This window comes from Vibrio sp. JC009 (assembly GCF_029016485.1).
GTDB lineage: Bacteria > Pseudomonadota > Gammaproteobacteria > Enterobacterales > Vibrionaceae > Vibrio.
In genome coordinates this window covers 2,243,411-2,358,753 of sequence record NZ_CP092106.1, presented here as the reverse complement: position 1 = coordinate 2,358,753, position 115,343 = coordinate 2,243,411, and the positions used below count along the sequence as shown (strand labels likewise).

93 protein-coding genes (2 of these 93 running past the window's edge) are annotated in these 115,343 nt (G+C 47.0%); 59 read left to right on the top strand and 34 right to left on the bottom strand.

The features are described from left to right. The 7 genes in view from fliM to flhB are tightly spaced (at most 51 nt apart) and all read left to right on the top strand, a layout consistent with a single transcriptional unit that may run on beyond the window. Nucleotides 1-539, top strand: the 3' portion of a protein-coding gene (gene fliM / locus L3Q72_RS10460) for a flagellar motor switch protein FliM (RefSeq protein ID WP_275129890.1). The gene continues 514 nt to the left of window position 1, outside the view; only the last 539 of its 1,053 coding nucleotides appear in the window; its start codon lies off the left edge, out of view; the stop codon is at nt 537-539. A 51-nt stretch (nt 540-590) separates the two neighbouring features. Further along, nucleotides 591-998, top strand: coding sequence for a flagellar motor switch protein FliN (gene fliN / locus L3Q72_RS10455; RefSeq protein ID WP_275129889.1), 408 nt, complete (start codon nt 591-593; stop codon nt 996-998). A gap of 1 nt (nt 999) precedes the next feature. Then, nucleotides 1,000-1,386, top strand: coding sequence for a flagellar biosynthetic protein FliO (gene fliO / locus L3Q72_RS10450; protein WP_275129888.1), 387 nt, complete (start codon nt 1,000-1,002; stop codon nt 1,384-1,386). Continuing rightward, the gene (gene fliP / locus L3Q72_RS10445; RefSeq protein WP_275129887.1) at nt 1,373-2,248 is read left to right on the top strand and encodes a flagellar type III secretion system pore protein FliP; all 876 of its coding nucleotides are present in this window, start codon (nt 1,373-1,375) and stop codon (nt 2,246-2,248) included. Before fliO ends, fliP begins: the two co-directional genes overlap by 14 nt. 16 nt (nt 2,249-2,264) lie before the next feature. Next, the gene (gene fliQ, locus L3Q72_RS10440) at nt 2,265-2,534 is read left to right on the top strand and encodes a flagellar biosynthesis protein FliQ (RefSeq protein WP_275129886.1); all 270 of its coding nucleotides are present in this window, start codon (nt 2,265-2,267) and stop codon (nt 2,532-2,534) included. Between the two features lie 8 nt (nt 2,535-2,542). After that, nucleotides 2,543-3,325, top strand: a complete 783-nt coding sequence (gene fliR / locus L3Q72_RS10435) for a flagellar biosynthetic protein FliR (RefSeq protein WP_275129885.1) — start codon at nt 2,543-2,545, stop codon at nt 3,323-3,325. Between the two features lie 10 nt (nt 3,326-3,335). Beyond that, on the top strand, nt 3,336-4,466 hold the full coding sequence (gene flhB / locus L3Q72_RS10430; protein ID WP_275129884.1) for a flagellar biosynthesis protein FlhB: 1,131 nt from the start codon (nt 3,336-3,338) through the stop codon (nt 4,464-4,466). Here flhB and L3Q72_RS10425 read toward each other — a convergent pair whose 3' ends face one another. Then, a complete protein-coding gene (locus L3Q72_RS10425; RefSeq protein WP_275129883.1) occupies nt 4,467-6,203 on the bottom strand; it encodes an ABC transporter substrate binding protein in 1,737 nt (578 codons plus the stop codon). Nucleotides 6,204-6,492: 289 nt separating this feature from the next. Between L3Q72_RS10425 and flhA the strand changes: the two genes are divergently transcribed. The 22 genes from flhA (at nt 6,493) to L3Q72_RS10315 (ending at nt 27,367) form a co-directional block, all read left to right on the top strand. Then, nucleotides 6,493-8,589, top strand: a complete 2,097-nt coding sequence (flhA, locus tag L3Q72_RS10420; RefSeq protein ID WP_275129882.1) for a flagellar biosynthesis protein FlhA — start codon at nt 6,493-6,495, stop codon at nt 8,587-8,589. A 70-nt stretch (nt 8,590-8,659) separates the two neighbouring features. After that, nucleotides 8,660-10,168, top strand: coding sequence for a flagellar biosynthesis protein FlhF (flhF, locus tag L3Q72_RS10415; protein WP_275129881.1), 1,509 nt, complete (start codon nt 8,660-8,662; stop codon nt 10,166-10,168). A 15-nt stretch (nt 10,169-10,183) separates the two neighbouring features. Beyond that, nucleotides 10,184-11,071, top strand: coding sequence for a MinD/ParA family protein (locus L3Q72_RS10410; protein ID WP_275129880.1), 888 nt, complete (start codon nt 10,184-10,186; stop codon nt 11,069-11,071). After that, a complete protein-coding gene (locus L3Q72_RS10405; RefSeq protein ID WP_275129879.1) occupies nt 11,064-11,798 on the top strand; it encodes an RNA polymerase sigma factor FliA in 735 nt (244 codons plus the stop codon). Before L3Q72_RS10410 ends, L3Q72_RS10405 begins: the two co-directional genes overlap by 8 nt. 44 nt (nt 11,799-11,842) lie before the next feature. Further along, complete coding sequence (gene cheY, locus L3Q72_RS10400) at nt 11,843-12,211, top strand: chemotaxis response regulator CheY (RefSeq protein WP_232767174.1); 369 nt, start codon at nt 11,843-11,845, stop codon at nt 12,209-12,211. Between the two features lie 44 nt (nt 12,212-12,255). Further along, nucleotides 12,256-12,975: a protein phosphatase CheZ gene (locus tag L3Q72_RS10395; protein ID WP_275129878.1), complete on the top strand. Its 720-nt coding sequence runs from the start codon at nt 12,256-12,258 to the stop codon at nt 12,973-12,975. Between the two features lie 9 nt (nt 12,976-12,984). Further along, nucleotides 12,985-15,255: a chemotaxis protein CheA gene (locus tag L3Q72_RS10390; RefSeq protein WP_275129877.1), complete on the top strand. Its 2,271-nt coding sequence runs from the start codon at nt 12,985-12,987 to the stop codon at nt 15,253-15,255. A gap of 15 nt (nt 15,256-15,270) precedes the next feature. Further along, nucleotides 15,271-16,413, top strand: a complete 1,143-nt coding sequence (locus L3Q72_RS10385) for a chemotaxis response regulator protein-glutamate methylesterase (protein ID WP_275129876.1) — start codon at nt 15,271-15,273, stop codon at nt 16,411-16,413. A gap of 9 nt (nt 16,414-16,422) precedes the next feature. Beyond that, entirely contained in the window at nt 16,423-17,199 is a 777-nt protein-coding gene (locus L3Q72_RS10380) for a ParA family protein (RefSeq protein ID WP_275129875.1), read from the top strand. After that, complete coding sequence (locus L3Q72_RS10375) at nt 17,192-18,271, top strand: chemotaxis protein CheW (RefSeq protein ID WP_275129874.1); 1,080 nt, start codon at nt 17,192-17,194, stop codon at nt 18,269-18,271. Before L3Q72_RS10380 ends, L3Q72_RS10375 begins: the two co-directional genes overlap by 8 nt. 35 nt (nt 18,272-18,306) lie before the next feature. Continuing rightward, nucleotides 18,307-18,801, top strand: coding sequence for a chemotaxis protein CheW (locus L3Q72_RS10370; protein WP_275129873.1), 495 nt, complete (start codon nt 18,307-18,309; stop codon nt 18,799-18,801). Continuing rightward, on the top strand, nt 18,801-19,310 hold the full coding sequence (locus L3Q72_RS10365; RefSeq protein WP_275129872.1) for a DUF2802 domain-containing protein: 510 nt from the start codon (nt 18,801-18,803) through the stop codon (nt 19,308-19,310). The genes L3Q72_RS10370 and L3Q72_RS10365 overlap by 1 nt, the downstream gene beginning before the upstream one ends. A 181-nt stretch (nt 19,311-19,491) precedes the next feature. Continuing rightward, entirely contained in the window at nt 19,492-20,109 is a 618-nt protein-coding gene (gene ccmA, locus L3Q72_RS10360; protein WP_275129871.1) for a cytochrome c biogenesis heme-transporting ATPase CcmA, read from the top strand. Between the two features lies 1 nt (nt 20,110). After that, nucleotides 20,111-20,779 (top strand): heme exporter protein CcmB, encoded by a 669-nt coding sequence (gene ccmB / locus L3Q72_RS10355; protein ID WP_275129870.1) that lies wholly within the window; start codon nt 20,111-20,113, stop codon nt 20,777-20,779. 91 nt (nt 20,780-20,870) lie between these two features. Then, nucleotides 20,871-21,626: a heme ABC transporter permease gene (locus L3Q72_RS10350; protein ID WP_275129869.1), complete on the top strand. Its 756-nt coding sequence runs from the start codon at nt 20,871-20,873 to the stop codon at nt 21,624-21,626. A 1-nt stretch (nt 21,627) separates the two neighbouring features. Continuing rightward, nucleotides 21,628-21,834 (top strand): heme exporter protein CcmD, encoded by a 207-nt coding sequence (ccmD, locus tag L3Q72_RS10345; RefSeq protein ID WP_275129868.1) that lies wholly within the window; start codon nt 21,628-21,630, stop codon nt 21,832-21,834. Further along, a complete protein-coding gene (gene ccmE / locus L3Q72_RS10340) occupies nt 21,831-22,316 on the top strand; it encodes a cytochrome c maturation protein CcmE (RefSeq protein WP_275129867.1) in 486 nt (161 codons plus the stop codon). Before ccmD ends, ccmE begins: the two co-directional genes overlap by 4 nt. Further along, on the top strand, nt 22,313-24,271 hold the full coding sequence (locus L3Q72_RS10335; protein WP_275129866.1) for a heme lyase CcmF/NrfE family subunit: 1,959 nt from the start codon (nt 22,313-22,315) through the stop codon (nt 24,269-24,271). Before ccmE ends, L3Q72_RS10335 begins: the two co-directional genes overlap by 4 nt. Before the next feature lies 1 nt (nt 24,272). After that, nucleotides 24,273-24,827, top strand: coding sequence for a DsbE family thiol:disulfide interchange protein (locus tag L3Q72_RS10330; protein ID WP_275129865.1), 555 nt, complete (start codon nt 24,273-24,275; stop codon nt 24,825-24,827). Then, the gene (locus L3Q72_RS10325) at nt 24,824-25,303 is read left to right on the top strand and encodes a cytochrome c-type biogenesis protein (protein WP_275129864.1); all 480 of its coding nucleotides are present in this window, start codon (nt 24,824-24,826) and stop codon (nt 25,301-25,303) included. Before L3Q72_RS10330 ends, L3Q72_RS10325 begins: the two co-directional genes overlap by 4 nt. Continuing rightward, entirely contained in the window at nt 25,303-26,523 is a 1,221-nt protein-coding gene (gene ccmI, locus L3Q72_RS10320; protein WP_275129863.1) for a c-type cytochrome biogenesis protein CcmI, read from the top strand. The genes L3Q72_RS10325 and ccmI overlap by 1 nt, the downstream gene beginning before the upstream one ends. A gap of 67 nt (nt 26,524-26,590) precedes the next feature. Beyond that, nucleotides 26,591-27,367, top strand: a complete 777-nt coding sequence (locus L3Q72_RS10315; RefSeq protein WP_275129862.1) for a VacJ family lipoprotein — start codon at nt 26,591-26,593, stop codon at nt 27,365-27,367. Nucleotides 27,368-27,676: 309 nt separating this feature from the next. Here L3Q72_RS10315 and L3Q72_RS10310 read toward each other — a convergent pair whose 3' ends face one another. The 4 genes from L3Q72_RS10310 to L3Q72_RS10295 all read right to left on the bottom strand — a co-directional run bounded on the left by L3Q72_RS10310 (nt 27,677) and on the right by L3Q72_RS10295 (nt 31,989). Next, nucleotides 27,677-28,927 (bottom strand): outer membrane protein transport protein, encoded by a 1,251-nt coding sequence (locus L3Q72_RS10310; RefSeq protein ID WP_275129861.1) that lies wholly within the window; start codon nt 28,925-28,927, stop codon nt 27,677-27,679. 385 nt (nt 28,928-29,312) lie between these two features. Then, nucleotides 29,313-30,524, bottom strand: a complete 1,212-nt coding sequence (locus tag L3Q72_RS10305; RefSeq protein WP_275129860.1) for an outer membrane protein transport protein — start codon at nt 30,522-30,524, stop codon at nt 29,313-29,315. Nucleotides 30,525-30,776: 252 nt separating this feature from the next. Next, nucleotides 30,777-31,490, bottom strand: a complete 714-nt coding sequence (locus tag L3Q72_RS10300; RefSeq protein ID WP_275129859.1) for a DUF3379 domain-containing protein — start codon at nt 31,488-31,490, stop codon at nt 30,777-30,779. Further along, complete coding sequence (locus L3Q72_RS10295; protein ID WP_275132096.1) at nt 31,483-31,989, bottom strand: sigma-70 family RNA polymerase sigma factor; 507 nt, start codon at nt 31,987-31,989, stop codon at nt 31,483-31,485. The genes L3Q72_RS10300 and L3Q72_RS10295 overlap by 8 nt, the downstream gene beginning before the upstream one ends. A gap of 628 nt (nt 31,990-32,617) precedes the next feature. On the opposite strand from L3Q72_RS10295, the gene fadI reads away from it, so the two are divergent. Both fadI and fadJ read left to right on the top strand, forming a co-directional pair. Further along, nucleotides 32,618-33,925, top strand: coding sequence for an acetyl-CoA C-acyltransferase FadI (fadI, locus tag L3Q72_RS10290; RefSeq protein ID WP_275132095.1), 1,308 nt, complete (start codon nt 32,618-32,620; stop codon nt 33,923-33,925). Next, the gene (fadJ, locus tag L3Q72_RS10285; RefSeq protein ID WP_275129858.1) at nt 33,925-36,039 is read left to right on the top strand and encodes a fatty acid oxidation complex subunit alpha FadJ; all 2,115 of its coding nucleotides are present in this window, start codon (nt 33,925-33,927) and stop codon (nt 36,037-36,039) included. Before fadI ends, fadJ begins: the two co-directional genes overlap by 1 nt. A gap of 129 nt (nt 36,040-36,168) precedes the next feature. Here fadJ and crr read toward each other — a convergent pair whose 3' ends face one another. From crr to cysZ, 5 genes are all read right to left on the bottom strand, one after another. Next, entirely contained in the window at nt 36,169-36,678 is a 510-nt protein-coding gene (crr, locus tag L3Q72_RS10280; protein WP_275129857.1) for a PTS glucose transporter subunit IIA, read from the bottom strand. Nucleotides 36,679-36,722: 44 nt separating this feature from the next. Beyond that, on the bottom strand, nt 36,723-38,447 hold the full coding sequence (gene ptsI / locus L3Q72_RS10275) for a phosphoenolpyruvate-protein phosphotransferase PtsI (RefSeq protein ID WP_275129856.1): 1,725 nt from the start codon (nt 38,445-38,447) through the stop codon (nt 36,723-36,725). A gap of 152 nt (nt 38,448-38,599) precedes the next feature. Continuing rightward, nucleotides 38,600-38,857, bottom strand: coding sequence for an HPr family phosphocarrier protein (locus L3Q72_RS10270; RefSeq protein ID WP_275129855.1), 258 nt, complete (start codon nt 38,855-38,857; stop codon nt 38,600-38,602). A gap of 301 nt (nt 38,858-39,158) precedes the next feature. Then, nucleotides 39,159-40,127 carry a cysteine synthase A gene (gene cysK / locus L3Q72_RS10265; protein ID WP_275129854.1) on the bottom strand — a complete coding sequence of 323 codons (969 nt, stop codon included), beginning with the start codon at nt 40,125-40,127 and terminating at the stop codon, nt 39,159-39,161. A gap of 246 nt (nt 40,128-40,373) precedes the next feature. Beyond that, entirely contained in the window at nt 40,374-41,105 is a 732-nt protein-coding gene (gene cysZ / locus L3Q72_RS10260) for a sulfate transporter CysZ (protein WP_275129853.1), read from the bottom strand. Nucleotides 41,106-41,294: 189 nt separating this feature from the next. Here cysZ and zipA point away from each other — a divergent pair, with 189 nt between their 5' ends. Continuing rightward, nucleotides 41,295-42,218: a cell division protein ZipA gene (gene zipA, locus L3Q72_RS10255; RefSeq protein WP_275129852.1), complete on the top strand. Its 924-nt coding sequence runs from the start codon at nt 41,295-41,297 to the stop codon at nt 42,216-42,218. Nucleotides 42,219-42,280: 62 nt separating this feature from the next. Further along, nucleotides 42,281-44,305: an NAD-dependent DNA ligase LigA gene (gene ligA / locus L3Q72_RS10250; RefSeq protein ID WP_275129851.1), complete on the top strand. Its 2,025-nt coding sequence runs from the start codon at nt 42,281-42,283 to the stop codon at nt 44,303-44,305. 302 nt (nt 44,306-44,607) lie between these two features. Here ligA and L3Q72_RS10245 read toward each other — a convergent pair whose 3' ends face one another. Further along, the gene (locus L3Q72_RS10245) at nt 44,608-45,645 is read right to left on the bottom strand and encodes an IS110 family transposase (protein ID WP_275129398.1); all 1,038 of its coding nucleotides are present in this window, start codon (nt 45,643-45,645) and stop codon (nt 44,608-44,610) included. Between the two features lie 347 nt (nt 45,646-45,992). Further along, nucleotides 45,993-47,015, bottom strand: a complete 1,023-nt coding sequence (locus L3Q72_RS10240; RefSeq protein ID WP_275129409.1) for an IS110 family transposase — start codon at nt 47,013-47,015, stop codon at nt 45,993-45,995. Nucleotides 47,016-47,602: 587 nt separating this feature from the next. On the opposite strand from L3Q72_RS10240, the gene L3Q72_RS10235 reads away from it, so the two are divergent. Together L3Q72_RS10235 and cueR are read left to right on the top strand one after the other, a co-directional pair. Beyond that, nucleotides 47,603-48,634, top strand: coding sequence for a porin (locus L3Q72_RS10235; protein ID WP_275129850.1), 1,032 nt, complete (start codon nt 47,603-47,605; stop codon nt 48,632-48,634). 171 nt (nt 48,635-48,805) lie between these two features. Next, complete coding sequence (gene cueR, locus L3Q72_RS10230) at nt 48,806-49,195, top strand: Cu(I)-responsive transcriptional regulator (protein ID WP_275129849.1); 390 nt, start codon at nt 48,806-48,808, stop codon at nt 49,193-49,195. A 19-nt stretch (nt 49,196-49,214) separates the two neighbouring features. Here cueR and L3Q72_RS10225 read toward each other — a convergent pair whose 3' ends face one another. The 7 genes from L3Q72_RS10225 to ugpC form a co-directional block, all read right to left on the bottom strand. Then, nucleotides 49,215-49,670, bottom strand: coding sequence for an NfeD family protein (locus L3Q72_RS10225; protein ID WP_275129848.1), 456 nt, complete (start codon nt 49,668-49,670; stop codon nt 49,215-49,217). A 12-nt stretch (nt 49,671-49,682) separates the two neighbouring features. Then, complete coding sequence (locus L3Q72_RS10220; protein ID WP_275129847.1) at nt 49,683-50,603, bottom strand: SPFH domain-containing protein; 921 nt, start codon at nt 50,601-50,603, stop codon at nt 49,683-49,685. Between the two features lie 302 nt (nt 50,604-50,905). Continuing rightward, a complete protein-coding gene (locus tag L3Q72_RS10215) occupies nt 50,906-51,916 on the bottom strand; it encodes a porin (protein WP_275129846.1) in 1,011 nt (336 codons plus the stop codon). Between the two features lie 490 nt (nt 51,917-52,406). Beyond that, on the bottom strand, nt 52,407-53,951 hold the full coding sequence (locus tag L3Q72_RS10210) for an extracellular solute-binding protein (protein ID WP_275129845.1): 1,545 nt from the start codon (nt 53,949-53,951) through the stop codon (nt 52,407-52,409). 53 nt (nt 53,952-54,004) lie between these two features. Further along, nucleotides 54,005-54,895 carry a carbohydrate ABC transporter permease gene (locus tag L3Q72_RS10205; RefSeq protein WP_275129844.1) on the bottom strand — a complete coding sequence of 297 codons (891 nt, stop codon included), beginning with the start codon at nt 54,893-54,895 and terminating at the stop codon, nt 54,005-54,007. A 12-nt stretch (nt 54,896-54,907) separates the two neighbouring features. Then, nucleotides 54,908-55,867 (bottom strand): ABC transporter permease subunit, encoded by a 960-nt coding sequence (locus L3Q72_RS10200; protein ID WP_275129843.1) that lies wholly within the window; start codon nt 55,865-55,867, stop codon nt 54,908-54,910. A gap of 14 nt (nt 55,868-55,881) precedes the next feature. After that, complete coding sequence (gene ugpC / locus L3Q72_RS10195; protein ID WP_275129842.1) at nt 55,882-56,976, bottom strand: sn-glycerol-3-phosphate ABC transporter ATP-binding protein UgpC; 1,095 nt, start codon at nt 56,974-56,976, stop codon at nt 55,882-55,884. Nucleotides 56,977-57,853: 877 nt separating this feature from the next. On the opposite strand from ugpC, the gene L3Q72_RS10190 reads away from it, so the two are divergent. After that, complete coding sequence (locus tag L3Q72_RS10190; protein WP_275129841.1) at nt 57,854-59,857, top strand: methyl-accepting chemotaxis protein; 2,004 nt, start codon at nt 57,854-57,856, stop codon at nt 59,855-59,857. An 80-nt stretch (nt 59,858-59,937) separates the two neighbouring features. Here the strand turns inward: L3Q72_RS10190 and L3Q72_RS10185 are convergent, their stop codons facing one another. From L3Q72_RS10185 to L3Q72_RS10170, 4 genes are all read right to left on the bottom strand, one after another. Continuing rightward, nucleotides 59,938-60,894: a calcium/sodium antiporter gene (locus L3Q72_RS10185; protein ID WP_275129840.1), complete on the bottom strand. Its 957-nt coding sequence runs from the start codon at nt 60,892-60,894 to the stop codon at nt 59,938-59,940. A 214-nt stretch (nt 60,895-61,108) separates the two neighbouring features. Beyond that, nucleotides 61,109-62,632, bottom strand: coding sequence for a polysaccharide lyase family 7 protein (locus L3Q72_RS10180; RefSeq protein WP_275129839.1), 1,524 nt, complete (start codon nt 62,630-62,632; stop codon nt 61,109-61,111). A 273-nt stretch (nt 62,633-62,905) separates the two neighbouring features. After that, nucleotides 62,906-63,760, bottom strand: a complete 855-nt coding sequence (locus L3Q72_RS10175; protein ID WP_275129838.1) for a co-chaperone YbbN — start codon at nt 63,758-63,760, stop codon at nt 62,906-62,908. A gap of 295 nt (nt 63,761-64,055) precedes the next feature. Continuing rightward, nucleotides 64,056-64,883: an SDR family oxidoreductase gene (locus tag L3Q72_RS10170; RefSeq protein ID WP_275129837.1), complete on the bottom strand. Its 828-nt coding sequence runs from the start codon at nt 64,881-64,883 to the stop codon at nt 64,056-64,058. Nucleotides 64,884-65,127: 244 nt separating this feature from the next. On the opposite strand from L3Q72_RS10170, the gene L3Q72_RS10165 reads away from it, so the two are divergent. After that, complete coding sequence (locus tag L3Q72_RS10165; protein WP_275129836.1) at nt 65,128-73,692, top strand: YDG domain-containing protein; 8,565 nt, start codon at nt 65,128-65,130, stop codon at nt 73,690-73,692. A gap of 36 nt (nt 73,693-73,728) precedes the next feature. Then, nucleotides 73,729-75,462, top strand: a complete 1,734-nt coding sequence (locus tag L3Q72_RS10160; protein ID WP_275129835.1) for a ShlB/FhaC/HecB family hemolysin secretion/activation protein — start codon at nt 73,729-73,731, stop codon at nt 75,460-75,462. 9 nt (nt 75,463-75,471) lie between these two features. Here the strand turns inward: L3Q72_RS10160 and L3Q72_RS10155 are convergent, their stop codons facing one another. After that, entirely contained in the window at nt 75,472-76,386 is a 915-nt protein-coding gene (locus tag L3Q72_RS10155; RefSeq protein WP_275129834.1) for a TIGR01777 family oxidoreductase, read from the bottom strand. Between the two features lie 258 nt (nt 76,387-76,644). On the opposite strand from L3Q72_RS10155, the gene L3Q72_RS10150 reads away from it, so the two are divergent. Genes L3Q72_RS10150 through yfcE form a run of 5 tightly spaced genes read left to right on the top strand, consistent with a single transcriptional unit; the run spans nt 76,645 to nt 79,500 of the window. Continuing rightward, the gene (locus L3Q72_RS10150; RefSeq protein ID WP_275129833.1) at nt 76,645-77,379 is read left to right on the top strand and encodes a DUF1538 domain-containing protein; all 735 of its coding nucleotides are present in this window, start codon (nt 76,645-76,647) and stop codon (nt 77,377-77,379) included. Continuing rightward, nucleotides 77,376-78,170 (top strand): DUF1538 domain-containing protein, encoded by a 795-nt coding sequence (locus L3Q72_RS10145; protein WP_275129832.1) that lies wholly within the window; start codon nt 77,376-77,378, stop codon nt 78,168-78,170. The genes L3Q72_RS10150 and L3Q72_RS10145 overlap by 4 nt, the downstream gene beginning before the upstream one ends. After that, nucleotides 78,160-78,510: a P-II family nitrogen regulator gene (locus L3Q72_RS10140; protein ID WP_275129831.1), complete on the top strand. Its 351-nt coding sequence runs from the start codon at nt 78,160-78,162 to the stop codon at nt 78,508-78,510. The genes L3Q72_RS10145 and L3Q72_RS10140 overlap by 11 nt, the downstream gene beginning before the upstream one ends. Next, nucleotides 78,507-78,911: a CBS domain-containing protein gene (locus L3Q72_RS10135; RefSeq protein ID WP_275129830.1), complete on the top strand. Its 405-nt coding sequence runs from the start codon at nt 78,507-78,509 to the stop codon at nt 78,909-78,911. The genes L3Q72_RS10140 and L3Q72_RS10135 overlap by 4 nt, the downstream gene beginning before the upstream one ends. A 43-nt stretch (nt 78,912-78,954) precedes the next feature. Next, complete coding sequence (yfcE, locus tag L3Q72_RS10130; RefSeq protein ID WP_275129829.1) at nt 78,955-79,500, top strand: phosphodiesterase; 546 nt, start codon at nt 78,955-78,957, stop codon at nt 79,498-79,500. Between the two features lie 343 nt (nt 79,501-79,843). On the opposite strand, the gene L3Q72_RS10125 is transcribed toward yfcE, so the two are convergent. Both L3Q72_RS10125 and L3Q72_RS10120 read right to left on the bottom strand, forming a co-directional pair. Beyond that, entirely contained in the window at nt 79,844-80,368 is a 525-nt protein-coding gene (locus L3Q72_RS10125) for a regulatory protein ToxS (protein ID WP_275129828.1), read from the bottom strand. A 13-nt stretch (nt 80,369-80,381) separates the two neighbouring features. Further along, nucleotides 80,382-81,221 (bottom strand): transcriptional regulator, encoded by an 840-nt coding sequence (locus L3Q72_RS10120; protein WP_275129827.1) that lies wholly within the window; start codon nt 81,219-81,221, stop codon nt 80,382-80,384. Nucleotides 81,222-81,510: 289 nt separating this feature from the next. On the opposite strand from L3Q72_RS10120, the gene htpG reads away from it, so the two are divergent. The 5 genes from htpG (at nt 81,511) to L3Q72_RS10095 (ending at nt 86,351) form a co-directional block, all read left to right on the top strand. Continuing rightward, nucleotides 81,511-83,412 (top strand): molecular chaperone HtpG, encoded by a 1,902-nt coding sequence (gene htpG, locus L3Q72_RS10115; RefSeq protein ID WP_275129826.1) that lies wholly within the window; start codon nt 81,511-81,513, stop codon nt 83,410-83,412. Nucleotides 83,413-83,541: 129 nt separating this feature from the next. Further along, on the top strand, nt 83,542-84,186 hold the full coding sequence (gene adk / locus L3Q72_RS10110; RefSeq protein ID WP_275129825.1) for an adenylate kinase: 645 nt from the start codon (nt 83,542-83,544) through the stop codon (nt 84,184-84,186). Between the two features lie 229 nt (nt 84,187-84,415). Beyond that, nucleotides 84,416-85,375 (top strand): ferrochelatase, encoded by a 960-nt coding sequence (gene hemH / locus L3Q72_RS10105; protein ID WP_275129824.1) that lies wholly within the window; start codon nt 84,416-84,418, stop codon nt 85,373-85,375. Between the two features lie 93 nt (nt 85,376-85,468). Further along, nucleotides 85,469-85,963, top strand: coding sequence for a transcription/translation regulatory transformer protein RfaH (gene rfaH, locus L3Q72_RS10100; RefSeq protein ID WP_275129823.1), 495 nt, complete (start codon nt 85,469-85,471; stop codon nt 85,961-85,963). A 28-nt stretch (nt 85,964-85,991) separates the two neighbouring features. Further along, the gene (locus tag L3Q72_RS10095; RefSeq protein ID WP_275129822.1) at nt 85,992-86,351 is read left to right on the top strand and encodes a hypothetical protein; all 360 of its coding nucleotides are present in this window, start codon (nt 85,992-85,994) and stop codon (nt 86,349-86,351) included. Nucleotides 86,352-86,404: 53 nt separating this feature from the next. On the opposite strand, the gene asnB is transcribed toward L3Q72_RS10095, so the two are convergent. The 5 genes from asnB to nagB form a co-directional block, all read right to left on the bottom strand. Next, the gene (gene asnB, locus L3Q72_RS10090) at nt 86,405-88,081 is read right to left on the bottom strand and encodes an asparagine synthase B (RefSeq protein ID WP_275129821.1); all 1,677 of its coding nucleotides are present in this window, start codon (nt 88,079-88,081) and stop codon (nt 86,405-86,407) included. A 490-nt stretch (nt 88,082-88,571) separates the two neighbouring features. Continuing rightward, on the bottom strand, nt 88,572-90,170 hold the full coding sequence (locus tag L3Q72_RS10085; RefSeq protein ID WP_275129820.1) for a cation:proton antiporter family protein: 1,599 nt from the start codon (nt 90,168-90,170) through the stop codon (nt 88,572-88,574). An 18-nt stretch (nt 90,171-90,188) separates the two neighbouring features. Further along, complete coding sequence (locus L3Q72_RS10080; protein WP_275129819.1) at nt 90,189-91,403, bottom strand: ROK family protein; 1,215 nt, start codon at nt 91,401-91,403, stop codon at nt 90,189-90,191. A 2-nt stretch (nt 91,404-91,405) separates the two neighbouring features. Next, nucleotides 91,406-92,542, bottom strand: a complete 1,137-nt coding sequence (gene nagA, locus L3Q72_RS10075) for an N-acetylglucosamine-6-phosphate deacetylase (RefSeq protein ID WP_275129818.1) — start codon at nt 92,540-92,542, stop codon at nt 91,406-91,408. 15 nt (nt 92,543-92,557) lie between these two features. Then, nucleotides 92,558-93,361 carry a glucosamine-6-phosphate deaminase gene (gene nagB, locus L3Q72_RS10070; protein ID WP_275129817.1) on the bottom strand — a complete coding sequence of 268 codons (804 nt, stop codon included), beginning with the start codon at nt 93,359-93,361 and terminating at the stop codon, nt 92,558-92,560. Between the two features lie 252 nt (nt 93,362-93,613). Between nagB and nagE the strand changes: the two genes are divergently transcribed. Beyond that, a complete protein-coding gene (gene nagE, locus L3Q72_RS10065) occupies nt 93,614-95,149 on the top strand; it encodes an N-acetylglucosamine-specific PTS transporter subunit IIBC (RefSeq protein WP_275129816.1) in 1,536 nt (511 codons plus the stop codon). Nucleotides 95,150-95,340: 191 nt separating this feature from the next. Here the strand turns inward: nagE and L3Q72_RS10060 are convergent, their stop codons facing one another. Next, entirely contained in the window at nt 95,341-98,118 is a 2,778-nt protein-coding gene (locus L3Q72_RS10060) for an insulinase family protein (protein ID WP_275129815.1), read from the bottom strand. 224 nt (nt 98,119-98,342) lie between these two features. Here L3Q72_RS10060 and sixA point away from each other — a divergent pair, with 224 nt between their 5' ends. Next, a complete protein-coding gene (gene sixA, locus L3Q72_RS10055) occupies nt 98,343-98,807 on the top strand; it encodes a phosphohistidine phosphatase SixA (protein WP_275129814.1) in 465 nt (154 codons plus the stop codon). A 302-nt stretch (nt 98,808-99,109) separates the two neighbouring features. Beyond that, nucleotides 99,110-100,132, top strand: a complete 1,023-nt coding sequence (locus tag L3Q72_RS10050) for an IS110 family transposase (protein WP_275129409.1) — start codon at nt 99,110-99,112, stop codon at nt 100,130-100,132. Nucleotides 100,133-100,451: 319 nt separating this feature from the next. On the opposite strand, the gene smrB is transcribed toward L3Q72_RS10050, so the two are convergent. After that, nucleotides 100,452-100,982, bottom strand: a complete 531-nt coding sequence (gene smrB / locus L3Q72_RS10045; protein WP_275129813.1) for an endonuclease SmrB — start codon at nt 100,980-100,982, stop codon at nt 100,452-100,454. A gap of 60 nt (nt 100,983-101,042) precedes the next feature. Here smrB and prmB point away from each other — a divergent pair, with 60 nt between their 5' ends. The 3 genes from prmB to L3Q72_RS10030 all read left to right on the top strand — a co-directional run bounded on the left by prmB (nt 101,043) and on the right by L3Q72_RS10030 (nt 103,767). Beyond that, nucleotides 101,043-101,978, top strand: a complete 936-nt coding sequence (gene prmB / locus L3Q72_RS10040; protein WP_275129812.1) for a 50S ribosomal protein L3 N(5)-glutamine methyltransferase — start codon at nt 101,043-101,045, stop codon at nt 101,976-101,978. 267 nt (nt 101,979-102,245) lie between these two features. Continuing rightward, on the top strand, nt 102,246-103,331 hold the full coding sequence (gene aroC, locus L3Q72_RS10035) for a chorismate synthase (RefSeq protein ID WP_275129811.1): 1,086 nt from the start codon (nt 102,246-102,248) through the stop codon (nt 103,329-103,331). Nucleotides 103,332-103,503: 172 nt separating this feature from the next. Next, nucleotides 103,504-103,767, top strand: a complete 264-nt coding sequence (locus L3Q72_RS10030; RefSeq protein WP_275132094.1) for a YfcL family protein — start codon at nt 103,504-103,506, stop codon at nt 103,765-103,767. A gap of 129 nt (nt 103,768-103,896) precedes the next feature. Here the strand turns inward: L3Q72_RS10030 and mnmC are convergent, their stop codons facing one another. Then, entirely contained in the window at nt 103,897-105,903 is a 2,007-nt protein-coding gene (gene mnmC / locus L3Q72_RS10025) for a bifunctional tRNA (5-methylaminomethyl-2-thiouridine)(34)-methyltransferase MnmD/FAD-dependent 5-carboxymethylaminomethyl-2-thiouridine(34) oxidoreductase MnmC (protein ID WP_275129810.1), read from the bottom strand. 148 nt (nt 105,904-106,051) lie between these two features. On the opposite strand from mnmC, the gene fabB reads away from it, so the two are divergent. From fabB to truA, 5 genes are all read left to right on the top strand, one after another. Then, complete coding sequence (gene fabB, locus L3Q72_RS10020; RefSeq protein WP_275129809.1) at nt 106,052-107,263, top strand: beta-ketoacyl-ACP synthase I; 1,212 nt, start codon at nt 106,052-106,054, stop codon at nt 107,261-107,263. A 400-nt stretch (nt 107,264-107,663) separates the two neighbouring features. Then, nucleotides 107,664-108,794 carry a 4-phosphoerythronate dehydrogenase gene (locus L3Q72_RS10015; RefSeq protein WP_275129808.1) on the top strand — a complete coding sequence of 377 codons (1,131 nt, stop codon included), beginning with the start codon at nt 107,664-107,666 and terminating at the stop codon, nt 108,792-108,794. A 3-nt stretch (nt 108,795-108,797) separates the two neighbouring features. Beyond that, nucleotides 108,798-109,811 carry an aspartate-semialdehyde dehydrogenase gene (locus tag L3Q72_RS10010; protein WP_275129807.1) on the top strand — a complete coding sequence of 338 codons (1,014 nt, stop codon included), beginning with the start codon at nt 108,798-108,800 and terminating at the stop codon, nt 109,809-109,811. Nucleotides 109,812-110,018: 207 nt separating this feature from the next. Next, on the top strand, nt 110,019-114,476 hold the full coding sequence (locus tag L3Q72_RS10005; RefSeq protein WP_275129806.1) for a FimV/HubP family polar landmark protein: 4,458 nt from the start codon (nt 110,019-110,021) through the stop codon (nt 114,474-114,476). A gap of 308 nt (nt 114,477-114,784) precedes the next feature. Continuing rightward, nucleotides 114,785-115,343, top strand: partial view of a tRNA pseudouridine(38-40) synthase TruA gene (gene truA, locus L3Q72_RS10000; protein WP_275129805.1) — the 5' portion only. Its footprint extends 236 nt past the window's final position; the window shows 559 of its 795 coding nt (coding positions 1-559); the start codon lies at nt 114,785-114,787; its stop codon lies off the right edge, out of view.

The window sequence follows — 115,343 nt, the reverse complement described above, 5'->3', positions numbered from 1 at the left end:
GCGTAGAGTTCGAATATCTGGACTCAGAAGTTAACCCGAGTATGGCGAACATCGTAAGCCCGACGGAAGTGATTGTTGTGAGTTCATTCCATATCGAGGTAGACGGCGGTGGCGGTGACTTCCACGTGGTAATGCCTTACTCCATGGTAGAGCCGATTCGTGAACTTCTCGATGCCGGTGTTCAGTCAGACAAGATGGAAACCGATGTGCGCTGGAGTACGGCTCTGCGTGATGAAATCATGGATGTGCCGGTAAACTTCCGGGTGAACCTGCTTGAGAAAGATATTTCACTTCGTGACCTGATGGAGCTGCAGTCCGGAGACATCATTCCGGTTACCATGCCTGAAAACGCAGTGATGTTTGTGGAAGAGCTGCCAACCTACAGGGTTAAACTGGGCAAGTCTTCAGATAAGATTGCAGTTCAGGTTTCTGAGAAGATTAAGCGCCCTGAAGTGGTTAAAAGTGATATTGCCTTCCTTGGCAAAGATATTATGTCGGAGCTGAACAGCGAAAACGCTGAAACGGCTGACGAAGAGTAGTGATAAAGGTCTTGTCCTAAATGACAGGCCGGTTAAAAAAGGTAGTGACGAATGGATCCGAATGAAGATCAAAAACTGGCGGACGAATGGGCAGCGGCATTAAGTGCAGATCCTGGTGCTGCGCTGGGCGCGGAAGAGGCTGAAGTCGCACCACTTGAAGAGCTGTCAGACAGTTCCACACCAATCAGTGATGATGAAAGGCGCAAGCTGGACACCATCATGGACATCCCGGTTACCATCTCCATGGAAGTGGGACGTTCGCAAATCAGCATCCGCAACCTGCTGCAACTTAACCAGGGCTCAGTAGTTGAGCTGGACCGGGTGGCGGGTGAATCGCTGGACGTTATGGTTAACGGTACGCTTATCGCTCACGGTGAAGTGGTTGTGGTAAACGACAAGTTTGGTATTCGTCTGACTGACGTAATCAGCCAGACAGAACGAATTAAAAAGCTTCGTTAATATGCGGCCTGTTGCGATACTGAGTGGCATTTTATCAGCAACGCCGGCATACGCTGCCGGCGCTCCTGATATGGATCTGCTCACCACATTTGGCTCACTGGTTCTGGTTATCGGTGTTATTTTCGGCCTTGCCTGGGTACTGAAAAGAATGCAACTGCCAGCGATGGGCAATCAGAAAGATCTCAGAGTCGTGCGGCAGATGCCCATGGGAGCCAAAGAACGAATTGCGGTTATCCAGGTGGGAGAAGAGCAGTTTGTGATAGGTGTAACTGCCCAGTCCATCAATCTGATATCCCGGCTGGATAAACCGATAACGGAACAGGCAACGGACACCTCACCCTTCGCCAGACAACTTACACAGTTATTGAAGAAAGATGAAAATAAATAGCTATATCGCTGCCTTACTGGCGGCGTTTGTGTTTCTTCTGTCAGCCCCTTTTGCGGTGGCACAGGAAGAGCTGGAAGCACCAATACCGGCCACAGCAACCGGAGCCGAAAACATCACAGTAACTGCGATGGAGAAGGAGAGTGGTGCCAGTCAGACCGTCGCCCTGGGAAGCCGCTCCGGAGGAGGGGCGGGTATTCCGGCGCTGACCATGACAACCAATCCGGATGGCAGCGAAGACTATTCCGTTAACCTGCAAATTCTGGCTTTGATGACCATGCTGGGCTTCCTGCCTGCCATGGTTATTCTGATGACCTCTTTTACCCGGATTGTGGTTGTGATGTCGATTCTGCGCCAGGCAATGGGTCTTCAGCAGACACCGTCCAACCAGGTGATCATAGGTATTGCCATGTTCCTTACTTTTTTCATCATGTCCCCGGTGTTCGACAGGGTAAACACCGCAGCCATTCAGCCTTACCTGAACGAAGAGATAAGTGCCAGACAGGCGTTTGACCAGGCCCAGGGGCCGATGAAAAGCTTTATGCTAAAGCAGACCCGGGTTAAGGATCTGGAGACCTTTGTTAATATTTCCGGCTCAGATGCCCAGAACCCTGAAGATGTATCCATGGCGGTTCTTATTCCGGCGTTTATCACCTCAGAGCTAAAGACCGCTTTCCAGATAGGCTTTATGTTGTTCCTGCCGTTTCTGATCATCGACCTTGTGGTTGCCTCGATACTGATGGCAATGGGTATGATGATGCTTTCGCCAATGATCGTATCGCTGCCGTTTAAGCTGATGCTGTTTGTGTTGGTGGATGGCTGGAATCTGATTCTTTCCACCCTTGCGGGCAGTTTCGCATTGTAGCGGGGGAGTATAGATAATGACACCTGAAGTATTTGTAGAAATTTTCCGGGATGCATTATGGATGGTGCTGGTTATGGTCTGCGCCATTATTATTCCCAGCCTGATGATCGGTCTGGTAGTTGCCATCTTCCAGGCCGCGACCTCAATCAACGAACAGACGCTGAGCTTTTTGCCAAGACTTATTGTGACTCTGCTTGCTCTGATGTTTTTTGCCCACTGGATGACGCAGTCGATGATGAGCTTCTTTTTTGAGATGGTCGAAAGACTGCCGCTGGTTCTCTATTAGGTGGGCTGATGGAGTATCCAACAACCATAATACTGGACTGGATAGCCAACTATTTTTGGCCCTTTACCCGCATATCCGCCATGTTTATGGTGATGACGGTAACAGGGGCGCGCTTTGTTTCCACCCGCCTTCGTCTCTATCTGGCGCTGGCAGTGACCTTTGCGGTGATGCCTGCGATTCCTGCTGTTAGCCGGGAAATCGAACTGCTTTCCTTTGAGGGCTTTTTAACCACGCTTGAGCAACTGATAATCGGCATTGCCATGGGGATGATCACTCAGTTTATGATTCAGACCTTTGTTATGCTGGGGCAGATCCTCGGTATGCAGTCGAGCCTGGGTTTTGCTTCAATGGTAGACCCGGCAAACGGTCAGAACACGCCGCTGCTCGGTCAGCTGTTTATGTTCCTTGCCACCATGTTCTTTCTGGCCACTGACGGGCATCTGAAAATGATACAGCTGGTGGTGTATAGTTTTAAAAGCCTGCCGATTGGCTCAGGTTCACTTACCACGACTGATTTCAGAGAGGTTGCGCTCTGGTTTTCTATTATGTTTAAAACGGCGCTCAGTATGTCACTTTCCGGCATCATTGCCCTTTTGACCGTAAACCTTTCATTCGGTGTTATGACCCGGGCCGCTCCTCAGCTAAACATCTTCTCACTGGGCTTTGCATTCGCCCTTATGGTGGGTTTGTTGCTATGCTGGTTTATTATGCTCGGATTATTCAGTCACTATGAGCTCTACTGGATTCAGGGCGAGCAGCAGATCTGTAATATGATCCGGTTGAGTTGTTAAAGGAGGCTGAATGGCAGAATCAGACGGTCAGGAACGGACCGAAGACGCCACGCCCAGGCGGTTACAACAGGCGAGAGAAAAGGGGCAGGTAGCACGTTCAAAAGAGCTGGCTTCTGTTTCTGTGCTTGTTGTAGGGGCTCTGTCCCTGATGGCATTCGGTGAAACTCTGGCAAAAGGCCTGCTTACGGTTATGGGACGGTTTTTTACCCTTAGCCGCAGCGAGGTGTTTGATCCCGGAAAGCTGCTGGATATCGTATCCGGCGCGCTTGTGCATCTGATTATGCCTTTAGGCATGATTCTGATTACTCTCTTTGTCGCCGCCATAATCGGTGCCGCCGGTGTTGGCGGTATCAACTTCTCTGTTGAAGCGGCCATGCCAAAGCTTTCCAAGATGAACCCGATGAACGGTCTGAAGCGAATGGTCGGCATGCAAAGCTGGGTAGAGCTGATCAAATCGATTCTGAAAGTTGGTCTTGTGGCTGGAGTGGCATTCTTCCTGATTGACCGGGCCAAAGCCGATCTGTTTCAGCTTAGTATGGATGTGTTCCCGCAGAACATATTTCACGCCCTGGAAATCCTTTTAGACTTCATTCTTCTGATTAGCTGCTCCCTGCTGGTGGTCGTTGCCATTGATATCCCGTTCCAGATCTGGCAGCACGCTGAACAGCTGAAAATGACCAAGCAGGAAGTCAAAGACGAATATAAAGATACTGAAGGTAAGCCGGAGGTTAAGGGCCGGATCCGTATGTTGCAGCGGGAAGCCGCTCAGCGCCGTATGATGGCAGAAGTGCCGACGGCTGACGTGGTGGTCACCAACCCGGAACACTTCTCCGTTGCTCTGAGATACGATTCATCCATAGATAAAGCACCGATAGTGGTGGCAAAAGGCACCGACCATATGGCACTTAAAATCCGTGAAGTAGCCCGTGAGCACGATATCTATGTTATTCCGGCACCACCACTGGCGCGTGCGCTATACCACTCCACAGAGCTTGAGCAGCAAATTCCGGATGGTTTGTTTGTGGCTGTGGCTCAGGTTCTTGCTTATGTATTCCAGCTTAAGCAGTTCAGGAAGCGGGGCGGACAGAGGCCAGTTCTGGCGGAAGAGAATATGCCGATTCCACCGGATTTGCGCTATTAGTCAGCTTTCTAACAGATTAAATTGATTTCTGCCCTGATGTTTACTGGTATACAGCGCCTTATCTGCCAGTGCAATGATGTCTACCGGTTTTGTGTCTATGCCAGGTACTATGGCAGCGACACCAATGCTTATGGTTACCCGGTCGCTAATCTGAGAACTGTTATGCGGTATCGCTACCTCAAATATCTGCTTACAGATTTTGGCAGCAATCAGCCCGGCATCAGTGCTGTTTGTTGCCGGTAAGATAATGGCAAATTCCTCACCACCATAACGGGCAACGGTATCACTCGCGCGGGTACACTGTTTTTGCAGTAACCGGGCGACCTGCTTTATGCATTTATCACCGGCGATATGACCGTAGCTGTCATTGTAGTTCTTGAAATAATCAATATCGCACATCATCAGCGTCAGAGGCAGCTCACTTCTTTGATGATGCCGCAGATCTTTATCCAGCTGCGCATCAAAATAGCGGCGGTTGTAAAGATGGGTCAGACCGTCAGCGTCAGAAAGGCGTTGCAGTTTCAGGTTCGCCTCCCTTAACTTCTCAGTGCGCAGCTTTACCTCTTCTTCAAGGTGAATGGCATACTTCGCCTGAAGGCGGTTTTGCTTGCGGGTGTTACTGTACAGGATAATAAGTGCTGCGATAAACAGAAGAACAAAAACCTCCAGCAAAATGGTTTTGTTCCTTTCAAACCAGCTTGGAGGCTTGTTGAAAACGACACTTGCAGCAGGGAGCAACTCTTCATCCAGTTGGTGTTTGTCTACGTAGGTATAGTCAAACATAAACTGGGTAGGGCTTTCGTGTAATATTCCTATTCTATTAGGCTTTTCTCCCTTTAGTATCCTCAGAGCCATTTCGCCCACGGTCTTTCCCTGCAATACACCGGAGGTTATCTTGCCGCCAACTATGCCTTTGTTCAGGTAGAAATCCCAGGAGCCGTAAATAGGGGCGTGCGTATGGCGTGCCAGCATTTCTATCCCTTCTGTGTAAGAGATAAAGTTGTCGGCGCTGTCCCGGTTAAAGGTAAGAATATAGAGCAGCTCATCTTCGCGGAAACGTGCGGCAATATCAGGGATATCTGACAGTAAGAAGTCTCTTAAATAGTGAAAGGTAATATCCTGAAACTCACGTTCCACTTTTCTTAAATCATCACGGATCTGTTTGCCTGTGGGCGTCTGGTCAATAATAACGGTGATGTCGTCAGAGTCAGGATGCAGCTTGCGCATCAGAGCAATTGTGCCCCGGTGATCGGTTGTTTCTACCACACCGGCCACACTTTTAAGATTGGCTGTCAGCTCAGGCTTATAATTGTTCACCCCGGCAAATATAACCGGCGGATCTCCCTGAAAATGCACCTTCTTCTGGTTAAGCATATCAAGCGCATTATTGTCTACAGCAATGATAAGCTCATACTGTATATTATTGTTTTTTAAATTAATAAACTGCACTATCTGATTCAGATAATCCTGACCAGCATTTCTTTTACTATCCAGATACTCATAATAGACTTCGTATCTGGTCTGAAACGGGAAGAACACCTGCTGTATTCCCTGAGTGATATTATCTGTCCACTCAAGGCCCTGGTGGTAGGAGTGAAGAACAAGAATTTTTTTCTTTCTTTCGGCGTGTGCAGGCTGCAAGGCAGTGATTAACAATAGAATTGTTAATAAAAGGTACTTTGCAACAGAAGACATAACATCTGTTTTATGCTGATAGAAATGCTCTTGTTTCTGCATAGTCTGCCGCCTCCTTTAGAGATCTAAGCATACTAGATACCGTATTGACCAGATAAATAACAACATATTTTAACGTTATTTTAACTGGCGCCGGATTTGAAGGCCTGAGCGTAACCTTATGTGTAGTGTGCTATCTTTGACCTAGATACCCATTTTCACATGGAGCTTGCAAAATCCAGTCAGTTTTTTGACTGAATTTGATGGACTGGAACTTGCATAATCACTTGAATGTGCACATATATAAATCTAACCTACTGATTGGATTGAGATAATAAAGTTCAGCTGAAATATGAAATTGCCAATACCGTTCTCAGACAGAATGCCTAACATCCCTACCAAAGCCTTACCGGCTATTGGTGCTCCGGTTATTGTCTTAGCGACACTGGGGATGATCGTACTGCCTATCCCGGCATTCCTGCTCGACCTCTTCTTCACCTTTAATATTGCTCTGGCAATGGTCGTGCTTCTGGTTACCGTGTATACGCGAAAACCGCTGGACTTTGCTGCTTTTCCGACCGTACTTCTGGTTGCAACTCTACTCAGGCTGGCTCTTAACGTTGCCTCAACCCGGGTGGTTCTGCTGTATGGTCATGAGGGCGGAAACGCGGCCGGTAACGTGATTGAAGCCTTTGGTAGCGTGGTTATCGGTGGTAACTATGCTGTCGGTCTGGTTGTATTCTTAATCCTGATGATCATCAACTTTATGGTGGTAACCAAGGGTGCAGGCCGTATTTCCGAAGTAAGTGCCCGCTTTACTCTTGATGCTTTGCCGGGTAAGCAGATGGCGATTGATGCCGACCTTAACGCCGGGCTTATCGATCAGGAGCAGGCCAGAACCCGTCGTTCTGAAGTGACCAAGGAAGCGGACTTCTACGGTTCCATGGACGGTGCGTCAAAATTTGTAAAAGGGGATGCCATTGCCGGTATCCTTATTCTGTTTATCAACATCATTGGTGGTTTAAGTGTGGGTATGGCTCAGTTTGGACTGGGCTTTCAGGAAGCGATTCAGATCTATACCCTGCTGACCATTGGTGATGGCCTGGTTGCCCAGATCCCATCGCTCTTGCTCTCCATTTCAGCAGCGATCATGGTAACGCGTCAAAATACCGAAGAAGATATGGGACAGCAGATGGTGTTCCAGATGTTCGACAACCCTAAAGCGCTTACGATTACCGCCGGTATTCTGGGTGTGATGGGTGTAGTCCCCGGTATGCCGCATTTTGCATTTCTTCTGCTGGCAGCAATAGCCGGTGGTGCTGCTTACCTGATTCACAAAAAGCAGAAAACAGAGGCGGAGAAACCTAAGACTGCGGAAGTGGATAAGGATGCAGAAGCACCAACTCAGAAAGAGCTGTCTTGGGATGATGTTCAACCTGTTGATATTATTGGCCTGGAAGTGGGTTACCGCCTGATCCCTATGGTGGACAGAGAGCAGGGCGGAGAACTGCTTGACCGGGTTAAGGGCGTTCGTAAAAAGCTATCTCAGGACTTTGGTTTCCTTGTTCCTGCGGTTCATATCCGTGACAACCTTGAACTTACACCGAACAGCTACCGTATCACCCTGATGGGGGTTGCAGTGGGTGAAGCTGAAATCCGTCCGGATCAGGAGTTGGCAATTAACCCTGGTCAGGTATACGGAATGGTTGAAGGTGAACCAACCGTCGACCCTGCATTCGGCCTGGAAGCGGTATGGATCAGAGAAGAGCACAGAGAGCACGCACAGGCTCTGGGTTACACTGTGGTGGATTCAGCAACGGTACTGGCGACGCATCTTAGCCAGCTTCTGACGAACAACGCCTCACAGCTTATCGGCCATGAAGAGGTTCAGAACCTGCTTGAAATGCTTGGTCGTTCGGCGCCTAAACTGGTTGAAGGCTTTGTTCCTGAGCAGCTTAGCCTTGGCGTAGTGGTTAAGGTGCTGCAGAACCTGCTTAATGAAGCGATTCCTATCCGGGATATCAGAACTATCGTCCAGACGCTTTCTGAATACTCCAGTAAGAGTCAAGAACCTGACATACTCACAGCGGCGGTTCGTATATCACTGAAACGACTAATTGTTCAGGAAATCAATGGTATAGAGCCAGAGCTTCCTGTCATCACCCTTATCCCTGAGCTGGAACAAATATTGCATCAAACCATGCAGGCAGCGGGTGGTGAGTCGACAGGAATCGAACCTGGTCTGGCAGAAAGACTACAGTCTTCGCTAAGTCAGGCGACTCAGGAGCAGGAACTGAAAGGTGAGCCGGCAGTACTTCTCACATCTGGCGTGTTAAGAACAACTTTAGCTAAGTTTGTTAAGAACACGATTCCGAACCTCAGAGTTCTCTCCTATCAGGAAATACCGGACGAGAAACAGATTAGAATTGTTCAGGCCGTAGGCAACTAAGAGTGATGCCATAACAAGCCTGAATAGATAACCAACCAGCTGGGTTATTTATAATGAATGGGCCATTATCTTGAAAATAAAAAGATTTTTTGCAAAGGACATGAGAACTGCACTGCTTCAGGTTAAAGAAGAACTTGGAGCAGATGCCGTTATTATGTCCAACAAAAAAGTGACAGGTGGCGTAGAAATTGTCGCAGCAGTGGACGGAGATGCAGCTCCGGCACCAGCACCTTCCCCGCGAGCTCAGTCCCGCTACTCCAATGAGTTTGCTCAGTCTCAGGTAAACAGTCGCATCGCAAGTCAGGAAAGAGAACTGAAAGACGACAGAGTCAGCCTGCAGGGCTCTGGCAATGCCAGCGGTTCTATGACCAAGCGGTTTGCCAATATGCTAAAGCAGTACAGTCAGGAAGAGCCGGAGTCCAGAAGTGACACCGAAGCAGACTCGCTGGCTTCTCTGCTGAAACGTCAGGCGGATGCGAGAGAAAACCCAAGAGCGGGTGGCTCTGCAAACGGCGGTGGCCTCTCTACAACCCTTGCTGAACATTCTGGCCTGGCGAGATTGATCGCGGAAGACAGAAGCGCACCAAGGCCGACGCCTAAACTGGACCCAACCCGCTATGACAGAAAGCGTGCAGACACAATGGCTGATACCGACTCCACTCAGGAGCTGGAGTCAATGCGCGAAGAGATGATGTCCATCCGCAGGTTGCTGGAACATCAGGTATCTGGCCTGATGTGGCAGGAGGTGGAGAGAAGAGAGCCTCTGCGTGCAATGTTGATCAAGCGTCTTGAAAGAATGGGGCTTTCTCAGGAACTGGCTGATCAGCTGGCCTGCTACATTCCGGAAGACACAAAACCGGCCCAGGCGTGGAAAGCGCTGCTTGGTCTTATCTCAGATCAGATCACTGTCACAAAAAAAGATATTCTGAAAAAAGGCGGTATTGTCGCCCTGCTTGGCCCGACAGGGGTTGGAAAGACGACCACAATCGCCAAGCTGGCAGCAAGGGCTGCTATGGAATATGGCGCGGACAATGTGGCTCTGGTCACTACCGATACCTTCCGGATCGGCGCACACGAACAGCTGGCTATTTATGGCCGGATTATGGGCTGTCCGGTAAGAGTTGCTAAAGATTCCGGGGAGTTAGCCGAAGTAATATATCAATTAAGAAACCGCCGCCTGGTTCTGGTTGACACGGCAGGTATGGGACAGAGAGATGTAAGGCTGTCTGAACAGTTAGATACGCTAATGCAGGATAGCGGAGAAGCCATCAGCAGTTATCTGGTGCTCCCGGCAACGGCACAGCGTAAAGTTCTTCAGGAAACCATAGATCATTTTAAACGTATTCCTCTTTCCGGATGCATTCTGACTAAAATTGATGAATCCCTGAGTCTGGGTGAATTTATCAGTGTGGCGATACAGAATGCACTTCCGGTGGCGTACATTGCCAATGGTCAGCGGGTACCTGAAGATATTGTTATTGCTCAACCTAAGTATATGGTCGCGAAAGCTAACGAACTTTTAGAAAAGTCGACAGAGAACGAGCCCCATTACTGGAATAGTGAAGCTGAAAGGTTCTAGGTGGTGGATGATTTTATGACGAATAATATGATACATGATCAAGCAAGTGGCCTACGCCGCTTAACACAGCCTACACTTACTAAGGTTATCTCTGTTACCGGTGGTAAAGGGGGAGTGGGTAAAACCAACGTCACCCTTAGTCTGGCCATTTCCATGGCCCGGCAGGGTAAGAAGGTAATGGTTCTGGATGCTGACCTTGGCCTTGCAAATGTCGACGTTATGCTGGGGATTCGTCCGAAGCGTAACCTGGGGCATGTTTTAGCAGGTGAGTGTGAACTGAAAGACGCCATTGTTGAAGGCCCGCATGGTATAAAAATTATCCCGGCAACTTCCGGTACACAAAGTATGACCGAACTGTCGCATGCTCAGCATGCAGGGCTGATTCGTGCATTTGGGTCACTGGAAGAAGAGATAGACGTACTGCTGATTGATACGGCAGCTGGTATCTCTGACATGGTGGTGAGCTTCTCACGAGCTGCTCAGGATGTACTGGTGGTTGTCTGTGATGAGCCGACGTCAATTACCGATGCCTACGCTCTGATTAAGCTTTTAAGTAAAGAACATCAGGTCCAGAGGTTTAAAATTGTTGCTAATATGGTCAGAAGCTACCGCGAAGGCAGAGAATTATTTGCAAAGTTGACCTTGGTCACAGAGCGCTTCTTGAATGTCAGCCTTGAGCTTGTAGCATGTATACCATTAGACGATAAAGTTCGTCAGGCAGTGAAGAAACAGAAAATTGTGGTTGATGCTTTTCCCCGGTCTCCGGCAGCTCTTGCATTGAGCTCTTTGGCAAATAAAGCATTAACTTGGCCAATTCCTAAAACTCCTAGTGGTCATCTGGAGTTTTTTGTGGAAAGATTACTAGCAAGAAAAGAACCAATAGGAGAGCCTTTTGGTGAATAAGGCGCTGACTTATGACCACAGAGCGAATGTTACTAACCAGAAATCCTTTTTAGAGCAGCACACGGATCTGGTTAAAAGAATCGCACATCATCTCTTGGGGCGTTTGCCTCCGAGTGTGCTTGTGGAAGACTTAATTCAGGCGGGAATGATTGGCCTGATTGAAGCGCAGCAAAATTACGACGGTACGAAAGGTGCCAGCTTTGAGACCTACGCGGGGATCCGGATTCGCGGAGCGATGCTTGATGAAGTTCGCAAAGGAGACTGGGTTCCAAGGTCGGTTCATAAGAATAACCGCACAATTAGTCAGGCAATTAATGAATTAGAAGCTACTCTGAAAAGAGATCCTACGGATGCAGAAGTGGCCAAACACCTCAATTTGACGATTGAACAGTATCATACTGCACTGTCTGACATAAATTGTTCACGATTGGTCGGTATAGAAGACCTCGGAGTTTCTGAGGATGTTATCACTAACGAAGACGATTTAGATGAAAATACGCCTTTCCAGGGTGTAGCAGATGAAAATTTTCGTCAGGCTTTAGTCGATTCGATCAAAAGTCTTCCTGAAAGAGAAGCATTAGTTCTTTCACTGTATTATGATGAAGAGCTAAATTTAAAAGAAATAGGTGAAGTGTTGGGAGTGAGCGAATCTCGTGTCAGTCAGATACTTAGCCAGTCTATGCAGCGACTACGTACTAAACTTAGTGCGTGGACACAACTCGATTAATAACACTGACTTGAACCTCAGTGGAGGCAATTTTGAATAAAAATATGAAGATCCTCATTGTGGATGATTTCTCAACAATGCGCAGAATTGTGAAAAACTTACTACGTGACCTGGGTTTTAACAATACTCAGGAGGCGGATGATGGTTTAACCGCTCTGCCAATGCTGAAGAAGGGTGAGTTCGACTTTGTAGTGACGGATTGGAACATGCCAGGCATGCAGGGTATCGATCTGCTGAAGAACATTCGCGCAGATGAAGAGCTAAAACATCTGCCGGTGCTAATGATCACTGCGGAAGCTAAGCGTGAGCAGATCATTGAAGCAGCGCAGGCTGGTGTTAACGGTTATATCGTTAAACCTTTTACTGCTGCAACGCTGAAAGAGAAGCTTGATAAGATCTTTGAACGTTTATAAGCAAAACACACAAAGATTATTACGCGTAATAAGGGCTTATTCAGATGATTTCATTAGAGCAAGCAAAGCAATTGGTTGAACTGCTGGAAAATAATCAGCAGGAAGAAGCTGATCGCATGATCGTTACCTTATATCAAACATCAAATAACCCGATGTTGAAAGAGGTGGGCGCGCTTACTCGTGATCTGCACAACTCACTTGCTGAGTTTAAGTTTGACCCGCGGATGAACGAGATCGCCACAGAAGAAATTCCCGATGCGAGAGATCGTCTTGAATATGTGATAGCAAAGACAGAGCAGGCAGCAAACAAAACAATGGATGCTGTTGAGTCTTCGCTTCCGATCGCCGATCAGTTGCATGAGAGCCTCTTACAGGTAAGACCTACCTGGAACCAGTTAATGTCCGGAAAAATTGAGCTGTCAGAGTTTAAAGCGCTTTGTCACAAAATTGATGGATTATTAGCTCAGGTAGAGGGCGATAGCACAGAGTTACGCAGTCAGCTCACCGAGATCCTGATGGCGCAAGATTTTCAGGACCTGACCGGGCAGATTATTACTAAAGTCATCACACTTGTTCATGAAGTGGAAGATCGACTTGTCGAGATTTTGACAACCTTCGGTGTCGAACAAACAGATATAAATGCCGAAGATGAGAAGAAACCATCGAGCGAGCCGGAAGGGCCAATTCTTAATCCTCACGAAAGAGAGGATGCAGTGGCTTCCCAGGATGATGTCGATGATTTGTTGTCTAGCCTTGGATTCTAGAGGTAATTTATGAGCTATGAATTAGACGAGGATATTCTTCAGGATTTTTTGGTTGAAGCCGGTGAAATACTTGAGCTTCTGTCAGAGCAGCTTATTGAGCTGGAAAATAATCCTGAAGATACCGATCTGTTAAATGCAATTTTTCGCGGTTTCCATACTGTAAAGGGTGGGGCCGGTTTCCTTTCTTTAACAGAATTGGTTGATGCCTGTCACGGTGCTGAAAACGTATTCGACATTCTTCGTAACGGTCAGCGTACTGTTACGGCTGAACTCATGGATACTATTTTACAGGCACTTGATGCTGTTAACGTGATGTTTGCAGCGGTACAAGAGCGTGCGCCTTTGATTCCTGCTGATCAGGCATTGCTGGACGAGCTGCATCGTCTGAGCAGACCAGAAAGCGAGGATGAGAAGCAGGCAGCTCCTGTTGCTGAAGTGGCAGAAGAACCAGCTCCGGCTCCAGAGCCAGAACCGGTTGTAGAAGCTGCGCCAACTGCCTCAAGTGGTTCTATCCAGGCTAATTCAATAGACGATATTACTCAGGACGAGTTTGAAAAACTGCTGGACGAGCTGCATGGTAAAGGCGCAGCTCCGGGCGCAGCTCCGGGCGCAAGTCAGGCGGCTGCACCAGTTGCATCTGCGCCTGCTGAAGCAAAACCCGCTCCGGCACCTGCCGCAGATAGCGGTGACATTACCGACGATGAATTCGAAAAACTGCTGGATGAACTGCACGGTAAAGGCGGGGCTCCTGGTCAGGCTGGCACTGAAGCTCCTGCTGCAGCGGTAACTCCTGCGAAGAAAGCACCTGCGGGCGCTGCATCAGGCGATGAAGACCTGATGACAGACGATGAATTTGAAAAACTGCTGGATCAGCTTCACGGTGTAGGTAAAGGGCCTTCTATTGAAGAGCTTGAAGCGGCGACAAAACCTGCTGTTTCTAATGCACAACCTGCCGCACCGAAGAAAGAAGAACCAAAACCTGCTCCGGCAGCGCCTAAAGCTGCGGCTCCTAAGCCTGCGGCAAAAGCGCAGCCTAAGCAAGATGCGCCGGCACCTGCCGCAGCGCCAAAACAGCAGCAAGCCTCTGCTCCTAAGCCTCAGGCTGAAGCAACGGTTCGTGTGGATACCTCAACACTTGATACCATTATGAACATGGTGGGTGAACTGGTTCTGGTCCGTAACAGACTGGTCAGCCTTGGCCTTAACCGTAACGACGAAGAGATGTCCAAAGCGGTTGCGAACCTGGATATTGTTACCGCCGACCTTCAGGGCGCGGTAATGAAAACCCGGATGCAGCCAATCAAGAAAGTATTTGGCCGTTTCCCACGCGTGGTTCGTGACCTTGCAAGAAGCCTTAAGAAAGATATCGTGCTTGAGATGCGCGGTGAAGAGACCGACCTGGATAAAAACCTGGTTGAAGCTCTGGCCGATCCACTGATTCACCTGGTGCGTAACTCTGTAGACCACGGTATTGAAATGCCGGAAGACAGGGTAGCAGCAGGTAAGGCTCGTACCGGTAAAGTGATTCTTTCTGCGTCGCAGGAAGGTGACCATATTGAACTGGCTATCGTTGATGACGGTGGCGGTATGGACCCGGATAAACTGCGTGGCATTGCTGTTAAGCGCGGGCTGATGGATACAGAAGCCGCATCAAGACTAACGGACAAAGAGTGTTTCAACCTTATCTTTGCTCCTGGCTTCTCAAGTAAAGAGCAGATCACCGATGTATCAGGCCGTGGTGTTGGTATGGATGTGGTTAAGACCGCCATCAATACGCTAAATGGTTCTGTGGATGTTGATTCTCAGATGGGCAAAGGTACAAAGATCACCATCAAGGTACCTCTGACTCTGGCTATCCTGCCAACACTGATGGTTGGCGTTTGTGAGCAGCCATTTGCTCTGCCACTGGCAAGCGTAAACGAAATATTTAATCTGGACCTGACAAAGACCAACGTTGTCGATGGTCAGCTGACAATCATTGTCCGCGAGAAGTCTATTCCTCTGTTCTATCTGCAGAACTGGCTTGTACCTAAAGCGGGTATGGTTGACCAGCGTAAAGGTCACGGCCATGTGGTTATCGTGCAGATCGGAAGCCAGCGGGTCGGCTTTGTTGTTGATACTCTTATCGGTCAGGAAGAAGTAGTAATCAAACCTCTGGATGAGTTACTGCAGGGTACGCCAGGTATGGCAGGTGCGACTATCACCAGTGACGGTCATATTGCACTGATTCTGGATGTGCCAAATCTATTAAAAGAATACGCTACACGCTCACGTATGTAGCAAAAGAAGGGAAATATGGCAGTAAGAGTACTGGTTGTTGATGATTCGAGTTTTTTCCGACGCAGGGTTAGCGAAATAATCAATGGTGATGCTCGTCTTGAAGTTATCGATGTTGCAACCAATGGTAAAGAAGCAATTCAAAAGGTCACAGAGTTAAAACCTGACGTGATCACTATGGATATCGAGATGCCGGTTATGGACGGTATCACGGCGGTACGTGAAATAATGAAGGTACAGCCGACGCCAATTTTGATGTTTTCTTCACTGACTCACGATGGTGCTCGCGCAACACTGGACGCTCTTGATGCCGGAGCCCTGGACTTCTTGCCTAAGAAGTTCGAAGACATTGCAAGAAACCGTGATGAAGCCACTCAGCTACTTCAGCAGAGAGTGGCTGAAATTGCCCGTAAAAGAGCCTTTATGAGAAGGCGTGTTGCCACGCCTTCAGCCTCACCAGTCAGAACTGCAACAGCTTCAAAGAGCACAACGCAACTGCGTCGCACTCCTGTCGGGACATCTTCAGCTTCGGCGCGTAGTGAGTCTGCGCAAACGCCGCCTGCAAGATTTCGGGCAACGGGTAAAAAGTATCAGTTAACCGCTATCGGTACCTCAACGGGTGGCCCGGTGGCACTGCAAAAAATATTGACCAAACTACCGTCAAATTATCCGCACCCTATCGTTTTGGTTCAGCATATGCCGGCGACCTTTACTGCTGCATTTGCCAGCCGTCTGAATTCCTTGTGTAAAATTCAGGTAAAAGAAGCTGAAGATGGTGATGCGCTGCGCCCTGGTGTTGCTTATCTTGCACCCGGCGGCATGCAGATGATGATCGAAGGGCGTCCTGGCAGTGCCCGTCTTAAGGTTTTGGATGGTGGTGAGCGAATGAATTACAAGCCATGTGTTGATGTGACCTTTGGATCAGCTGCAAAAATTTATGGTGATAAAGTACTTTCCATGATTTTGACCGGTATGGGAGCTGACGGGCGTGAAGGTGCCAGAATGCTTAAGTCTGCCGGTTCAACTATCTGGGCTCAGGATGAAGAGAGCTGTGTGGTTTATGGTATGCCACAGGCAGTAGCGAAGGCGGGGATTTCATCGGAAGACCTTCCTCTGGAACGTATTTCTGAGCGCATGCTCGTAGAAATTGGCTTGGCGTAGGAGTCCTTAATGATTGTCTGGAGCGTTGCAAACCAGAAAGGTGGCGTAGGAAAAACGACTTCAACCGTTACCCTTGCCGGATTGTTGAGCAAAAAAGGCAACAGAGTACTGCTGGTTGATACCGACCCTCACGCGTCACTCACCACTTATCTGGGATTTGATTCTGATGCTCTGGCGAACAGTTTATTTGACCTTTTCCAACTGCCGGAGCTGAGTAAAGAGCGTGTTTCACCGCTTATCCTGAAAACAGAGATCGAGAATATCGACCTGATCCCTGCGCATATGTCGCTGGCCACTCTTGACCGGGTTATGGGGAACAGAAGTGGTATGGGCCTCATTCTTAAGAAGGCGCTACTTGCGCTTCAGGCAGATTATGACTATGTGTTAATAGATTGTCCGCCGATTCTTGGTGTGATGATGGTGAATGCACTGGCGGCGAGTGATCGCATACTTATTCCGGTTCAGACAGAGTTTCTGGCGATGAAAGGGCTTGAGCGCATGGTACGCACACTGGCTATCATGCAGAAATCACGAAACCGTGAGTTTAAGACCACGATAGTGCCGACTATGTACGATAAGCGTACCAAGGCATCGCTGCAGACATTAACGCAGCTAAAGCGGGATTACCCTGATGAGGTGTGGGCATCGGCCATACCAATCGATACTAAATTCCGCGATGCGAGTCTTAAGCATTTGCCTGCTTCTCATTTTGCTGAAGGCAGCAGAGGTGTTTTTGCTTACAAGCAATTACTAATTTATCTTGAGAGGCTGGCTGTAAATGGATAAAAAAGATCACGTTTTGTCCGGCGAAGAGGCACTGGATGAGTACTTCACAGCCCTGTTGGATGAAGAACTGCTGGAAGAAGAGTTACTGGATGCTGCGTTTGCAGCAAAATCAGAGCCGGAAGTGACTCCGCAGCCTGAACCAGTAGTTGTTTCTGAGTCGGATGTGGTAGTCCCCAATGGTTCTGACCTGGTTGCGGAAAAAGTAGCGAGTGAGGTGGTTTCAGCCCCGACGCTTGAACCTAAACCAGAAGCTAAGGCCAAACCGGATTATCACTCTCACTATACCGAGCTTGAATACAACGAATTTGAAGCGCCTGAATTTGAAGCGCCGGCACTGGAAGATGTTCAGAAGCTGCTCGATAAACTGGAATCTCTGGACCACGCAGCTGAACCTGAGATTGTCACAATCATCGAGCAAAATACGCAGGAGCTGCTAAAAAGCGAGCCTGCCGTTGAAGAGATTCAGGAATGGGACATAGCTGAAACCCAGCAGGTTGAGATAGCTGAGCCCGTAGTGGCTGATGTTCAGGAAACGGATGTTGATCTTGAGGTCGAAGCCGAAGCCGAGCTGGAAACCCAAACCGGTGGCTTTGACACTGAAGACTGGACCTCCAGAGAGCGCAGTGAAGATTTTCAGGTTCTGTATTTTGATGTTAACGGCGTGACCTTTGCAGTTCCTCTTGATGAGCTGGGCGGTATTCACCGCAAAGGGGATATGAGCCACCTTATCGGCAGACCTGACTGGTATCTCGGACTGCAGACCAGCAAAGAAGATCAGTTCGATGTTGTTGATACAGCGAAATGGGTAATGGCTGACCGTCTGAGAGATGACAGCTATAAGGATGCCTATCAGTATGTTGTGATGCTGGGCCGCAGTGCCTGGGGACTGGCAAGTACAGAGCTGAAGGGAACCGAAATTCTGAATTCAGAAAAAGTCCGGTGGCGTGAAAAAGCGGCGAAACGTCCGTGGCTTGCCGGAATGGTAAAAGAAAAAATGTGTGCCTTAATTCATGTTGAGGCACTGATTAACATGTTAGATGCTGGCCTGGATGTAAAATCCCTGGATAGTTGATAAGTTTGTCCGTAGTGACGCAAAGAGGATAAATCATGTCTCAAGTGAATGAAGTAGAAGCTAAAAAAGACCAAGCGAATGATGAAGTACTTCAGTGGGTAACATTCCAACTGGAAGAAGAGACTTACGGCATTAACGTAATGCAGGTTCGTGAAGTGCTGCGTTACTCCGAAATTGCACCGGTTCCGGGTGCGCCGGACTACGTGCTGGGTATTATCAACCTGCGTGGTAATGTTGTGACTGTTGTGGATACCCGTTCCCGCTTCGGCCTGATGGAAGGTGAAGTAACAGATAACACCCGTATCATCGTTATCGAATCAGAGCGCCAGGTAATTGGTATTCTTGTAGACAGCGTGGCTGAGGTGGTTTACCTGCGTTCATCTGAAATCGACACAACGCCAAGCGTTGGTACTGATGAAAGTGCTAAGTTTATTCAGGGTGTAAGCAACCGTGACGGTAAGCTTCTGATCCTGGTTGACCTGGACAAGCTTCTTACTGACGAAGAATGGGCTGAAATGGCGCATCTGTAATGGATGAAATGCTGGTTTCTGATTTGCTGCCGTTTGTTGTCGGTGGCTGTGCTTTAGTTCTGCTCCTGACTCTGGTTGTCTGGCTGAAAGGGCGTAAACAGACGCAACATGCTGCTGATGCTCAACGTCAGGCAACAAGGCAGATGGAGAAAGAACTGCAGAAGGCGAATAATCAGTTGCTTGAAGTTCGCTCCGTTGTTGTGGGATTAGGCCAGAAGGTATCAGAGCAGCAGGATGTGATTCTGCATCTTTCTGAAAGGGTTAACGAACTCGAACACGCCGATGCTGACAGCCGGTTATATTCACGCGCAAGCAAGATGGTTCAACTGGGTGCTGACCTTGATGAACTTATCGAAGAGTGTGAACTGCCAAAAGCAGAAGCTGAGCTGATGATGTCTTTGCAGAATAAAATCGCCGGTAAAGAGAGTGTTCCGCCTTTAAGCCGGGGCTCAGCTGCACCAGCGAAACGAAAAGCTACACAGCAACGGCCTCGTGCAGTAAAAAAATAAAATCATAAAGGGAGCTTATTAGCTTCCTTTTTTTGTTCAGCTCAATTATATGCTACTGATACAATTTTCTATTTTTGTGATAACACCGATAAAGGGAAGTTAATTACAGTGGGATATACCCTATATGCCATCTAAAAGCTTGTGCTAATATGGCTTTTCTATTTTTTATCTTGATGAATTCATGTTAGAAGTTTCAAATCTTACAGCTATCAGAGATGAACGGGTTCTTTTTGAAGATCTCTCTTTCTCGATCAAATCTGGCGAAATAGTCCAAATTGAAGGCAGAAATGGTACAGGTAAAACAACCTTACTAAGAATTATTTCCGGTCTCGGAGACAGAGACGCGGGTGAGGTATTCTGGAACGGGCAGTCAACGGTAAGTGAGAGGGATGCCTTTCATCAGGACCTGCTGTTTTTAGGACACCAGACCGGTGTAAAAAGAGAGTTAAGCGGATTTGAGAATCTGGCTTTCTATCAGTCGATTCATCAGGCCAGTTCAGATAAAGAAAAACTCTGGTCTGCGCTTGCTCAGGTTGGGCTTGCCGGGCGTGAAGATGTCCCGGTTGCTCAGTTATCTGCAGGTCAGCAGCGCAGGGTGGCTTTAGCCAGACTCTGGATTAGCAAGCAGCCGTTATGGATTCTTGATGAACCTCTGACTGCGATTGACAAACAGGGTGTGAAGGTACTGGAAAACCTGTTTCTGAACCATGCTGAAAATGGCGGAATTGTTATCCTGACAACCCACCAGGATATGTTTGAAGACTCACCAAAACTTAGAAAAATAAAATTGGGTGACTAGTATGCTTAGCCAAATGATCGCCATTATCCGCAGGGAACTTTTGATTGCTTTCCGCCGTCAGGCAGACATTCTTAACCCGCTGTGGTTTTTTATTATCGTAATTACACTATTTCCTCTCAGTATCGGTCCTGAGCCAAATCTATTGGCACGAATTGCAGCCGGGATAATCTGGGTAGCAGCTCTGCTGTCGGTGCTTCTGTCTATGGAGCGTCTGTTTAAAGATGATTTCCAGGATGGCGCTCTTGAGCAGATGATGCTGTTCCCGATACCGCTGCCTCTGGTGGTTATCTCTAAGGTAATTGCTCACTGGCTGCTTACCGGTCTGCCTCTGATTCTGATTAGCCCGATTCTGGCGGTATTGCTTTCTCTGGATTTTGAAACCTGGAAGACGGTGGTTCTGACCCTGCTTGTGGGCACACCAACCCTGAGCTTTATCGGTGCTATCGGCGTTGCACTTACAGTGGGGCTGCAAAAGGGCGGGGTGCTGCTTAGTCTTCTGATATTGCCGCTATTTATTCCGGTTCTGATTTTTGCAACATCTGCGATTGATGCTGCCAGCCTGGGTATGGCTTACAATGGTCAGATTGCAATTATGGCGGCTATGCTGGCCGGTTCAGTGACCCTGACTCCTTTCGCAATCAGCGCAGCGATTCGCGTAAGTGTGAATTAGACTTTTTAGTTAATACCTTAGAGGTATATTGTTTAGACTAAAGTATCTGGATAATTAGTTAGTTTATTTTAAAGCAAGAGTGAGAGAGACAATGTGGAAATGGCTCCACCCCTATTCAAAACCTGAAACGACTTATCGTTTGTGTGGAAAACTGCTTCCCTGGTTCGCAGTTATCACTGTTTTACTTGTGGGCTCAGGGACTCTTTGGGGACTGATGTTCGCGCCTTCTGATTACCAGCAGGGTGACAGTTTCCGCATTATCTATATCCATGTTCCTTCGGCAATATGGTCAATGGGTGCGTATATGTCCATGGCGATTGCTGCCTTTATCGGTATCGTCTGGCAGTTGCGTCTTTCAAATATGGCTGCTGCGGCTATGGCGCCTATTGGTGCCGTCTTTACCTTTATCGCTTTGCTTACCGGTGCCATCTGGGGTAAACCTATGTGGGGAGCCTGGTGGGTATGGGATGCCCGCCTGACATCAGAGCTTATTCTTCTGTTCCTTTACCTGGGTGTTATTGCGCTGTATCACGCATTTGACGATCAGAAAACAGCGGCTAAGGCGGCGGGTATTCTGGCAATTGTGGGTGTTGTGAACCTGCCGATTATTCACTTCTCAGTGGAATGGTGGAATACCCTGCATCAGGGAGCAACAATTACCAAGTTTGATAAACCTTCTATTTCCGGAAATATGCTGTGGCCGCTTCTTCTGAATATCTTCGGCTTTGCATGTTTCTTTATCACTCTGACCCTTGTCCGGTTCAGAAATGAAATTTTGTCTAAAGAGAGTCACAGGCCCTGGGTTCAGGAACTTGTTTCCGATAAACCAGTGATTGGGGATAAGTAGTATGCATTTTGAGAATTTATCTGAGCTGTTTTTTATGGGCGGTTATGGCGCCTATGTATGGAGCGCGTATGGCATTACCTTCCTCGCTCTGTTTATTCTAGTCTGGAACAGCGTATCCACCGGAAAGAAAACAATGAAAGAAATAAAGGCTAAACAGGCGCGTCAGGCGCGCATTGAAGCGGCTAAGAATCTGGAGAACACCCTATGAACCCAAGACGTAAAAAGAGGCTCGGGCTTCTTCTTGCTCTGTTTTTCGGTGTAAGTGCCACTGTGGGACTTATCGTTTATGCACTGAATCAGAACATGGATCTTTTCTATACACCGACAGAGATGGTTTACGGTAAGCCAGACGGCAGTAAACCTCAGGTGGGTCAGAGACTGCGTATCGGCGGTATGGTTGTTGAAGGGACGGTAAAACGCGATCCTTCTTCTCTGAAAGTCAGCTTTGATCTGGCTGATGTGGGCCCGGCGGTCACTATCGTTTATGAAGGTATTCTTCCGGATCTGTTCCGTGAAGGGCAGGGCATTGTTGCTCAGGGTGTGATGACCGACGCGAAAACGATTGAAGCCTTTGAAGTACTGGCGAAGCATGACGAAGACTACATGCCGCCTGAAGTTGCTGAAGCTATGGATAAGGTGCACGCACCGCTTGAGTACAGCAAAGAACAGACGGAAGGAAGTGCCCAATGATAGCTGAGATTGGTCACTTTGCTCTGGTAGTCTCACTGGCGTTTTCGGCACTGCTTAGTGTCCTGCCAATGATTGGCGCTTCCAGACAGTCAGCCGTCCTGATGGGCTCGGCACGTCCTCTTTCCTGGGGCATGTTCCTGACGATGCTGCTGTCGTTCTGTATTCTGCTGTGGGCTTTCTACAGCAACGATTTTACTCTGAGCTATGTTGCCAGCAACTCGAACTCAGAGCTGCCATGGTATTACCGCCTGACAGCCGTCTGGGGAGCTCACGAAGGTTCATTACTGTTATGGGTGCTGATTCAGGCTGGCTGGACGGTTGCTGTTGCAAGCTTTAGCCGTGGTATGCCTCAGGAGTCAGTGTCCCGCGTATTGGCGGTAATGGGCATGATAAACGTAGGCTTTTTGCTGTTTATCATCATGACTTCTAACCCGTTCTTAAGAACGCTGCCATTCTTCCCTATTGATGGCCGTGATCTGAACCCCTTGCTTCAGGATCCGGGACTGATTATCCACCCGCCGATGCTTTATATGGGTTATGTTGGATTCTCGGTAGCCTTTGCTTTTGCTATTGCATCACTGATGACGGGCCGTCTGGATACCGCATGGGCACGCTGGTCACGTCCGTGGACAATTGCAGCATGGCTGTTCCTGACTCTGGGTATCGCACTTGGTTCCTGGTGGGCGTACTACGAACTGGGCTGGGGCGGCTGGTGGTTCTGGGATCCGGTAGAAAACGCCTCCTTTATGCCATGGCTTGCCGGTACAGCGCTGATGCACTCACTGGCTGTGACCGAAAAACGCGGTACCTTTAAAGCCTGGACTGTGCTTCTGGCCATATCGGCATTTTCACTAAGTCTGCTGGGGACATTCCTGGTACGTTCCGGCATTCTGGTTTCGGTACACTCCTTTGCGTCAGACCCTGCCAGGGGAATGTTTATCCTTGCCTTCCTTGTTGTGGTTATCGGCGGTTCATTGCTGCTGTTTGCCACCAAAGGCGCTGCTATCAGGGTAAGGAGTAACTTCGAGCTCTTCTCAAGAGAGAATGCGCTGCTGGCGAACAACATTCTGCTTGTGGCTGCTCTGGTTGTGGTGCTGGTGGGTACAACTCTTCCGCTGGTTCACAAGCAGCTGGGACTGGGCTCGGTTTCCATCGGTGCGCCATTCTTTAATATGCTGTTTATGTGGCTGATGATCCCGTTTGCCTTCCTGCTGGGTATCGGTCCTCTGATCCGCTGGAAGCGTGACAACCTGAGCAGCATGATTAAGCCAATGCTGGTTTCTGGTGTTGTTTCGGTTGTACTTGGCGTGGCTATGGTTGCCCTGCTGGGTGACGGTTTCTCTGGTGTGGCTCTGCTTGGCTGGGTAATGGCACTCTGGATTATCTTCCTGCACTGCTATGAGGTGTATCAGAGAGCAACTCACCGTCATAGCTTTGGCGTGGGTATCAAAAAGCTGCAACGCAGTTACTGGTCAATGATCTTGGGCCATATCGGTCTGGCGGTTACCGTAATCGGTATCACAATGGTGCAGAACTACAGTGTCGAAAAAGACATTCGTCTTGCACCGGGTGAGAGCTTTAAGGTACAGGAGTACAACTTCTACTTTGCCGGACTGAAAGACAAGAACGGGCCTAACTATGACGGCTACGTGGCTGACTTTGAAATCACCAAAGAAGGTAAGCTGGTGACTATGCTTCATGCTGAGAAGCGTTTTTACCGCAACGCCCGCTCTATGATGACAGAGGCTGCTCTGGATCCGGGCTTTACCCGTGACCTGTATGTGGCTATGGGTGAGCGCCTTGGCGATGATGGTGCCTGGGCGGTAAGAATCTACTATAAACCATTTGTACGCTGGATTTGGGCAGGCAGTCTGTTCATGGCTTTGGGAGGCGTGATTTCAATTAGCGATAAACGCTACCGCTTCCGTAAAAAAGCAAAGGCAGTAGAGGCATAAGATGAACAAGAAAGTTTTATTTATACCACTGGTACTTTTCTTATTACTGACGATTCCGTTGCTGACGCAGTTGTTCAAGAACGCCGGTGGCGATGATCCGACGAAACTGGAATCGGTACTGGTTGGTAAAACCGTACCTGTATTTAAGCTGGAAGATCTTGCCGAGCCGGGCAAGTTCTACGATCAGTCTGTATTTAAAGGCGAGCCACTGCTGCTTAATGTCTGGGCAACATGGTGTCCGACCTGCTATGCCGAGCACCAGTACCTGAACCAGCTGGCTGCTGAAGGCGTTAAGATCATCGGTCTGAACTACAAAGATGAGCGTGACAAGGCGGTGGGCTGGCTGAATGATCTGGGTAATCCGTATCTGATCAGTCTGTTTGACGGCGACGGTATGCTTGGTCTGGATCTTGGCGTATACGGCGCACCTGAAACCTACCTTATCGATGCCAATGGCGTGATTCGTCACCGCCATGTGGGTGATGTTAACCCGAATAACTGGGCGGAAAAACTAAAGCCTATGTACCAGGAGATGCTTAAGGAGGCAGCGCAATGAGAAAGTATCTGTTAGCCCTTTTAAGCAGTTTTCTGCTGGTAACCTCAGCTTCTGCTGCCATTGATGTGTTTGAGTTTGATAATGAAGAGCAGGAGCAGCAGTTTAAAGAGTTGAGCGCACAGTTAAGATGTCCTAAGTGTCAGAACAACGCTATCTCAGACTCTAACGCTGAGCTGGCTCAGGATCTGCGTAAGAAAGTGTATGAGATGACCAAAGAGGGTAAGGACTCTGATGAAATCGTCGAATACATGATTGACCGCTATGGCAACTTTGTGACTTACAAACCACCATTTACGGCTGCAACGTCGATTTTGTGGCTAGGTCCGTTCGCTGTGGTTTTGCTGGGTTTTGGTATTATCGTTTACCGTAGCAGAAAGAAAACGGTGAAGGTAAAAGCGGCTCAGAACTGGGATGAAGATAAAGAAGCCCGCCTGAAAGCACTTCTGGAAGAAGATGAAAACGGAGATAAGCAGTAATGACACTATTTTGGTTATCAACCGTTTTAATTCTCTTAGCTTCTGCGGTGGTTATCGCTTATCCGCTGTTTAAGCCGAAAAGTTTTAACGACGATGCAAGACGCGATGAACTGAACAAAGCCTTCTTTAAAGACAGGCTGAGCGAGCTTCAGGAAGAGGCTGATAAGGGCGTGATTACAGACTCTGACGAGCTTGTGGCGGATCTGAAACAGTCGCTTCTGGATGATATTCCTCAGGATGAGAAAGCTGTTGCCGGACAGGGTGATGTGAAACCTATGCAGGTATTTATTCCGTCACTAATTGCACTTGTTGCTATCTCTTATGGTGTATTCTTCACATACGGCAGTCTGGATAAGGTGAATGACTGGGAAGAAGTGGTATCTAACCTTCCTGCATTGACTAAGAAGTTAATGTCGCCAACTGATGACCGTCCGTTATCCGATGATGAGATGGCCGATCTTAAACTTGGCCTGAGAACTCAACTGCATAAAACGCCAACCGATGCCAACGGCTGGCTGCTGCTTGGCAGAATTGCTCTGTCCGATCAGGACGGAAATACGGCGATGGATGCCTTTAAAAAGGCCTACAAGCTTGATCCTGAGAACCCGGATATACGTCTTGGCTATGCGCAGTCTATGATGGTGTCACCTAACGAGTCTGAGAGAGCGGTAGCGAAATCTATGCTTATCGGACTGTTGCAGGACAATTATGTAGACCTGAGAATCTACTCGCTTCTGGCATTTGATGCCTACCAGAACCAGGAATATGCGGGCGCTGTTCGCTACTGGAGAATGATGCAGCAGATGATTGGACCGGAAGATTCCCGCTATGCCATGCTGGAAAGAAGTATCTCTAATGCTGAGAAGCAACTGGGTCAGACTGTTGGCACGGCTAAGGTGCCGGTGACCATCAATCTGCTGGAAGGTGTTGATGTTGGCTCAAATGGCGTACTGATTGTATCTATCCATGATGAGAGCGGCTCACCGATCCCGGTTGCTGCAGCCCGTTACCCTGCAGGCAGTTTCCCTCGCACAGTGTTGCTGGATGAAGGCAATGTAATGATGGATGGTCAGAGTTTATCGTCTCTGAAAAACATCATTGTAAGAGCCCGTATCGACGTTGACGGTGACGTGGTCAGCAAGGAAGGTGACTGGCATGGTGAGAGTGCGGTGACAAAACTGGGTGAACAGGTTGAAATTTTAATCAATAAACAGTATTAATATTCGCATAGCTTGGTATTAGGCTGGCTTTTTAGCCAGCCTTTTTTCTGGAATGCATAAAATTAAAATGAAGTTGTCTAGTTTAAAAATCTTATCTGCCACACTGCTGTTATCTGTGATAACCGGCTGTTCGTCCGCACCTGATGCGCAAGACGTGGAAGCATCTGAAGATCACTCTACGGATGTAAGTGACCCCTTTGAGGGATTTAACCGCAGCATGTGGAGCTTTAACCACGATGTGCTGGATCCGTATGTAGTGCGCCCTGTGTCTCTGGCTTACGTGAACTATACCCCTAAGCCGGTTCGTACCGGCATTTCCAATGTATTATCGAACCTTGATGAGCCATCCAGTATGGTCAACAACCTTTTGATGGGGAACGGTAAGCAGGCACTGAACAATTTTAACCGTTTCTGGATAAACTCAACTTTTGGTATTTTCGGTCTTATCGATTTAGCCGGTGCTGCCGGGATCCCAAAGGAGGGAGACCGATCCTTTGGTGATGCTCTTGGCCATGCCGGGGTAGGAAACGGCCCATACCTGATGATTCCGGCCTATGGCCCTGCCACAACCCGTGATGTAGCCGATACAGTCGATACCATGTATTTTCCGCTCTCTTACCTGAACTTCTGGACCGCACTTGGCAAATGGACCTTCCAGGGCATGGAGTCCCGCGCAGCACTGGTTTCTCAGGAACCTATGCTGGATGCTTCTCCTGACAGCTATATCTTTACCCGGGATGCCTATATCCAATATAGCAACTATAAGGCTGAGGTTGAGCCTGAAGAGGTGTTTGATGAGGATGAGGAGGATTATCTGGATGATTATATGGATGAGTTGGAGTAGTCGGGGGTAATGGGTTATGAGGTTATGAGGTTATGAGGTTATGAGGTTTTAGGTGCAGGTAGAAGGTGTTGTATGTACCTTTTCTATCTTTGTTACGTTTTTCAATTGCAGAAAAGGCCGTAAATATTTTCCGGGAGGAATAGTATTTACGGCCTTTTTTATAAGCGTCGCTCTTATTGAGGTCATTCCTGCGGAGGCAGGAATCTTCAGTCAGCGGGTTGTAGAGTTAGCGGTTTACCTTGTTTCTACAGCGCGCAGAAAGCAGATCCCCGCCTTCGCGGGGATGACAACATTAAGTTTGGGTTGTTCTTAGAACTTGTAGCTTGCCTGTGCACCGAACAGTGTCACTGTGCTGGAAGTTGTACCGGTAAAGCTTGTACCTAAAGTAGTGTCACTCTCGGTTACAGTAGCGTCTTCACCAATGATGTAAGTCATACCGAGATCTAAGGTCAGATTTTCGGACCAGTCATAACCGGCACCAAGACTTAGCCAGGTACGATTAGTATCAGGAATAGTGATGCTGCGTGTTTCGTCATTTACAGCTTCCATATCGTAAGCGATGCCTGTACGAAGCTTCAATTTAGGGTTTAACTGGTATGTTGCACCAAGCGCGAAGCGGTAGTTATCGTCCCAGTTTTCTTCTTTAATTAATCGTGCGCCGTCTACACCATCATTATCGATATATGCTTCAAGCCTTTCAAAGCTACTCCAGTCAGTCCAGTTAATACTTCCGTGCACAGCCAGCTTTTCTGTTAACTGATGGAAGCTGGCAAGTTCAGCGGTAGCTGGCAGAGTGAGTGGAAGGTAACCAGTTGAACTTGTGGTAAAGTCACCAAAGAAACCATAACCAGTAGCTGTACCTTCAAGCTTTAGTTCTACTTCAGATTTATAAGCAAAACCAATACGGTGATTTTCATTGATCTGCCAAGCTGCACCTAATTGCCAGCCCCAGTCTGTCGTATCCCCTTCAACGTATTTAAGAGTCTGACCACCCGCTACATTGGTTGTACCTGTAGCTCCAACCTTACCTTCAGCCATTACGTAACGAATACCACCGCCGATGCTAAAGCGTTCGTCAATTTTATAACCAAGGTTAAGGTTTGCTTCACTAGTTGTGATTTCAGCTTGATCGCCATATTGGCTTGCTTCAAAGGAATCTCCCAGGGTCGTTTCCATGGCGAAGTTAGTGCCAATAGCAAGCCCTGCTGTAACCTGATCGTTGATCTGGTAAGAAGCATATAAATTAGGTATTAAACCGTCAGAAGCGTAATCGCTAGACGACGTTGTGCCATAGGTACTTTCTGTACCCTCAATATCCACATCAGGATCAACATAAACCCCACCAGCAGAAACCTGAATACCGTCAAGGTAGGTAAGCATTGCCGGGTTGCGCCACTGTGCGCCGGCGTTATCTGCCATTGCGGCTTCACCAGCGTACGCTCGGCCAAGGCCGGTTGCTGAGTATTCGGCTAGCTGGAAGCCAGCTGCATTGGACGTTGCACTAAAAGTAAGAAAGCTACCGGCAACGGTAAGGGCAAGTAATGTCTTATTTGTTTTCATAATATGTTCGCTGAAATCGATCTTTGTCTGCCACTTCTGCACCATATAACGGACCACTGACCTTGCTATACAGGGCATCCAGAAGAGGGTAATAGTAAATTCAAGTGATATAAGAGGTGTGAATTCTAAGAACTGAGTAATTACTTTAAAATCAAAATGAAATAAAAGTGTAAAATACAGATGCATTATCTATTATTTACACAAGCTACAGCGATATATTCTAGAGTTAATATTCTAAAAAAATAATTTCAGCGAACAGATGTGCGATGGGATGGGGGTTTTAGGCAACAGGTGTAGGCTGAATTCAGTGACTGGTCGTACCAGAAAACGAAAAAAGGGCTGATAAATCAGCCCTTTTGGTGTCTTGCTAACTGCAATCTTTAGCTTAGAAGCTGCGGCTGTATTGTAAGCCGACTATGATTGCGTCTGCGTGGGTTGTGCCTTCGATCGTTGTACCAAGAGTCGTTGATTCACTCACTTTCACGTCTTCGCCTAACAGGTATGTGAAACCAAAATCAACATTTGATTTTTCAGTCATGTGGTAAGTGAAGCCTGTTGAGAACCACTGACGATCAGAGTCTGGAACTGAAATAGAGGTCTCGGCATCTTGCGCACTTGTATCGTACATATAGCCTGCTCGTAGTGTCCAGTCTGCATCCAAATAGTATGTACCACCGATAGAATAGTGCATGCCATTCTGCCAGTTGTAGGTATTGATAGTACCACTATTATCTGATTTTAGTACGTCAAAAGAACTCCACCCAATCCACTGCACACTATAATGAACTGCGAAGCTGGAATCTTCTATTTTGTGGAAGCCAGAGAATTCAATAATGTCAGGTAGTGGCATATAGATGGTATCACTTGCGTTCACAGAGCCAGCTGCTAGGTTAGTAACAGTGCCATCTGCTTCAAGCTCAGGGCTGTAGTGATATGCCAGTCCAAAGCGGTTATTTTCATCTAGCTCATAGACAGTACCTAGATTAAAGCCTACCGCCCAACCATCAGCATCAATATCTACTAGGGTAGTGTTGCTTGAAGTTAGTGTTCTTTTGAATTTTCCTGAACCATAGATAAGATCAAGGCCAGCACCAACACTCCATTGGTCATCAATACGATAAGAACCAGCTAAGCCTATGTTGAAGCTTTTTACATCAGTCGAACCACCAAATTCCCCGGCAACATAATCGTCAGAAAATTCGGTCTTGGTGCCAAAGTTAGTGTACGCGTTAACACCCCAAGCAAACTTATCATTAACAGGAACAATAAGGTGTAGGTTTGGTGCGATTGATGTATCTCCGGCATCGTCATAATTCGCAGAAGCTACGCTAGTATAAGTAGCATCTTTAACTTCAATTAAAGAAGTAATACTAACAAAACCCAGAGACATCGAAGTCTCATCAAACAACGCCATAGTCGCAGCATTTCGCGCCATAGAAGAAGCGTTATCCGCAATAACAGCATCACCTGCAAAAGCGCGGCCAACGCCGGTAGCAGACTGAGAATTTAGCTGGAAACCAGCAGCAGAAGCTTGCTGTGCAACCAGAGCAACCGCTGCAGCAAGAATAGATTTTTTAAATAGACGCGAGTTAATCATTAAGAGTTTTCCTTTATGTCGCCTTGAGAGTCTGGGGGCGCTGATATTTTGCACGCGATAATATTCTTATTTATATAGATAAGAAATCCGACCATTGTCTAATATGCAGAGAAATTATTAAAAATGGCGGTTAAATGAGGTGAAAAGCATCCGAAAAGACAAGAAATAGAGTTTTAGCTCTATTTTTAAAAGATCCCGGATAATTGCTTCACAATTTCCGGGATAACTAAGGTGGAGTTTGGGGAGTGCTGGCTAATTTGCTTTTATCATAGGCTTTAACACACCAGCGATCTGGCTGATATTTTCTCCTTCGCTACCAACTAAAATCATGCTGGAGTTTTCAACGGGGATAACAACGCCGGACATGCCATCCTTGTTAAAATCAACGCCTTTATCGGAACTGATATTAGTGACAAACAGTGTAACGCGTCCCTTTTCTCCCTGGAAAACCATATGCAGAGCATTAGACTGCCCAAATCCGCAATGATTTAAATAGTAAACGTGATACGGGAAAGTTTCGGTAAACTGGTAGGAAAAAGGGGCCAGTTTGGCGTTAATCTGCTTTGAACTTACCTCTTCGTCTAATTTGTCGGTAAAGGGAGACTCATGAACGACGTGTTCCATAGCGGTATCGGCAAGGCTTGCGTAAGCAGGAGGCGCAAGCAAAGGTCCCCAGTTTATCTGGCCGAGCAGAATGCCGGCAATAAATGCGACTGATGCCGCCATAGCCAGGGCTCGCTGACTGAAAGAAGCCGGGCGTGGTCTGGTTGTCTGACTGAACAAAATTTTATCAGCCAGATCGTCAGGCACATCCACTTTAAATGCTTCCTCTATCTGTGCGTCCAGACTTAAAACATCTTCTGCAAAACGTTGATTAATCTCGCTCTCTTCTATCGCCTGTGTAATCTGCTCGTCGCGGTATTTAGGCTCCGACAGGATATGACGACGGAATTTCAAATCATCCATTTTGAAGCCCCCTTTTGCTTTCTTTTGTATCTAGTAATTCTTTTAACTGGTTTCGTGCTCTGAATAGTCTGGTCATCACGGTATTTTTATTTAGCCCGAGAATTTCTCCGATCTCATCGCCACTAAATCCGCCAATCACCTGAAGAAACAGAGGCTCCCGGTAATCCAGATCCAGTTTCATAATCTGAGATTGTAGCCACTGCTGCTGGTGATGGCTATCGTCGCTCACCTTGGTATCACCATGATGATCGTCAATATCCACCAGATCCAGCTGCTTTCTTTCAAAGCGCCTGGCGTTCTCCCGGCGAAGAATGGTAATCAGCCAAGATTTAACGGCCTTATCATCCTGAAGGCTATCAAGTGATTTCCATGCACGCAGACAGGTCTCCTGAACCAGATCTTCAGCAACTGCTTTATCTTTACACAACCAGTAGGCGTAACGGTAAAGATCCCTGTGATAAGCCCTGACAAGGGCTTCGTATTTTCTATGCTTGTCCATATCAGAGTCGACCGGACTTGCTGACTTTTTCTTTCCTAAAAAACGGATTATTGGCACTTTTGCCCCCACTTTTTGCTCCGGGCTGGATGTGGTGGGTGGTTTTCGATAAGCAGACCTTCTTTGCCATGGATGGCAAAGTAGAGCTACATGGATGTATTTATGCGTGTCTGCTTAGCGAAAATTACCCTCCACGTCCTCTTCACTTGAACCAAATCAACCATAAATTGATCTAATTCAAAATCTCAGTTGTATATGGAGTTATAGTAAGCCTTGTCATCTAATCGGTTCTTGTAACCGATATGTTGAGCAAGATGACACTTCCTTTTGAAGGCTGACTTTACTTTCTCCTAATCAGGAAACTGATTAATTTCAATTGGCGTAAGTTAATTGTTTTATAGAATTCCAACCACACACTAATGTGTGGTTTTTTTTTGTCTCAGATCCACCCTTTAGTTTATTTAACAAACCCCGCTATTTCTATTTTCTTCTTATATTGTTTTTATTCCCCAAAATACATTGAGTTATAGAAGCTGATGTTTGTCTAATCACGTTTTTTAAACGCACGTTTGAGTCTGGTAACATTTTCGTTACAATGTGCTTAATGACAGCAGAACAGGATGGAGAAACCATGAGCAGGCAGGAAGTCAGGACTCGCTCCGGAGAGAGAATTGCAATTGTCGCCGGTTTAAGAACCCCATTTGCCAGACAGAGCACTGAGTTTGCTCAGGTTCCGGCGGTGGACCTCGGTAAAATGGTGGTTAATGAACTGCTGACCAGAACAGAGCTTGCGCCGGAAATGGTGGAGCAGGTGGTTTATGGTCAGGTTATCCAGATGCCCGCTGCACCAAATATTGCCAGAGAGATAGTACTGGGTACCGGGATGAAGGTCAGTACTGATGCGTACAGTGTTACCAGAGCCTGCGCAACCAGCTTTCAGGCTTCGGTGAATATTGCTGAGAGCATTATGGCCGGGAATATCGATATAGGTATTGCCGGTGGTGCTGACTCATCTTCTGTTCTTCCTATCGGGGTATCCAAAAAGCTGGCGGCCAGCCTGATTGCCTTAAGCAAAGCGAAAACTCTGGGCCAGAAACTCAGTATCGCCAAACAACTCTCGCTGAAAGATCTTGCTCCTGTTCCTCCTGCTGTTGCCGAGTATTCCACCGGCCTTTCCATGGGGCAGACTGCTGAGCAGATGGCTAAAAGTTACGGGATCAGCCGAAGCGATCAGGATGAACTGGCACACCGCTCCCATACGCTGGCCTCTCAGGCATGGAATGAAGGCAAGATCCGTGATGAGGTGATGGCAGCCTTTCCTGAACCCTATAAAAAGTGGATAGATCGGGACAACAATATTCGCCACGACTCCAATTTGGAAAGCTATGCCAGACTCAGACCTGCTTTTGATAAAAAGTTTGGTTCAGTAACCGCTGCCAACAGCACTCCGCTTACCGATGGCGGCGCGGCAATTCTTCTTATGAGAGAAGGCAGGGCGAAGGAGCTGGGGATGGAAGTGCTTGGTTATATTCGTTCTTACGCTTTTACCGCCAATCAGGTTTCCCACGATATGCTGATGGGGCCTTCATACTCAACGCCGCTTGCCCTTGAAAGAGCGGGGATTGAACTTTCTGATTTGGATTTAATTGAGATGCACGAGGCTTTTGCTGCGCAGACGCTGGCGAACGTAAAAATGTTTGCCAGTGATAAATTTGCTCAGGAAAAACTGGGCCGATCAAAGGCTATCGGTGAAATCGATATGGATAAGTTTAATGTTCTGGGCAGTTCGATAGCGTATGGGCATCCATTTGCTGCAACCGGGGCGCGGATGATAATTCAGACGCTAAGAGAGCTAAAGCGCCGTGGAGGCGGCTTAGCATTAAATACTGCCTGTGCTGCTGGTGGCTTGGGTGCGGCAATGGTATTGGAGGCTGAATAATGAGCGAAATAAAATCACTGCAGCTAAAAATAGACGAAGATAAGATTGCCTGGCTGACGCTGGATGTTGCTGATGAGTCGATGAATGTGCTCAGGGCCGATTCCATCACTGAAATGGAAGAGTTTCTGTCTGAAATAGAAAATGGCGATAAAGAGGTTGCTAGCATCGTTATCTGCTCAGGTAAGCCGGATAGCTTTATTGCCGGTGCGGATGTGCGCATGCTGGATGCCTGTCAGTCTGAAAAAGAAGCAGAAGAGCTGGCGAGAAGAGGTCAGCTGGTATTTGATCGTATTAGCGCCCTGAAATGCCCGGTAGTGGCGGCTATTCATGGCATCTGCCTTGGTGGTGGTCTGGAGATGGCGCTTTCCTGTGATTACCGGATCTGCTCTGATGACGATAAAACCCGTTTAGGTCTGCCTGAAGTACAGCTGGGACTCTTGCCTGGCTCAGGTGGCACTCAAAGGCTGCCAAGGCTGATCGGGCTGCTTCCTTCACTGGATATCATCCTTACAGGAAAGCAGGTCAGAGCGAAAAAAGCGAAGAAACTTGGCCTGGTGGATGAAAGTGTTCCTCAAAGCATCTTATTGGACGTTGCAAAGCAGTATGCGCAAAAGCCTAAGCGCAAGCTGAAGACGACCGGTAAAGAGCGTCTTATGTCCCGTAATCCGCTGGGAAGAAAAGTGATTTTCGATCAGGCTGCGAAGCAGGCGTTTAAGAAGACAAGGGGCAACTACCCTGCCGCTGACGCAATTCTGAAGGCTATCCGTTATGGCCTGCAAAATGGCATGAAGAAAGGCTTGGAGTATGAAGCTCAGGAATTCGCAAAGCTGGTGATGACATCTGAGTCGAAGGCTCTGCGCTCCATATTCTTTGCTACAACCGAAATGAAAAAGGATTCAGGGTCAGATGCCCCCGGCAGAAATATCAAAAAAGCCGCTGTTTTAGGTGGTGGTTTAATGGGGGCTGGTATTGCCCATATCTCTGCTGCTAAGGCTAAAGTGCCGGTGAGGATAAAAGATATCTCCAACGACGGGGTACTGAACGCTTTGCAGTATAACTACAAGCTGTTTGATAAGCAGCGTAAAAGACGAATACTCAGCAAAGCACAGTTACAGTCAAAGATGATGATGTTATCCGGCGGAGTGGATTTCAGCGGTTTCTCCGCTGCAGATATTGTGGTGGAAGCGGTATTTGAAGATCTGAATCTGAAACAAAAAATGGTGCAGGATATAGAAGAAAACGCCAAAGCAGAGACTATCTTTGCAACTAACACTTCTTCGCTCCCAATCCATCAAATTGCAGAAAAAGCGGCAAGGCCGGAAAATATCATTGGCCTGCACTATTTCAGTCCGGCCGAAAAAATGCCTTTGGTGGAGGTCATTCCTCATGAAGGTACATCCGACGAAACCATCTCCACAGTGGCTGAGTTTGCCCGCAAGCAGGGTAAGACACCAATTGTGGTAAAAGATAAGGCCGGATTTTATGTAAATCGCATTCTTGCTCCGTATATGAACGAAGCCGCCCGTATCCTGATGACAGGAGAGCCGATAGACGCGCTGGATAACGCCTTACTTAACTTCGGCTTCCCGGTTGGCCCGATAAACCTGCTGGATGAAGTTGGTGTGGATATCGGTGCCAAAGTCATGCCGATACTGGTCGATGAGCTGGGTGAACGCTTCCGTGGTCCGGAGGATGTGTTTGACAAACTGCTTAGCGATGACCGAAAGGGCAGAAAAAGCGGCAAAGGCTTTTATATCTATAAAGGTAAAGACAAGAAGGTTGATACCGGCGTTTATACCTTGTTACACCTGTCACCAGAACGAAAACTATCTGAACAAGATATCGCTTTGAGGTGCGTTTTCCCACTACTAAACGAAGCCGTCCGATGCCTGGACGAAGGCATCATCCGCTCAGCCAGAGACGGCGATATAGGCGCCATCTTCGGCATAGGCTTCCCGCCATTCTTAGGCGGCCCGTTCAGATATATGGACCAGTTTGGCTTAGAGGCACTGGTTGAAAAAATGAATCAGTTCGCAGAGAAGTACGGGGACAGATTTGCGCCTTGTGACGGGATATTGACCCGGGCGGGGGAAGGGGGGAGGTTTTATGAATAGCGGCCCTGGGCCCTAGGTTTCTGGCTCTGGGAAAGAGCAAAAAAGTATCTCTTTCCCAGGGCCGAGGGCCAAAAATAAAAACAAAAAAGCCCGCAAAGCGGGCTTTTTATAATTACTTTCTAAGTAATCTTATTTAGTAACACGTAAAACAGGCGTTTCACCAACTGTTACAGAACCAGCAAGTTTGTTCAGCTCTTTGATTTCGTCCATGTTAGAAATAACAACTGGAGTTAGAGTTGATTTTGCTTTTTCTTCAAGGAAAGCAAGGTCGAATTCGATCACTGTGTCGCCAGCTTTAACTGACTGACCTTCTTCAGCGATGCGAGTGAAACCTTCACCCTTAAGCTCTACTGTATCGATACCGAAGTGAACAAATAGTTCAACACCGTCGTCAGACTCGATAGAGAAAGCGTGGTTGGTTTCGAAGATCTTACCGATAGTACCATTTACAGGAGCTACCATTTTGTTGCCTGCAGGCTTGATTGCGATACCGTCACCAACAATCTTTTCTGCAAATACAACATCTGGCACATCTTCGATATTTACGATCTCACCAGATAGTGGTGCGATGATATCAATTGCTCCTGCATCCGCGCTGTCGTCAGATACAAGCTTCTTAAGTTTGTCAAACAGACCCATGTCGTGCTCCTAAAGGTTTAGTCTTATTTCACTGAATTATAATATCAGTTTGATTTTTCTGCGATAAATTTTTCAACATGAGCTTCAATTTCAGCAGCAGTCGCCATTTGTAGTGCTTCATCAGCCATAGCTTTAACTTCTGCGTAGTTCGCATTACGAACAACTTTCTTAATGCGAGGAATTGAAATGCCACTCATACTGAACTCATCCAGGCCCATACCCAGAAGAAGTAGAGTTGCGCGCTCATCGCCTGCAAGCTCACCACACATACCTGTCCACTTGCCTTCTTTATGAGAAGCGTCGATCACTTGCTTGATTACTGTAAGTACAGCAGGTGATAGTGGGTTATACAAGTGTGAGATAAGCTCGTTACCACGGTCTACTGCAAGAGTATACTGGGTTAAGTCGTTTGTACCAATACTAAAGAAAGAAACTTCTTTCGCAAGGTGGTGTGCGATAGCTGCAGCAGCTGGAGTTTCAACCATTACACCGATTTCGATTTCTTCGTCGAATGCAAGGCCTTCAGCGCGTAGTTCCGCTTTGTATTCTTCGATAGCTTTCTTCAGTTCGCGGATTTCTTCAACAGAAATAATCATCGGGAACATGATGCGAAGCTTACCGTGAGCAGATGCACGCAGAATACCACGTAGCTGATCTTTCAGGATTTCACGACGGTCAAGGCTGATACGTACTGCACGCCAGCCAAGGAACGGGTTCATCTCTTTTGGAAGATCCATGTATGGCAGGTCTTTGTCACCACCGATATCCATAGTACGGATGATAACGGACTGGCCATTCATTGCTTCAGCAACTTCTTTGTACGCCTGGTACTGCTCTTCTTCAGTAGGAAGTGCTGTACGGTCCATAAACAGGAACTCAGTACGGTACAGGCCAACACCTTCACCACCGTTACGGTTGATACCGTCACAGTCTTTAACAGTACCGATGTTACCGCACACTTCTACGTGGTGGTCATCCAGTGTTACTGCTGGAAGATCTTTCAGCTTAGCCAGCTCTTCTTTCTCAGCAAGGAATGCGTCGCGGTTTGCTTTTGCTTCAGCAAGTTCTGCTTCAGAAGGGTTGATCACGATCTTGTTGTTGATTGCGTCAAGAACAAGAGTGTCACCGTTCTTCACCTGAGCCGTGATGTCGTTTGTACCAACAATCGCAGGAAGCTCAAGAGAGCGAGCCATGATAGATGTGTGAGAAGTACGGCCACCGATGTCACAAGCGAACCCAAGAACATAGTCAAGGTTGATCTGTGCAGTTTCAGATGGAGTCAGGTCGTAAGCAACCAGGATTACTTCTTCATCGATATCAGCAAGAGAAACAATGTTGATACCAAGAGCATTCTTAACAAAACGCTTACCGATATCACGGATGTCTGTTGCACGCTCTTTCAGGTATTCATCATCCAGAGACTCAAGAGCAGATGCTTGCTCTTCGATTACTGTGTGAATCGCGTTGTCTGCGTACAGCTTGTCATTTTTGATTAGTGCAAGGATTTCTTCTTCAAGTTCTTCATCTTCAAGAAGCATGATGTGGCCTTCGAAGATAGCTTCTTTTTCTTCGCCTAGAGACTCTAGTGCTTTTTGTTTTACAACTTCAAGCTGCTGTGATGACTTGTTACGAGCGTCGAAGAAACGCTGAACTTCCGCTTCTACCTGATCGTCAGCAATAGTGCCAGTGTTAAGAACAATTTCGTCTTCTTGAAGTAGTAGTGCTTTACCGTAAGCAACGCCTGGGGATGCTAGAATTCCTGAAATCATAGCCTTACCTTAGATTGGTTGTGTAATAGGTGCGTGGGGGATGGTTATCTAAGCTGACGCTGACAGCTTGTCAATATCCATATTTTTATATAGCTTGAATGCAGACAAAGCCATTTTGTCATACAAAATGGCTTTGTGAGCGGAAGCTTTTATTAGTCTAGCTTGTCCATAAGAGCAACTAGGTGATCTACAGCTTGCTGAGCTTGTGGGCCTTCAGCTGAGATAGTTACTACAGTACCTTTTACCAGGCCAAGAGTCTGTAGCTTGAATAGGCTTTTTGCGCTAGCGCTTTTGCCGTTAGAAGTTACGTTGATGTCTGCATCGAAAGACTTCGCTTCTTTAACGAACTGAGCCGCTGGACGAGTGTGAAGACCGTTTTCTGCAGTGATTTCTACTTGCTTCTGATACATGTGATATACCCCAATTGATTTATTTTATGTTTGTTTGTAACTGATTTAGCTTACTTATCTGAAGATTATCCTGCCTTAAATTGCGTCTCAAATCTTAGAAAGAAGCAAATTGTTACAACTAAATTATGCCGAAATACTCAGGTGAGCTTTCAACTAAATTTGTATTCTAGCTGTATTATTTTGAAGCTAGAAATAAAAGATGGGTTGATATTACCAAAGGTGAGGAGAGGATCAATAAAAAAGCCCCGTTTCGGAGCTTTTTTTATTGAAAGTTTGATGTAAGCACGTATATGTTACAAAATTATTGCTGGTTCTCTTTTTCGGTAAATAGTCCTGAAAACAAGGCTGTACTTAAATATCGTTCACCAGAACTAGGTAAAATTGTAACAATTTTTTTACCTTTAAATTCTGGTAATTCAGCAATACGATTTGCAGCTACAACGGCTGCACCGGATGAAATTCCGGCCAGAATGCCTTCCTCTTCCATCAAACGGCGAGCCATTTCGATAGCTTCTTCAGAAGTTACCGTCTCTACGCGATCTAATAGTTCAAGGTCCAGGTTGCCCGGAATGAACCCGGCACCAATGCCCTGAATTTTGTGTGGTGCCGGCTGAACGTCATCCCCCGCAAGTACCTGAGTGATAACAGGTGACTCTGCCGGTTCTACGGCCACCGATGTAATCGCTTTGCCTTTTTCACCTTTGATATAGCGAGATGTGCCAGTAATAGTACCGCCGGTACCAACGCCTGCTACAACCACATCAACTTCACCGTCAGTGGCTTCCCAGATCTCAGGGCCGGTTGTTTTTTCGTGGATTTCCGGGTTAGCCGGGTTTTCGAACTGCTGAAGCAGGATGTATTTCTCAGGAGCGCTGGCGACGATCTCTTCTGCTTTAGCAATCGCCCCCTTCATTCCTTTTGCCGCTTCCGTCAGCTCAAGGTTAGCGCCCAGTGCTTTTAGCAGCTTACGACGCTCAAGGCTCATGGACTCAGGCATGGTCAGAGTCAGCTTATAACCACGTGCCGCTGCAACAAATGCCAGCGCGATACCTGTGTTACCACTGGTCGGCTCTACGATTTCAACGCCGGGCTTTAGCTTGCCGCTTTTTTCTGCATCCCAAATCATGTTTGCGCCGATACGGTCTTTAACAGAGAAGCTTGGGTTACGCGCTTCAACTTTCGCCAGAACGTTGCCGTTACTTACTTTATTAAGACGGACAAGGGGAGTGTTACCAATGGTTAAAGAGTTGTCTTCGTAGATTTTGCTCATAACTGTAATCCTTCTTCGCACCGGAAGATGCTGTTCATGTTTGATGAATATGGGGAAAGAATACGACGCGGAGGAAAAGGGGGAAAAGATCAGATGGTTATATGATATGTAGAAGAGTGAGGATGGGCTATTATGGGGCTATGGGGCTATGGGGCTATGGGGCTATGGGGCTATGGGGCTATGGGGCTATGGGGCTATGGGGGCTTCTATCCTTATAGCCCTATAACCCTATAGCCCATAGCCTAATTACTTATAATTCCCCTTAAACTCCTCAACCCACATAGCCGTAGCTCCGCAAACCGCGACCGGCATGACAATCAGGTTAAGAATCGGGATAGCGGTAAATAGCGCGACCATAACGCCAAATCCATATGCTTTCCCCTGCTTGCCTTTCAGGTCATCCCTCATGGCGCGGAACGGGACTTTGTGGTTATCGAAAGGATAGTCACAGTACTGAATGGCCAGAATCCAGGCTGAGAAGATAAACCACAGGAACGGGCCTACGGTCTGGCCCAGTGCCGGGATTAACAGAAGGACAAACAGGCCGATGGCTTTTGGTGCGAAGTACATCAGCTTCTGCCATTCTCTGAGAAGAATGCGTGGGGTGTCTTTTAGCAGCTCGAACACACTGGTATTGCTGTCCAGTTTACCGCACAGCTTTTCTTCTACTTTCTCTGCCAGCAGGCCGTTAAATGGTGCGGCAATAAAGTTTGCTATGGTGCTGAAGAAATAGGAGAAGGTACCAAGAATGGTGATAGTCAGTACCGGCCACAGGATATAAGTGAGCCAGGACAGCCAGTCGGGCATATAGCCTATCCAGGCGTTAATCCACTCGTTAAGGTTGGAAAACAGGTAGAACATAGCGCCGCCCAGCAGCAAAATGTTCGCTAATAGCGGGAAAAACACAAAGCGCCTGATGCCCGGCGTCATTGCAATACTGAATCCCTGAATAAAATATCCGAAACCACTTTGTTTCATTGAAGTTACCTAATCTAAGATTTTTTTACTGTTGGCTATTGTACTTGTCTGAGAAAAGAAAAAAAGCGTGCAAAGAATCAAGTATCTAGAGGTTACTTGGGTATAGAGTTTTGGTAAAGTAACCCGATTGGCTAATGGAATGAATGATTAGCATGTTAAAAAGTGCTCGAATTATATGAGAAATGAATAATGCAGGAATTGCGATTAGTACTCATCTTGGTAGGTGGCCTGGCCATTGTGGCCCTTTTGGTTCATGGCTTGTGGTCCAGCAAGAAGGAAGGGAAGTCAAAGTTTGGTGCAAAGGCACCTGAAGCAGATTTAGATACTCCGCTGCAGAACAATGAGTATGCGAATGATGACTTTGAAGTTATCAGGAAAACTAAGAGCGAACCGAGTTTTGGTGCTGAGCGTTCTTTTGATAGCGATCCGCTGGTGGACCCGCTGGATCAGGATATTGATTTGCCAGACGCTGATGAAGAGTTTGTCCCTCAGGTAAACCTTGATGAGGAGTCGGTAGAAGAGCAGGAAGTGATTTTCTCAAACGGCGATGAAATGATTTCCAGACCAAGGAAAGTGGTTTCAGAGCCAGTAGAGCCGGTTGTAACTGAACAGTATGAAGAGCCTGAGATGGTTGAACAGGATGAGGCAGCAGATCAGGCAGTGCCAGCTCAGGAAGAGCCGGAAGAGCAGCTTGAGGTTATTGTTCTCAATGTTCACAGTGCGCAGGGTCAGGAATTTAAAGGCAGTAAGCTGTTTGACAGCATGGAGCGAAACGGACTCAAATATGGCGAAATGGATATCTTCCATCGTCATAGCGATATGTCGGGCACAGGCAAGGTTCTGTTTAGCGTGGCGAATATGATGCGCCCGGGAACCTTGAAACACGACGACCCTGAGACCTTTACCACGAAAGGCATTTCATTCTTTATGACACTTCCTTGCTATGGTGATCCTGAGCAGAACTTCAAGCTAATGCTGAAAACTGCGCAGCAGATTGCAGATGATATGAGCGGAAACGTGCAGGATGATCAGCGTAATATGATGACACCGGATAAGCTGGATGAATATAAGCTGAAGATTCGTGACTTTAAGGCCCGAAACGCTCAGGCATAAAAATTTAAATGGGCTCCTTCGGGAGCCCTTTGTTTAGTAGTTATTTATACAAGAAACCGAAAATGACAAACTCTGTCGAAGAACAAATCAAGCAACTGAAAGAGCAACTCCATTACCATGGTGTTAAGTATTATGTAGAAGATAGCCCGGAAATTCCTGATGCGGAATACGACCGCATGATGCGCGAGCTGCTTCAACTGGAGAGCGAGCACCCTGAACTGGTGACTCTGGACTCACCAAGCCAGCGCGTTGGAGGAGAGCCTCTTGATGGCTTTACTCAGGTATCCCATGAGATTCCGATGCTTTCACTGGACAACGCCTTCAGTGATGAAGAGCTGGATGCCTTCCAGAAGAGAATGACAGACCGCCTTGCAACGGTGACAGAAATTTCCGCCTACTGCTGCGAGCCAAAACTGGATGGCCTTGCCGTTAGCCTTTTATATGAAAACGGCACTCTGGTTCAGGCGGCAACCCGTGGTGATGGCAGTACCGGTGAAAATATTACGGAAAACGTACGCACCATCAAAGCCATTCCGCTTAAGCTTCAGGGCGAAGGCTGGCCGCAGCGTATTGAAGTCCGTGGTGAGGTATTTATGCCAAAAGCCGGTTTTGATGCTCTGAATGAAAAGGCGCTAAAAACAGGCCAGAAGGTATTTGCTAACCCGAGAAACGCGGCAGCAGGAAGCCTGCGACAGCTTGACTCAAAAATCACAGCGTCACGTCCGCTAAGCTTTTATGCTTACAGCGTTGGTGTGGTTGAAGGGGCAGAGCTGCCTGCCAGTCACTATGATCGTTTCCTGGCTCTGAAAGGGTGGGGCTTGCCTATGTGCCCGGAGACCAGACAGGTCAGCTCACTTGAGGAAGTAAAAGCCTATTACACGGATATCCTGAACCGCCGTGACGACCTGGCTTATGAGATTGATGGTGTGGTGATTAAGGTTGACGATATTGCCATTCAGGAAACACTGGGCTTTGTTGCCAGAGCGCCACGCTGGGCCATCGCTTATAAATTCCCGGCACAGGAAGAGATCACCACGCTTAACGATGTGGAGTTTCAGGTTGGCCGGACCGGCGCAATTACACCGGTCGCCAAGCTTGAACCGGTATTTGTTGGTGGCGTAACCGTAAGTAACGCCACGCTTCATAACGCTGATGAAATTGAAAGGCTGGGTATTAAAATTGGCGATACTGTTGTTATTCGCCGCGCCGGTGATGTGATTCCGCAGGTGACGTCTGTTGTGATGGACCGTCGACCTGATGATGCCAAAGAGATTGTTTTTCCGGAGCACTGCCCGGTTTGTCAGTCAGAGGTTGAGCGTGTTGAAGGCGAAGCGGTTACCCGTTGTAGCGGTGGTCTGGTTTGTCAGGCTCAGCGAAAAGAGGCGCTTAAGCATTTCGTCTCCCGTAAGGCTCTGGATGTCGATGGTCTTGGCGTAAAGGTTATCGAACAGCTGGTGGATAAAGAGATGATCGAGACTCCGGCGGATCTGTTCAAGCTGTCTGCCGGAAGACTGACGGTTCTGGAAAGAATGGGACCAAAGTCTGCGCAGAATGTAGTGGATGCACTGGAGAAGTCTAAACTGACAACCTTGCCTCGTTTCCTCTACTCTCTGGGTATCCGCGAAGTGGGTGAGGCAACAGCTGCAAACCTGGCTCAGCACTTTAAAACGCTGGAGAAAGTCCAGACAGCAACCCAGGATCAACTGATTGAAGTGCCGGATGTTGGCGGTATTGTTGCCAGCCATCTTGTGGCCTTTTTCCATGAAGAGAGAAACCAGAAGGTTATCGCTGATCTTCTGGAGCAGGGAATCAACTGGCCGGAGATCGAAGAAGTATCAGAAGATACGCCTCAGCCTCTGGCAGGAAAAGTGGTTGTTCTGACCGGCTCTCTTTCCCAGATGAGCCGCAATGACGCTAAGGCTGTGCTACAGGCGCTCGGTGCTAAGGTAACCGGAAGTGTGTCCAAGAAGACAGATATTCTGTTTGCAGGCGAAGCCGCCGGTTCAAAGCTGACCAAAGCACAGGATCTGGGTGTAGAAGTCCGTGATGAGCAGGCTCTTGTGGATTTGCTGAATAGTACTCAGTAGTTATTCTTATAAGCGTTAATTTTCGAAGGCTACCATTTGGTAGCCTTTTTTGTACCTCAGGAACCACGCCCTCGTTCCCATGCTTATATGGACTCCCGGGTGTTGTCAAAAAGTTTATTAGAACAGAGGTCAGATGCTTGCTTATATACGGGCTCTAACTGAGGAGCTACCTCGGCCTCTTCGATGTATTCGCACCTTCATGACTTTATCTCCCGCACGGTAGTTTCTACCTGAGCATGGGCCAGTCTCTTGAAGGTTGGTCTTACCTGTTTGTTCTTACGTTCTTTTTGACTAACCTGGTATTAAGCCACAAGTGGTTGTGGCTTATATTCCTCATCACTTTTTATCATGGCAAGAGCCGTTCTCACCGTTTTATTTGCCAAAGCAATAGCTGCAACTTTTTTGCCTCGCCTTGTGGTCAGATCTTTAAGCCATTGCTCTTTTCCTGTCCGGGCTTCTCGTTTTTCCAGTTTACACACAACTGTTAAGGCTCCTCGAAAGAGTGCACTACGCAACATGTTGTGACCACACTTTTTAGCGATAGAACCTATTTTCTGTTTACCACCACTACTGTGTTGAACGGGTGTTAACCCCAGACAAGCTGAAGCTTCTCTACCCTTACTAAAATGCTCTGCCTGGCCTAACGCTACTTTTAATAAAACTGAGCATACTGGGCCAACCCCCTCCAGAGCTTGTAACCGCCTGCACACTTTATCTTGCGCTATTGACTGCTGTAGTTGTTGTGTAAAAGCTTCTACTTGCTCTATCAAATTTATAAACTGCTCATACATCTGACTCAGGCAAGCTCTAAACTGGCCGGTTAATCCGTTATCAGCGTCCTCAAGAACATAAGGAATGGCTTCTCTCAATGCTTTATCACCTTTAGTGATCGGAATGCCAAACTCCAGTAAATAGGAACGCAGTTGATTACTTATACTTACCTTCTGCCTAACCAGTAGATCTCGCATATGAACGATGGATTGCTGACACTGCTCTTCAACGGTTGGTATGCGACAGGATTTTATTTGAGATTGCGTAGCTGCGATAGCAATGGCAATAGCGTCATTGGCATCGGTTTTTTGGCCCTGCCTGAATGCAGCTGCCCGACGTGGGGCAATAGCCTTCACTTCATGCCCTTGCTCTTTAGCATATCGAGCCCAATAGTTGGTTGTACTGCATGACTCCATTGCTACCAGTGTTGCTTTTTCCCTGGCTAAAAATTCCAGCAGTTTCTTACGGCTCATTTCTCGATTAAAAATAATCTTGCCATCGAAATTCATCTTACAGACCTGAAAAACACTCTTTGCAAGGTCAATAGCAATAACGGTAGAATATTTCATGTATGGACTCCTTTTGTAAAAGTTTGGTCGCTTATTACGCTACTCCTGAGGGAGCCGGGAGTCCATACATCTCCAGCGTGGGAATGTATATGGACTCCCCCTGTAACACAAGTAGTTTAAGATAATAAGAGTTTATGCAAGTGCACGTATATTCGGTTTCATCATGGGGCGCTACCCCGAACCTTTATGGCTAAATCCACTAACAAGGCTTCTAATCGCAGTCCAGGCATTTATTGCCTCATTCCCACACAGAGTTTGCCTTGTGTGCTGTGCTAACACTTTATCTTAATTACTTGCTATTACGCTGGTTTGTCGTTTGCTCCAAATTCAGCTTTACCTTATTTCAGTTAAGCTAACTTAAGCTGGTAAGGCTGTTTTGATTTCAATATGGCACACGCCATCCTGACTATCTTATTCGCTAGAGCAATAACGACTTTATTCACATGGTTTCTCTCTAACAGAGAGCGTATCCACTGACTAAGTGGATCAGTTTTATCTTTGACATGACTAACTACAGCTCGGGCACCATGAACGACAAGAGCTCTGAGATAACGATCTCCTCGCTTAGTAATGCCAAGGTTGATATTTCTACCTCCACTTCCTGTATGAGCAGGCACTAATCCAATGCTTGCGCTTGCATCCCTACCACACTTATAAGCCGATGCATTTCCTAACCTGGCATACAAAGCACTGCCTGAAATCCATGAAATACCCGGTAACGAGGCTAAAAGCTTACAATCTTCATTTTGTTTTGCCTGATTGGTAAGAGCTTGAGTGGCATCATCAATTTGGGTATCAAGCGCGAGCAACTGTTCTTTAAGATTATTTAGAATAAACCGAGCAGCATGGGTTAATTCATTTTCAGCATTTTCCAACTCAAACGGTAGCTGTTTTCTGAGCGAATTGATTCCTATGGGAAATTTGATGCCATATTCCATCGCAAGCCCCCGGATACGGTTAGCAAGCTGTGTTCGTTGCTTAATATAACCTTCCCGCAGTCTTAGTAAGCAGGCAAGATCTTGCTGTTCAACAGTTTTAACCGGAACGAAATGAATATCTGTCCGCTGACTGGCTTCATAAATAGCCAAAGCATCATTGGGATCATTTTTATTTCCCGAGCGATACTTAGCGGCGATCTGAGCAGGCACGAGTAAGACTTGATGTCCTGCCTGCTGGAACTTTCGACCCCAATAATGAGCCGTTGCACAAGCTTCCATACAAATAACAGCTTTGGGGTGCTTAGCCACCATTGAAATTAACTTTGATTGAGATACTTTTTGATTAGATGAAAGCTTTCCGTGCTTATTAATTATCGCAACTTGAATAACAGTCTTAGCAAGGTCGATAGAAATAGTGATATTCTTGTTCATGGCATGGGCTCCTTTTTAGTTGACACTCTTACCTTAGCCGATATTTTCGACGAAGGTGAGGGAGTCCATGCCATTGCATACGGAAGCTAAAGGCTTCCACGTAACACACTAAAAAAACAGGAAATAAAGTTAAACAAGGTTAGTGCCTTTAAGTCTGATATGCATTCCCACGGGGACCGTGGGAACGAGAACGTTCAATATCGCATACATTAATTCACATCAAGAAATAACCGGGTCGTTTTCTGATGATAACTCCTCTGCTTTTGTTTTGTTCAGTTTCAATACAGAAAACCTCATCAAATAATAAATCGTTTTAATGTGCTGATATTTAATGATTAATTGAATCTATGTGATTTAGATCTTCATTCTGTAAAAACTTTGCCGGACGTCATATTTTTAAAATTGAAAACTAAAATTCCATTGATAATTTGCGGAGTAAAAATAGTCTGTATGCAAGCCGGTATTTTGTTCCGGTTATAAAAATCAGTAACAGAACTTATTGATTTTAAAAATAATTGCTTTCCTTCTTCGGCGGCCAACTTAAGAGGGGAAGCATTAAAGCAGCTATATATTTTTAGGAGTTATCCATGGAAAAACTTTTTAAACGCACTTTAGTTGGTGCAGCAGTGGCGTCGACAATGATGTTTGGGACTACGGCTTTTGCAAGCGGTGCTGAGACTTCTCAGGTCGGTATCATGTCTGACTTTAATGTTGAAGCATACGGTGTTGCCGCGATTTCTGTTTTCGCTCAGGAAGACGGGACGGGTTATAACTACGATAATGAGTCAAGAATTGGCTTCCGAGCCAGTAAGGATATGCTTGAGGGCGTGAATGTCTTTATGCAGATAGAGTCTGGTTATGTAGGTGAAAATGGCGACGGAGCCACACTTGGTAACCGGGATACCTTTATTGGCTTACAAGGGGATATGGGTAAAGTGCGCTTCGGCCGTATGCTGACACCTTTGTATGAAATTGTTGACTGGCCATACTCTAACCCGGGTCTTGGTCGTGTATTTGACTGGGGTGGGGATGTAAAAGCGCATTATGACCGTAAGGGTGATATTGCACGCTATGACTCTCCGGCATTTGGCGGTTTTAATTTTAACCTTTCAACCGGTCGTGGTGACGTTAGCGTAGATGACTCCAACCACTATGGTGCAGCGGTTCATTACAGCGTTGCGGATGTCATTACACTGCATGGTGGTTATGAGCATAATACAAAACATGACGGTTCCGATATTGACTCGACTACTTATATTGCGGGCTTTGAGTTACCACTACCGGGCGGGTTCGGGCTTGCTGGTGCTTATAAGTATAACGAAGGTGAGTCAAAGCACCTTGCGGGAGAGAAAGGCGAACAAGCGCAGTACTCTATCATTGGTCAGTATTGGAATGGCCCTTGGGGTTTTAAACTAGGCTATGCCTATAATGCCGAGTCCGAAGTTAACGGTACTAAGATGAACGATAAGGATGCTGTTGTTTCCGGTCAGTTGATGTATGTGAAGAACGGTTTTGTTCCATATATTCGAGTTGGTTCTCATAGTGCTTATAATGACGGCACTGCTGGTGCGGATGAAGATAAAATGTTCGTTCGCGTAGGCCTGGAATATGGCTTCTAATCCACACCTTCCATCTTGATTTACTGACGCTGGGCTTTGGCTCAGCGTCATTTTTTGTCTTGTAGTTATACCAAGAAATATGATGATATACTGGCGTAAAAATGCTTCTAAAGAGGAGAGAAAACAGATCGTTGCATGGATTGCACAGCAGTAACGAACTGTTTTACTGTTATGAACATAAGCCAAATCGCCACCCTAACCAACCTTTCCGCCAAATCCATCCGCCTGTACGAAAGCAAGGGCGTGATCACTCCGCCATCGCGTTCTGAAAACGGATACCGGCAGTACGGTGAACAGCATATTGAAGAACTAAAAGTGGTCGCCAGAGCCCGGAGAGCCGGTTTTTCTCTTGAGGAGTGTAAGTCTCTGGTGGAGCTGGCGAATAACAGCAACCGGACCAGTGCTGAGGTTAAACAAAAAGCTGAACATAAGCTGGCGGAGGTTGAGGGGAAAATTGCTGAGCTTATGGAGATCAAAGCTCAGCTTGAAAACTGGATTCAGGCTTGCCCTGGTGATCAGAACTCAGCCTGCCCGATTATGGATGACCTGAAAAAATCCTGACTGAAAGTACGAGGAAGGCTTACCCTTCTTCAGGTTCGACGGTCAGAATAATGCCATCCACATCCGTTACTTTAACTAATGTCCCGGCTGGAAGATCCTGATGGCATTTAGCGGACCAGGTGGTATCACCGATACGGATGCGGAAATTCCCTCTTTGAACACCTTCGTCAATACGGGTTGTTTTTCCGATCAGCTGCTTTTCTCTCTGATTCAGGGTACTTTCTTGCTCGGAAGAGCGATCCTTTTTATGCTGATAGCGCCACCAAAGCCAGGTGGTGACCAGAGAAAAACAGGCAAAAGAGGTCCATTGCAGTTGCCAGCTAATGGGTAACAGCGCAAGGATCAAACCTACCAGTACCGCTGAAATGCCCAGCCATAAAAAGTATCCGGCGGTGCCTAAAAGTTCACCGGATAGCAGAAGTAAGCCAAACGCTATCCAGTGCCAGTGATTCACTTGTTCCAGTAGTTCTATCAAATCTTTGTCCTGTTATTTTTTCTGGTTTTGCTGTTGAAACATTTCAGCGATACCGGCAATGGAACCCATCAGACCTGAAGCCTCAAGCGGCAGCATAATGATTTTACCGTTTTCAGCCTGACCAATGGTTTTCAGCGCTTCGGTATAACCCTGAGCGATAAAGTAGTTTACGGCCTGCATATCACCCTGCGCAATAGCGTTAGATACCATTTCCGTCGCTTTTGCTTCTGCTTCTGCCTGTCGCTCTCGAGCTTCAGCCTGCAGTATTGCCGCTTGCTTGTCACCTTCAGCTTTCAGAATTTCAGACTGTTTCTGACCTTCGGCGCGCAGGATTTCTGCCTGGCGGATACCTTCTGCCTCAAGTACTTCAGCACGCTTGTTTCGCTCGGCTTTCATCTGCGCATTCATGGCTGCTGTCAGGTCTGTCGGTGGCTGAACATCTTTGATTTCAATACGGGTGACCTTAACGCCCCAAGGGTTTGTCGCTTCGTCCACAATGGAAAGCAGCTTGGTATTTATCATATCGCGCTGGCTCAGCATTTCATCCAGTTCCATTGAGCCAAGTACGGTACGGATATTTGTCAGGGTCAGGTTCCGGATGGCGTGCTCCAGGTCGTTAACTTCGTAAGCCGCTTTGGCTGCGTCAATTACCTGGACAAAACAGACGGCATCAATAACCACATTGGCGTTATCTTTTGAAATCACCTCCTGAGCCGGGATATCCAGTACGCGCTCCATCATATTAATTTTGGAGCCGATACGGTCAATAAAGGGCATGATAAGGTTAAGGCCTGGCTTTAGCGTGTGTGTGTATCGGCCAAAGCGTTCAACTGTCCAGTTGTTGCCCTGAGGTACGGTTTTTACACCCGCTGCGATAAAGACAACTACAACAAAAATAAAAATCCCAATCGTAACCAACAGATCAATGTCCATGTTCTTTCCTTTTTAATTTATTGATATTTCGTAAATTTATACGGGTGGAAATTCTGTCTTAGCTTTTAAGTATTAGCAAAAAATAGCGGTTTAGCGAAATTATATATTGGAGCTGTGTAGCATTTTTGACCGGGATTTTATTTTTCGGGCCCCGGATAGAACAAAGGCCTGGCAGAAATACCAGGCCTTTGTCAGCGGTTAAAATAGCGCTGTGAGCAAGGGCGCTATTTTATTGAGACTGTAGGCTGATTTTGTTAGGCAGTGGGAGGAAAATCAGATCAACAGCCTCAATTTTTAGCAGATTAGAAGTCTAAAGATACACCAGCTAGCAGACCTAGCTGATCTGAATCTTCATCGTATACTTCTGCGTATACATCAAGGTTCTTTCTGATGTTATAGTTTGCGTTTACGTACCAGGTAGTCACATCTTCGCTGTAGTTTTCATTACCTGAATCTGGCGACGCGATACCGACACCTGCACCAACGGATACCTTGCTGTTCAGTTTGTACTTAGCCGCAATATCCCAGCCAGTCGCTTCGTTGTTTACACTGTCACCTTTCTCTTTTGCCAGGTAGTTTTCACCGAATACATAAGAAGCACCTAAATAAAGATTTTCGATACCCTTATATTCTACCTGAACGCCGTAAGAAGCGTATTTACCGTCGTCATAGTAATCTTGTACAGAGTAAGTCGCACCGGCCCAGAAATCTGAAAGCAGCTCAGCTTCAGCAAAGATGTCGTAGCCTGTTTCTTCATCTCCGTCATCGTTGTTGTCGCTATCTGCATCTAAAGCCAGGTCGTGAGACATAGAAACAAAGTAGCCATCACCTTTGAAGCTTGCATAGATTACTTCTTTTGAACCACCACGCTCAGAGTCATCAGGGTTCAGAACCATTTCTGTTGCTGTTTTAGCATCCAGGTTTTGACGAACCGCAAAATCATCAACAGCGTAGTCCATGTCACCGTACTTCACCAGCCAGCCGTCTTTCTTAGCTCCGATGTAGTGATCTTTTAGAAAGTCCTTACTGTCACTCTCTTCTTCAGTCAGGCTGGCAAACTCAAATGCATAGTAGCCAAACAACTCAACACCATTCTCCAGTTTGTAACCCGCTGAAACTTCCAGATCGACGTTATCGGTTTTTGAATCAATTTCATCACCGTCATCAACATCACGAGTAAGTTCAAACGCTACTTCACCTGTCAGCTTAATATAAGCATCGTCGGTTTCGTAAACAGTTACTGCATTGGCGCTACCAGCTGCTAATACGCCTGCAATTGCCAGAGAAATAGGAGTAAGAAGTGTCTTTTTCATTATCGTTCCCTTTTGTATTATTAAATTATCAGTGCAGGGAAACAATAGCATCAGATGTATAACTGTGCAAATTAGGTTAATTATAAACATTACGGGTTTAAATGATTGATATATAAAGATTTCAATGTTTGCGCGTATTTAAGTTGTGATCTTTGTCAATATTTTTATTGTGATATTGTATGGAAATATTAGTATTAATTTTTGTTGCTGTGATATTAATCACGCAAATATTTTTGCTGAAATAACATCGATGAAGTGAATGTGCTCAGGTGACAGTTATTTGCAGTTCGCATAGCAGGTTCGGGTAACCGGAGAAGTAGCGATAAGAGGTGCCTCAGACCCCGCAAGAAGGCTTGTAAGCTTGCTTAGCTGAACTGGTGGTAGAGATAGCGGAAACAGGAGAGAAATTGGCTTATCGGCTGGTATTGTGTTGTGTGCAGACAAAAAAGCCCCGCAATTGCGAGGCTTTGAGTCAGGTTAAGGTCAGAGCCTATTTGTATGCACGCTCGTAAGCGCTCTGATAAGCTTTAACGACTTTCTGGAAGCCCATACGTTTGATTTGAGCCTGGTACTTATCCCAGTCTTCATCAACGTCACGAGAGCCCAGAATCCATGCTTGTTGCATTTCCAGCATATAGTCTTTGATTGTTACCCAGTGCTTGTCGTATACCGCCTTCTCTTCCTGATTCATTGACGCACCCAGGAAAGAGTCAACCAGGTAATCACCTGTATCGTACAGTGCGATACCTTCCAGTGCCGTTGCGTTTGACCAGGCTTTCTCGTATTCGAAGTCCTGGTAGAAACCACGCTCGATCTGAGCACCAATGGCACGCATCTGGTTGTTTACTGCGTTATCTGAGTTCAGAACCTCTGGTTTAAACACAGGCTTACCATCAACTACATCGTGGTGTACGCCTTCAACACCGAAGTTAGCCAGGTTACGTCCCTTCGGAGTGAAGAAGAAATCAAAGTACTTAATGGTTTCAATCGCGTGTTCGTTAGTGTAAGAGATAGCCCAGCCAGCAGTCTTCACAGGAGCACGGCGGTGTTCTTCAAAACGTTTACCGGTTGAACCTTCCGGTGGCAGCATTGCTTTAAACGAGATGCCCGGTACTTTGTCTGCCATTGAATCGTTGTAGCTTGATGTTGAGGCAAACCAGTCGTGCGTTGCACCGCCAATGTTGTTTGACAACATGTACTCACGGGAACGGCTGCCGCGGGTGAATACTTCAGCGTCAATCAGCCCCTCTTTATACCACTTGGCAAGGTTACGAATACCGTCACGGTATGCATCTTCTGTGTAACCGTGGCTGATTTTGCCATTGTTCACGTAGAAGTCGTGGAAAGTATCGTTACCGGACTGACGGCCACCCCAAAGTGTAATTAAGCGGGATACCTCTTCCCAATGACGCGCGAAGAATGGAATTTCATCTTTCTTGCCGTTACCGTTTGGATCGCGGTCGCGGAATGCTTTCAGAACTTCATAGTACTCATCTACGGTTTCTGGTGCTTCTAATCCCAGCTTTTGTAGCCAGTCGTAACGGATAAAGTAAGCACGGCCATATTTGCCGTCTGGCAGATAAGGAATGTAGTAAACATTGCCATCGTATGACTTGATTGAGTTCCAGATCTCCGGATGCGCATCAAAGAACTTTTTGATGTTTGGTGCATGTTCCGCAATCAGGTCATTCAGCGGTATAAACGCGCCTTCCGGGCCATACTGGTTTACCTTATCTTTGATAGCAGAACCACCAACGACATCCGGCAGATCACCCGATGCGATTAGCAGGTTAAATGCTTCCTCACTTTTGGTTGTTGCCATTGAAGCGACGTTGTTCAGTTTTACGTTAGTCAAACGTGCCGCTTCTTTCTCTACCGGCCAGTCATTGTTGTACACATATTTTTTTGTGTGCAGGTGGATATCCAGTTCCAGGGGCTTGTCAGAGACTTTGTAAGATTCTTCAGCCATAGCTGGAACCACACCAAGTGCAGAGCTGGCAACAAGTACAGATAATAGAGTCTTTACTGTTTTCATCGTTATTCCTTTGTTCCGTTATTATTTTATGTAAATCATTTAAAGGGGCGTTGTTATTCCTTAACGCCACCTAGCATGATGCCTTTGTTGAAGTATTTCTGAATCCATGGGTAAACCAGAAGTACAGGGATAATTGAGCAAACCATGATTGCTGAACTTACCGTTTCGAATGAGTATGCAGACTCAACAAGTGTTGCTGTAAACTCTTCGTCATCAGTCAGCGAAGTAATGATTTGTCGTAAATATACCTGGAGTGGGATTTTGCTTTCGTCACGCAGCAATACCATCGCCCAGAAGAAGCCGTTCCAGCGAGCCACAATACAGAACAGAGTGACCGTAGCGATTGCTGGTTTCGCCAGAGGTACAAACACTTTCCACAATACCTGGAAGTCATTTGCTCCATCCATGCGTGCCGCTTCTTCAAATGAGCCTGGTACAGCTTCAAAGAAGTTACGTAACAGAATGATGTTAAACGCATTACATGCAAAACCTATGATGATACCGAAGTAGCTATCAAGCAGGCCTAAATCACGCATGTTCAGGAAGAACGGAATCATACCTGCGTTAAACCACATGGTGAATGCAATCAGCATGTTCCAGTACTTACGTCCCATTAGCTGTGGACGAGATAGCGCATACGCACCCGGAATGATGATTAGCAAGCTGGTTAATGTACCGCCCACCGTATAGATAAAGGTGTTTTTGTATGAGTTCCAGAATGCAGGATCTGACAATACCATGTCATAAGCTGCAAGTGTCATGTCAACAGGCGTAAATACAACGTTACCTGCGGTTACTGCGTCGCCCGAACTCATCGATAGAGACGCAACATAGATAAATGGATATAAAGCACTGATGGTGAACATACCCACCAGGAACATATTCATAATCACGAAAGCTTTGTCACCACGTGAATACAAGTTCATATTTGCTGTAGCACTCATGTTACTTACTCCTTACCACAGTGATGTTCTTGAAACGCGCTTACTGATCGTATTCGCGGTGATAACTAACAGGAAGGCAATAACAGCGTTGAACAGACCAGCAGCGGCTGCTAAGTCATATTGTGCTGCCTGGATACCCTGTCGGTAGATGAAGGTACTGATTACATCCGCTGTTTCGTAAGTTGCCGGCTGGTAAAGCATAATGATCATTTCGAAGCCGACTTCCAGGATGTTACCGATTCGGATAATCAGCATGATCAGAATGGTTGGCAGAATACATGGCAACGTAATTCTCCACATCATTTGCCAGCGTGACGCTCCGTCAACTACTGCAGATTCGTATAGTGACGGGCTGACACCTGCTATCGCTGCCAGGAATACAATCGAACTGAAGCCTGCTTCCTGCCAGATACCGGTACCAACAAAGATGGTTCTGAACCACTCTGGTTTGGTCAGGAAGTACACCGAGTCGTAACCCAGGGCGTTTAAGAACAGATTGATAACACCCGTTGATGGCGCGAAGGCGGTGATAACAATACCGGCGATGATAACCGCAGAGATAAAGTGCGGAAGATAAACGATAGTCTGAGCGACACGCTTAAATTTCGCGTTCAGGATCTCGTTGAACATCAGCGCCAGGATAATCGGAACAGGGAAGCCGAAGATTAGGCTGGCACCACTGATCATCACTGTGTTTTTGATTGAGCGAATAAAGGCATCATTCTCAAACAGAGTAACAAAGTGCTCAAAGCCAACCCAGGGGCTGCTCGTGATACCACGGAACACACTGTAGTCTTTAAATGCAATCTGTAGCCCGTACATTGGCTTGTAAAGAAACAGCAAGAACCAGATAACCGTTGGGGCTAACAGCAGATAGATCTGCCAGTCTCGTTTTATGCGTTCTACAAACAGCGTCACTTTTTTTGAAAGTGCCGAAGGTTGCGAAACCGCTGTAGGTTGAATATTGTCCATAATGCAGCTCTCGGTTAGTGGCTATTAGAAACAGCTAAAGCCTGAGTCGTTTTCTTATCGAAAACCGTGATGGCTTCTTTACGGAAATAAAGCGTGTCGATATTTTCCAGATGGTCAATGCGACCATGAGTTTCTGCTTTGATCACGAAAGGCTTGCCATTAAAGTGGCAGTGCAGTAGTGCTTCTGAGCCCAGTGTTTCTACCAGCTCAATCTTCACTTTAATCGCACTGGCGTCTTCAACAGGTTCAAGGTCAATGTATTCAGGGCGAATGCCAATGATCACCTCTTCACCATCGTTAAGCAGGTCAATCTTAGGCAGTTCAGCACGGTTACCATCAAATTCCGCAAACAGACCCTTTTCAGAAAGCGAAACTTTTGCATCGATAAGGTTCATTGGAGGCGAGCCGATGAAGGTTGCAACAAATGTATTTGCCGGGCTGTTAAACAGTTCCATTGGCGTACCCACTTGTTCGATACGACCATTGCTCATTACAACAATGCGGTCAGCAAGTGTCATCGCTTCAACCTGATCGTGGGTAACGTAAACACTGGTTACACCAAGACGAGAGTGAAGACGTTTAATTTCAGCACGCATCTGAGTACGGAGCTTTGCATCGAGGTTAGACAGAGGTTCATCAAACAGGAATACTTTCGGGTGGCGAACAATCGCACGCCCCATAGCAACACGCTGACGCTGACCACCAGAAAGGTCTGCAGGGCGACGCTCCAGTAAAGGAGTCAGTTCCAGGATCTCGGCTACCTCTTCCACAAGGCGTGAGATTTCGTAGCGGTCAACTTTACGAATACGAAGACCAAAGGCGATGTTTTCATAAACGCTTAGGTGAGGGTAAAGAGCGTAGTTTTGGAACACCATTGCAACGTCACGATCTTTCGGAGCAATGTTGTTCACCACACGGTTATCAATAGAAACTTCCCCACCTGAAATTTCTTCCAGACCAGCTAGCATGCGTAGAGTAGTTGATTTACCACATCCTGAAGGACCAACTAATACAACAAATTCCTGAGGTTTAACCTCTAAGTTAATACCATGCACAACGGTCATGTCACCATAACTTTTCACGATACTTTCTAACTTAACACCCGACATATGAACTCCATTGTGTCAAAGATTTTGGGAGGCTTTGCCATACATATATTGTATGACAATAAGATTATATGGCTAATTGAAGCACGCTAAGGGGAAAAGTAAATATTTGTATGTCGCTAATTTGAACTAGGTCATTATTCGAGACTATAAAACCCTGCTTATGTGCTTGCGATCAAACTTTTTCGATATCATCTTTATATAAAAGCATTAATAGCAAAATATCTATATATCAATGGGTTATGGTTATTTTGTGTAAAATGGACACAAAATTGGTGTGAATAAAGTAATTCTGGAAAATTAATGTGAGCTATGCTGAATTCAGGTGGAAATGGCTGAAATATTGAGTAGCAAGGTAGCGTAAAATGAACTACGCACTCAGGATTGTTGGTATTTTAGTATTATTAATTAAAGGCTATCTCTCGCAACATGCTTCTTTCGCAACAAAGTTAGTACTGTTCCAACTATAAAGAACATGATTGGCAACCTCTCTCTCCTGAATAAATGTAACGTCATAGATAGAGCTCTGAGCTTTTTTTTGACTTTCAGATAATACAATAAGTCATTAGATTTAAGGGTGGCGAACCCGCACCTGAATGTGATCTGCTTAACTAACGAGCTTTTGTTGCTGAAATAAAATCACAATTTTGCCACCTGGAGCACATTAAATGTCCGGTTTTCTTCTGGTCACGCATTGCATTAGCACATAAAATCCTAGCTATAATGTAATTTATTAATACATTATAGTTTTTTAGATTTACCTGATATCGTGGATTTTGGTTTCTGTATCCCTCTGTACACAAGCATAAATTGGTTTTATTTGTAATACGATAGTCTCGATATTCAGTGTTCAATGTAATAAAAAATAAGGATAGTAGCTGTGAAAATAACCCTTATCCAACGCATTGTGATCGGCTTTATGCTAGTTACCGTTTGTGCAGTTACACTGAGCCTCAGTGCCTCCATGTCTCAGTCCAATATGGAAGAGCAACTGGAACTTAGTGCATCAACTTATACGCACCTTCTCGACCAAAGTTTAGAACTGAGCTCTGAACTGCAAAGTATTAACCGCTTAACCTTGCTGCATGCTAACGAACGCGATGAAGAGAGACGCACTTATTTCGCTGATCAGATATCTGACGCGATAGACTTGTATCAGGCAGGCTACGACCACTTGTTTCAGCAAACGGAAAACTTCCCGGAACTAAGGTCTAAGCTGCAAGACATTGACGCTCAGATAAGCCGGGTCATCCTGCTGGCGAACCAGCATGTTTTGCTACATGATAAGCGCTTGATTGCTCAACAGCTTGCGGCAAAAGAGCTCACCGGTTTTATGGAAGTGTGGGAGTACTTTAATTCCAGCATTGAAGATGTTATAGCGCAAGCAAAACTGGGTGAAGGAAAGTCCGTGGCCTGGACAATGCAGTTTGTGCAAAAGGAGTCCAATGTTCTGGCTAATTATCTTACGGAATTGCTTGGCGTTACCCGGTTAGACAAACTGAATACAATAGATGAAGCACTCACGAAAGGGTTTACGCAAGTATCCCAAAAAGTGGCCCGGGTTTATGATAAATACCCGGCAGGCAAAGAGAGCCTGGAGTCCTATTTTTCTGAGCTGGAGCAGCAGATCACGGATAAGAGCAAGCTGTTAAATCAGCACAAGCTATATATTAGCAGCAATCAACGCAGTACCGAGATGTTGGCTCAACAAGCATCCATTGTTGCTGACTCCATGGAGCTTACCGCTTCAATGGTCTCCACAATACGAGAAAAAGCTGCGCTCGCATTGCAGGAAGCCAGAGCTTCCAATGCCAATTCATCATTATTGAACCGATCCCTGCTACTGGCAACTATCGTTATCGCATTAGTGGTGACATTCAGTATGGTTCGGGCTATCCGCCAGCCACTCAGCGAAATTAAGCGAGCGTTAGGCAAGCTTGCAGCAGGGGATTTAAGTTACCTTATTCAAAAGGAATTTAAGTCGGAATTTGGTGAAATATCTCAGAGCATTAACCAGCTCGCGATCAAGCTAAAAAACGTTGTTGAGGAGATTAAGTTCACCGATGACAGGGTGAATAACGTGGCATTGCAGGGGCTGGAGCAAGGCAAATCGATAGCCGAGAAAATCGAAACCCAACAAATCCGTACTCAGACAATCGCGACGGCGGTGACTCAGATGGAACAATCGGTCAATCAGGCGGCCAAAAATGCGGATGATTCCAGTGAAGCGATAGGAAGTGTTGTCAGTTTAGCGTCAGGCAATATGCAGAATATGCAAAGCAACGTTGAGTCAGTGACTCAGTTACAGACTTCGCTGGCGCAAGCCAGTAAAGTAATTGAAGAGCTGTCTGCACAATCGCGGGAAATTGATACCATTTTGATGGTGATCCAGTCGATTAGTGAGCAGACTAACCTGCTTGCTCTCAATGCAGCGATTGAGGCTGCACGCGCAGGGGAACATGGACGCGGGTTTGCGGTTGTTGCTGACGAAGTCCGTTCTTTAGCCACGCGTACTCAGGACTCTGCAAATGAGATCAGTATTATGATTGAAAGCCTGCAGTCAAAATCAAAAGATGCGGTTGGGATAGTGCAAACCAATGTTGAGCAAGCGGGAGACTCTGTTGAACTTATCAACGTCAGTCATGACTCTCTGGCGGAAATGGTCGACAAATTATACATTATTGATGAGATGAGCCGTTCCATTGCCCAGACCTCTATCGAGCAGGATTCTGTAACCAAAGAGGTCACCAGTAATATTGTTCAAATCTCTGAGGTTGCCTCTAACATCGCAGACAGTACCCGCATTTCAACGCAAAACAGCCAGTCATTGCGTGACCTTTCTGTTACCCAATCGGAACTTATTTCACAATTCAAGCTTGCATAGAAGGCTTATTACGCTCTTTCTCAGGCATTCGATATAAAAAACCGGGGCGTCAGTTGCCCCGGTTTTTTTAAACTCAAAGATTAGCCTGCGATGTTATGAAACAGATAGCCCTGATAACCTAAAAAGAGCAGTACCAGAAACAGCCCTTTACTGCGACCTATGACCTGGGTTTTGCTTAGCGTCAATACCACGAGCAGCAAAGAGATCACCAGCATAATGGTAAAATCTCGCTGCATGACAAACACACTTAATTCGCTTGGATTGATCAGAGCCGGAATGCCCATCACAGCCAGAATATTAAATATGTTAGAGCCAATGACGTTGCCGATCGCCATATCATGCTCACCTTTAATCACCCCGGCCATAGAGGCGGCGAGTTCCGGCAGGCTGGTTCCGATGGCAATAATGGTAAGGCCAATCACCAGGTCACTCATCCCAAGAAAAGTGGCAATTGTTACCGCAGACTCCACCATAAGATCAGCTGAGTAAGGCAGCACAACCAAACCTAAAACCACCCAAAACAGTGCGCGGGGGCTGGACACGCCCTCGGGTATTTCAGAGTCTTCTTCGCTTTCTGAATCCGGCGCCTCTTTTTTACCAATCCGGTACATGCTGTACAGAAAAGCAAAGAAGAGTATAAGCAGAGAGATTCCTTCGTATACCTCCAGGTAACTATCCCAAAGCAGAACGCCGGCGAACAGAGTCACAGCCATCATAATTGGCAGTTCCCGTTTGACGATCCCGGAGCTGATGCTTAATGGCTTAAACAGTGCCGTAAACCCTAATATTAAAGCGATATTGGCGATATTCGAGCCCAGGACATTACCAATGGCGGTGTTGGTTTTTCCATCCAGCGCGGCGTTAGCGGAAACCACCATCTCCGGAGCAGAAGAACCCATTGCTAAGATCGTCATACCTATCACCAGCGATGGAATTCCGAAATTATTAGCCAAAGCGGCAGCGCCGTAAACCAGCCTGTCCGCACTCCATACCAACAGACATAACCCTATAATTAAAAATATTATTGCTTGTGTCATCACTCCACCAATCAAACAGAAAAAGAAACGTAAAAACCGGCTGAACGTTTGAATGGTTTTGATATGAAATTATTGAGCATATAATAACACAAATACTTTTGCGGCGTCTGTTTTTTAACCGGGTGGATGATGCTCCCCCTGGTTAATTCAGATAACTGCCAGAAAAAACCTCCAAACAGTGTTGGAGGTTTTCCTCAGGTTAAAGCGTTAGCATTTAGCCTTTGTATTGATCGTGCGTAGCCTGTAGCTTGTAGAATGTTGCCTGAACGTAGTCGTCCATATCACCGTTGGTATTCTGGTTGTATGCACCCGCTTTAAAGTACATGTAACGACCACCCTGGTCATAGCCACTTTCACTCATATCAACGACCTGAACCACATCGTCATGACCTTCACGCTTCAGTGTTACCGTCATGGTGTTGCCTTTTACATCGATCTTGTAGCTAAACTTCTCACCCAGAGCGATACCTTTATCACCAATTTCACCTGTCATATCTCCGACCAGGTTGTAGTAGATATCTGTACCCTTGTTGGTGTTTTCATGTGCAAAGTAGACGGTGCCCGTTGCGTGGTTTGGCAGCTTACGGTAGTAAAGGCGGATTGGTTCATCATCCTTATCATGAATCTGACCTATGATAAAACGACCCACTTCATGGACCTGGCCTGTTGTGGTTGTATGGTCAATCTTAAGTGTCGCTTCCAGCGTACCGTCAATCGCACCGGCCGCCTTCAGATCTTCTACCGGTGATGAACTGAATACCCAGTTGTTGGCATTTACACCCTGACGGTCAATGGTTTCGTCACCACGGCGAAGCATTTCACGCAGCTCCGTACGGGCGTATTTGGTTTTTTTAGAGGTACGGACACCTTTCACATAGCTCTTAAATACCATTCCGCCGTCGTCAGCAGTGTAGAAAACTTCAGGGTGCTGGTAGCCGTTTGCCAGATCCCACTCGTCTACATCATCTGGTTTACCATTCTTATCATGGTCAAAGGGTTGTGACAGATACCACTGAGTTAAGTCGAAGTTGTCACTTGGCGCTTTACCCGCTTCTGGCGTTTCAGGAATGGCTGGAACCGGCAAAGCTTTGCTGGTTTCACATACGACACCATTGTCACACGGGTAGACAGCAGGTGCACCAAAGTCACCTTTACGAAGGTTCTTACGTGTTGCTTTCCATGCCTTCTGGGCCGCTTTCATTTCGGCAATGAGGATTTTCTCGGCAGCCAGCACTTCGTCTGTTGGTTTATGGGTATCCGGACACTCATCAATACTACAATTGACAGCAGCAAGCTCCGTTACAGAGTTCCAACTGTTTTTGGTATTACCATGACCAACGAATTTAATGTAGCGAGCCTTTACTGGTGCGAATTCAAAACGCTCCAGGCCGATCATTTTGCCCGAGCTTTTCTGACCTTCTAATACAGCGATCCAGTCGGTACCATCTTCACTGACCAGCAAGTCAAATGTGGTAACACGTTTATTACCCTTGCTGAATGAGGCTTGAACTGCATTAAATTCATGCACTGAACCATAGTCATACATCGCCCATTCGCCGTCGCCATTTGCAGACCAACGGGAGGTAATATCTTGGTCAAAAAGAAGTCTCGGTACATTACCATCATGTGAGCTCGCTGAAATATCAACAGGAGTAAGCACTGAGCTTCTTTGACAGCCACTCATTAGTGCAACAACAACTGATGTAGCTAAGAAGCTTTTTAATTTGAAATTTTTCATTAGACCTTTCATCCGTTTTTATCAGTTCAGTGAATAATTTGTATTACTAGTCCATTTGGGTAGGGTACGTAATTATTGTAAATAGTTCGTTATAGCAGCGGCCATGTAGGGGTTTGGCTATCTACTATGAAAACGCAAATAAACATAACATAATAAAATACTACAAATAAGTGGTGATGCTCATTTATGAGATCACGGTCTACATGAAGTGGGTGGTGACCGGAAAGTAAAGCGCGGATTAAAAAAACCGGGCAATGCCCGGTTTAGTCAAAATCAGTAAAGAAGGGAGTAGAGTTGCCTGCGGTATTTACCCGCTACCGGATTGCCCTGACCTAAGGCAGAAAGGATGTCCATAAAGGATTTTTTCATCTCTCCATCCAGGCTGTTCAGATCTTTCATCAGATAGCGCCAGAGCAACTCCAGTGCCTCTTCGCTTCTTCCGCTCTGGTGGTATTGCAGGGCAAGCTCTGTGGCGACCGCTGCATCTTCAGGCGCAGCAGCATGTTTCGCTTCCAGAGCCTGGATCTCCGGGCTGTCTTTGGCCTGTTCGTGCAGTTCCAGTTTGGCTATCAGGCCTTTGTAATAGTTGTCCTGATACTCCAGTGGGATATGGCTAAGCAGCTCTTTCGCCTGATCAAATTGCAGGGTTTCCAGCAGGCAGTCGGCCTTAATCAGCTTAACTTCCGCTTTGGTGGAGAACTCTTCAGTTAGCGTACTGATAAGTGACAGAGCTTCGCTATGAGCCCCTTCCTGCAATTTTGCATGCGCCGCCTGGAATGTCATTTCGTCCTGACTTGGCAGGTGCTTGGTCAGCATTTCAGTGATGGCTTCAATGGTCTGAGGGCCTCCTAAGCCGTCAATAGGCTGACCGTTTGCAAACAGTGCGATAGTAGGAAGCGCCTGAACACCAAACTGCCCTGCGATAGCCTGCTCCTGCTCGCAGTTCAACAACGCCAGAGTAAAGGCACCGGCATATTGCTGAGCCAGATTTTGTAGCTGCGGGATAATATCTGCGCTTTCAGGGCTCATTGGTGCCCAGAAGTGGATCAGGACAGGTTTTTCCAGTGAGCTTTCCAGCACAGGACGAAAGTTTTGTTCATTTAACTCGACGATGAACTCAGGCTGCATGAGAAGTTCCTTACTATCAATTTATAACAGGTAAATAGGGTCGATAGTCAGAATTATCAAGTGAAAAGCGGATTTAAATCGGGAACGGCCAAACACCCCTGCATCCATTGGGGTGTTTTCCAGGCTGGTCGAACTAAGGTGTTACAGCGCCAATATCCATATCAGTGCAACACCTAAACCAAGCAGATTCAGTTGGTTTAATGTCATTGCATTACCTGATTACACGATCTGTACGAGTCAGGTTGCTTACTTTAATAGCAGTTTGTGACTATTTTATGACATCAGTGCAATGTTTCTAGTCACTTTTCACCAGTATGCGGTCGAGGGTTTTGACCGGAAGAATTCTGCGTAAAAAGCCGAAAAGATAAGTTGGTTGAGTGACGTAATATCGCGGCTTGGGTCTATCATTTTCCAGAATATGAATCAGAGGTTTTAAAACTGCTTCTGGCGGAAGAGTAAAACGATTGGAAGGTGATTTCTTGCCCAGTCTTTCAATTGTATTCTGATAGCTGCTTTTATGCCGTGAGTGTTCCATATCTATATTAAGGTTGAACATGCGCAGTGCATTTTCCCTGAACTTACTGACGATAGGCCCCGGCTCTATAAGGCTAACGGAGATGTCGGTATCCATCAGTTCAAGCCGGAGTGTATCTGTATAGCCTTCAAGGGCAAATTTACTTGAGTTGTAGGCTCCGCGATATTTCATAGCGACAAGTCCTAAAACAGAGCTGTTCTGGATAATCTTTCCTTTTCCCTGCTTAAGCATGAGCGGGATGACTGCTTTTGTCAGCTCATGCCAGCCGAAGACATTCGTCTCAAACTGTGCCCGTAGCGCATCGGTTGGCAGGTCTTCAATTGCTCCGGTCTGACCGTACGCGGCGTTGTTGAATAGGGCATCCAGCGTGCCCCCGGTGATCTTCAGAGTTTCATTTAAGGCGTTATGAATAGATTCAGGATCGGTTACATCTAACTGGACGCAGTTAAGTCCCTGAGCTTTTAGCTCTTCTACATCCTCAGACTTTCTGCAACTGGCAATAACCTGATAACCGGATTGATGTAACTGCTCAGCACAATATCTTCCGATCCCGCTGCTGCAACCTGTGATTAAAATCGAACCTTTCATGTTTGTCCCTATGTCTCAAAAGTAGAGCAAAGCCTCTTGGTTTATTGCTCTATGATAGGTCTTTACTATACTCAAATAATAAAATAATTGGCTAGATAAATAACTATTAATCAATGTGATATGGCTTATGTCTGAGTTAGGGTTTTAGTATTCAGGCAATTTATCATTCTGGCCAGAGTTATGCCGGGAAAGGAGTTTGTTCCGGCAGTTTATAGAATACGCATGTCTGTCAGGGATGGTAAAAGTGACTACTCTAGCTCTTACTCATTTAAGAGAACGCATTCTGCCTGTGTTGCCGTTTTTGGTGATACCGGCTTTTCCTGTTGTTGCCGCTACCGGTGTGAATGAATTGCCCGCCGGGGGCGAGGTGATTATTGGTGATGCCAGCATTTCCGCTTCCGGAAATACCATGACCATCAACCAGAATAGCCAGAAAGCGGGCATTAACTGGAATACTTTTAATATTGGTTCGCAGGCGAGCGTGAATGTCGTTCAGCCAAATACCTCTTCCTCTTTGTTAAACCGGGTAACCGGTGTCGACCCCAGTCAGATTCTCGGTCAGCTAAACGCTAATGGTCAGGTTATCCTGATTAACCCTAATGGTGTTGTTTTCGGACAGGGGGCTCAGGTTAATGTGGGCTCTGTTATTGCCTCGACGCTTGAACTCAGTAATGAAAATTTTAAAGCGGGTGTACTGGAGTTTAACTCTGACGGTCAGGCTGCTGATCTTTTTAACATGGGGCAGATTCAGGCTGATACGGCGATCTTTATTGCCGGAAAGATCGTAAATGACGGTTCGGTTATCAGCCGGGATGTGGCCTTAGCTGCGGGTAGCCGGGTAAGGGTCAGCTTTGATGAAGAGCAGTTGATTTCTGTCGATGTGGAAGCGGCGGACTGGAATGCGGCTATTGATAATGGCGGCGTAATTGTTGCCGATGGCGGACTTGCCATTGTTAAAGCCAATGTGGCCAGCAGTTATCTTTCAGATGTTGTGTCCGGAGTTTCTGAGTCGGCAAGTGGTGTGGAAATCGTTGATGGCAGAATTAAGCTGGTCTCCTCTTCCGGGACGATTCAGGCGGATGACATTGTTGTTGACGCAGGTGATAACGGCTCGGCCGTTATTTCCGGTGAACTGGATGCAAGTTCAGATACTGCAAAGGGAGGCACAGTTACAGTTACCGGAGGAGCGGTAAGTATTGAGTCCACAGCAGAGGTGCATGCCGATGGTAAAACCGGAGGTGGTGAGGTTTATCTTGGTGGTGGCTGGCAGGGGGAAGATCCTGAGATTCGTCAGGCGGTATCTACCACTATCGAAGAGGGAGCTTTAGTTACTGCCAATGCAACGGAAACCGGTGATGGCGGAACGATTGTAGCCTGGTCCGATATTGATAATGCAGAGTCGGTAACAGAAGTTCACGGTAGCTTAGAAGCCAAAGGTGGCAGCGAAAGTGGCAATGGTGGTCAGATTGAGACTTCAGGCCATAGTCTGGATGTTAACGATATAACCGTTTCTACCAGCGCCGAAAATGGTGAGTCAGGAAAATGGCTGCTGGATCCTTATGATTTCACTATCGCATCATCTGGTGGCGATATTACCGGCGCAACCTTGAGTGCAGCTCTTGCTTCGAACTCTGTGGAAATTCAGGCTGCATCAGGTTCGGTGAGCTGTAGCGGGACCAGTTGTGGCAGTGGTGACTCATCCGGGAATGGCGATATTTATGTTAATGATGATGTTTCCTGGTCGGCGAATACCTTAACGCTGACTGCGGACCGGGATATCAATATTAATGCGACCATGAGCACAACCGGGACAGCAGCGCTGACCATGACGGCGAACAATAATACCTCTGATGATATCGACTATTTCGACGAGTCGGTGGTAACCACAGCGGATGCAACGCAGGATGCACTGGATAGCGTTGGTCGTGTACGTGTGGGGTTGGCTTCAGATGACAGCGGGTTTACCGGCAGTGTCGATTATGGTTCCTCTGGCACACTGACCATTAACGGGCAAGAATACTACGTTATAAATTCTATGGATGATTTGGCCAGTTATTCCGGTGACCTGTATACGGCCAACATAGCGCTGGGCAGCGATATCACAGGTTATTCAGGAAGCGGGCTTGAGTTAGGCTCTAACAGTACAACAACTGACTTTTTTAGCGGTAACTTTAACGGACTGGGTCATACCATTGAAAGTGATGGTTCCAGTATGACAAGCAGTTTTTTGGGCAACACTGCTGATGCCACCATTAGTAATCTTGGTCTGATTAACTTTGCTATCGTTAATTCAAACAGTGCTGATAGTGACCACGGCATCTTTTCTGATTACACACAGGGGCTGACGCTTCACAACGCTTACGCAACCGGGACAGTTTCTTGTACCGGGGGAAATTGCGGCGGTCTGATTGGCCGAATGGGGGGAAGCAGTGAGGTTCTGATAGAAGACACTGTTTCAAAAGTTGAAGTGACTTCAACTGGTAACTCTGTTGGTGGCTTGATTGGCGGGACTCTAAATGGTGGTACTGAAGCTTATGATGAGACCCTGATAGCCAATACGCATATTGTAGATGCATCTGTTAATGCGACCACTGAATCTCATGTTGGCGGTTTTGTCGGCAGTAGCAGTGACATAACTATTCTAAATAGTTATTCGTCAATAGTGGTCACAGGTGGCACAAATACCGGAGGCATGTTAGGTAATGCCGGGGATGTGATTATTGATCAAAGTTATACCAGCGGTAATGTTGCTGGAACGTCTGTCGTTGGCGGGTTAGTTGGCTCCTTTTCCGGAGAGGGTGTGATTTCGCAGTCAAATACATCCGGTGATGTGACTGGCAGTAATGCGAGTGTTGGTGGCCTGATTGGTTCTTCACAAGGGGCAGGTGCATCGGTTTCTCTGAATATAACAGGTAGTTACTCCACCGGAGATATCACTGCTGGAAGTAATGCTTCAAATCAAAGTTATGCTGGTGGCCTGATAGGGCAGGCTGGTCACGGTACAACCAGAGTTGATAACTCCTATGCTCAAGGTGCTGTCACTTCCTCCGGAGGAACTTATACCGGGGGACTTATTGGTGGTGCCGGAACAGATGTTGATGTTGAAGTTAGTAACGCTTATTTCTCAGGAACAGTGAGCGGCAGTAATAATTATATAGGTGGCCTGATAGGCTCAGTGCAAGATATCTCAGTAGAAAACAGTTACGTATCAGGAACCGTTACAGGAACAAGTGATGCCAATTTTGTGGGGGGTATTGTTGGCGGGAGCAACAACGGTGTTGTAACGGTAGATGATTCTTATGTTTCAGGTAACGTAAAAACTTCCGGCTCGAACTGGGCAACCGGGTATGGTGTTGGTGGTGTTATTGGTTACTTGTTTAATGGAACACTCACAGTAACGGATACTGCTGTGTTGGGGAATGTGGAAGGTGGCTCTAATGTTGGTGGCGTCGTTGGACATTTAGATCAATACACCCAGGGAGGACAGGCAAGTATCTCAGACACCTATGTTGCAGGCGATGTGACATCTACCGTTGATACAGGAACAGCTGCAAGCCGGGGTACCGGAGGTTTAATTGGCTGGGTTCGCTACTATGATACATCTTCGTTAGATGTGAGTAATGTATTTGCCTCCGGAACAATTTCTTCTGCCAATGCAAGAATTGTTGGTGGCATTGTTGGGGATGCAGGAACTTCAGCCAACAGTAATTTATATGATTACGACACAGATTCAACGGCAGCCTTTTCTAATGTTTTCTGGCGGGATCAGCAGGATATTGCCGGAGCAAACTTATGCGTTATTGGCGCTTACGGTTGTACAAGCGATGCCGGAAACTCAGGCAGCAGCGATACCAGCCAGATACGTTCACTTAGCACCCAACAGTTTTCCGATACCACCCGTGCCCTGGACGGTTATAACCTCACAGATCTGCTGGGCAGTAATTTTGTTTTTGAGCCCGGAAATCCTTATCCGACACTAGATAACTCTTTAGTTTCCTCGACTGTGCAGGAAGATGCTTTCCCTACGGACTTACTTTTTGTCCAGACTTTAGATGGAACCAGTGAGTATGGCGATACACCATCGGGTCTGGGATACCAGTGGGTTGATTCCGACGGAAACCCTGTTGATCTCTCATCCCGAGGGCTGACCGAAAGCGGAACGACAAGTTACCACTTTGCTTTAACCGGTGATACAGCAGGAAGTGGTGACGGAAGTACCACTGACGGAACGCTTTCTGCCACAACCAATGTGGGTGAATATGACTATGTTTATGACTCAGGGCTGAGCCTGTCAGACTCTGATTACTGGATAGGAAGCTGGGCGAGCACCTGGGATATAACACCCGCTTCTTTGATCATAACAGCAGATGATCAGAGCAAAACATACGGAGATTCGCTAACTATTGATACAGCCGCATTCACTTCTGACGGGCTGAAAAATAGTGAAACGATAGGTTCAGTGACACTAACCAGTACAGATAATTACGCGGGCAGTGCGACCAGTAATGCAGGTACATACACAGGAAATATCCTTGTCAGTGCAGCAACCGGAGGCACCTTTGACAGCAGTAATTACACCATAACTTATGTGGCAGGCGATCTGACTGTTGATCCCAAGGTCTTAACTATTTCAGGCACCAGTGTTTCAGATAAAACCTATGACGGAACCACCTCGGGAAGCGGTACTGCGGGAATTTTAAGTGGTTTAGTCGGATCAGAAACACTTGGTGTGACTATTGATAGCGTCACCTTTGCCAGTGCAAACGCAGGCACACAAACTGCAACAGCTAGCTACCTATTGTCCGATGGTTCAGGCCTTGCCAGTAACTATACGCTTGTAGAAACTTCTCTGAGTGCAACTATAGATCCATTCTCAATAACGATTACCGCAGATGATCTGAGCAAAACATACGGTGACAGCGATCCGACTCTCACATACAGCAGTAATGGTAGTCTGATTTCAGGCGACAGCTTTAGCGGAGAGTTAGCAAGGGATAGTGGTGATACGGTATTGGGCGGACCATACAGCATTAATCAGAATACCCTGAGTATTGACGATGGAAACAGTGGTAATAACTACGATATAACTTATGTATCCGGCGTTTTTACTATTGATCCGAAAGAGCTTGATATCAATGACTTGACGGTTAACACCAAAACCTATGATGGAACCACAGACGCATCAGTAAGCGGTTCAGCGAGTATTACCTCCAGTGGCGGCGTTAACGGTAGTGATGGCGCTGTGATGAATGGTGATACGGTATCTTTGGCCGGAAGTGTCACCAATGCCGTTTATGATACGGTGAATGCAGGAAGTGACAAGACCGTTATCCTGTCAGGTTTGAGTCTTACAGGTGCTGATGCAGACAACTATATTCTGAGTAATACCATTTCGGGAGATATTGAGCAGAAGGTGCTGGATATCACTGGCCTGACGGTGGATAGCAAAGTTTACGATACCACAACAGATGCTTCAGTGAGCGGCAGCGCCAGTATTGTCACTTCGGGAGCGGTGAGTGATCAGGACGGCGCGGTTTATACCGGAGATGATGTAACGCTGGCGGGAATTGCCACGGGCGGAAGCTTTGAAGACGCTGATGCAGGTACGGATAAAGCCGTGACAGTTGACGGTCTGACTCTGAGTGGAGCTCAGTCGGCGAACTATGTGCTGGCAGATATCTCGGGAGATATTGAGCAGAAGGTGCTGGATATCACTGGCCTGACGGTGGATAGCAAAGTTTACGATACCACAACAGATGCTTCAGTGAGCGGCAGCGCCAGTATTGTCACTTCGGGAGCGGTGAGTGATCAGGACGGCGCGGTTTATACCGGAGATGATGTGACGCTGGCGGGAATTGTCACGGGCGGAAGCTTTGAAGACGCTGATGCAGGTACGGATAAAGCCGTGACAGTTGACGGTCTGACTCTGAGTGGAGCTCAGTCGGCGAACTATGTGCTGGCAGATATCTCGGGAGATATTGAGCAGAAGGTGCTGGATATCACTGGCCTGACGGTGGATAGCAAAGTTTACGATACCACAACAGATGCTTCAGTGAGCGGCAGCGCCAGTATTGTCACTTCGGGAGCGGTGAGTGATCAGGACGGCGCGGTTTATACCGGAGATGATGTGACGCTGGCGGGAATTGTCACGGGCGGAAGCTTTGAAGACGCTGATGCAGGTACGGATAAAGCCGTGACAGTTGACGGTCTGACTCTGAGTGGAGCTCAGTCGGCGAACTATGTGCTGGCAGATATCTCGGGAGATATTGAGCAGAAGGTGCTGGATATCACTGGCCTGACGGTGGATAGCAAAGTTTACGATACCACAACAGATGCTTCAGTGAGCGGCAGCGCCAGTATTGTCACTTCGGGAGCGGTGAGTGATCAGGACGGCGCGGTTTATACCGGAGATGATGTGACGCTGGCGGGAATTGTCACGGGCGGAAGCTTTGAAGACGCTGATGCAGGTACGGATAAAGCCGTGACAGTTGACGGTCTGACTCTGAGTGGAGCTCAGTCGGCGAACTATGTGCTGGCAGATATCTCGGGAGATATTGAGCAGAAGGTGCTGGATATCACTGGCCTGACGGTGGATAGCAAAGTTTACGATACCACAACAGATGCTTCAGTGAGCGGCAGCGCCAGTATTGTCACTTCGGGAGCGGTGAGTGATCAGGACGGCGCGGTTTATACCGGAGATGATGTGACGCTGGCGGGAATTGTCACGGGCGGAAGCTTTGAAGACGCTGATGCAGGTACGGATAAAGCCGTGACAGTTGACGGTCTGACTCTGAGTGGAGCTCAGTCGGCGAACTATGTGCTGGCAGATATCTCGGGAGATATTGAGCAGAAGGTGCTGGATATCACTGGCCTGACGGTGGATAGCAAAGTTTACGATACCACAACAGATGCTTCAGTGAGCGGCAGCGCCAGTATTGTCACTTCGGGAGCGGTGAGTGATCAGGACGGCGCGGTTTATACCGGAGATGATGTGACGCTGGCGGGAATTGTCACGGGCGGAAGCTTTGAAGACGCTGATGCAGGTACGGATAAAGCCGTGACAGTTGACGGTCTGACTCTGAGTGGAGCTCAGTCGGCGAACTATGTGCTGGCAGATATCTCGGGAGATATTGAGCAGAAGGTGCTGGATATCACTGGCCTGACGGTGGATAGCAAAGTTTACGATACCACAACAGATGCTTCAGTGAGCGGCAGCGCCAGTATTGTCACTTCGGGAGCGGTGAGTGATCAGGACGGCGCGGTTTATACCGGAGATGATGTGACGCTGGCGGGAATTGTCACGGGCGGAAGCTTTGAAGACGCTGATGCAGGTACGGATAAAGCCGTGACAGTTGACGGTCTGACTCTGAGTGGAGCTCAGTCGGCGAACTATGCGCTGGCAGATATCTCGGGGGATATTGAGCAAAAAGAACTGTCCATAAGTGGCTTAGATATTCTGGATAAGCTTTATGACGGTACAACAGATGCCACTATAAATGACCTTGGAACACTGCTTGGTATTCTTGGGTCTGATTCTGTTTCACTTAATGGTGGTTCGGCCACGGCAAACTTCTCTGATGCAGAGGTGGGAGAGGGTAAAACCGTAATGGTTAACGGCATTACTCTGGCTGGCAACTCCGCAAGTAATTATTTTATAGCCAGTTCATTTATCACTACAGCATCAATAAATCAGGGAGATGTGGTTGATACCGCTGATGTACCAAGCACCACAGACCCGTTGACAGGCAACCTTTTAGATACAGGTGATTCCGGAGACAGTGGCAATTCGGCAGATACCGGAGGCACAGTCAACACCAGTTCCGGTTCTGTAAACACTGACACAGGAATTCTGGCAGATGTTCTGGGACCGGATATCAGCTATGAAGTGGGCTCAGACTTTTATTCCGGCCTGGATGAGTACGGCGCTGCTCCGGGAGCAGGGAGTTCAACGAGCACGGATCCCGCAGGAATTTCAGGGGCAGATACGGGAACAGATACTTCTACAGGTACTTTGGTTACCGCTGAGGCTGATGAAGGGACAGGCACCTCAGCGGACGGTTTGGTTGCTGTTGAAGCAGGAGATTCAGAAATTTCAGCTACTAATACAGGGACCGGTCCTTCAGCAGATAGCACAGAGACAGCTGATGTTGGTGATACCGCATCTCCAGCCGATGATAAAGCTACAGCTTTGGTTGAAGGTGGTGAAGAGGAAGAGACAAACGGTGGTGACACGACAGAAGGTACAACAGAAGTAGCTTCAGCGGATGATGATACAGATGTAGACTCGGATGAGGGTGAAAAGCCAACGGAAATAGCCTCTGCCGATGGCGCTTCACCTGAAACTGACCAGGGACAGTCTGTCCATGATGATCAGCAACCTGATCAGCTTGTGGACACAGGTGAGCCAACGGAAACGGCTCTGGCGAATTACGAAGCACAGCTTGATGATGAGCTGGATCGTATTCTGATTATAGACAAAGAACCCCATACTGAAGAGTCTGCCCATCTTGGTTATCTGAAGGTATTTGATATGACAGATCCTGTACTGGAGTCTGATACCAACTATCTGGTCTTTATTCCGAAAAGAACATTTAACCATACCGAAACAGGCGAAAAGGTCACTTACAAAGCGGAAATGGATGATGGAAGTGAGTTGCCTTCATGGATTCATTTTGACTCTGAAAATCTGAGTTTCTCTGTTAATACCAAAGACGGAGCGCCTGCAGGGAAACTGGATATCCATGTACAGGCCGAGGACTCAACCAGCATTGTGGGAATGGCCTATTTTAGCTTTAATTTTTCCGGGTAATGGAATTTATAAAAAACAAATAAAAACAGGATGTATATGATAAAGACCAGATTTGAGGGTCGTCAGTTTGCAGTGTCGGTTCTGGCTTTTTCAGTCGCTTTTCCTGCTCTGGGGGCAAATACACCGGATGCAGGTCAGGTGCTCAGGGATGCGCAGTTACCTTCGGTCAAACCGGAGACACAATTAAAATCACAGGTTAAGCCTGAGTTAAAGCAGGAGCCCGCGCAGCGATTCGGGCCGTTTTTTCAGGTTTTCGATATTGAGATCTCCGGTTCAACCCTGTTTCTCCAGGAAGACTTTACAGATCTTAAGCAGATGGCTATTGGGCCAAAAGTGTCCATCAGTGATTTAGACAGCTTATGTAAAGCGATTGACCATCACTATGTACTTAGCGGATATCTTGCGAAAACGTCGATTCCTGAGCAGGACATTACCAGTGGCCATGTGGTTTTAAAGGTTACCGAGGGGAAACTGGGTGATGTGGTGATTAATACCCATGAAGATCATTTGCGCTTTTCTGAAATCCGGGCTGAAAAAATTACAAGGACAGATCAGCCGGACAGCGGCTTGCTGAATTTACCTGCCCTGAGAAACTCCATGCAGGTGCTGAATAATATGCCGGGCGTGAATGCCAACGCAAGACTGGTTCCCAGCCAGAGAGTGGAAGGGACTGATGTTATTGTGGGTATGGAAAACAGTGAGCTTACCAAAACACAGATCCAGCTGGACAATCATGGTTCACGAAGTACAGGAAGAGAGAGAGCACTGGGTACACTGGTGCTGGATGGTCCCTTTGGCTTTGGTGACAGGTTAGCCGCTATAGCGATGAAAACCGAAGGCATTGAAATGCTTCAACTGTCTGGTTCGGTGCCTGTTTCTGATTACGGCTCAAGGTTAAGTGCATTTTATTCCACCCTAAACTATGAAATCGTAAAAGGGCTGGATGGGATAGATGCAGATGGCAAATCTGAGTCATTCAGTCTTCAGTATGACCACCCGAGACTTCTGGCTCCCGCTTTTAATTCCAATGAAACGGTCAGTTTTAGTTCTACGCAACTGGAAGACTATATCGTTGGCGTTGAGACTTCGGATAAAGATGTTAATGCCCTCAGTTTAAGTAGCCGTGGGACAATTAAAGATGACCAGTTGTTCGAAAATGCGAGTCCGGAAAATGGCACTTATTATCTGTTTACCCTGACAGGCGGCAGAGTGGATTTATCCGGCAACGCCTCTGATCTTGAACAGGATGAAGAGAGTGCCGGTGTTCACGGCTCTTTCAGTAAGCTTAACTTTGAGTTAAACCGCTCAGAATCGTTTATTTCCGACTCTCTTTTGAGGTTAAGCCTGAAAGGGCAATTGGCGAATGAGAATCTGGATTCATCCCAACAGATGAGCTTAGGTGGTGCTTATGGTGTGCGGGGTTATCCCGTAGGGGAGGCTTCAGGTTCTACCGCTTTTCTTGCCAAAGCACAGGTTCATAAACTGGCTTCTGAAACGCTGGATATTTTTGGATTTCTGGATGCTGGCTGGGTGCGTCTGAATGAAAATAAATGGGACGGCTGGGAGAGTGATAACAGCGGTATTCCCAATGAATACGCACTCTATTCATTTGGAGCAGGAGCAAACTGGCAACCTGGCTCTAATGTGAGATTTAACGCGATGGTGGCTCATGTGCTTGGACCGAATCCGGGCGCTGACAGCAATGGTAATAACGCTGACGGCAAAGATGATGACGCCAGATTATGGCTACAACTGGTGGTGGATATCTGAGTCAGATAGCTAATGCTGATGCTCAATAATGTTTTTCAGAGCAGGCTCCAGCCTTGAATAAGCAAAATTAAAGCCCAGCTCGGTCAGGTGCTTGGGCTTGGCTCTGATGCTGTCAAACAGCAGACAGTCAGCTTCGCCCATAACAATATCGAAAAACCATTTTGGTGTGGATATAAAGACAGGTCTTTTCAGAGCGTTCCCCAGTGTTTTACTGAACTCATGGTTGTTTACCGGGTGCGGCGCAGAGAAATTAAAATGGCCTTTGGCATGTGGCGTTTCCAGCAGATACAGAATGCCTTTGACCATATCCTGAATATGAATCCAGGGCATATATTGCTTACCTGAGCCCAGAATACTACCAAAGCCCATTTTAAACGCGGGAAGCATAAGTTTTAAAGCGCCACCCTGGGTGCCCAGTACCAGCCCGGTTCTTATCAGGCAGACTCGGGTATCGTAGTGATCCGCCTTCAGGGCCAGATTTTCCCAGGTGGTGCAGACATGGTGGGTAAATCCGTCATGATAGGTATGCAGAGACTCGTCAAAGGGGTGTTCCTGCTGGTCACCATAAATGCCAACCGCAGAGCCGCTGATAAAGACCGAAGGTGGTTCTGTGCTGGCGTGGATAAGCTCCACAATCTGCTCAGTGATATTCCAGCGGCTCTGACAGATCTTTTTTTTCTGCTTTCTTGTCCAGCGTTTTCCTGCAATAGGCTCACCGGCAAGGTTAATTACAGCATCAAAATGATTCAGGTCGCTGAAGCTTTCAAGAGAGGTGATATAGGTAATGTTGCCGTTATCGGCGTGGCTTAGGGTCTGTTTTGCTCTGTCCGGGTTTCTGGTCAGCAGCACTATCTCATGAGTAATCAATTGTTTAACCAGCTCTGAGCCAATAAATCCGGTTCCTCCGGTTAATAGTATCTGCATACGACCTCCCTGTATTCGCTCTGTTAATTATAGTGCCCCGCCGAAAGATCAAAAGTCTTTTGCGCAGCTTTGATGAAAACCACTGGTTTTTAAGCACAGAGCTGATATGTTAACCAAAGAAGGTAAATGTCTCATTTTTGTAAAGACACATAAGAAATATCTATATTTGTCGACATGTTAGCTACATACTTAATGGAGTATGTTGAATCTAAGTATCAATGACAAATCGAGGAAAAGTACTGGCCAGGGAGGAAGTCTATGAGTGCGATAATTGCTTTATTTAAAGCAATGCTTGGCAGTTTACGTGACCTTCTTCCGATTGTGTGTGTGATTGCCTTTTTTCAGCTGGTGGTGCTTCAGGAGCCACTGCCCAATATCGCCTCAATACTTTTCGGACTGCTTCTGGTTGTCCTTGGTCTTACCTTTTTTATTTTCGGCCTGGAGATGGGGCTTTTTCCCATCGGCGAATCCATGGCGCAGTCCTTTGCCAGAAAGGGGAGCGTGTTCTGGCTGATTCTGTTCGCATTTTGTCTCGGCTTTGGTACCACAATCGCAGAGCCTGCTTTAACCGCTGTTGCCGCAGAAGCCGCCCAGGTGGCTGCCGAAGGGGGGCTAATCCAGCATACCGAAGAAGAGATGGGCAGCTATGCCAATGGGCTCAGGATAACCGTAGCTCTGTCAGTCGGGATTGCCATTGTGCTTGGGGTTATCCGGATCATCAAAGGCTGGCCGATTCATGTCATGATCATTGCAGGTTATATCGGTGTGGTAACCCTGACCTGGTTTGCACCTGAGACCATTATCGGTATCGCTTATGACTCTGGCGGTGTGACCACCTCGACGATCACCGTACCCCTGGTGACCGCACTTGGTGTCGGACTGGCTTCTTCAATTAAAGGCCGGAATCCCATGGTAGACGGCTTTGGCCTTATCGCCTTCGCCTCTTTGCTGCCTATGATGTTCGTTATGGTTTACGGGATGGTGTTGTCATGATTAGCGTAGACCAGCTGGTAGGTACTTTTCTTTCCACCGTGCGCGATGTTGTTCCGATTGCGGTGATTATCTTTGGCTTTCAGATTGCTGTACTGAGAAAGCCGGTGACTAACCTTAGCCGCGTATTGCTTGGTTTTTTCTATGTGATACTGGGGCTTTCACTCTTCCTGCTGGGGCTGGAGATGGCCCTGTTCCCGCTGGGGGAAACCATGGCAACCCAGCTTACCGCGCCGGAGTTTCTGTATAAGTTTAAAGACAGCCTCACAGACTCCCTTAGCTGGATAGATTATTATTGGGTCTACATTTTTGCCTTTACCATAGGTTTCAGTACCACGATTGCGGAGCCGTCTCTGATTGCCGTTGCCATTAAAGCTAATCAGGTTTCAGCCGGGGCGATCAGTGTAAATGGCCTGCGGATTGCGGTAGCCCTTGGTGTTGCCATCGGTATCTCTTTGGGGAGCTACCGGATTGTGGTTGGGGATCCGATTCACTACTACATTATCGCCGGATACGTGGTGGTGGTGATTCAGACCTATTTTGCTCCTAAGTTAATTGTGCCGCTGGCCTATGACTCAGGAGGGGTAACCACATCGACGGTGACCGTGCCTCTGGTAACGGCTTTGGGGCTTGGACTTGCGTCTACCGTGCCGGGGCGTAACCCGGTTATTGATGGTTTCGGGCTTATCGCATTTGCCAGCCTGTTCCCTATGATTTCTGTTATGGCTTATGCCCAGATTACTCAGTGGATAAACCAGAATTCAACCTCGAAGGAGAATGAGAATGCGCTTTAAATTGATCTTAGCTTTCGTAGAGGATGCAAAAACCGATGCCGTCCTGGATGCTGCACGAGAAGCTGGAGCGACCGGAGCGACAGTCATTAATAATGCCAGAGGAGAAGGCCTTAATCAGAAAAAAACCTTCTTTGGGCTAACGCTGGAAGTTCAGAAAGATGTATTACTTTTTGTTGTAGAGGAGCACCTTTCCCGCCATATTCTTGAAAAAATTAACGAGGTGGGAGAGTTCGACGCAGAGTCGGGGCAGGGAATTGCCGTACAAATAGATATAGAAGATGCAGTGGGTGTCGCGCATCAGGTCGAAACTTTAACCAGAGTGGTAGAGGATGAGCTATGAGCAAACATGAGATAATTCGGGTTCGTGATGTAATGGCGAATACTTATGTGATGGTCGATGGTTTAACAACGGTGCAGGAAGGCATTCGCCTGGCGCGTGAACACGCGGTAAAGGCGCTGATCGTAGACAAAAGAAACGATGATGATGAATACGGCATTGTTCTTATGAACGATATCGCCAAGAAAGTACTGGCAAAAAACCGTTCAGGAGAGAGAACCAATATCTACGAAATAATGACTAAGCCTGCCCTGTCAGTGGACCCGGAGATGAACGTTAAATACTGTGCCAGACTGTTTGAAAGGTTTGGGATCAGCCGGGCGCCTGTTATCGAAAACGGTAAGATTATCGGCATGGTGAGTTACAACAATATTGTGGTAAATGGTATGGCCCTGGATACCTGATATTTGGGTACAATAGAAAAAAACAGAACTCAGGGATTATTTTATGAATCTTTTTTTTGCGTCGGATCTGCATGGCTGTCTGACGACAACTCAGGAAACACTGGCAAAATTTGATGCATCTGATGCGGATATTCTTGTACTGTTAGGTGACCTTCTTAATCATGGCCCAAGGAACTCTGTCCCTGAAGGTTATGATCCTGCTGCGGTGGCAGACTTGCTTAATAGCTACAAGGATAAAATCATCGCGGTTCGCGGCAACTGTGACAGCGAAGTGGATCAGATGTTGCTGCAGTTTCCTATGATGCTGGACTCTTCCTGGATACTGCTGGAATCGGGTAAGCGGATTTTTCTTACTCACGGACATATCTACAATAGCAGCAACAGGCCAGCACTAAAAAGTGGCGATGTTATTGCCCACGGTCATACCCATCTTCCGGTTGCGGAGCAGGATGGCGAGCAGATTATTTTTAATCCGGGTTCAGTCACTTTCCCTAAAGGTGGTTTTGTCCGCAGCTATGGCTTGCTTGAAGATGAAATGCTGAAGGTAGTGAGTTTTGAGGGTGAAGTGCTGGCAGAGACCAGAATATAAGCGGTTCCGGTGAGAAACGAATACCGATCAGGATGAGAATTCCCCACGTTTGTCTGACTTTTATACACAAATATTAAAGTGTTCAGAGAATGGTTCTCCCCCTTGAGTGAAAAAGCCTAATTGGTTGATAAAGCTAATAGAAGGGGGAGTTAGAGGGGGTTGGTTATACAATAATTAACTAAATCGTAGAACCTTAAACCTCTAAGCAGCAACCCCTCCTAACCTCCCCTTGGATGTAACTTTTTCTAAAAACCGACCTTTCGTGTCTAAGGGGAGGAATTTTTCTCTGTCCCATTAGACTTGTGTATCAGAGACAGATTTTTGTGGGGATTTTTATAGGTTGTTAATTTGAAGACAGAACCCGTGAACCGTGGTCAAGGCTTGTCAGCAGGATGGCTCTGCTGTTAATCACATCCACCCTTCTGCTCTGTTGAGCATCTGAAACAAATAGTCCTTTAATGATGTCGACCTGCTCCTGACTCAGTGTTTTAGGGCGCGGTGCTGAAGAGTCTTTAAACTCAGCAGGATTAACCAGCAGATATTGATCTGACAGCTCCCATGATCCTGTTTCAGAGATGCCCAGCGTACCAACCAGAGTCTGCTCTTTATCAAAGAGTTCAATGTATGAAACTCTGATATAAGAGTAATTTGGCAGATATTTCACATTGCTTCTTACCGTTACCCTGGCAAGCTGGTTTAAAGGGTTTTCCGGATCATTAACAATGGTTTCAGACAGGAGTGTTGTCATGGTCGACTGCCACTCTTTGGATGTCAGCTCTCTTTCTATCTTTATATCAGAAGCAAAGTAAAGCCAAAGGCTGAAGATGCAGGAAAGAACTAATGTAACCAGTGCGATTCTTTGTTTCATGTCAGCTCCTGCTTTAGCGGCAAAGTTGTTCGATATCCCGCTGATCGGTAATCAACTGGATAGTACTGTTGTCGTTTGAGTATTCTTCGGCGTGTATTGTATTCAGAATGATGTTGTTCCTTGGGCCTGCCGTAATAATAATCTCTGCTGGTTTTCTCTCTCCCGGGTGGTTTTCCAGGTAGGTATCAATACATCGCTTGACGGTATCCTGCCAGGAATTCAGTGGCGGATGTCCGATTGTGGTTTCAATTGGCACACCGCGAACGTTATCAATGACTTTCATTTTCGACCTTACCGGATCGGCTGAAAGATAAACAAATGCCGGTAACAGAAGGGCAATCAGATATACAAATTTATAGGCAAACTTGGTGGTATAACGCACCTTTTCACCAGCTGGTTCAGAAGCTGGTTTTTCTTCGGTTTTAATAGTGCTGGCAGAACTTGCAGCAGATATTGCCGTTTGAATATCTGCTTCGCTTCTCTCCATACTTTCTTCAGATGAATCTTCATCAAGTGCTTCTACCGTTGCGATAAACTTGTAGCCACGTTTTGGCACAGTTTTTACAAACTGAGGTTGCTTTGTTGAGTCACCGAGCATCTTTCTCAGGGTTGAAATTGCCTGAGTCAGGCTTGAATCATCTACCTGAAAACCCTGATCACGCCAGACAAACTCATGCAGCTCATCTCTGCTGATAATTTTGTTAGGATTTTCTGAAAGCATAAGCAGAATTCTGCTTTCGTTGCTGCCGAGACGGATAACTTCACTGTCGCTTGATAAGTCCATTAGCGAGTTATTGTTCGGATCAAAAGTAAATTTTTGAGCAAGTATGAACTTGGTGTCTGTCTGATTCATTGAAATTTTCTTTTTTAACCCTATATACGTAGAAACCGTGTGTAAAAGAACAGCGAGCTGAGCCACCTGAAAGGTTAGTTTTTTACCTTTTTTGAGGTTTGTGCGGGGAAGAATAAATAATCTTCCTTAAAAAAAAATCGTTTTTAGAATTCTTTACAGTAAATTTACACAGCAGGCGTAGTTTACTATCCGTCTGTGCAGTATACAACTGAAATGTGATTGAGTTCATAAAGATTTCTCAATTTTTATTATTCACAATGTCATCGAAAGCAGAATTAATGGAGCTAAAATGACCGAGACAGCTACTCACAACAAAGAAACTTTAGGTTTTCAAACTGAAGTAAAACAGTTACTTCACCTGATGATTCACTCTCTGTATTCAAACAAAGAGATCTTCCTGCGTGAGCTTATCTCAAACGCGTCGGATGCATCGGACAAGCTGCGTTTTCAGGCTCTGTCTGATACCGCACTATACGAAGGTGATGCCGATCTGGGCGTAAAACTGACCTTTGATGCCCAGGCGAAGACCCTTACGGTTACTGATAATGGTATCGGTATGAGCCGCGAAGATGTGATTGAACACCTTGGTAAGATTGCAAAATCAGGTACAGCAGATTTCTTTGCCAAGCTTTCTGAAGACCAGAGCAAAGACTCTCAGTTGATTGGTCAGTTCGGTGTAGGTTTCTACTCCGCGTTTATCGTTGCTGATGCTGTAACCGTCCGCACCCGTGCAGCCGGTCTTGCGGCAGATCAGGGCGTGCAGTGGCACTCTTCTGGTGAGGGTGAATACACCATTGAAGACATCACTAAAACTTCTCGTGGTACAGACATCATCCTACACATGCGTGAAGAGGGTGAAGAGTTCCTGTCTGAATGGCGTCTGAGAGATGTTATCAGCAAGTACTCTGACCATATCGGTATTCCGGTTTCTATCTGGACGGTTGAGAAAGACGAAGAAGGTAATGACAAAGAGGGCAAGTGGGAGCAGATCAACAAGGCCCAGGCTCTTTGGACCCGCAACAAGTCAGATATTTCGGAAGAAGAGTATAAAGAATTCTACAAGCATGTTTCTCATGACTTTACTGACCCGCTGCTGTGGAGCCACAACCGCGTAGAAGGTAAGAATGACTACACCAGCCTGCTTTATGTGCCTTCAAAAGCACCGTGGGACATGATGAACCGCGACCATAAGAGTGGTCTGAAGCTGTATGTTCAGCGTGTGTTTATTATGGATGACGCTGAGCAGTTTATGCCGTCTTACCTGCGTTTTGTTCGTGGCCTGATAGATTCCAACGATCTGCCACTGAACGTATCGCGTGAAATTCTTCAGGATAACAAGGTAACTCAGTCCCTTCGTAATGCGTGTACTAAGCGAGTGCTTACTATGCTTGAGCGTATGGCGAAAAAAGATGATGAGAAATACGCTTCTTTCTGGAAAGAGTTTGGTCAGGTGATGAAAGAAGGCCTGGCGGAAGATATGTCTAACAAGGAGAAGATCGCGGGTCTTCTGCGTTTTGCTTCAACCAATACTGACTCTTCGGAGCAGACAGTGTCACTGGCTTCTTACGTTGAGCGTATGAAGGAAGAGCAGGACACAATTTACTACCTGACAGCGGACAGCTATGCCGCGGCGAAGAACAGTCCGCACCTTGAGCAGTTCAAAGCCAAAGGCATCGAAGTTGTGCTTATGTACGACCGCATCGATGAGTGGATGATGAGCTATCTTACTGAGTTCGATGGTAAGCAGCTTCAGTCCATTACCAAAGCGGGTCTTGATCTGAGCAAGTTCGACGATGAAGAAGAAAAAGAGAAGCAGAAGGAAACGGAAGAAGAGTTTAAGTCTGTTGTTGAACGCACAAAAGAGTATCTTGGCGATCGCGTAAAAGAGGTTCGCACTACATTTAAGCTGGCGACAACGCCTGCGGTTGTGGTAACGGACGATTACGAGATGGGGACGCAGATGGCGAAATTGCTTGAAGCGGCGGGTCAGGCGGCTCCTGAAGTGAAGTATATCTTTGAGATCAACCCGGAGCACGACCTTGTTAAGCGTATGGCTGACGAGGCGGATGAAGTGGAATTTGGCCGCTGGGTTGAGCTGCTTCTTGGTCAGGCGATGCTGGCAGAGCGTGGCTCTCTGGAAGACCCGAGCCAGTTCCTTGGCGCGGTAAATAAGCTTCTGACTAAGGTGTAACAGTCAAAAGTTCTTAAAGGTGATATAAATTGCTTCACCCTAAGGCCCGTATTCTGTGCTAGAATCGCGGGCCTGAATATGAAAGTAACGATTTAAACGGATCGTTTATCAATATAAAGAGGATATAACATGCGCATCATTCTTCTGGGTGCACCAGGTGCCGGTAAAGGTACACAAGCTCAATTCATCATGGAGAAGTACGGTATTCCACAAATCTCTACTGGTGACATGCTACGTGCAGCTATCAAGGCTGGTACTGAGCTTGGTAAGCAGGCTAAAGCAGTTATCGATGCTGGTCAGCTTGTTTCTGATGAGATCATCCTTGGTCTGATTAAAGAGCGTATCGCACAGGACGATTGCGAAAAAGGTTTCTTGCTTGACGGCTTCCCACGCACAATCCCTCAGGCTGATGGCCTGAAAGAGCTTGGCGTAGATGTTGATTACGTTATTGAATTTGATGTAGCTGATGACGTGATTGTTGAGCGTATGGCTGGCCGCCGTGCACACCTTGCATCAGGCCGTACTTATCACGTTGTTTACAATCCGCCTAAAGTTGAAGGTAAGGATGACGTAACGGGTGAAGATCTTGTTGTTCGTGATGACGACAAAGAAGAGACTGTACGTGCTCGCCTTGGTGTTTACCATGAGCAGACTGCTCCGCTTATCGAGTACTACGGTAAAGAAGCTGAAGCTGGCAACACTAAGTACCTGAAGTTTGACGGTACTAAGCAAGTTGCTGAAGTTAGTGCAGATATTGAGAAAGCACTGGCATAATTTTCAGTTCAGTCTGATATAGTATGAGCGGCCTTTTTTAAGGTCGCTTTTTTTTGCTGTTTATCCGGAGATCGTGGCGGGTTAAGGGTACCTGATTGCACAAAACGCTCGGGCCGTCCATGGGCGCTCAAACTTAGCCATCCATGGCTAAGTATGTTTGTTCCATCAGGTACCCTTAACCCACCACATGAAACTCCTGCGTTCGAAAAATAATTGGAAATTACAAGGCATGTCTCAACAAGCTAAAAAAGGAATTCTGCTGGTCAATCTGGGTACACCCGATGAGCCGACACCACAAGCTGTTAAACGGTTTCTTGCCCAGTTTCTTCATGATAAGAGGGTGGTGGATACTTCTCGCTGGATCTGGTGTCCGGTTCTGCACGGCATTATTCTTCCTAAAAGATCACCAAGGGTTGCTGAGCTTTATAAAAGCATCTGGATGGATGAGGGCTCGCCATTGATGGTTTATTCCAAAAGGCAGGCGGAAAAGCTGGCGGCAGCGACCGGTTTGCCGGTTGAGCCGGGTATGACTTATGGTAACCCAAGTCTTCAGAGCGGGATTGAAAAGCTACAGCAAAAGGGTGTGGAGCAGATTGTTGTTCTGCCTTTGTATCCTCAGTATTCAGGTACCACAACCGGCGCTGTGGAAGATGCTCTGGAAAAAGCACTGAAGCAGGTACAGAACGCACCGGAATGCAGTGTGATTAAGCGTTATCACGACCATACGCTGTATATCAGTGCACTGGCGGAAAGTGTGAAAGCGCACTGGGATAAGAATGGAAGAGGGGATTATCTGCTCTGCTCTTATCACGGCATTCCGCAGCGGTATGCTGATAACGGTGATGACTATCCCCAGGAGTGTGAAATTACGACTCAGTTATTGGCGAGAGAACTGGAGCTGAATGAAGAACAGATCGGTTTTAGCTTTCAGTCCCGCTTTGGCAAAGAGGAGTGGGTGAAGCCGTACACGGACGAAACCCTTCAGCAATTGGGCAAAAAAGGCTTTGCTTCGCTGGACATTATTACTCCGGCTTTTTCGGTAGACTGTTTAGAAACACTGGAAGAAATTGCACAAGAGTGTAAAGAGATTTATCAGTCTGCCGGTGGTGCGGATTACCGCTATATTCAATGTCTTAATGATGATGAAGCTCATATCCGGATGATGGCTGAGTTGGTGTTGAATATATAGACTATCGGCAAAGAAACATGAAAGTTTTGTGCCTTGCTGCCCGGTTTAGTGGTAGCATCAGTCTTTATGTGACTTTACTCGAATAATAAAATTATGAAACGTTGGTATCTGCTTTACTGTAAGCGGGGCGATCAGGCCAGAGCACAGATGCATCTGGAGAATCAGGGGGTGGAGTGTTTCTATCCTCAGGTTGAAGTGGAAAAAATTGTACGTGGTAAGCGCCAGGTGGTTAAAGAGCCACTGTTTCCTTCATATATTTTTATCCGGTTTGATTATGAAGAGGGGCCCTCGTTTACCACAGTTCGCTCCACGCGGGGCGTGGTGGACTTTATTCGTCAGGGTAGTTATCCGCAGGAAGTGACAGGCAGTCTTGTGTATGAGCTTCGTCAGCTTGAAGGTGCGGCGGCGGAACCTATGACAGACAGCCTGCCGGAAAAAGGCCAGGAAGTGCGTATCAGAGAAGGGCAGTTTGCCGGTATTGATGCGATTTACCATGAACCGGATGGTGAGAAGCGCTCTATTCTGCTGATTAAACTGATCAGCCAGACGGTTGAGGTTAGCGTGGATAACAAGGATATTGAGCTGTAAAACCGCTCAGGTGTATTCAGGAATTGAGATGAAAAGTGTTATAAAAAAGTGCGTGTATGCGGTAGTCGCTACACTTCTGGTGGCCGGATGTACGGAAGAGGAACAGCCACCGTTTCAGAAGAAGTTTGTAGATAAGGGGCTGGAGTTCTCTCTGGACTTTAATACCGATGTGGTGGACATTGTGACGCCAAGCGGCAGTATCACTAAGCCATTTGCCATTGAAGACAATCACCTGAAGTTGCACTACGCTGATCCGCTGGGCAAGGAGAATGACATTCTTCTGACTTTTTATCAGGATGATACGGGGATGGAGCTTTCCTGTAAGGAGTGTGCGAAATATCAGCTTCCGTCCCGGTGGTATTTGGATATGCTGGGCTCTAAAAATTAGTTAAAAGCGGGATTGATATAAAATTAAGGCTGCCGATTGGCAGCCTTTCTGTTTTATAGCGATTCGTAAGAATCGTTATGTACTGTCTGTACAGCCCGGCCGGATGGGTCAGCCATATCTTTAAATGCTTCATCCCATTCGATAGCTTTCGCTGAAGAACATGCGATAGACGGGCCGCCTGGTACACATTCTGCTGCTGATGGCAGCGGGAACAGCTCTTCAAAGATTTCGCGGTACATGTACGCTTCTTTAGTCTGAGGCGTGTTGTACGGGAAGCGGTAGCTCGCTGTCTCAATCTGCTGGTCTGTGATTTTTGCTTCAGCAGTGTCACGCAGTGAATCAATCCAGCCGTAGCCAACACCATCAGAGAACTGCTCTTTCTGACGCCATGCGATTGAATCCGGCAGGTAGTGTTCAAAACATTCACGCAGAATGTGTTTTTCCATCTTACCGTTAGTGCCACACATCTTGTCTTTCGGGTTTACGCGCATTGCAACATCGATAAATTCTTTATCAAGGAATGGTACGCGGCCTTCAACACCCCATGCAGCAAGAGACTTGTTCGCACGTGCACAGTCAAACATGTTCAGAGCAAGCAGTTTACGAACCAGCTCTTCGTGCATCTCTTTATCGTTTGGTGCCTTGTGGAAGTACAGGTAACCACCGAAGATTTCATCCGCACCTTCACCGGAAAGTACCATTTTGATACCCATAGCTTTGATCTTACGCGCCATCAGGAACATAGGAGTTGAAGCACGGATAGTGGTTACATCGTAAGTTTCGATGTGGTAGATAACGTCACGAATCGCATCCAGGCCTTCCTGAATGGTGTAAGTCATTTCGTGGTGAACTGTGCCCAGTTTTTCTGCTACTTCACGTGAAGCTGCAAGGTCAGGTGCACCTTCAAGGCCGATAGCAAATGAGTGAAGCTGAGGCCACCATGCTGCTGATTTGTCGTTATCTTCAACACGCATTGCCGCAAATTTCTTAGCAACAGCAGATGTAATAGATGAATCCAGACCACCGGAAAGAAGTACGCCGTAAGGTACGTCTGTCATTAGCTGACGGTGTACCGCATCTTCAAGCGCTTTTGTCAGCTCTTCTTTGCTTGTTGTGTTGCCTTTTACTTCGTTGTATTCCATCCAGTCACGAACGTAGTAGCGCTGAGGTTCTGCATCTGCGCTGCCGTAAGAGCAACCTGGAGGGAATTCACTGATGGTTTTACAAACCGGCGTCAGAGCTTTCATCTCAGAAGCAACGTAGTAGTTGCCGTTCTCGTCATAGCCCTGGTACATAGGGATGATACCGATGTGGTCACGACCAACCAGGTACTGGTCTTTCTCTTCATCGTAAAGAACAAAAGCGAAGATACCGTTCAGCTCTTCCAGAAGGTCTGCACCGTACTCACGGTAAAGCGCCAGGATAACTTCACAGTCAGAGTCTGTCTGGAAATCGTACTTATCTTCGTATCTTGCACGGATCTCTTTGTGGTTATAGATTTCGCCGTTTACTGCCAGGATAAGTTTTTTGTCCGGGCTGTAGATTGGCTGAGCGCCACTGTTCAGGCCAACGATAGCCAGACGTTCGTGAGCAAGGATAGCTTTGTCTGACGCGTAGATACCTGACCAGTCAGGACCACGGTGGCGAAGTTTTTTTGACATTTCCAGAGCAACCGGGCGAAGTGCAGCCGCGTCGCTTTTAATATCTAAGATGCCGAAGATCGAACACATACAATACGATTCCCATATTAAATTCTGTTTTGTTATAGGCGTTCAATTTGCCATCCTGAATAAAAAAAGCAACCGTTAGCGATAAAAAAGTTGAATAAATAGCGTTGGAATTAGAAATTATTTAATTAAATGCGAATTTATTAAATGGGATTTAAAGTCTGTTGGTTTTTTGTGCCTGATTTTTACTGATTGTAGCTTTAGTGGGTCTATGGAGTTGATAAGCTCTCTATACGACGGAAAGCCTGATTAGGGCAAAGGTCGGCCCCTCCCCTTAATCTCAGAAGGTTGGATTATCGAAGAAGCCCCATCGAAGGGGAGGTTGGGAGGGGTTGCTTCTCATGAACTTAAACCATTGTGATTTAGCCATGTGTGGCATAACCAACCCCCTCTAACTCCCCCTTCTGTTAGCTTTATCAACTAGTTAGGCTTTTTCACTCAAGGGGGAGAACTGTTCGTTACTCGCTGCTAAATGAGGAGCAAATAATAGAGCTTAGTGATTTCTTGCTGTTAGATCGGTATCCAACTGCTCAAAAACATGCCTGGCAAAACCACTACCAGCCTCACGATAGATATTGAATGCCGCATCAATCCCCTGCTCATACAAAGCATCAATCTGATCCGGATACTCGGCAATTGCCGCAATCTGCCCTTTAAAGCCTTTGTTGGTCAGCATATTCAGGGCTAGCTGGTTTCCCTGGTGGTGGGGCATTGCCAGCAGAACCAGTTTTACTCTGCCTGTATCCAGAATGCGTTCCCAAAAGTCAGGGTCGGTGGCGTCTTCGCAAAGTACATTCCTGCCTTCTTCACTGTGTTGACGAGCTCCTTCTTTGTGCACTTCCACACCCAGGCAGATATCGCCATATCTTTCTCTGATTTCGTCATAGGCGCCGCTGCCAATCCGGCCCATACCCAGGATCAACACCTGAGCGTCACCCGGATTGATCAGTTGATCTCTGTGATTAAGAGATTCAGCGGAATGCTCTTTCAGCCAGCTGGAAGAGCGCTGGTAGATCCTGTGACCAAAGCGGTTGAGCGGCGCAGCAATAATAAAGGAGAGGGAAACGGCGATAGCGACTGAAACCAGAATATTTCCGTCAAGCCACCCTTGCTTATAAGCCAGGCCACCGACAATCAGGCCAAATTCACTGAAGTTAAACAGCGACAGAGACGCAAGCAGAGAGGTCCGGACGCGGAACTTAAAACCGTTGATGACGGCAAAATAAAGTGCCCCTTTTATCGGCAGCAGAAGCATAAACAGCAATGCCATCAGGAATCCGGAAACCGTCGGTTGCTCAGCCAGGCCGATATTAAGGAAGAAGCAGACCAGAAACAGCTCTTTCAGATTAAACAGGGATTTGGAAAGCTCGGATGATTTTTTATGTCCTGCCAGTAGCATACCAAGTATCAGCGCGCCAAGATCCGGCTTCATTCCCACAAACTCAAACAGACCTGCACCAAGCACCAGAGCGGAAAAGATACCAAGCAGAACCAGCATTTCTCCGTGCCCGGCACGGTCAAGTAACTTATATAAAGCCGGACGAATCAGCGGCAGGCCAAACAGAGCAATGGCATACCACTCCGGCAACTTGCCGGTGGAGATGGTGAGAAACAGCACCGCAAAGATATCCTGCATTACCAGAATACCGATGGCGATATTGCCGTAGATGGAGTTCATCTCGCCCTTTTCCTGCAGGGTTTTTACCGCAAATACGGTACTGGAGAAGGAAAGAGCAAAACTGAGCAGCAGTAACTGCTCAAAGGCTAAACCGGCAAGGGTCGTTACGCCCAGAGTTTTTAGCAGCATAAACGCGCTGGTAAAAACTGCGGTGGATAACAGGTTATGCAGCGTGGCACCGGCCCAGATCTCTTTTGAAAGCAGGGTTTTGATATCCAGCTTCAGACCGATGGTAAACAGCAGCAGGGTAACACCGAGGTCGGCAAGTAACTCTATGCTCTGATTGGTCTCATAACCCAGCAGGTTTAGGGTAAAACCCGCCAGAAGGAAGCCCACAAGCGGCGGAAGGTTGACTCTTAATGCCAGAAAACCTGAAACGAAGGCGGCAGAGATGAGTGTAATTTCAACAGGCACGTTCTTGTCTCTTACCGGTTATTCGCCAAGAATTTTCTGCAGCAGCACGCCGTTTAGCATGGCCCGTTTGACCATAGCGAAAGCGCCCATGGTTGGCTGGCTTTCCAGCTCGGAGGCGACGATGGGCAGATCTTTGTGGAACCTTGTCAGAGACTGGGTTTCAACATTCTTACGAATGGCAGGGAAAACAATATCCTGCGCCTGAGTGATATCACCGGCAATAACAATTTTTTGCGGGTTAAATAAGTTGACGGTAATGGCGATGGCCTTACCCAGCATATTGCCGACACGGATCAGGCTCTCTTTTGCCAGTTCATCGCCGTTTAAGGCGTGCTCACAAACGTCCTTCATGGTGATGTTGTCGAGCTCAGCCAGTGAAGAGTTGTACCCACGGCTGATGAGTTTTTTTATTCTGTCGATAATGGCCGGGTTAGCGGCAACGGTTTCCAGGCAGCCAAAGTTACCGCACTGGCACTGTTCCCCTAGTGGGTCTATCTGAATATGGCCGATTTCACCCACGTTGCGGTTATGACCTAAAAATACCTGACCATTGACAATGATACCGGCACCGGTACCACGGTGAACGCTGACCAGAATGGAGTCCTGACAGTCGCGGCTGGCACCAAAGTAGTGCTCGGCCAGCGCTTTACCCCGGATATCGTTGCCGACGAAACACTCGACTTTAAACTGGGCTTTGATTTCGTCTGCAAGCTCCAGATTATCAATGTTGGTGTTCGGCATGTACTCAACCACGCCTGTTTCCGGGTTGACCAGCCCCGGCAGGGCAATCCCGACTGCGATCAGGGTTTTGATAATCTGCTGGTTCTGGTTAAGGAAGCGTCGTATGTGCCTGATCAAGCCTTTTAATAGCTCGTTCTGATTGGCGTAACGGAATTCAACGGCATCGCTGGCAAGGACAGTGCCACCAAGGTCGATAAGGCTGAGCCGGAAATAGTCGCGGCCAACCCGGATGGCGACAGAGTGAAAGGGCTCCACTTCTGTAGTAAGAGAAATCGCCCTTCGTCCTCCGGTGGAGGCCTGTTGAGCGACTTCTTTAATTAATCCCTGAGCAAGCAGCTGACGGGTGATTTTGGTGACACTTGCAGGTGCCAGCTGGCTAACGTCAGCAACCTGAATGCGGGAGATAGGACCTTCCTGATCGATTAAGCGGTATACCGCCGCACAGTTAAGTTGTTTAACTAAATCTACATTTCCTATCTGACCGCTTGTCATATTTATGTTTGCTCGTATTGTCCGTTAACCATTGTCGCAAGGACATTGAAGTCACGATCAAACACGGTCAGGTTGGCAACCATTCCTTGTTTGATACGGCCAAGCTTGTTCTCTACTCCAATTGCTTGCGCAGGGTAGAGAGTGGCCATTCGCAGTGCTTCGTCCAATGCAATACCGACGTGTTCAACACAGTTCTGAACGGCTTCGATCATCGTCAGTGCTGAACCACCGAGTGTGCCGTTTTCATCAATGCACATCCCATCACGGTAATATACTTTCTTCCCAACAAAAATAAAGTATTCCATACTGGCGCCGGCAGGTGCTGTGGCGTCAGTCACTAATACCAGCTTCTCGCCTTTTATTTTGTGAGCGATTCTAATGTTAGCATAATCAACATGATAGCCGTCAGCGATAATGCCGGCATAAACTTCCGGTGTATCGTAAATGGCTCCGACTACTCCCGGCTCGCGCCCGGCCATAGGCGTCATGGCATTAAACAGGTGAGTTGCAAATGTGATACCCGCTTCAAATCCTTTTCTGGCTTCAGCGTAAGTGGCGTTGGTGTGACCAATGGACACAACGATGCCTGCATCTTTCAGACGTTTGATATGCTCAGGGTCGTTTTGCTCAGGTGCAAGAGTCACCTTAGTGACATACTGGCTGTTTTCACACAGAAAGCCGATCATGTCGTCGTCGGATCGACGGATAAAATCTGGGTTATGGATGCCTTTTTTCAGCACATTCAGATAAGGACCTTCAATATGAAGTCCCAGAGACTGGTTGGGGTACTGGCTCTGGTACTCTTTTTCGGCAGCCACTGCCTGACGCATATCTTTATCAGATGAGGTTATCAGAGTAGGCAGAAAACTGGTGCAGCCGGATTTCAGGTTGGCAAGATGCATTGTCTGAAGCGTTTCTGCGGAAACCTCATCGTTAAACATGACGCCGCCACAGCCATTTAACTGCAGGTCGATAAATCCCGGGCACAGATTTGCGCCGTTCAGATCTTTTACTTCGATATCTGCTGGAAGTTCTGAGTCAGGACATACTGAAACGATATCCATTCCGCCGATGACGACGGAATGGTTAAACAGCACATCGCTACCTGTATATATTTTGCAATTGGTTAGCGCATACACTTTATTTGTCCTCTATTATTTCAAGTCCTTGATGCTTTCCGCCTCCAGTTCCTTAAAGTATTTTACGGTTTTCACTTTAAGTTCCTGAGTAGAAGATTCATCACATACTATGACAGATTTTGCATGTAACTGAAGTGCCGTTACTGTCCATAGGTGGTTTACCGAGCCTTCAACGGCGGCCTCTAAAGCCAGCGCCTTGTTATGACCGGTAATCAGGATCATCACTTCTTTTGCATCCAGCAGTGTGCCGACACCGATAGTCAGAGCGTATTTCGGCACCTGATTGATGTCATTGTCAAAGAATCGTGAGTTGGCGATACGGGTATCTTCCGTCAGCGTTTTAATACGGGTACGCGAAGAGAGAGAAGAAGCCGGTTCGTTAAATGCGATATGGCCGTCGTTGCCTACACCGCCCATAAACAGGTCAATTTTGCCGTAAGACTTAATTTTTTCTTCGTAACGTCGGCACTCTTCTTCGTGATCTGACGTATTGCCATTCAGAAGGTTAATGTTTTTTTCTTGAATATCAACATGATTAAAGAAATTTTCATACATAAATGAACGGTAAGATTCCGGGTGGTCCGCAGGAATGCCCACGTATTCGTCCATGTTAAAGGTCACAACATGTTTAAAGCTTACTTCACCCTGATTATAAAGCTCAATCAGTCTTTTGTATGTGCTTAAAGGTGTGCCACCGGTAGGTAAGCCCAATACAAAAGGACGATCTTCTGTTGGTTTGAATTTATTGATTTTATTAACAATGTGTCGTGCTGACCACAGGCCGACATCTTGTGCTGTATTTAGTGGGATAAGTCTCATTGGGACACCTCAAGTTATATCAGAGAACGGTCAAATCATAATCAGTTTGATTTGTTATTTCGAATTATAAAATAAGTTTTATGATCTCGCTAGCAAATTAACCGTATTTGCGATTTTTGTAGTGACAAAAATCACAAATAAGCAGGTTTTAATTTGCGATGTAAAATTACCGGCATAAACTGAAAGGGACTAAATTGGAGAGCTAAAATAAGTTTTCCGAACCTAATATACATCCTATAGGGGGAATTTAAGGTGAATATTCTTGGTTATGCGCAAAAGCTTGGTAAAGCGCTAATGTTACCAATTGCAACTCTTCCGGTTGCAGCACTATTACTACGTTTAGGTCAGGGCGACCTGCTTGATATTCCATTTATGGCACAGGCTGGTGGTGCTATCTTCAGCAATCTTCCGCTTCTTTTCGGTCTTGGTATTGCCGTTGGCCTTTCTAAAGATGGTGCTGGCGCAGCCGGTATCGCTGGTGCTGTCGCTTACTTTGTTCTGACAGCAACCGCCCAAACCATTAACGCAGACATTAATATGTCTTTCTTCGGCGGTATTATCGCCGGTATTATCGCGGGCCATTCTTACAACGCTTTCCACGCTACCCGCCTTCCTGAATGGCTGGCATTCTTCTCAGGTAAGCGCCTGGTTCCAATTATGGCCGGTCTGTTTGCGCTGATCGCCGGTGCTATCGCAGGTATCGTATGGCCGGGTATTCAAAATGGTCTTGATGCACTGGCTCATGGCGTTTCTTCTTCCGGCTCTCTTGGCCAGTTCTTCTACGGTACGCTTAACCGTGCGCTGATCCCTGTTGGTCTTCACCATGTGCTGAACTCTTACTTCTGGTTCGGTATGGGTACTTGTCAGGAAATCGTTGTCGCGGCGGTTCCGGCTCTGAATGATGCAACTAAGCTTTGTGTTGACCCAGAGCTGGCTAAGTCTCTGATTGTCGGTCAGGAGCACACCTTTACATTTGCAAATGCAGTAACACCTGAAGTAACCACGGTTGTTGAGCAGGTGACTGACACTGTTAAATCTGGCGACCTGCACCGTTTCTTCGGTGGTGATAAAGGCGCTGGCGTATTTATGAACGGCTTTTTCCCAATCATGATGTTCGGTCTTCCGGGCGCGGCGCTTGCAATGTACTTTGCTGCTCCTGCTGAAAAACGTCATCAGGTAGGTGGTGCTCTGTTCTCAGTGGCATTCTGTTCATTCCTGACAGGTATTACTGAGCCTCTTGAGTTTATGTTCGTATTCCTGGCTCCGGCTCTGTATGCACTGCACGCAGTATTTACCGGTCTGGCTCTTGTTGTGGCTAACATGTTCGGCACACTGCACGGCTTCGGTTTCTCAGCAGGTCTGATTGACTTTGTTCTTAACTGGGGTCTGGCAACCAAACCTGTGATGTTGCTGATGATTGGCCTTGCTTTCGCAGCGCTTTACTTTGTGACCTTTACCTTCGCTATCCGCACATTCAACCTGAAGTCTCCGGGCCGTGAAGACGACGACGGTGAAGAAGCAGCAGACGATGCCGTAAAAGCGAAGCAAAATGGTGACCTGGCGAAACAGTACCTTGAAGTTCTTGGCGGTCATCAGAACCTTGAAAACATCGATGCATGTATCACACGTCTGCGTCTGACTGTGAAAGATATGGATATTATCGATGAAGACAAACTAAAAGCACTGGGCGCCATGGGTGTTGTTAAGCTAGGCAACAACAACCTTCAGGTAATCCTTGGTCCATTGGCTGAGATCATTGCCGGTGAGATGAAGAGCCTTAATGTTTAAAAATAAAGCCGCAACTATGGCGTCATTCCTGCGAAGGCAGGAATCTGCTCACAGCGAGTTGTAGACTGAGTTGGTTAATGTGACTTTACAGCGCGCAGATAGTAGATCCCCGCCTCCGCGGGGATGACAACATAAAGTTGGTCAATAAAAAACCTCCGAGTATGGAGGTTTTTTTATTGACCTGCAGTCTACTACCCCAAATCAGTATCAACCGGCCTCAACTGAAACTCATCCACAGACCCAATCTCGCTACCAATATTCAAGGATGCATCTTTCTCATGGCTGTTTCCTTTCGAATGCAGCACCAGGCGGCTTGCGGTTCTTGGTTTTAAGATATTCACAACAAAACGGATCATATCGGCACGTGAAAGTTCTTTTAGCTCTTTCAGTACTCTTTCTCTGTTGTCAAAGTCAAAATCCTTATTGCCTATGGCTACCCAGAATCTTTGCGCTCTTCCTCTCAGGTTATTGTCCGGAGCTGCAATCTGATTCCACAGGCCGCGTTTACTGCTGTGCCACTGATATTCGTTAAGCTCCAGCAATACCATATAAAAGGCGTTGAGGAATTCATCAATGGCACTGAGCAGATCTTTAGGTGCCGCTTTCGGCGACTGAACATAAAGCACTAATCCCGGATGGCGGTTTAACGGCATATTGCCGGTTCCTACCATATAGCCAAGTTGCTGCTTGGTTCTGATCTCGTGGAAAAAAGTCGCAGACATCAGATGATTTGCCAGAGTGTACAGTGCGACACTCTTAGGGTCGATATCCGGTGACTGATAGTAGATTACAATGGCAGAGTCTTCCTGATTGCAGAAAACTTCTTTCTGGAAGGTGCCTGAATTGCCCAGCATAACCAGCGGGCGCAGGGATTCTTCATACTGCTGGTCCTGAACACGCATTGCATCTTTCAATGTTTCGGCAATGGCCAGCGCCTGTTTTCTCGGCCAGTCGCCATACACAAACATCTCGATATGCAGCTCAGCCAGGAGTGCATTGACAAAGTTTGCCAGCTCATCGATTTCTATGCTTTCAATGGCTTCGATAAGTGCCGGGTAGGGCGGATTGTTTGGCTGCAGTATCCCCGTCATGGCATTAAACAGCTGGGAGATAGGCCTGTCCTGAGCGGCATTTCTCCAGTTTCTCAGCATCTGCTGCTTAATATAATCGAACCTTTCCTGACTAAAATCTCTGGCGGCAAAACGCTCGAGAATCATTTTTAGCAGTTCAGGCTGTTTCTGGCTGAATCCGGAGATAGTTAAAGTCACACCACCCTGGTGGGCGTAAATGTTGTAGCCCATTCCCGCAATTTCTGCCGGATAGGTTCTTTTGGCCAGAGAATCCAGAAACATCTCCACACAGAGACGCATTTTAACGATCTTTCTCGGCGTCGATACCGCATGCGGGCTGTCGATGGCGATGTATACCACACCCTTAGGAACCCTGAACTCGGTTTCCTGCATATGCCAGAGACGGAACCCCGGCAGATCCTGAATGAGTTCAGGATGGGATGAGCCTGTTTCAACCAGTTTAGGATCCAGGTCATAGCAGATAAACGGGTTCGGCTCAGGCAGGAATACGTCACTGTTTGTACCAGGCCGGCTCCACATGGCGATCTGCTCGGGAGTCAGTTTGTTCACCGAATAAGGAGTAAAGTACCACTTGGCTTCGCGGTCAAAATCCTGATCCTGGGCAATCAGAGTGATTCTGGCGTTTTCCGGGGTAAACCGGGTCAGTACAGACTGAATCAGGTCCGCATCATAATCCGTCATCTTGTAGTCGCCGTAGATAACATCTTCCTGCGGATAATGCTGGAGATTGATTACCAGATGGCTGGCAAGCTCTAATGGCCGGGTCGGTTCCTGAAAACGGAATGCCGACTCAAGTACCGCTTGTTTCTCTTTATAGCGCCACTCTTCAACGCCCTGCGTTTTAATTAGTTCAATGTACTGGAAAACCGCCTGCAGAATCTCATCGGTTTTCTCCATTCCATCGGGAGTGAGCATCAGATTGACAGTAAATTCACGGAAGTTACTGCCACTGACACCACCGCCGGCTGCCAGCGAAGTAATCCAGCCTTTCTCTTTCAGGTTCAGCAGTAAACTGCCGTTACCTTCATAACCGATCAGGTGCGCGATATAAGAGAGCGGCTTGCAGCTGTAGTGCTCATCCATACTCGGAAGGTTAAAGGATATGACCAGCTTACGGGCTTCTTTAATCGGTTCGATTCTGACAAAAATGGCAGACTCATTTTCGGTGACAATCGGAGTATCGATGCGTTTTTGCGCCAGATCCTGATTGCTAACTGATGAAAACTTTTCGCTCGCCCACGCTTCCAGCTCATCCAGAGGTTGTGCTGAGACCAGAACCAGCGTCATTAAATCGGCAGAATAGTTCTGCTGGTAAAAGCCGATGATTTCATCACGGATAGAGCCGGTCTCTCTGTCGCCAAGCGTCTCAAGGTTTCCCACAGAGAATTTTGAAAAAGGATGATCGGGGTTTACTACTTCTTTGTGAACTTGATACAGACGTCTCATATCATCGTTCAACTTTAAGCGATACTCGGACTCTACAGCCTGGCGTTCTTTATCCAGAGCTTCTGAGTTAAACAGAGGCGCGACAAAGAACTGGCTAAAACGATCAAGCGCTTTTTCAAAGGCTTTCGGAGTGACATCAAAGAAGAAGCAGGTGTGCTCGGTTCCGGTCCAGGCATTATTGGTTCCGCCATGCTGGCTGATAAAACTTTGAAACTCGCCGATTTTAGGGTATTTTTCCGTGCCCAGAAACAGCATGTGCTCCAGGTAGTGCGCCAGACCTTCACGATCAGACGGGTCATCAAAGTGCCCCACCTGAACTGCCAGAGCTGCTGCTGATTTTTGAGCCGAGTCATCCTGAATTAAAAGCGTACGTAGTCCGTTACTTAATGTCAGGTATCGGTATTGATTGGTATCATTTGGGCTCAGATGCACAATGTTCTCCAGCAAAAGATGAGAGTGTTAATTGACTAAAACACAAGATGGCAAAAATATTTGCTTACGCCTCTGGCGGTAATTAAGAGTTTCTATAAGTAACCATAATGCCAGAGTTTTTTTTGCAAGGTAATTGATATATTTAATTGTCTAAGTGTAGTTGAAGAGTCTTCGAACGAAAAGAGAGCGAAGTACTCTCTTTGATAAATAAAGGGTAATATCGCATGAAAATTTTCATTATGCGCCACGGTGAAGCAGGTTATTCAGCGACCAGTGATGCAGACAGAGAGTTAACAGAAAGAGGTGGTTCTCAGTCTATCGCAGTTGCGAGAGCTGTGATTTCTCAGGGCTATAGCGAGTTTGACTATGTTCTGGTCAGCCCCTATATCCGTGCTCAGCAGACCTGGGATGCGATTTCCCATGACTTGTCTGCCAGAGAGACTGAGACCTACGATGAAATCACTCCCTATGGTCAGTCGGATGACGCCTACCACTATATTTCAGCACTTGCATCGGCAAAGCAGCTTGATAGCGTATTTATTGTTTCTCACCTGCCACTGGTAGGTTATCTCACGGCTGAGTTTGTTAAGGATATGACTCCGCCAATGTTCCCGACATCCGGGCTGGTTTGTCTGGAGTATGATCCGGAAACTCAGAAGGGTGAGTTTTTGTGGCATGTGCATCCTTAAGAGAAAGCTGTCAGCTATCCACTATATCCTCGTTCCCACGCTCCAGCGTGGGAATGCATATCGGAGCTAAAGAGAACGCACATAATACAGCGACCTTAGCTCTGTATCTATACTAGCGTACTCTGGGAATATCCCTTTAAATTCAATGTCCTTACTTGAATGCTGCATGCTTTTTTCTGGAGAGGAAATGATGGGTGTTATGGATTGCACCTTAGGCCATGGTATGCAATGGCATGGACTCCCTCACCTTCGTCGAAAATATCGGCTAAGGTAAGAGTGTCAACTAAAAAGGAGCCCATGCCATGAACAAGAATATCACTATTTCTATCGACCTTGCTAAGACTGTTATTCAAGTTGCGATAATTAATAAGCACGGAAAGCTTTCATCTAATCAAAAAGTATCTCAATCAAAGTTAATTTCAATGGTGGCTAAGCACCCCAAAGCTGTTATTTGTATGGAAGCTTGTGCAACGGCTCATTATTGGGGTCGAAAGTTCCAGCAGGCAGGACATCAAGTCTTACTCGTGCCTGCTCAGATCGCCGCTAAGTATCGCTCGGGAAATAAAAATGATCCCAATGATGCTTTGGCTATTTATGAAGCCAGTCAGCGGACAGATATTCATTTCGTTCCGGTTAAAACTGTTGAACAGCAAGATCTTGCCTGCTTACTAAGACTGCGGGAAGGTTATATTAAGCAACGAACACAGCTTGCTAACCGTATCCGGGGGCTTGCGATGGAATATGGCATCAAATTTCCCATAGGAATCAATTCGCTCAGAAAACAGCTACCGTTTGAGTTGGAAAATGCTGAAAATGAATTAACCCATGCTGCTCGGTTTATTCTAAATAATCTTAAAGAACAGTTGCTCGCGCTTGATACCCAAATTGATGATGCCACTCAAGCTCTTACCAATCAGGCAAAACAAAATGAAGATTGTAAGCTTTTAGCCTCGTTACCGGGTATTTCATGGATTTCAGGCAGTGCTTTGTATGCCAGGTTAGGAAATGCATCGGCTTATAAGTGTGGTAGGGATGCAAGCGCAAGCATTGGATTAGTGCCTGCTCATACAGGAAGTGGAGGTAGAAATATCAACCTTGGCATTACTAAGCGAGGAGATCGTTATCTCAGAGCTCTTGTCGTTCATGGTGCCCGAGCTGTAGTTAGTCATGTCAAAGATAAAACTGATCCACTTAGTCAGTGGATACGCTCTCTGTTAGAGAGAAACCATGTGAATAAAGTCGTTATTGCTCTAGCGAATAAGATAGTCAGGATGGCGTGTGCCATATTGAAATCAAAACAGCCTTACCAGCTTAAGTTAGCTTAACTGAAATAAGGTAAAGCTGAATTTGGAGCAAACGACAAACCAGCGTAATAGCAAGTAATTAAGATAAAGTGTTAGCACAGCACACAAGGCAAACTCTGTGTGGGAATGAGGCAATAAATGCCTGGACTGCGATTAGAAGCCTTGTTAGTGGATTTAGCCATAAAGGTTCGGGGTAGCGCCCCATGATGAAACCGAATATACGTGCACTTGCATAAACTCTTATTATCTTAAACCACTTGTGTTACAGGGGGAGTCCATATACGTTCCCACGCAGGAGCGTGGGAACGAGAGGCTAGGCACTAGCTTTAAAGAAAGAGGACTACTTCTCAGGAACAGAAAGCAGCACCAACAATGCTCCATCCCCGCCAAATTCAAGCGGAGCCTGGTGGTAGGCCATTACATCCGGGTGCTGCGCCAGCCAGACCGGCACTTTCTGTTTTAGGATGTGCTTGCCGATGCCGTGCATCACACAGGCACAGTGCACGTTTTCTTTGATGCAGTACGCGATCATGGCGGCGAGTTCCGCCTTTGCTTCCTGTTGCGTCATTCCGTGCATGTCCAGATAAACATCCGGAACATAAACACCTCTTCTCAGCCTTTTTACTTCAAACTTAGAAACATCATCTCTGGCGTAGCGGGTCGGGCCATCTTCATCTAGGTGTGGAATAAACTCATCGGAGAAGAAAAACTCGTTATCTTTTGATTCTCTGAAGGTTCGTTGCACTTCTTTTTGTTTTGTATTTCTTGTTGGCTTTTGGATTATGGTATCCTGTCGCAACTTTTTTACGCCCTTTACTGCGTCTTTGAACAGGGAAAAGTCATCTTCAAAGCTTTCGTCTTTGTTACTCATATGGCTGAAAATCGTTAATTACATCTAATCGCAGTATTGTAGCGCTTTTTGGAGGCAAATTTGGATAAGATTTTTGTGGAAGAAGTGGTATCGGAGCTTTATACCCTTCAGGATTTGATTCGCTGGACTGTGAGCCGTTTTAACGCTGCTGGTCTTTTTTACGGACACGGGACCGACAATGCGTGGGATGAAGCTGTTCAGCTGATACTTCCGACACTGTATCTTCCTATCGATGTGCCTCCGCATGTGCTTAACTCTCGTCTGACAACGTCTGAACGTCAGCGCATTGTAAACCGTGTAGTAAAACGCATTAATGATCGTACACCAACGGCTTACCTGACAAACAAGGCCTGGTTCTGCGGCTTGGAGTTCTTTGTTGATGAGCGGGTTCTTGTGCCACGTTCGCCAATTGGTGAGCTGATTGAAGCTCAGTTCCAGCCATGGCTGACTCATGAGCCTATGAGAATTATGGATCTGTGTACCGGCAGCGGTTGTATTGCTATCGCTTGTGCGCATGCGTTCCCTGATGCAGAGGTTGATGCCATTGATATCTCTGCAGGTGCACTGGAAGTGGCTGAGCAGAATGTTCAGGACCACGGTATGGAGCAGCAGGTGTTCCCGATTCGTTCAGACCTGTTCAGAGATCTACCAAATGCAGATAAATACGATTTGATAGTTACTAATCCTCCATACGTTGATGAAGAGGATATGAACAGTCTTCCTGAAGAGTTCACCCATGAGCCTGAGCTTGGTCTGGCTGCGGGTACTGACGGCCTGAAACTGGTACGCCGTATTATGGCGAATGCACCAGATTATCTGAACGAAGGCGGCATCTTAATCTGTGAAGTGGGCAATTCAATGGTTCATATGATGGATCAGTACCCGCAGATCCCGTTCACCTGGATCGAGTTTGAAAATGGCGGCCACGGCGTATTTATGCTGACCCGTGAGCAGCTTGTTGAATGTGCGGATGAGTTTAGTCTTTATAAAGATTGATTAGCTATTAGCTATCAGCTATCAGCCGTCAGTTTTCAGAGGTGGTCATGTTGACCACCTTTTTTGTTACCTGAATTTTGCTCAATACATTGATATTAAGCTGATATTTCATTTGCAAGCTAGGCTTTCTCCAAACTGATAGCTGACAGCTGAAAGCTGAAAGCTAAAAAGAGGTTTACATCCCCCCCCGATAAAGCGACTATGAAGGCACGAAAAACAGATACAAGATAACCTGAAAATGAAATCAGGATCTACAATGAGGATGTAATGGCGGGAAATAGTATTGGACAACTTTTCAGAGTAACAACATTTGGCGAAAGTCACGGTGTAGCGCTTGGTTGTATCGTGGATGGCTGCCCTCCGGGACTGGAAATTAACGAAGCCGATCTGCAAAAAGATCTGGATCGCCGCCGTCCGGGAACGTCCCGCTATACAACAGCACGTCAGGAACCCGATGCAGTGAAATTCCTTTCTGGTGTGTTTGAAGGAAAAACAACGGGTACTTCAATCGGTCTGCTGATTGAAAATACCGACCAGCGCTCAAAAGACTACTCGGAAATCAAAGATAAATTCCGTCCGGGTCATGCTGACTACACTTATCACCAGAAATACGGCATCCGTGATTATCGCGGTGGCGGCCGTTCATCTGCCCGTGAAACAGCAATGCGTGTTGCAGCTGGTGCGATTGCGAAAAAGTACCTTAAGCAGGAGTTTGGCGTTGAAGTTCGCGCTTATCTTTCTCAGATGGGTGATGTTTCCATCGATAAGGTCGACTGGGATGAAATTGAAAATAACGCCTTTTTCTGTCCTGATGCCGACAAAGTTGAAGCATTTGACCAGTTAATCCGTGATCTTAAGAAAGAGGGTGACTCCATCGGCGCTAAGCTTCAGGTGGTCGCAACCAATGTTCCGGTTGGCCTTGGTGAGCCTGTGTTTGACCGTCTTGATGCCGATATTGCGCATGCGTTGATGGGTATCAACGCGGTTAAAGGTGTTGAGATTGGTGATGGTTTTGATGTGGTCAACCAGCGTGGCAGTGAGCACAGAGATCCACTGACTCCGGAAGGTTTTACAAGTAACCATGCAGGCGGCATCCTTGGCGGTATTTCAAGCGGTCAGGATATTGTTGCAAATATCGCTCTTAAGCCGACTTCAAGTATTACGGTTCCGGGTGACACCATCACTAAAACCGGTGAGCCAACTCAGCTAATTACCAAAGGCCGTCACGATCCTTGTGTGGGCATTCGTGCAGTGCCGATTGCGGAAGCTATGCTGGCGATTGTGCTGATGGATCACCTGCTGCGCCATCGCGGGCAGAATCAGGGTGTGAGCACTGAAACTCCGAAGATTTAGAAGGTTACAACAGCCAACTCATTGTCATTCCTGCGAAGGCAGGAATCTGATTGACGCTTGTTGTAAGGCTAAAGATTTTCTGTAGCTCCACAATGCGCATAAATTAGGTCCCGGATAATGGCTTCGCTGTTTCCGGGATGACACGGATACATTTCGTCAGTTGAGAACAACAATGATTTTAGATTTTGAAGAAAAACTCCTCGAATTGATCGACTCTTCTGTTGAAAGCGCATCAGAGGATGAGCTGTTTGCCGGTGGTTATTTGAGAGGACATATCTCGCTTTCTGCCGCCGCATGCGAGTCGGAAGGCATTGATGACCTGGAGACTTTTAAGGCGAGAATTGAAGCCAGTATTGAAGAAGCTAAGTCAGAGTTGTCGCCGGCAGATCGGGTGGTAGTGAACGATATGTGGCAGCAACTGGTGGGGCAGCTTTAATATCGGTGGCTGTGTCGGCTAAATGTACTTGATTCCACAAAACGCTCAAGCCATCCCTGGGCGCTCAAACTTGCCCTTCCCTGGGCAAGTATGTTTGTTCCATCAAGTACATTCAGCCAACACTTTGGATTAATCAACCGCTTTTCCTTTCAATAACTTACGCACCCACATTCTCCCCGGATGCAATAACTCCAGAACATCAGCAGGTAGCGGCAGCGGATCGTTACAGATTTGCGATGTCAGCAGCTCAGCCATAAATGGCGCAGAGCAGACACCACGCCCGCCAAGCCCGATTAATCCAAACAGATTTGCATGAACCGGAATATCCTCAGCCTCTTTCTGGTTGTTCTGCAAAGTGGCATACTGCTCCAGTACCTGCTCATAATCACAGATATTGCCGATATAGGGCAGGTGATCCCGCGTCGCGCAGCGAATGCCCTGACGGGAAAGGTTTCCGCTGGTATCCACGTCTTTTACCCACTCTATCTCCGGCAGGCAGTTAGCAAGCTTTTGCCCGTTATCTATCTGTGCCTGAGGGTCGAACAGCTGATCGATATTCTGACGATCATGGCTGGCCCCGGTACAGTGGTGGCCGTTATTCGGGTTTTGCGGTGTCATATAGCCGTTAAAGCAGAGCACGGTTTTAAGTTTGCTTAGTGACGGTGTGGTCGGAATATGGCTAACCTGACCTTTTACACTGGAAGTGGCAATTTTGCTCGCTTGCTGGAACTGATTAAACAGATGGCCGTTGGCGATAACCACTGCCTGATGAGTAAATGAGTTCTCACCAGAGTGCAGTACCCACTGATTTTCTTCTGCTTGCTCAATGCTATCAATACGGGTGTTGAAATGCGTAGTCAGCAGCTTCTCCTGCTCCAGTTTACTGATCAGCCCCTGAGTCAACTCTTTAGGAGATAACCAGCCACCAAGCGGATAGCTGACTGCTTCTGTTCCTGTAGGTAAGCCGATAGTTTGCTCGGTTTCTTCAACCGACAGCTTTTTAATTAACTCTTCCGGGAAATTACCTTGCAGAATTTTGTTCAGTTTTTCTGCCGCTTTGTCGTTATAGGCAAGCTGAGTAACACCACACCAGTCATGATCAAAGGCAACCTTTTTTGCCGTTTGCTCAACAAACTGGCGTGCAAACAGAAACGCAGGAGCGAAAACTCTGGATAAGTCGCTATGGTTACCGTTTAGCAGAGGATAAACCGCGCCCTGACGGTTGCCGGAGGCATTGGCTGCGGGCTCGGCATCGGCGCAGTAAAGAGACACTTTAACGCCACGCAGGCTTAAAGTCCGGGCAAGCGTAGCACTAGCAATTCCGCCGCCGATAATAGCGACATCGGTAATTTGCTCGTTAGTAGTACGGGCATACCAGGGCTTGAGGTTAGTAAAAGGCGCTTTCTGCGGAAGGTGTCCGGCGATCATATCTCTTTTGGTACCAAAGCCTTTGACCTTTTTCATATCAAAGCCGGCTTCAATCAGCCCGCGTCTGACAAAACCTGCAGCGGTAAAGGTGGCACAAGTGCATTCTTGTTTCGCCAGCTTCGCCATATTATTAAACAGCTCCTGATTCCACATTTCAGGATTCTTACTTGGGGCAAAGCCGTCTAAGAACCAGGCATCAACTATTCCCTGAGGGTTGGTCGGAACCTGTGGCATACAGTCTTTGATATCACCAAACCAGAGATCAAGAGTAACAGCGCCGTCAGCCAGTACGATTCGGTGACATTCCGGAACCGCTATCGGGTAGTGTTGTTGCAGTTGCTCTGCGTATTTTGCAAGCTCAGGCCAGGACTGATGTGCCTTTTCAAGATCCTGTTTTGTCAGCGGGAATTTCTCAAAACTGACGAAATGCAGCTCTTTTAAGGCTGATTCAGGAAATTCTTCTCGAAATTTCTCGAAGTACTGCCATACTGCCAGGAAGTTTAATCCGGTACCAAAGCCTGTTTCGGCTACGACAAAGCGTCGCTGATCAAATGTTTGCCATCTTTCTGGCAGATGATTTTGCTTAAGAAATACGTACCGGGTTTCTTCCAGGCCATTAACGTTGGAGAAGTAAACATCGTCAAAGTGTTCTGAAACTGGAGTGCCGGATTCATTCCAGTCCAGATCTGCATTGGTAATAGTGGTCATAAATGTCGCATTTATTGAATGTGAGTCAATAATTTCAGGGAAAAAGTAACTAATAGTGCAGAATTGTACGGTTTTACAGGAAAGCTGACCACTTTTGTCTGCTAAGTTAGTTATTATTTAACGGTTTTAATATTAATAGGATTGTGAAATGAAACGCGCTGTCATCACTGGAATGGGTATTGTTTCCAGTATCGGTAATAATGTAGAAGAAGTTCTGGAGTCACTAAAAGCGGGTAAGTCAGGCATTACGGGCTCTGAGCAGTTTAAAGAAATGGGACTGCGCTCTCAGGTATGGGGCCAGCCGACAATCAACCCGGCAGAGCACATTGATCGTAAGAAGATGCGTTTCATGGGTGATGCAGCTGCGTATGCATACCTTTCAATGGAGCAGGCAATTGAAGATGCTGGTCTGTCTGAAGATCAGGTTTCAAACGAGCGTACCGGTATCGTAGCGGGCTCAGGCGGTGCTTCTGCACTTAACCAGTCTGCGGCTGTAGATATTATGCGTGAGAAAGGCGTTCGTCGCGTTGGTCCTTACATGGTACCTCGTACAATGTCTTCTACGGTTTCTGCATGTCTTGCTACACCATTTAAAATTCGCGGTGTGAACTACTCAATGAGCTCTGCATGTGCAACTTCTGCGCACTGTATTGGTCACGCGCTTGAACTGATCCAGCTTGGTAAGCAGGATGTCGTATTCGCGGGTGGCGGTGAAGAGCTGGACTGGACTCAGACTATGATGTTCGATGCCATGGGTGCACTTTCAACTAAGTACAACGATACGCCTGAAACAGCTTCTCGTACTTACGATGCAACCCGTGACGGTTTTGTTATCGCTGGCGGCGGCGGTATGGTTGTTGTTGAAGAGCTTGAGCACGCTCTTGCACGTGGTGCAAAAATCTACGGTGAGATTGTAGGTTACGGTGCAACTTCTGATGGCTACGATATGACGGTTCCTTCCGGTGAAGGTGCGGTTCGCTGTATGAAGATGGCGATGCAGGATGTGGACGGTGTTGACTATGTAAACACGCACGGTACATCGACACCAGTTGGTGACGGTAAAGAGCTTGAAGCGATTCAGGAAGTCTTTGGCGGCAACAGCCCGGCTATCTCTGCAACGAAAGCAATGACAGGTCACTCACTGGGCGCGGCTGGTGTTCAGGAAGCGATTTACTCTGCACTGATGCTGGAAAACAGCTTTATTGCACCAAGCATCAATATCGAAACGCTTGATGAAGCAGCTCAGGGTCTGGACATTGTTACTGAGAAGCGCGATCAGGAACTGAAGACAGTTATGTCTAACAGCTTCGGCTTCGGCGGTACTAACGCTACGCTGGTTATTAAGAAGTACGAAGGTTAATTTTTACTTCTTTGATTATGGAACGCCCGGCCTAAGAGCCGGGCGTTTTTTATACTGGGGAGTTTAATAGCAGGTTTAAGGTACTTGATGGAACAAACATACTTGCCCAGGGAAGGGCAAGTTTGAGCGCCCAGGGATGGCTTGAGCGTTTTGTGGAATCAAGTGCCTTGAACCTGCTCTCCTCGGCAATATGTCAGCATATATTGTTGCTAATTCTTGTGTTTTTCTTTTTATATTCGATGTATCTACACCAGAATATCTGCTTGTAAAGAAACTGGAGAAGAGTACTATTCTGGATGCCTCTGATGCTTCCTTCAGCTAAGGTATGCATTCCCACGCTGGAGCGTGGGAACGAGAGGTGTTTCCTATTACCACAAGAATAACGGAAGTTTCCCCTCAAATGAAAATTCTAATTGATGAAGCCATGCCCTATGCGAAGGCGCTGTTTAGCCAGTTAGGTGAAGTTGTCACCAAAGCAGGGCGAGCCATTACTGCTGAAGATCTGACCGATATTGATGCGTTGATGATCCGCTCGGTGACAAAGGTGAATAAAGAGCTTTTGACCTCTGCAAACAAGTTAAAGTTCGTCGGTACCGCCACGGCCGGTATGGACCATGTTGATCAGAGCTTGTTGAAAGAAAAAGGCATCTTCTTTACCGCAGCTCCGGGGTGTAACAAAGTGGGTGTAGCCGAATATGTTATCAGCGTACTCATGGTGCTTGCTCAGCAAAGAGGCTTCTCAATTTTTGATAAAACAGTGGGAATTATAGGTGCCGGTCAGGTTGGCACTTATCTGTCTGAATGTTTGAGTGGCATAGGAATAAAAGTGCTTCTTAATGATCCGCCAAAGCAGAGAGAAGGCGACACGCGGGAATTTACAGAGCTTGAAGAACTGCTGGAACAAGCTGATGTGGTCACCCTGCATACGCCGATTACCCGTGATGGTGATTTCCCGACTTATCATCTGCTGGATGAAGACAGATTAAATAAGCTTCGCAGCGACCAGATCCTGATTAATGCAGCCAGAGGCCCGGTTGTAGACAATCAGGCACTAAAAGCAAGATTGCAGAAAGGTGATGGTTTTAGTGCTTCTCTGGATGTGTTCGAGCACGAACCAGTGGTTGATATGGAGCTGTTACCTTTGCTAGACTTCGCCACCCCGCATATTGCAGGGTACGGGCTGGAAGGCAAAGCGCGCGGAACCACCATGATATTCAACTTCTTCTGTGAGTTCCTTGCGCGGGAAGAGCGTGCAAATGCTGCCGATTTACTTCCGGTCGCGCCAATCCCGGAAGTCAGACTGGACAGAGCCTGGAGTGAGGCGACGCTGCACAATCTTATCCAGTTGATTTATGATGTGCGCCATGATGATGCTATTTTCCGCCGTAAAATTGGGCCAGAGGGCGTATTTGATGAAATGCGTAAAAACTACTGGGACAGACGCGAATATAGCGCAATTCGGTTAGTGGGTGATGAAGAGTGCAATTTATCACCGTTAGCTAAGTTAGGTTTTCAGATTGAGGTTAATTAGATTATGAGCCAGGAATTCAATGTTGCGATATTTGGTGCAACCGGAGCGGTTGGTGAAACCATGCTAGAAGTGCTGCAGGAGAGAAAGTTTCCGGTTGGAGAACTGTTTCTTCTGGCAAGCGAGCGCAGCGAAGGGAAAACCTACCGTTTTAACGGCAAAACAGTGAAAGTGCAGAACGTAGAAGACTTTGACTGGTCTCAGTGCCATATCGCCCTGTTTTCAGCCGGCGGTGAGCTGTCTGAAAAGTGGGCTCCGATTGCCGCTGATGAAGGCGTTGTGGTTATCGACAACACTTCACAGTTCCGCTACGACTACGATATCCCGCTTGTGGTGCCGGAAGTGAACCCTGAAGCCGTCGCTGAATTCCGTAACCGTAATATTATCGCCAACCCGAACTGCTCAACTATTCAGATGCTGGTGGCACTGAAGCCTATCTACGATGCAGTAGGCATTGAGCGAATCAATGTTTCCACTTATCAGTCTGTTTCCGGTGCCGGTAAATCTGGTATTGATGAACTGGCAGGTCAGACCGCAAAACTGCTGAACGGCAGACCGGCTGAACCTGAAAAGTTCAGCCAGCAGATCGCCTTTAACTGTATTCCGCAAATCGACCAGTTTATGGACAACGGTTACACCAAAGAAGAGATGAAGATGGTCTGGGAAACCCAGAAAATCTTTAACGATTCTGCAATTATGGTTAACCCGACTTGTGTACGTGTGCCGGTTTTCTACGGACATGCAGAAGCGGTTCATATTGAAACTCAGTCGCCAATTGATGCAGAGCAGGTTGCTCAGATGCTTGAGCAGACAGAAGGTATTGAAGTTTTCCACGGAGAAGATTTCCCGACTCAGGTACGTGATGCCGGTGGTAAAGATTCAGTAATGGTTGGCCGTATCCGGAATGATATCAGCCATCACAGCGGAATTAACCTCTGGGTGGTTGCCGATAATGTGCGCAAAGGCGCGGCAACCAACGCAGTCCAGATTGCTGAAGTTTTAATCAGAGACTACTTCTGATAGCAAATTCAATCAAAGAGAATACTAATGCGAAGCTTCCTCCTGGGAGCTTCTTTTTTATCTGAACCTGTGAAATTCAATGCAAAAAACAAAATAATTGTCATAAGGCAGCAATTTTTCTCTGTATTACTATAGTTTTCCTTCTTCATTCCGATATATTTAGCAGATCAAAGAATTTTTAATAAAAGTACAGTACCGAGTCTTTATATGCATCATATTCTAAAGCGCTTTATTACGCCTTTAGCGATTTTACTGACAACTCAAATTCAGAGTGTTGGCGCGGAAACTATTCGCCTGGTAGGCCCGGACGGAAATATTCAGTCAGCACCACAATATTCTCAGCCAATAGTTCGTAACACAACAACGACAGCTGTCCCTTCCAGCAATACTTACGGTCCAACCCGCGCTGACGAAACCCTTTGGTCTATCGCAACCCGGCTAAGACCATCCAATGCATTGAGCATTCAGCAGACTCTGTTAGCCATTTACCGCTTAAACCCGCAGGCCTTTGACAACCAAAATATTCACGAGCTGATTCCGGGTAGCCGTCTGCGGGTGCCGTCATTGGCTCAGGTACAGGCCGAAAGCACAGAAGCGGCAAGAAGAATTCTTGAGCAACATCAGCAAAAAACGGGACAACAAGCCGCTCCTGCTCCGCAAGCTCAACCAGCGGCCAGACCAACGCCACAACCGGCACCTCAGCCTGAAAGCCAGCCGGAGAAACCAGCAGCGGAAATAAAACCGGCAACAACAGAAACCGCAGAGACAAAAACGCAAGCGCCAAAACCGGCGACTGAGGAAAAAGCGGTAAGAAATCTTAAAGATAAGCTGACGGCCTCTGAAGGTGAGCTGATTGCACTGGAAGAGAAAAACCACAAACTGCGTCTGATGCTTTCCGAGCTCCAGGGAGAGGTGGGCGATCTTAAGGAAGAACTTGGTGACGAGAGCAGAATCCGCTCGGAAGTAGAAAAGCTGCTTGAAGAGGAGCGGGTAAAGCAAGCTGAGTTTGAAGCGATGCAGCCAAGCCAGATTGACCTGCTGATTGAAAACAAACTCTTTGTTGCCTTGCTGGCACTTATCCCTGGCTCGCTTCTTGTTCTGGCGATCGTTCTGTTTATGACCCGCAGAAGAGGTTCGGAAGAAGCAGTTGCTCAGGTTGATGAATCACCGGTGATTGACTTGACAGAGGACGAAGATGTCCAGGAAATTAATCTGGATGCCGATCTGGATGATGATCTGAACATTGAAGATGACCTGTTTGGTGAAGAGTCCGAAGAGAACATCTTTGATGTTGAAGACAGTGGCGGTGATGAAGAGAGCGATATCTTTGCCAACCTTGATGACAGCGATCTGGACTTCAATCTGGATGAGGGTGAAAGCGAAGGTGACGATCCATTTGCAAGCATTGATGATAACGGCGAGTTAAGCGAAGAGACCGACGCGCCGGAAGCCAGCTCTAACGGTATCTCTGTGGACGGAGATGACAAAGCTCTCAGCCTTGAAGAGATGGAAAGAGCACTGGATGAAGGCGTTCCTGAGTCTGAAACTACAGAGGCGGCTGCGGATGACTTTGACCTGGCTGATGATGATGAGATTTCTCAGGATGAGCTGAATAATTTGCTGGCTGAAGATGATCCTAACGAAGCGCTGGATGCCGATGAGCTGGATCAGTCAATGCTGGATGACCTGTTCAACCAGACAACAGAAGAAGGTGCGGATGACGATAACCTTGATCAGAACGGTTTAGACTTTGATTCTCTTCTGACTGACGAGCCGATGGATGAGTCTGAGTTTGAACTGTCCGAAGATGCCGATTCCGGTGAACCGGTTCTGAACGATGAAGATATCAATGATTTGCTTGCTGAGTTTGATTCAGATGACGAAGCTCCGGACGATAGTGAGTTCAACTTAGACGAGCCATCAGAACTGGCCGAAACAGATGATATTGACCTTGTAGCTGATGAAAGCACTGAGCTTCTGGATGAGCTGATTGAAGATGACTTTGAAAGTGATGAAACGCTTCCGGAGTTTGATGAAAACAGCACAGAACTGCTTGATGAGCTGATTGAGGATGATGAGCCTGATCTTGGTGATTTTGACCTGAGTGAAGACAGCACGGCGCTGCTCGATGAAATTGTAGAGAGCGAAGACAGCTCGGATAGCATTCCTGAAATCACCGATGATACAACCGAGTTGCTGGATGAACTTCTGGGTGATGATGACGAGGATGAAGAGTTAATTGATCTGGACAGTGACAGCACCGCGTTGCTGGACGAATTGGTTGATGACAGTCTGCTTTCTGATTCTGATGAGATTGAACTGGACGAAAACAGCACAGAGCTGCTGGATGAATTACTGGAAGATGAAGACTTTGCTGCGGACGATGAGCCGCATATAACCAATGATATCGCTGCGTCAGAGATCAGTGAACTGAGTAAAGATGATTCAGATATCCCGGATGTTCTGCTGGAAGGTTTTGATGAAGCAGATTCTGAAAGTGAGTTTGATTTTTCACCCGAGATTGAAGCAGCAGAATACCCGGAGCAAGAACCGGAAGCCTTAGCTGAAACTGAGCAAGCAGAGCCGGAACAGAGTGCTGAAGCGGTAAGCAGCGCTGAGGATCTGGCAAACGAATTTGGTGTACCGCAGGATGAAGACTGGCTTGTTGATGAAGAGCTAAATGAGGAGCCAGCCGCATTTGAAGATATTCTTGCTGAAAGCATGGATCAGCAAGAGGAAGAGTTAGCTCCAGCGGAAGAGGCTGCTACGCAACCGGAAGAAATCGCCGGTGATAACCTTGATGCAATTGATCTTGAGGAAACTGGCGCATTTGAAGAACTTGTTTCTCAAGAGCAGGATGAAGTAACTGAGCCTGAAATTCAGGCTGATGAACTGGCGGCTGTTGGCGATGATGATCTTGGTTTACCTGATGAGCCTGTCGCATTTGATGAGTTCATCTCTGAAGGTCAGGGTGAAGTAGCAGAGCCAGAAACTCAGGCTGATGAGCTAGCAGCAGTCGATGATCAAGCTAGTCAGGTTGATGAGTTCATTTCTGAAAGCCTGGATGATGCTGCTGAGCAGCAGTCTCAGACCGATGCGTTGGCAGAAGTTGCCGATGATGAAATAGACCTTGCTGATGATCAGGCTGCATTTGAAGAGTTTGTTTCTGAAAACCTGAGTGATGAAGTGGCAGAGCTGGAATCTCAGGTGGATGAGCTGGCTGAAATTGCTGATGATGAAATTGATGGTCTCGAAGAAGAGGCAGACTTTGAAGAGCTGATTTCTGAAAACCTTGAGCATCATGAGGAGCAACGCCATCAGGCTGAGTCAGAACCGCAGACTGTTCAGGAAACAGATGAAGAGCTGATAGAAGTCAGTGATGAAGATCTGGGTGAATTTGACGAGTCTGCCGCTCTTGATGCAGTTGAAGAAGAGGGTGAAGACCTTTCACTACCGGAGCCGGAAGCTGAGTTAGATGAACTGCTGGAAATCAGCGATGATGATCTTGGCGAGTTTGATGAGCTATCAGCTCTGGAAGCGGCGGCAGAAGCAGAGAGTGAAGAGCTTTCACTGCCGGAAACGGAAGCTGAGTTAGATGAACTGCTGGAAATCAGTGATGACGATCTTGGTGAGTTTGATGAGTTGTCAGCTCTGGAGGCGGCAGCAGCAGAAGAGAGTGAAGAGCTTTTATTGCCGGAGAGCGGAGCTGAGCTGGATGAATTGCTGGAAATCAGCGATGACGACCTTGGCGAGTTTGACGAGCTTTCAGCTCTGGAAGCGGCAGCGGAAGATGAGGCTGAAGAGCTTTCACCGCCAGAGGCAGAAACTGAGCTGGATGAGTTGCTGGAAATCAGTGATGAAGATTTAGGTGAGTTTGATGAGTTTACTGCGCTTGATAGTGCAGTAGATGAGCCTGAGTTGCCATCCGTTCCGGAAACCGAAGCTGAACCTGATGAACCGCAGGATGACGTCTCTGTTGATGATGATGCGTTTGATGAGCAGGCTTTCAGTGAACTGGATGAACTTCTTGCCGAGGTAGAAACTCACCCGCTTGAAGACCCAGCGGTTATGGATGAGTTGCTAAATGACGAGCCGGCAGCAGAAGCTTCACCATTAGCACCTCAGGAGCTGGATAGTGAAACCATTGATAGCGCCGGTATGGATCTCAATGCCATGCTGGAGATGGGAGAGGACTGGAACGGCTTTAATCTTTCCGAAGAGCAGCAGGCAGAAATCTCAGCAGAGGTGCCTGAAGACCAGCAGGCTATCTGGGGCGCTGAATCAGAAGAGCCTCAGATAACCGCTGAGGATTGGGGCAACCAGCCAAGTGTTGATGAACTTGAGAAATCAGACAGCCAGTTTATGAGCGTTGAAGAGCTGATGGCGCAGGTTGAAGGCTCTGAGAATGACACGGACCCTGATGAAGAGGATCTTAACCTAGATGTGGGCCTGAATGAGTTCCCGGACGTTATTGGTGATATAGAGCAGTTTGATGTGGATTCCGGCGGCGAAGCTGCAGGTAAGCTGGATCTGGCGAAAATCTATATTGAAATGAACGATACAGAGGGCGCGATTAAGCTGCTTGAGGAAGCGATTGTTTATGGCGAAGACGCCACCCGCCAGGAAGCGAAGGCGCTGATTGATAAGTTAAACAGTCAGTCGTAAAACGTCCATCATTTATAGCCACGGTAGCCGGGGGGACGGCTCCGTCATCCCGGAATTGCAAAGCAATATCCGGGATCTGCTCACCGGGTGTTGTAGAGTTAATGGTTTATCCGAGACTGACAACGCGCTGCAAGTAGATTCCGGATAGTTTTGCAACTTCCGGAATGACAACGTTTAGCTTCGCTTACTTTTTGTTATTGTCACGGTAGCCAGCACCGTCATGCCTTGAAATCACAGGTAAGTTGGCGTTTATTGATCCTCCCATTGGGTATATACTCTCCCTCCCCTAAAACTCCGAGTAGATAAGTATGCGAATTGCACTAGGCGTTGAATATAACGGCACCAACTATTCAGGCTGGCAGAGACAGAGCCATGCTAATAGTGTCCAGGAAGAGCTGGAAAAAGCGCTCACCATTGTTGCCAACCATCCGGTAGAAGTTCAGTGTGCAGGCAGAACCGATGCCGGTGTGCACGGAACCGGGCAGGTGGTGCACTTCGATACGCCTTCTAACCGTAAGCTGGTGGCGTGGACAATGGGCGTTAATGCCAATATGCCGAAAGATATTGCGGTTCGCTGGGCTAAGGAAGTGCCTGAGGATTTTCACGCCAGGTTTTCAGCAACAGCGCGCCGGTACCGCTACATTATCTTCAACAATAAACTGCGTCCGGGAATTCTGTCTTCCGGTCTTAGTCACTATCACAACCCGCTTGATGCCGAAAAAATGCATCAGGCAGGGCAGTACCTGCTTGGTGAAAATGATTTCTCTTCCTTCCGTGCAGCTCACTGTCAGTCTTTAAGTCCGTGGCGAAATATCATGCATTTGAATGTGATTCGTCAGGGGCATTACATTGTTGTAGATATCAAGG

What these genes read in the sequence shown, in the direction of transcription:
- L3Q72_RS10300 (WP_275129859.1), bottom strand. Translation starts at nt 31,490, where the DNA reads ATGGATGATTTGAAATTCCGTCGTCATATCCTGTCGGAGCCTAAATAC.
- L3Q72_RS10240 (WP_275129409.1), bottom strand. Translation starts at nt 47,015, where the DNA reads ATGAACAAGAATATCACTATTTCTATCGACCTTGCTAAGACTGTTATT.
- sixA (WP_275129814.1), top strand. Translation starts at nt 98,343, where the DNA reads ATGAAAATTTTCATTATGCGCCACGGTGAAGCAGGTTATTCAGCGACC.
- ccmB (WP_275129870.1), top strand. Translation starts at nt 20,111, where the DNA reads ATGCTTAGCCAAATGATCGCCATTATCCGCAGGGAACTTTTGATTGCT.
- L3Q72_RS10005 (WP_275129806.1), top strand. Translation starts at nt 110,019, where the DNA reads ATGCATCATATTCTAAAGCGCTTTATTACGCCTTTAGCGATTTTACTG.
- flhA (WP_275129882.1), top strand. Translation starts at nt 6,493, where the DNA reads ATGAAATTGCCAATACCGTTCTCAGACAGAATGCCTAACATCCCTACC.
- mnmC (WP_275129810.1), bottom strand. Translation starts at nt 105,903, where the DNA reads ATGACCACTATTACCAATGCAGATCTGGACTGGAATGAATCCGGCACT.
- flhB (WP_275129884.1), top strand. Translation starts at nt 3,336, where the DNA reads ATGGCAGAATCAGACGGTCAGGAACGGACCGAAGACGCCACGCCCAGG.
- cysK (WP_275129854.1), bottom strand. Translation starts at nt 40,127, where the DNA reads ATGAGCAAAATCTACGAAGACAACTCTTTAACCATTGGTAACACTCCC.
- adk (WP_275129825.1), top strand. Translation starts at nt 83,542, where the DNA reads ATGCGCATCATTCTTCTGGGTGCACCAGGTGCCGGTAAAGGTACACAA.
- ligA (WP_275129851.1), top strand. Translation starts at nt 42,281, where the DNA reads ATGACAAACTCTGTCGAAGAACAAATCAAGCAACTGAAAGAGCAACTC.
- ugpC (WP_275129842.1), bottom strand. Translation starts at nt 56,976, where the DNA reads ATGTCGGGTGTTAAGTTAGAAAGTATCGTGAAAAGTTATGGTGACATG.
- cheY (WP_232767174.1), top strand. Translation starts at nt 11,843, where the DNA reads ATGAAGATCCTCATTGTGGATGATTTCTCAACAATGCGCAGAATTGTG.
- L3Q72_RS10205 (WP_275129844.1), bottom strand. Translation starts at nt 54,895, where the DNA reads ATGAGTGCTACAGCAAATATGAACTTGTATTCACGTGGTGACAAAGCT.
- aroC (WP_275129811.1), top strand. Translation starts at nt 102,246, where the DNA reads ATGGCGGGAAATAGTATTGGACAACTTTTCAGAGTAACAACATTTGGC.
- hemH (WP_275129824.1), top strand. Translation starts at nt 84,416, where the DNA reads ATGTCTCAACAAGCTAAAAAAGGAATTCTGCTGGTCAATCTGGGTACA.
- L3Q72_RS10180 (WP_275129839.1), bottom strand. Translation starts at nt 62,632, where the DNA reads ATGAAAAATTTCAAATTAAAAAGCTTCTTAGCTACATCAGTTGTTGTT.
- L3Q72_RS10425 (WP_275129883.1), bottom strand. Translation starts at nt 6,203, where the DNA reads ATGCAGAAACAAGAGCATTTCTATCAGCATAAAACAGATGTTATGTCT.
- L3Q72_RS10185 (WP_275129840.1), bottom strand. Translation starts at nt 60,894, where the DNA reads ATGACACAAGCAATAATATTTTTAATTATAGGGTTATGTCTGTTGGTA.
- ccmA (WP_275129871.1), top strand. Translation starts at nt 19,492, where the DNA reads ATGTTAGAAGTTTCAAATCTTACAGCTATCAGAGATGAACGGGTTCTT.
- L3Q72_RS10270 (WP_275129855.1), bottom strand. Translation starts at nt 38,857, where the DNA reads ATGTATCAGAAGCAAGTAGAAATCACTGCAGAAAACGGTCTTCACACT.
- yfcE (WP_275129829.1), top strand. Translation starts at nt 78,955, where the DNA reads ATGAATCTTTTTTTTGCGTCGGATCTGCATGGCTGTCTGACGACAACT.
- zipA (WP_275129852.1), top strand. Translation starts at nt 41,295, where the DNA reads ATGCAGGAATTGCGATTAGTACTCATCTTGGTAGGTGGCCTGGCCATT.
- L3Q72_RS10245 (WP_275129398.1), bottom strand. Translation starts at nt 45,645, where the DNA reads ATGAAATATTCTACCGTTATTGCTATTGACCTTGCAAAGAGTGTTTTT.
- ccmE (WP_275129867.1), top strand. Translation starts at nt 21,831, where the DNA reads ATGAACCCAAGACGTAAAAAGAGGCTCGGGCTTCTTCTTGCTCTGTTT.
- L3Q72_RS10335 (WP_275129866.1), top strand. Translation starts at nt 22,313, where the DNA reads ATGATAGCTGAGATTGGTCACTTTGCTCTGGTAGTCTCACTGGCGTTT.
- L3Q72_RS10310 (WP_275129861.1), bottom strand. Translation starts at nt 28,927, where the DNA reads ATGAAAACAAATAAGACATTACTTGCCCTTACCGTTGCCGGTAGCTTT.
- cueR (WP_275129849.1), top strand. Translation starts at nt 48,806, where the DNA reads ATGAACATAAGCCAAATCGCCACCCTAACCAACCTTTCCGCCAAATCC.
- L3Q72_RS10030 (WP_275132094.1), top strand. Translation starts at nt 103,504, where the DNA reads ATGATTTTAGATTTTGAAGAAAAACTCCTCGAATTGATCGACTCTTCT.
- L3Q72_RS10325 (WP_275129864.1), top strand. Translation starts at nt 24,824, where the DNA reads ATGAGAAAGTATCTGTTAGCCCTTTTAAGCAGTTTTCTGCTGGTAACC.
- L3Q72_RS10385 (WP_275129876.1), top strand. Translation starts at nt 15,271, where the DNA reads ATGGCAGTAAGAGTACTGGTTGTTGATGATTCGAGTTTTTTCCGACGC.
- L3Q72_RS10200 (WP_275129843.1), bottom strand. Translation starts at nt 55,867, where the DNA reads ATGGACAATATTCAACCTACAGCGGTTTCGCAACCTTCGGCACTTTCA.
- L3Q72_RS10220 (WP_275129847.1), bottom strand. Translation starts at nt 50,603, where the DNA reads ATGGACATTGATCTGTTGGTTACGATTGGGATTTTTATTTTTGTTGTA.
- L3Q72_RS10395 (WP_275129878.1), top strand. Translation starts at nt 12,256, where the DNA reads ATGATTTCATTAGAGCAAGCAAAGCAATTGGTTGAACTGCTGGAAAAT.
- L3Q72_RS10390 (WP_275129877.1), top strand. Translation starts at nt 12,985, where the DNA reads ATGAGCTATGAATTAGACGAGGATATTCTTCAGGATTTTTTGGTTGAA.
- L3Q72_RS10125 (WP_275129828.1), bottom strand. Translation starts at nt 80,368, where the DNA reads ATGAAACAAAGAATCGCACTGGTTACATTAGTTCTTTCCTGCATCTTC.
- L3Q72_RS10155 (WP_275129834.1), bottom strand. Translation starts at nt 76,386, where the DNA reads ATGCAGATACTATTAACCGGAGGAACCGGATTTATTGGCTCAGAGCTG.
- L3Q72_RS10135 (WP_275129830.1), top strand. Translation starts at nt 78,507, where the DNA reads ATGAGCAAACATGAGATAATTCGGGTTCGTGATGTAATGGCGAATACT.
- L3Q72_RS10375 (WP_275129874.1), top strand. Translation starts at nt 17,192, where the DNA reads ATGGATAAAAAAGATCACGTTTTGTCCGGCGAAGAGGCACTGGATGAG.
- ptsI (WP_275129856.1), bottom strand. Translation starts at nt 38,447, where the DNA reads ATGATTTCAGGAATTCTAGCATCCCCAGGCGTTGCTTACGGTAAAGCA.
- L3Q72_RS10365 (WP_275129872.1), top strand. Translation starts at nt 18,801, where the DNA reads ATGGATGAAATGCTGGTTTCTGATTTGCTGCCGTTTGTTGTCGGTGGC.
- L3Q72_RS10095 (WP_275129822.1), top strand. Translation starts at nt 85,992, where the DNA reads ATGAAAAGTGTTATAAAAAAGTGCGTGTATGCGGTAGTCGCTACACTT.
- L3Q72_RS10145 (WP_275129832.1), top strand. Translation starts at nt 77,376, where the DNA reads ATGATTAGCGTAGACCAGCTGGTAGGTACTTTTCTTTCCACCGTGCGC.
- cysZ (WP_275129853.1), bottom strand. Translation starts at nt 41,105, where the DNA reads ATGAAACAAAGTGGTTTCGGATATTTTATTCAGGGATTCAGTATTGCA.
- L3Q72_RS10120 (WP_275129827.1), bottom strand. Translation starts at nt 81,221, where the DNA reads ATGAATCAGACAGACACCAAGTTCATACTTGCTCAAAAATTTACTTTT.
- L3Q72_RS10350 (WP_275129869.1), top strand. Translation starts at nt 20,871, where the DNA reads ATGTGGAAATGGCTCCACCCCTATTCAAAACCTGAAACGACTTATCGT.
- L3Q72_RS10050 (WP_275129409.1), top strand. Translation starts at nt 99,110, where the DNA reads ATGAACAAGAATATCACTATTTCTATCGACCTTGCTAAGACTGTTATT.
- L3Q72_RS10410 (WP_275129880.1), top strand. Translation starts at nt 10,184, where the DNA reads ATGACGAATAATATGATACATGATCAAGCAAGTGGCCTACGCCGCTTA.
- fabB (WP_275129809.1), top strand. Translation starts at nt 106,052, where the DNA reads ATGAAACGCGCTGTCATCACTGGAATGGGTATTGTTTCCAGTATCGGT.
- L3Q72_RS10160 (WP_275129835.1), top strand. Translation starts at nt 73,729, where the DNA reads ATGATAAAGACCAGATTTGAGGGTCGTCAGTTTGCAGTGTCGGTTCTG.
- fliQ (WP_275129886.1), top strand. Translation starts at nt 2,265, where the DNA reads ATGACACCTGAAGTATTTGTAGAAATTTTCCGGGATGCATTATGGATG.
- L3Q72_RS10315 (WP_275129862.1), top strand. Translation starts at nt 26,591, where the DNA reads ATGAAGTTGTCTAGTTTAAAAATCTTATCTGCCACACTGCTGTTATCT.
- fadI (WP_275132095.1), top strand. Translation starts at nt 32,618, where the DNA reads ATGAGCAGGCAGGAAGTCAGGACTCGCTCCGGAGAGAGAATTGCAATT.
- L3Q72_RS10010 (WP_275129807.1), top strand. Translation starts at nt 108,798, where the DNA reads ATGAGCCAGGAATTCAATGTTGCGATATTTGGTGCAACCGGAGCGGTT.
- L3Q72_RS10150 (WP_275129833.1), top strand. Translation starts at nt 76,645, where the DNA reads ATGAGTGCGATAATTGCTTTATTTAAAGCAATGCTTGGCAGTTTACGT.
- fadJ (WP_275129858.1), top strand. Translation starts at nt 33,925, where the DNA reads ATGAGCGAAATAAAATCACTGCAGCTAAAAATAGACGAAGATAAGATT.
- L3Q72_RS10170 (WP_275129837.1), bottom strand. Translation starts at nt 64,883, where the DNA reads ATGAAAGGTTCGATTTTAATCACAGGTTGCAGCAGCGGGATCGGAAGA.
- ccmD (WP_275129868.1), top strand. Translation starts at nt 21,628, where the DNA reads ATGCATTTTGAGAATTTATCTGAGCTGTTTTTTATGGGCGGTTATGGC.
- asnB (WP_275129821.1), bottom strand. Translation starts at nt 88,081, where the DNA reads ATGTGTTCGATCTTCGGCATCTTAGATATTAAAAGCGACGCGGCTGCA.
- L3Q72_RS10215 (WP_275129846.1), bottom strand. Translation starts at nt 51,916, where the DNA reads ATGAAAAAGACACTTCTTACTCCTATTTCTCTGGCAATTGCAGGCGTA.
- fliN (WP_275129889.1), top strand. Translation starts at nt 591, where the DNA reads ATGGATCCGAATGAAGATCAAAAACTGGCGGACGAATGGGCAGCGGCA.
- fliP (WP_275129887.1), top strand. Translation starts at nt 1,373, where the DNA reads ATGAAAATAAATAGCTATATCGCTGCCTTACTGGCGGCGTTTGTGTTT.
- ccmI (WP_275129863.1), top strand. Translation starts at nt 25,303, where the DNA reads ATGACACTATTTTGGTTATCAACCGTTTTAATTCTCTTAGCTTCTGCG.
- crr (WP_275129857.1), bottom strand. Translation starts at nt 36,678, where the DNA reads ATGGGTCTGTTTGACAAACTTAAGAAGCTTGTATCTGACGACAGCGCG.
- L3Q72_RS10305 (WP_275129860.1), bottom strand. Translation starts at nt 30,524, where the DNA reads ATGATTAACTCGCGTCTATTTAAAAAATCTATTCTTGCTGCAGCGGTT.
- L3Q72_RS10235 (WP_275129850.1), top strand. Translation starts at nt 47,603, where the DNA reads ATGGAAAAACTTTTTAAACGCACTTTAGTTGGTGCAGCAGTGGCGTCG.
- L3Q72_RS10080 (WP_275129819.1), bottom strand. Translation starts at nt 91,403, where the DNA reads ATGACAAGCGGTCAGATAGGAAATGTAGATTTAGTTAAACAACTTAAC.
- rfaH (WP_275129823.1), top strand. Translation starts at nt 85,469, where the DNA reads ATGAAACGTTGGTATCTGCTTTACTGTAAGCGGGGCGATCAGGCCAGA.
- L3Q72_RS10175 (WP_275129838.1), bottom strand. Translation starts at nt 63,760, where the DNA reads ATGCAGCCTGAGTTCATCGTCGAGTTAAATGAACAAAACTTTCGTCCT.
- L3Q72_RS10370 (WP_275129873.1), top strand. Translation starts at nt 18,307, where the DNA reads ATGTCTCAAGTGAATGAAGTAGAAGCTAAAAAAGACCAAGCGAATGAT.
- L3Q72_RS10210 (WP_275129845.1), bottom strand. Translation starts at nt 53,951, where the DNA reads ATGAAAACAGTAAAGACTCTATTATCTGTACTTGTTGCCAGCTCTGCA.
- fliO (WP_275129888.1), top strand. Translation starts at nt 1,000, where the DNA reads ATGCGGCCTGTTGCGATACTGAGTGGCATTTTATCAGCAACGCCGGCA.
- fliR (WP_275129885.1), top strand. Translation starts at nt 2,543, where the DNA reads ATGGAGTATCCAACAACCATAATACTGGACTGGATAGCCAACTATTTT.
- L3Q72_RS10380 (WP_275129875.1), top strand. Translation starts at nt 16,423, where the DNA reads ATGATTGTCTGGAGCGTTGCAAACCAGAAAGGTGGCGTAGGAAAAACG.
- L3Q72_RS10330 (WP_275129865.1), top strand. Translation starts at nt 24,273, where the DNA reads ATGAACAAGAAAGTTTTATTTATACCACTGGTACTTTTCTTATTACTG.
- L3Q72_RS10015 (WP_275129808.1), top strand. Translation starts at nt 107,664, where the DNA reads ATGAAAATTCTAATTGATGAAGCCATGCCCTATGCGAAGGCGCTGTTT.
- smrB (WP_275129813.1), bottom strand. Translation starts at nt 100,982, where the DNA reads ATGAGTAACAAAGACGAAAGCTTTGAAGATGACTTTTCCCTGTTCAAA.
- L3Q72_RS10140 (WP_275129831.1), top strand. Translation starts at nt 78,160, where the DNA reads ATGCGCTTTAAATTGATCTTAGCTTTCGTAGAGGATGCAAAAACCGAT.
- L3Q72_RS10295 (WP_275132096.1), bottom strand. Translation starts at nt 31,989, where the DNA reads ATGGACAAGCATAGAAAATACGAAGCCCTTGTCAGGGCTTATCACAGG.
- nagB (WP_275129817.1), bottom strand. Translation starts at nt 93,361, where the DNA reads ATGAGACTTATCCCACTAAATACAGCACAAGATGTCGGCCTGTGGTCA.
- htpG (WP_275129826.1), top strand. Translation starts at nt 81,511, where the DNA reads ATGACCGAGACAGCTACTCACAACAAAGAAACTTTAGGTTTTCAAACT.